Source organism: Parasphingorhabdus sp. SCSIO 66989 (assembly GCF_032852305.1).
GTDB classification, from domain to species: domain Bacteria; phylum Pseudomonadota; class Alphaproteobacteria; order Sphingomonadales; family Sphingomonadaceae; genus Alterisphingorhabdus; species Alterisphingorhabdus coralli.
Map to the genome: position 1 here is coordinate 1,234,217 of NZ_CP136594.1, position 114,505 is coordinate 1,348,721.

The following is a 114,505-nucleotide window of genomic DNA, read 5'->3' on the forward strand; positions in this document are numbered from 1 at the left end:
AATCGCCGACCATCTCGGTACTTCTTTTGGGCGATGATTCGGCATTGGTAGACACGATTAGCGCGGATATTGAATCGGTCTTTGAAACCACGGCCAAGCATGCCATTTTGACTGAAAGCTTAGAGAGTGAGCTGGCAGACGATTCTGACCTGATATTCCTGCAATGCGATAGACAGGTCGTCGCGGGTCAGGCGTTTCTCGCCGCCCTTGCGCAACGGCCAGTGACTGCGCGTCCAGCCGTCATCATCCAATGCAGCCTCGAAACACTGGATGATCTTTTTCTGCTCGCGGAAAAGCTTGAGGCCGATATTCTGATTGGCCCGGACTCGGCAGAGAGAATTGTCTCGCTGACGAGCTTTGCCCGCCGCACCGGACTGCGTGAGGGCAATGATGACACCGCACAGAATCTACGCGAGTTGAATGAGAAAATAGCTGACTTTGCGAAGAAAATTGAACGCTTTGGACAGGCGCTCGACAATAAGGTCTTAACCGATTCGGCACCGCCGAAACCCGCGCAGCGCGGCATGACTGGCCGCTCCGCGGTTCGCCCAGACAATGATGCCTTTGATCCGGTCGACCCGAAAAGCGTCAGCGCACGAAAGGTGCGCCAGCTGATTGCGCAAAGACGGATGCGCGACCGTTTCTTTGACGGCGCTCTATTTGCCGATCCGGCCTGGGATATCTTGCTCGATCTCTACGCTGCGCATCTTGAGGAGGTGTCGATATCCGTTTCGAGCCTGTGTATCGCTGCTGCGGTACCGCCGACAACGGCGCTGCGCTGGGTATCTCTGATGACACGCCACGGAATCCTGGAACGCAAACCTGATGATGAGGACAAGAGACGCGTCTACATTGTTCTGTCGCAGCAGGCATTAACTGCCATCAGTGGCTATTTTGCCCAGATGCGGGGTGATGAGGATTATCTCGATGCGGGATTTTTACCCGGCCTCTGACCGAATAGGCACTTGACCGCCGCGCCAAAAAGCCTAAATACGCGCTCCTACCCGGTATTACGGTCATACAAGATGGGCGATTAGCTCAGTTGGTAGAGCATCTCGTTTACACCGAGAGGGTCGGCAGTTCGAGCCTGTCATCGCCCACCATCTTGTCCCCCCAGAAACAGTTAAGTTTTGCTGTTTTCTATCAGCTTAAAAGACTGGCGTCTTTTGGGAGTGGGTAGCAAATGGACAGCATTCCTCCCCGCTTGCGGGGAGGGGAACCACCAGAGGTGGTGGAGGGGGCTATCCACTTGCTGCTTCACAAGTGGAAATCCCCCTCCGTCAGCGCTACGCGCTGCCACCTCCCCGTAAACGGGGAGGATTATTCGCGACCCTGCGCCAGCGTATCCTCCAACATTGATGCCGCTCTCACGCCGGTCCAATCCATACCACCGAGCATCCGCCACACTTCCTTGCCTTGCGAATCATAGAGAATGGTCGTCGGCATAATCCCGGTGTTGATCGCAAAACCCAGCGCATTCTCTGTATCCAGATAAGGCTCCAGCCGGGTGAATTTCTTCTCAGCGAAAAATGGATCGACCAGTTCTGCCCCTTGATTGTCTTGCGAGACCACCAGTACCTGCAGGCGTTCCGCCTCGCGCTCTGCCAGTCGGTCCAGCGTCGGCATCTCAAACACACAGGGTGCACACCATGTCGCCCAGAGATTGACCAATAATGGTTTTCCGCGAAATTTAGCCAGTGTCACTGCGCTGCCATCGGGCGCTGTAAAGCTGACATCGGGCGCGGGCGTGCCGCGCTTGGTGATGTCGAGCTTGCCGGCCGGGCCCAGTCCCGGCGGGGGCGGCGGCTCGGGGCTCTCGCTGGTCGCGGCATTGTCTTGCTGCTTCGTTGCAGATTGCGTATCGCAGGCGGCCAGAGAAAATAGCAGCGCGAGAATCATAATCGGCGCTGACAATCGTGCGATAAAAGAGGACGGGACAGTGACCATGGACAAAAGCTCCAACAGCATGTGGGGCGGGCGGTTCGCCGAGGGGCCTTCCGCCATCATGCAAGAGATAAATGCCTCCATCCCGTTCGACAAGGCATTGTGGCAACAGGACATTACCGGATCGCTGGCGCATGCGGCGATGCTGGCCCGCTGTGGCATCATTAGCAAGGCCGATGCCGAGCAGATCAAGATCGGTTTGCATCAGGTTGCCGAGGAATTTGCCGCCAATGGCGTTGATGAGGACTGGTCGCTCGAAGACATTCATATGCATGTCGAGGCGCAGCTTCGTGCGACTATCGGCGAAGCCGCGGGGCGGCTGCATACGGCGCGCTCGCGCAATGATCAGGTCGCCACTGACCTGAAGCTATGGGTCCGTGATGCGATAGACCAGACAGATGCGGCACTGGCTGCGTTTCAGACGGTTTTGGTCGACCGCGCCGAGGAACATGCCGAAACCATCATGCCCGGCTTCACCCATTTGCAATCAGCCCAACCCGTGACCTTGGGCCACCATCTTATGGCCTATTATGAGATGATCGAACGCGATCGTTCGCGCTTTGCCGATGCGCGGGGGCGGCTCAACCAGTCTCCTTTGGGCGCGGCGGCGTTGGCCGGAACCGGTTTCCCGATTGATCGTGAACAAACCGCAAAGGCGCTCGGTTTTGATGCGCCGACGCGCAACTCGCTGGACAGCGTATCCGACCGCGATTTCGCCATTGATTATCTGATGGCCGCGAGCCAGTGCGCGCTACATCTGTCGCGGCTGGCGGAAGAGATTATCATCTGGGCCAGCCAGCCCTATGGATTTGTTGCGCTTCCGGACAGCTTCTCGACCGGTTCGTCGATCATGCCGCAAAAGCGTAACCCCGATGCCGCTGAGCTTGTCCGTGCCCATTCTGCCCGGATTACCGGCTGTCTCCATGCGGTGATGATGACGATGAAGGGCCTGCCGCTCGCCTATTCCAAGGATATGCAGAATGACAAGCCGCCGGTGTTCGAGGCAGAGGGCCTGCTTGCGCTGTCGCTGGCGGCGATGACCGGGATGATGCGCGAAATGACCTTCCGCCCCGATGCAATGCGCGCCGCTGCCGAGCGTGGCTATGCCACCGCGACCGATCTGGCCGATTGGCTGGTGCGTGAGGCGGATATTCCCTTCCGCGAGGCGCACCATATCACCGGTGAAGCGGTCAAACTGGCAGAGCAGCAGGGCGTAGCGCTCGAGGCGCTGTCGCTCGACGCCCTTAAAGCCATTGACGACCGCATTGATGATCGCGTCTTTTCGGTGCTGTCATTGGATGCCTCTGTCGCCAGCAGAAACTGCTATGGCGCGACCGCACCGGATCGCGTAAGAGAACAGATCAATTCCGCGCGGCAAAGGCTCGCCGCATCAGCGCAATAACGGAACATCGCAATGACTCTTCATCGCAAACTGGTTGCCATAAAGACAATCTCGATCATCGCCTTGCCGATTCTGCTGGTCGGTTGCGGCAGCAAACGTGAATTGCAGCCGACCGCAGGTGCAGAGCTTCCGGCGAAACCCTATGGTGCGGAGGAACAGCCGACCGCCAATGATCTGCTTGAGCCTTCGACCCAGGCACGCCCCGGGCGCAGCGTCGAGTTACGCCGCCGCTCGGAAGTGCGTGAAGATGATCCCTTCGACCTGCCGCCGGACTAAACAGCCATGGACCATTTTCAGTTGAAGAACGGTGTGCTCCACGCCGAAGATATTCCCCTGACCGAATTGGCCGAGATTTACGGCACGCCGGTCTATATCTATTCCGCCGCAACGCTGCGTCGCCATGCCCAGGTTTTCCGAGAGGCGCTAAAGCCTGCGGGCCGGGTGCACCTTGCCTTTGCGGTAAAGGCCAATCCCAATTTGGCGGTGCTGAACATCCTTGCTGATGAAGGCTATGGCGCCGATGTTGTCTCCGCTGGCGAATTGAACCGCGCTCTACAGGCGGGGGTTGCACCCGAAGATATTGTCTTTTCCGGCGTCGGCAAAACCGCCGATGAGATGCGCCATGGGCTGCAAACCGGTATTGGTCAGTTCAATATTGAGTCGGCCGAAGAAGGGCATGAGCTTGCCGCCATTGCCGCCGAGATGGGGCAGACGCCTGCGATTGCGTTGCGGGTTAATCCCGATGTGGACGCTGCCACCCATGCCAAAATCTCGACGGGCAAAGCGGAGAACAAGTTTGGCGTGGCGATAGATCAGGCGCCGGCGCTTTATGCCGAACTGTCGGCCAAGCCATCGCTCAATATGCGCGGCATCGCGGTGCATATTGGCAGCCAATTGCTGTCGCTCGATCCGCTGGAACAGGCTTTTGGCAAGGTCGGCGATCTGGTGCAGACGCTGCGTGGGCAAGGTCTCACGGTAAGCCATGTCGATCTCGGCGGTGGTCTGGGCGTACCCTATGCCCCGGGCGAGGTGCCACCATCGCCTGCCGATTACGGCGCCATGGTCGCCCGCGTTACCCGTGACTGGGATGTGACGCTAATGTTCGAACCGGGCCGGGTGATTGCCGGTAATGCCGGGGTGATGCTGACACGGGTCATCCGGGTGAAGCAGGCGCTGGGCAATCCATTCGTGGTCGTGGATGGCGCGATGAATGATCTGGCTCGGCCTGCACTTTATGACGCTTGGCATGATTTTGTCGCGGTACAGCCCAATGGCGAAACAATGGCCGCGCATATTGTCGGCCCTGTCTGCGAGACTGGCGATACCTTCGCCCGCGATCGCGAGATTGATGCCGTGGCTGCTGGCGATCTCGCTATTTTCCGCACCGCCGGGGCCTATGGCGCAACATTGGCCAGCACTTATAACAGTCGCGCGCTTGTGCCGGAGGTTTTGGTCGATGGCAGCAATCACGCGCTGGTTGCGGATCGCATCGACCCGGCCACCATCATGGCCGCTGAGCGCGTACCCGAATGGCTCAAATAAGAGGCGATGCGCAGCTTTCCCATCTTTCTCGAGCTTGAAGGGCAGACGGTTATCCTGCTCGGCACCGGGGAAGCAGCAGATGCCAAGCGGAGACTCTATGCTCGTGCAGGCGCAGTGTTCACCGATGATGAAAACGCGGATGCCAGGATCGCGGTCGTTGCGCTCGAAGATGATGCCGAAGCGGAGGCCGCGGTAGCGCGGCTGAAAGCGCGCGGGCTATTGGTCAATGCCGTCGACCGCCCGCACTTGTGCGATTACACCACGCCCGCCATTGTTGATCGCAATCCGGTCACGATTGCGATCGGTACCGGCGGCGCATCAGCAGGATTGGCCAAAGCGCTGCGCCAGCGTCTGGAGTCGCTCTTGCCGCAGAGTCTGGGGCAGTTGGCGCAGGCGCTTGCCAATGCCCGCAACGCCATGAAAGCGCGCTGGCCGGACGGTCTGACCCGGCGGCGGGCGATTGATGCGGCGTTGGGTGAGGGCGGGGTACTGGACCCCTTCTCCGCCAATGCTTCCGATGCAGTGGAAGTGTGGTTGCAGCAGGGAGAAGAGGGCGGCTCTGGTGGTCACCATGAGATACGCCTTGCCAGCCAAGATCCTGATGACCTCTCCATCGGACAGGCGCGTTTGCTTGCAGGTGCTGATCTGGTGCTGTTGCACGGCGATATTGCGCCGGAGATCGTGGCCCGCGTGCGCGCCGATGCAATGGTTATCGAAGCCGATAGCGGTCAGCCTGCGCTTGGTGAAGATGCCCTGATTATTGCGCTCTACGCGCCCGACTAAACTTCGCGTTTGAGCAAAAAATTGAGCCGCGCCGCCGCGATGATTTTGTGCCTGTCCAACTGCCAGGCAACACTCTCCACATTGGCAACACGCTGGCCCAGCCGGGTAATCTTGCCGAGTGCAAAGGTGCGGTGCTGTCGTCCGCCGCGCATGAAATCGACGGTGACATTGACCGGTTTCAGCTGCGCCTTGGCCCCATCTTGCGCGATGCGTGCGCGAAGTGCTGAGTAAGCGGCGACCTCTAACAGTCCGGAAAGCGCGCCGCCATGCAGGAAACCCGGTCGTCCGGTGACGCCGGGGCCAAAATCATAGCTGATGACCGGCAGGCCATCCTCGAGCCCGGTCACGGTCATGCCCATATGATGCGCAAAGGGCGGCAACATCGCGACGATGCTTTCAATATCGGGGTCGTGTTCGGTCATGATGCAGAGACATCCAGATTGATAAAGGTGCCGGCGACATGGGCGACCGGATCATCCGGGTCACCATCATGGGCGATGCCGCGCACAAACGCGATAGAACGCTTGATCTGATAACACTCGCCGCGGCCATAGACTGTCGCTTTGGGTTTGGCGGCGCGCATATAATCGACGCGCAGGTCGAGCGTCACCTGTGGCCGAAAGGTGCCCAGCTTGGTCCAGACCGACAGGCTGGTGGCATTGTCCATCATGCTGATGATCGGGCCAGAAGCGAGAATGCCGGTTTCAGAATCACCAACAAGCTCCTCGCGCCAGGGCAGTTTCAGCTCGACCCAGCCGACACCATGGTCATGATATTCCAGCCCGATATGGCCGCCATGGCCATGGCTGGAGATAGTCTCGGTAAACAGCCTCGGATCAAACTCCCCGGTTCTTGCATCCGACATTAATGCATCCTTTTCATGCTGGCCTGGTGCCAATGTGTTCAGCATTATGACGCAAACTTCATTCGTCGTAACGCACCTGTCTTCATATGCTCATTCGCGTCAAATCCAAGCGGATTATGGCCTTAAACGCATAAAGGAGAACCGTTGTGACATTGGAAGAAATCCCCGAATTCCCGGAAATGATTGGCAATTTTGGCGCTGTGACTTCGCAGGGCCTGAATATGCAGGCCAATGATGATCTGTGGATTGTTATCGCCATCGTGATTTTTGAAAGCGGATTCTAGGCCAGGGAAGGCAGAGGTGCATCTTCAGCCGGAAATAAGAGACTATGGCGCTGATGCGAAACTGCGCCACAGCCATGCTGATCTTGTCAAAGGCCATGCGGCGGCATGGCGTCGGCATCATGCGCTGAGACGCTGGCAGCCACTTCTGCTCGAGATGACGAAGATTGCGAAAACAGGCGATGTTTTGCGCGCAGCCCGATATGGTTCATCCATCGTGGAGGATAAAGGGTTGGCGGGCGCGTTTATCAGCCATTGGTTGGCTGTGCTGCGAGCGCATCCCATGGCGGTGCCGAATTTGGCGGTTAATCGCAGCGGCAATGGGGTATCTGCCGTACTCTACCAGAACCTTCAAACAACATTGTCGCTGGTGAGTCTTTACCCTGATGCGGACGCTGACACGATTAGTTTTAGCAAGGGTGCCACGGTCTTTGCCCCGATCTATCCTGTGTCAGCACAGATACAATGCTGGCATGAGGAAAAGGCTCAGTGCACCAGCAGATACGCCGTTCATAATGGCGCGCCAATTCAGCTGTCGGCTGCGGCGGTTTGTATTGATACCGATAGCGAAGCGATGCAGTTTCTCGGCGCTGATCAGCCGGGATTGCTGTTGCGATTGACCGTTGCTCCTCCGGATCGCCGCGGCCAATTGCAGCGGCATTATGCGACGCAAGATGGCCGGTTGGTGCGGCTAACCACAGCGGATGCAAGGGAAACCCGACAAATGTTGTTACTGGCCGCCTTGCGCGCAATGGGTGCCGCGCATGCCTTGCCCCAGATGCTAAAGGCTTGCGATCAGCCATTGGCCGCCTTGCGCTGGCAGGCGATGCGTGAATGTCTGTCCACTGATATGCCTGGCGCGCTGGCGCAGTTGGAAACGATGGCGAGCAAAGATGAAGATGCGCAGATACGCACCATGGCTGCGGCATTGATGCGGCAAATCGCTGAAAAGAAGGTGGCCTGAATATGGCGCTCGATATCAGCCGAACCGCTGATGTATCGCTCTCACTGGCCGAAGCGCTGGAGGCTTTTGATGCTCTGGCGCCATCCGTCGAAAGTGAGGAACAAAGGGATCTGGCGGCGGATATTCTCGCGCGCCTGGCGCTGGATCGCGACTGTATCAGTGATGCAGCCATAGCCGAGCTCAAGCAATATCATAGCGCCAAGATAGCAACTGAATCTTATGGTCAGCGGCAATATGGACCGCAGGTCATTATGCTGGGTGAACCACGACCGGGTTGGTTCCTACGCGCCAATATCTGGCCTGCAAAACCCGATTATGCGGTCAAGGCGAGTGGCGAGGCAGCCTTTTTCTATGGCCTGCCGCATGACCATAATTTTGATTTCCTCACCATCGGCTATCATGGCCCCGGCTATGTCAGCGACTATTATGAGCAGGACTATGGAAGCCTGGCCGGCTTTCGCGGCGAACCGGCGGGGCTGCGTTTTGTTGAGCGCTCACGGCTCAGCGAGGGGCGGATGCTGCATTATCGCAAACATCGCGATGTCCATTGCCAATATCCGCCTGAAGCCCTGTCGATATCGCTCAATCTGATGCTGACCGCATGGGATCAGCCATGGACCGACCAATATAGCTATGATCTTGAGCGCAATCGCATCGGTCATATTCTGAGTTTTGGAGCCAGCGATATATTGCTGCGTCTCGCAGTTGATAGCGGCTTGGGTGACGGTCTCGAGCTGGCGGAAACGGTTATGCAAAAGCACCCAAGCCATCGATTACGCAGTGTCGCATTGGATGCCCTCTATCATCACTTCGCCGATAATCCTCGCCAGCAAAATGCTTTACTCGATAAGGCGCTCTCGTCGGATAGCGCGTTGCTCATTGGCGAAGCGGAACGATTAAGCGGCGTTTGACCGAACATTCAGATCATCTATAGGCTAGACCCTTGCAGAGCGAAAAAACACCTGTGCAGCATTGGAACGCCAGCAGATGATCAACGACGCAGATATCGCCGAGATTGCCAGTATCATTCAACTGGCCATGGCGCCGGCCTTTTTGCTGGTTGGTATCGGCGCTATGTTGCAGCTTTTCTCTGGACGGCTGGTGCGGGTGGTTGACCGCTCGCGGGTGCTAACGCAGCAGCATGGCGATTGCACGCCAGAACGCCGCGAATGCATCGTTCGGGAATTGCGCGGGCTGGACCGGCGGATGACGGTGGTCAATGCAGCGATATTGATGGGTGTATGCGGTGCCATCACGGTGTCCATCGTCATCGCGATGCTTTTTATTACTGGTCTGGCGCGGATTGACCTGACCATTGCCATTTCGGTCGGTTTTATCCTGGCCATGGTGTTTTTGATCGTTGGTCTGTGTTTGTTTCTCTACGAGGCCCGTCTGGCCGAGCGGAATATTCATATCGACCGCGAGCTACTCAGGCTGGAAGAATAGAACCTGCGTTATTGTCGATAGGTATCTATAATCGCGGCATCCACCCACATGATATCATTGCCGCGGGTGAAGAAGAGATATTTGCCGTCGGGCGTTACCATCGGGCAGTAATCGATCCCGGCTGTGTTGATTGTCGGCCCCATATTCACACCCTGGCCCCATGACCCGTCAGCCTGTTTGAAGCTGATATAGAGATCACCATCGCCCAGGCCATCGGGGCGGCTGGAGGACACATGGATGATATAGCTTTCGTCCGGGCTGACATAGATATCGCCCTCATCCATATCGCTGTTGATTGCCGGGCCAAGGTTAACCGGCGTTTCAAATGTGCCGTTGCTATATTGCGCACGATAGCTGTCGCGGGCGCCAATAGTCTCCTCGCCATTGGCCGAGTAATAAAGGCTGCCATCGCCGACCAGCATGGGATAGAGATCATGGCCAGCGGTGTTGATTTCAGGCCCAAGGGGTTCCGGTGTGAGCAGGCCGTTGGGCGTGACCTTGCTGCGCCAGATATTGTGCCGTTCAAGCGAATAGCCCTTAAGCGGTCGGTCCGAGATGAAGTAGAGCCAGTCACCATCGGGGGAGAACACCATATCGACCTCGCTATGGCCGGGATAGGTCTTGGACAGCGCCGCCATGCGCGGTTCCTGCCAGCTGTCATCATCGCGCAGGCGGCTATAGAACATCTTGAAGACGCCGTTCACCACCCGTGAGAACATGAAAATCTTGCCATCGGGCGAAAAGACGGAGTTTAGCTCGCGCTCATCATCGAGCGATATCAGACCCGGCGCAAAGACTTGCGGCTCCATTCCCGGCGGTTCCTGACCGAGATAGGGGCCGGACAGCTCTGGCCATTCCTCCTGCGCAGTTGCGGGCGCGGTGCAGAGGAGCAGTGATGTGAGCAGGATGGAAAAGCGCATAAGTGATGACCTCCCGAATGATGGCGGGAGTGTATCAACCCATGAACGCTAATCAAGCAGGCAAACCGCAAGGAGCGGCGAGCGGTTTAGCTCTCAGCCGCAGCTTCTGCTTCCGCCTCGGGAGCGGCTTCTGCGGCTGCTTCGCCTTCGCCCTCTGCTGCCGGTTCTTCACCTTCCGCAGCAGCCTCGCCCTCTTCGCCTTCCGCAGCCGGAGCGGCTGGCGCAGGCAGTGGCAGCGGGCTGTCGGAATTCTGGTTGAGATAGGCGATGACATTGGCGCGGTCTTCATCATTGCCAAGACCGGCAAAGGTCATCTTGGTACCATCGGCATAGCGGCGCGGTGACTTCAGCCATGCGCTCATATTCTCAAAGCCCCAAGGCTCTGAAATGCCGGAGATCGCTTCGGAATAGGCAAAACCAGCGACTGCACCATGGCCTTTGCCCATAACGCCATAGAGATTGGGGCCAATGCCATTGGCGCCGCCCTTCTCGATGCTGTGGCAAGAGGTGCATTTGGCAAACACTTTGGCACCCGCATCGGCGTCGGCTGCGGCCATCAGCGTGCCGATATCAACCGCTGCTACCTCGGCACCGCCATCGCTGCCGCCGCCTTCGACGAAAAAGCCCGGTTCTTCCGGGGCTTCGGGGCTACCGGCATGGTAATATTTGCCGCTGACTATGCTCAGGCCCAAGGCTGTTGCCGCACCTGCCAATACCCAGCCAGCGATTGTGTTATTCGTTCCGTCCATGCCCAAAATGCCTCTATTGTGACGCTGTTTGCAATTTTTGCGACGCACAATCGCCGCCATTTGGGGAGCCACTTAAAGCGCCTTACCATTGCGTGCAAGCATTTTGGCTTGGCAGAGACCGCCTTGCTCGCCTATCGCGACATTTATGCAGAGTTATCCGACAATTGCGCTGGAAAAAGTGCACGAAATGGCGGCAAAGGCCAAGGCGGAGCCGTCGCTCGCCGTGGCGTTCCAGGGCGCGCCGGGGGCCAATTCGCATATCGCCTGTAGCCGCTACGACACAGCGGCCTTGCCGATGCCGTGCTTCTCTTTTGCCGATGCGATTGATGCGGTGAGACATGGGAGTGCGGACCGCGCGATCATCCCGATTGAGAACTCCCAGCATGGCCGCGTTGCCGATATCCACTTTCTCTTGCCCGAATCCGGCCTGTCGATCATCGCCGAGACGTTCCTGCCGATTCATCATTGTTTAATGGCGCGCGGTGAAGGGCCGCATAAGGAAGTGCTGAGTCACCCACAGGCACTGGGCCAATGCCGCCATTATCTCAAACAGCATGGTATGACGCCGATAGCCTATGCCGATACCGCAGGCGCGGCGGCGCGGGTTGCGGAATCGGATGAGCTCAGCCTCGCCGCCATCGCGCCGGAAATGGCGGCAGAGCTTTATGGCTTGCAGATCATTGCGAAGAATATCGAGGATGCCGACCATAATATGACGCGCTTTGTCGTGCTCTCGCGTATTGGTGCGGCACCTGATGAGGATCAGCCGGTGATGACGACGCTGACCTTTGAGGTCAAAAGCATCCCGGCGGCGCTCTACAAGGCATTGGGCGGCTTTGCGACCAACAATGTCAATATCACCAAGCTGGAAAGCTATCAGCGTGGCGGGAGTTTCTCAGCCGCCGAGTTTTATGCTGATATTGAGGGCATGCCAGGCGATCCATCGGTCGACCGCGCGTTGGAGGAACTGGCGTTTCACAGCAAATGGGTGCGGTTGCTGGGGAGCTATCCGAGAGCTCGGGAGCGGGGGCGTTAAACCCAGTAATTCCGTCATCCCCGCGAAGGCGGGGATCCAGAGCCGCTAGCGCTGCGTTTTGTTGCCCTGGCCCGCGCCTTCGCGGGGGTGACGGTTATTTTTTGTGGTTAGTGCGCCTCGCCCCAGCTTGATCCGGTTCCGATATCTACGCCCAGCGGGACCGACAGTTTCACCGCCGGTTCCGCAGCATTGGCCATGACATCGCGGATAATCGCGGATGCTGCCTCGACATCGCCTTCGGGCAATTCAAACACAAGCTCGTCATGCACCTGCAATAGCATGCGCACCTCGTCCAGCCCCGCCTCTCGCAACGCGGGCGTCATCCGTGCCATGGCGCGTTTGATGATATCGGCGCTGGTGCCCTGGATCGGTGCGTTGATCGCGGCGCGCTCGGCGCCCTGGCGCTCGGCCTGATTCTTGGCGTTGATACGTGGGAAATGGGTTTTGCGCCCGAATAGCGTCTCGGTATAGCCCTTGTCTTTGGCCTGCATCAGCGTTTCAGAGATATAGCGGTTGATGCCGGGAAAGCGCTCGAAATAGGTGTCGATCATCGCCTGCGCCTCATCGGGATCGACCTCGAGCCGCCCGGCCAGACCCCAGCGCGAAATGCCGTAGAGAATGGCGAAATTGATCGTCTTGGCGCGGCCTCGGGTTTCGCGGGTAACCTCGCCGAACAGCTCCTGCGCGGTGCGGTTGTGAATATCCTCGCCATTGGCAAAGGCAGTCTTCAGCGTATCGACATCGGCCATATGCGCCGCCAGCCGCAGCTCGATCTGGCTATAGTCGGCGGCAAGCAGCACATTGCCCGGCTCGGCAGTAAAGGCGAAGCGGATTTGACGCCCCATATCGGTGCGGATCGGGATATTCTGCAGGTTCGGATCGGTCGATGAGAGCCGTCCGGTCTGCGCTCCGGTGAGGCTATAGCTGGTATGCACCCGCCCGGTGCCGGGGTTGATATCCGCCTGCAGCGCATCGGTATAGGTGGATTTCAATTTCGACATTTGGCGCCAATCGAGCACCTTGCTGGCAATGGGCTGGCCCTCGCGCGCCAGCTTTTCCAGCACCGTCACATCGGTGGAATATTGGCCAGACTTGCCTTTCTTGCCGCCCTTCAGACCCATTTTGCCGAACAGGATTTCGCCGAGTTGCTTGGGGCTGCCCAGCGCAAACTCTTCACCGGCGATTTCGTGCACCTCGCTCTCAAGCCGCTGCATTTCGGCGGCAAACTCGCCCGAGAGGCGCGCCAGCACTTCGCGATCGACATGGATTCCATGCTGCTCCATCTGGCCCAACACGGCGATAGTCGGGCGGTCGACAGTCTCATAAATCCGAGTGCCGCCTTCGGCGCTAAGCCGGGGTTTGAGCAGCTTCCACAGCCGCAGCGTAACGTCTGCATCCTCAGCGGCATATTCGGTGGCCTTGTCGAGCGGCACCTCACCAAAACCGATCTGCGATTTGCCGGTGCCGGTGAGCGATTTATAGCTAATGCACTCATGCCCAAGATGCTGGCGCGCCAGTTCATCCATGCCGTGGCCGCCGGAAATCTGCGTCCGCCCGGCATCAAGCGCGAAGCTCATCACCATCGTGTCATCGACCGGTGCAATGGCGATGCCATGGCGGGCGAGGACATTGATATCATATTTGATATTTTGCCCGATTTTCAGGATGCTATCGTCCTCCAGCAGCGGCTTGAGCTTGGTCAGCGCGACATCCATTGGCACCTGTTCCGGCTTTTCCGCCAGTAGATCAGTGCCGCCATGCGCCAGTGGCACGTAACAGGCTTCATTGGGCGCAACCGCCATGCTGAAGCCAACCAGCTCGGCCAGCATCGCGTTAAGCGACGTTGTCTCTGTGTCGAAAGCGACATAGCCGGTTTCATGTGCCCGTGTGATCCATTGGTCGAGTGTCTCGGCATCGGTGACGCAGGCATATTGGCTGCGGTCAATATCCGGCATTTTCGGCGGCAGTGGCGCAGTAGTGCCTTGTCCCGCTTCTGCTGTGTCACCGCTATCGCCTTCCTTGGGCGCTGTTGGTTCCGCGCCCAGTTTGCGCAACAGGCTGGAAAAGCCGTGTTCGTTAAGAAACGCCGCGAGCGGATCGGGTGGAATATCGCCGAGCTTGAAGTCATCCAGTTCCATTGGCAGCGGGCAATCTTCTTTCAGCGTTACCAGCACCCTAGACAGCCGCGCATCCTCGGCAAACTCGATGAGATTTTCGCGCATCTTGGATTTTTTCATCTCCGGCGCTGCTGTGAGGACGCGCTCCAGATCACCATATTCGAGCAACAGCTTGCTCGCCGTCTTGGGACCAATCCCTTTGACGCCAGGGATATTGTCGACGCTGTCACCCATCAGCGACAGCATATCGCCGACAAGCTCTGGCCCGACGCCGAATTTCTCGACAACGCCCTCGCGCCCGATCCGCGCATTCTTCATGGTGTCGAGCATATCGACAGCGCTGTCGTCCTTCGGCTCGATCAGCTGCATCAAGTCCTTGTCCGAGGAGACAATCGTCACCTTCCACCCGGCGCGCTGCGCCGCTTTGGTATAGCTGGCGATCATATCGTCGGCCTCGACATTGTCCTCTTCGATCAGCGGCAGCGAGAAGGCACGGGTGGCATCGCGGATCAGCGGAAATTGCGGACGAAGGTCTTCCGGAGGGGGTGGCCGGTTGGCCTTATACTGATCGTAAATCTCGTTGCGGAAACTGTGAGAGGATTTATCGAGGACAACCGCGAGATGCGTCGGGCCATCGGCCTTGTTCAGCTCATCGGCGAGCTTCCACAACATGGTGGTATAGCCATAAACTGCGCCGACCGGGGTACCTTCCGGGTTGGTCAGTGGCGGCAGGCGGTGATAGGCGCGGAAGATATAGGCCGATCCATCGACCAGATAGAGATGATTCTGTTCAGACATGACAAGGGGATAGCAGCGCTGATCCATGGCGTCATGCGGCAATGCTCAGCAAGTTTGAGAATGGCGTATTTGTTCAAATGTTGATGCGCAAAGTTACTGGTTGCGGGCAACGGCTCTGGCGCTTCCCACTTTGTTGGGATTGACTGCACCTATGCTGCCCATCGCCATGCAAGGCTTTGAACGCATGCCTGGATCAAACACCAGCACCTTATTGCGACCGCTATGCTTCGCGGCGAATAGGGCATTATCGGCGTTGCGCATAACCACCGATTGTTCATGCCGCGCTGCGGCGTCAGTGATACCGATACTCACGGTGATGACATGGCGAAAACCGGGATGCGGCTCGAATGGCGTATTCTCAACCTCGCTACGGATCATCTCGCCGACAATCTTGCCTTCCGCTTCGGCGGTGTCCGGGAGGAAGATGCCAAATTCTTCCCCGCCAATACGCCCGATCAGATCGCCTTTGCGCAATATGCGGCGGAAGATTGAAGCCAGCAGCATCAGCGCCTGATCGCCTGCCGGGTGACCAAAGCTGTCATTGATGGTTTTGAAATGATCCACATCGACGATCATCAGGATGTGATCGTTGTTGCCGGTGCGTTTTTCGGACAGGCGATCAAAAAATGTATCGCGGTTGAGCATGCCGGTCATCGCATCATAGCTCGCCTTATGCTCCAGCTCGCGATTGGCCATGCGCAGATCTTCTTCTGTCTGGCGCAGTTGCGCGGTCATCATCATGAATTTCTGTCGCTGCTGGGTGAAATACCACCCCATTGGGATGCTGATCCCCCAGGGCACGATCAACGACATGATCATCGCCTCCCAAAAGCGATCATCCTGACCATAATAGCTGTAATAGATTGTTGCCGTCAGCGTGAAAGAGGCCGCAACCGCGATCAACGCGATAGCGGCTATCTGCCGCATCGGCGACATTCCCGACATGATTGGTCGACTACCCATGGCGGAGGTTTTAGGCAGCAGGCCTTTCGATGCTGTGGAAGATAATGGTTAACAATCACGCCATGTGTTTGTTTACAAAATTATAAGAGGCGTATTTAGTCAGTAACCGTATTTAAAAAAGCGGAGATATTCTTTATTGCTCTGGCGCTTTAAGCGCCTATCGCGCGGCGGATATCCTGCACAAAGCTGGTTCTTCGGACAGTTTCATACAGCACTTTGGCAATTAGACGCCCGGGCCAACGCATTGGGCGGCGTACTTGCAGCATCAGCACAACACGCGGTTCGCCTGTGTCATTCCAGACCTCGTGCGGATAGGTCTCATCGAATACCAACCACTCACCTTCGGTCCAGCGCACGGTGATGCTGTCATCGACGCGCATTTCGCAACGCCCTGCAGCATGCGGCAACACCAGCGGCAAATGGCAGTTGAGCCATGCCTTGGTGAGGCCCTTGTGCCGGGGCACATGGGTATCGCCTTCCATGATTGAGTAGAACGCCACGACCAATCCGGGGATTTGACGCAGCAATGCAGCGGTCTTGGGGCATTGCGTGCAATTGCCGGGCGAGCGAAAGCCATAGCCTTCAAAGAAGAAGCTCTTCCATTGCGGGCCATTGGCGATCCGGCGGTGATCGGGGGATATCTTGCCGAAGGCGGGGATGTTGTCGCGTTGCTGCAATAGCGCGAGTGCCTCGGCCTGAACGGCGCGCCAGTTGTGCTGCAATATGTCCAGCCCCTTCAGAGTATCGGAAGGAACTATAGGCTCTGTCGTAGTCAGCGATTGCCGCTCCAGAAAACGATTAAGCGGCGCCCGTAGCCTTTTGCCAAGTCTGACAATGGCGGATTGTTTCGGACGCACATAGCGTTCGTCTGAACCTGAATTTTGCGATGTGTCCGGTGCCGTTGCCGCCATATCTGCATTCCTGCCAATAGTGTGCGACCATAGATATTTTAATCGGTTTTACGCGCCATGCCAATACCTTTTCTATGAGACGAATGTCCGATTCCTATGCTGCATTGATAACGAGGACATGAAAAAGGCCGGAGCATTGCTGCCCCGGCCTTTTTGCTTTTCCGAAGAATGGAAACGGTTGGGTTTAGAAGCCCATGCCGCCGCCCATGCCGCCCATGTCAGGCATAGCCGGAGCAGCTGGCTTGTCTTCCGGCAGTTCAGCAACAGCCGCTTCGGTGGTGATCAGCAGGCCGGCAACCGAGGCTGCGTCCTGCAGCGCTGCACGGACAACCTTGGTCGGGTCGATCACGCCAGCAGCCACCAGATCTTCGTAAACGTCGGTCTGAGCGTTGAAGCCCTGGCTTTCATTGCCGCCGTCGATCAGCTTGCCAGCAACGACTGCACCGTCATGGCCTGCATTTTCGGCGATCTGACGCACAGGAGACTGCAGCGCACGACGGACAATGTCGATGCCGCGGGTCTGGTCGTCATTGTCACCGTCAACGCCGTCCAGCGCAGCAGTGGCATAAAGAAGCGCGGTACCGCCGCCAGGGACGATGCCTTCTTCAACCGCAGCGCGGGTTGCGTGCAGCGCGTCGTCGACACGGTCCTTCTTCTCTTTCACTTCAACCTCGGTGGCACCGCCAACCTTGATCACGGCAACACCGCCGGCCAGCTTGGCGAGACGCTCTTGCAGCTTCTCACGATCATAATCGCTGGTGGTGTTCTCGATCTGGGTGCGGATGGCTTCGACGCGGGCCTTGATATCGTCCGCATTGCCTGCACCGTCGACGATGGTGGTGTTGTCCTTGTCGATGGTGACGGTCTTGGCTTCACCCAGCATGCCGAGGGTGACGTTTTCCAGCTTGATGCCGAGGTCTTCGGAGATCATCTCACCCTGGGTCAGGATCGCGATGTCTTCGAGCATCGCCTTGCGACGATCACCAAAGCCAGGCGCCTTGACCGCAGCGATCTTCAGGCCGCCGCGCAGCTTGTTGACCACCAGCGTAGCGAGTGCTTCGCCCTCGATATCTTCAGCGATGATCAGCAGCGGACGACCCGACTGCACAACCGCTTCAAGAATCGGCAGCATCGCCTGCAGGTTGCTGAGCTTCTTCTCGTGGATCAGGATGTAGGGGTTATCCAGCTCGGATACCATCTTGTCCGGATTGGTGATGAAGTAAGGCGACAGGTAACCGCGGTCGAACTGCATGCCTTCAACAACGTCGAGTTCGAATTCGAGGCCCTTGGCTTCCTCAACGGTGATGACGCCTTCTTTGCCAACCTTTTCCATGGCTTCAGCGATCTTCTCGCCAACTTCCTTGTCGCCATTGGCCGAGATAACGCCAACCTGTGCGATTTCAGAAGAACCGGCTACGTCCTTGGAACGGCCTTTGAGGTTCTCGACAACCTTGGTGACAGCCAGATCAATGCCGCGCTTCAGGTCCATCGGGTTCATGCCAGCGGCAACCGACTTCATGCCTTCGCGGACAATGGCCTGAGCCAATACGGTGGCAGTGGTGGTGCCGTCGCCGGCAACATCATTGGTCTTGGAAGCGACTTCCTTGACCATCTGTGCGCCCATATTCTCGAACTTGTCTTTCAGTTCGATTTCCTTGGCAACCGAAACACCGTCCTTGGTGATGCGCGGCGCGCCAAAGCTCTTGTCGAGCACTACATTGCGGCCTTTGGGGCCGAGGGTGACTTTTACAGCATCGGCAAGGGTGTCGACACCCTGCATAATGCGCTCGCGGGCTTCGCGGCTAAATTTAACGTCTTTTGCAGCCATGAGATAGTTCCTTCTCTAGCGTGATGGTTATGGGGAGGGGAAAGCCGGTCCTCAGGACATAATGCCGAGGATGTCGCTTTCCTTCATGATGATCAGGTCTTCGCCGTCGATCTTGATCTCGGTGCCGGACCATTTGCCGAACAGGATCTTGTCGCCAGCCTTGACGTCGAGCGCGATGCGATCGCCATCGTCATCCTTCAGGCCTTCGCCTACAGCGACGACTTCACCTTCAGATGGTTTTTCCTTGGCGCTGTCAGGGATGATGATCCCGCCAGCGGTTTTTTCTTCGGCTTCGATGCGGCGCACCAGAACCCGGTCATGCAAAGGACGAAAGTTCATACGTCACCCTTTCCTTCTGTGATGTTTCTATAGAATACGAAATGCTTGGGGTCAGGACCCTATTAGCACTCGTCTTTGAGGAGTGCTAACGCGAGCCTATATGGTGCGGACTCATGATGCGTCAACAGCGGAATCGGGAAATTTTTCATGCGCATTTGTAACGCCGGGCAATAGCCATCCGAACAGGGAGGAGAGTGAAGGGCAGCCATCCATCGCTGCGGCTTCCTCGCCTTATTACAATAACCCCGAAAGGATGCTTCCCCATGTCCAAGACAATCACCAAGATCGGCACCATTGCCACTGCCGCTGCTGCACTGGCAGCCGCTGCTTCGATGACGGCTGCGCCCGCTGCTGCTGCCGGTGCCAAGGAAAAATGCTATGGCGTTTCGCTGGCTGGCAAGAACGACTGCGCCGCAGGCCCGGGCACCAGCTGTGCCGGAACCTCGACTGTCGATTACCAGGGCAACGCCTGGAAATATGTCAACAAAGGCAGCTGCGTCAAAATGGGCGGCTCGCTGACGGCGCGCAAAGGCAATAAGAAGCCAGTTCCGCGTCGCGGCTAATCTATCAGTGTCGTCATTGCGAGGAGCGATAGCGACGCGGCAATCCAGAGCAGCACCAAGCCGCACTGGATTGCTTCGCTTCGCTCGCAATGACGAAGTGGTGGTTATGAAAAGATATAAAGACTGATATGGTAGCTATATGAATGTGATAAACACACATAGGGACATACAGTCTGCATTGCCTTCTTCGGCAGGCATCGGCCTTAAGTCCCACCATTATCGCGACGTGCTGGCTGCTGTAGACAATGGAACGGCACCGGGTTGGGTTGAGGTTCATCCGCAAAATTATTTTGGTGCCGGTGGTCCACCGCATCGCTGGCTGACAGCGATTAATGACCATCTCCCGCTCAGCCTGCACAGCGTCGGGCTGTCGCTTGGCTCTGCTGATGGCCTCAATGAACATGATCTGGAAGGCATGGCACGGCTGTGTGAGCGCTATGAGGTTGCCAGCGTTTCCGATCATATTAGCTGGAGCGGCCAGGCGGATGACCGCTATCCCGATCTGCTCCCCATTCCCTATACCCAATTCGCGCTCGATCATCTGGCCAGCCAGATTGACCGGGTGCAGAACCGGCTCGGTCGGCAGATGCTGGTCGAGAATCCGTCGCGCTATCTCGCTTATGATCATGATGAGATGGACGAGATTGATTTCATTAACCGCCTCTGCGCGATGACCGGCTGCGGCCTGTTGTTTGACATCAATAATGTCGAGGTCAGCGCTACCAATATGAAAGCGCTGGATGGTGTGGAGACCATGCCGGACCCAGAGGACTATATTGATCGGATTGATCCCGCTCTGGTCGGTGAAATTCATCTCGCGGGCCATGCACGCGAGGATCATGATGATGGTCCGCTGCTGATTGATGATCATGGCAGCCCTGTCAATGATCTGTGCTGGTCGCTCTATGCGCGCTTCATACAACGGGCTGGCCCCAAGCCGACATTGATTGAATGGGATACGGATATCCCCGAATATGCTGTGCTGATAGCCGAAGTGCAGGCTGCGCAGGCCATTATGGCAGAAAAAACAGCGCCCGTGCTGGAAACCAGCGCTAGCTAATGTTTATTGAGTCCAAAAGAACCCAGCCGTTCGTGTCGAGCGAAGTCGAGACACAGCTCTCCAACGGCACCGGCCTCTCGACTACGCTCGAGGCGAACGGAATTGGCGAAAGAGAACCCAGAAGTTCTGTCGATGCCTGATAAATCAGCCCCCGATTACAGCGCAGCACAACGCGACTTTATGACCGTGCTGCAGCGCGGGCCGGGTGCCTTTCCTGATGGCGTATTTGCCGGGAGACCCGAGCGCGCCCTTCTCGGGCTAAAAGCACATGCCAACACTATCTCGCATGCGCGGCTGGTGGCGTTGGAAGACACCTATCCCAAAACTCGCGAGCGGCTGGGTGATGAAGCGTTTAACCAGCTCAGCCGCGCCTTTGTCGAACGCGATGAAGTGATGACCAGAGATATGAACAGCATTGGCGAGGCGTTTGGCGATTATCTCGCGGCGCATGGCGTCGATGAGGCCAGCACCGATCTCGCCCGTATCGAATGGGCCTGGTTGCAAAGCTATCATGCCGCTGAAGCGGAATGCCTCACGATGCAGGATGTTGCCGGGCTCGATGAGCAGGAGCTGCTTGACCTGCCGCTGCAGTGGCATCCTAGCCTGCACTATGTGCCTCTTTCGGCACCTCTGGCACCCGAGCTTGGCCCGGGATTTGAGAGTGAAGCGCCTGTCACAGCCATGCTGTTGGCGCGTCCTGAAGCAGAGGTTTTGCTGCATCCCCATCATGCAGAAGCCGCGGTAATTTTCGCCATCGCAAAAAAATCGATAAGGATGCGTAACTTTCTCGAAGCGGCCTGCGAACAGTTCAGCGAGAATAGCGCATTAGAGCAGATTTTTGCTCTTGTCGGAGCAGGTGCTCTGAGGCGCAGCATATCGGGCGAGGACGCATGACGTCTGCCTGATGTGTTTGACAGACACAGTTAGAGATAAGGCAGAACCGATATGACCAATATGATCAACAAATTCACTGAACTGATGAACTCAAGCCTGATTGAGTCCATCGCACTTCTGATCGCGCGTTTGGCGCTCGGTGGCGTTTTCTGGCGCTCGGCAACCAGCCGTCTGGAAGAGGGCAGTTGGACCAGCTTGAGCGAAGGAGCACTATACCAGTTTAGCGACGCACCGTTTAACAATGTGCCCGTCATCAACGGCGATTTTGGTGCCTATTTCACCACCTATACCGAGCTAACCGTTGCGGTCCTTCTGTTCCTCGGGCTGGCCACACGTTTTAGCGCGCTCGCAACTATCGGCATGGCCTTGGTGATTCAGATTTTCGTTTTTCCGACCTTTGCGCACCTTTGGGCCACGGTGGCTCTATGGGCCGCAGTTGCCCTGTTCCTCATCATTCGCGGTGGCGGCTTGTTCTCGGTGGACAAGCTGATCGGCAACAAGCTGGGCTGAGCTCCTCGCAATCATGCAGACAGGCGCTGTTACATGCGCCTGTCTGATTGCCAACACGCGCAGCATTTTCCTTGACCTGACCCGCGAAATGCAGTCACATTTTACATATAGAAGAGGGGCATAAGACGTGGCATCGCGCGAAGACGAATTGCGTCAGTTGATGACGCTCTCCCAACAGGGAGACAAGCGCGCCTATGCCCGGCTGCTCGATGAGTGTCAGATATGGCTGCGGCGTTATTATGCCCGCAAAATCGCGCCCTCTCTGCTGGAAGACATTGTCCAGGAAACGCTGATTTCAGTGCATCGCAAGCGTGCCAGCTATGATCCCTCGCGTGCATTCTTGCCATGGCTCGCCGCGATTGCGCGCTATCGCTGGATCGACCAGCTGCGCAAAGTCTATCGTGCCGACGAGACCGGGCTTCAGGAGGAGCTGCTCGCCGATCCGGAAGAGGAAAGCGTTTCGGCCAAGGTCAGCCTCGACCGTCTGCTTGAGATGATCCCGGAGAAACAGGCCGAAGTGATCCGCATGGTGAAGATAGAGGGGCTATCCATCGTTGAGGCGGCGGAAAAGACGGGCCAGTCGGAATCCCTAGTCAAGGTCAACATCCATCGTGGCATCAAGAAGATGAACGCGCTGGTGGAGCAATCGTCATGAGACAGGCCTTAAACCGCAATTACGCGCACCGCTGTAACCTTGGCGGCAATGGAAACGAACTGTGGGTACATGGTGCCTGTATCGGGCATGAAACCGCGCATATTGGCATTGGCCAGCTTGCGCTTGTATATAAAGGCTTATCGCCATGGGGCGATGTAGAGTGAAGAATGTCACAAGAGCATATAATGGAGAAAGTCGCCGTGGCCGCACCGCATGGGTTTGATATTGGCGCATTGGTGGATGATCTGGAACCGGTCAATCCACTGCGCATCCGCGATGGCATGGCGATGGCGATTACGCTGACACTGTTTGTCGGCGTCGGGATATCGCTGTTTCTGGGGCTGCGTAACGGTCTGGTGAGCGGTAATATCGAGACAATCTATGTCTTGCGTCTGCTGGCGCTGCTGTCTGTTGGGCTTACCGCCGGATATGCCGCGATGTCTATGGCTCGCCCGGCGGTTGGCGGTGAAAATCGCAGTTTTGAAAGCCTTGCCTGGCGCATCGCGCTTGGGCTGGCGGCGGCTTTTCCGCTGGCGGCTTTGGCGAATTTTGCACTCGATATTCCGCGTAGTGCAGAAGCGATGACCTCCCTGTTTGTGCCGACAGTTGGCCGGGAATGCCTGACCTTTAGTGGCATGTCGGCGCTGATGATCGGCGCTGCCATCGTCACCTGGCTACGCCGCGGCGCAGTGATGGCACCGGAGCGTGCTGGCTGGCTCGTAGGCCTTGCCGCGGGTGGTTTTGGCGCCGCCGCCTATAGCATTTACTGCCCGATCAACGGCGTGATTTATATCGGCACCTGGTACAGTCTAGCGGTGCTGATCAGCGCTGTTGCCGGCCGGCTGATCGTGCCGCGCTTGTTGCGCTGGTAACTGCAAATATTTCGGGCGTTCCGGTTGCAGTCGGTCGAAACAAGGGGCGGGTTCGCCCCTTTTTTCTTGTTTTTCTGGAGAAAGAAACCAGCTAGCGGGTGGAAATTCGACAAGAATCACCGGGATGCGGGCATCCTGCAGAGATAAACAGGGACGATAACGTGGCATTTGTAAAAGGCGCTTGGAAAGTATTGGTGGGCATTAAGGACGCATTGGTCCTTCTCTTCATGCTTCTCTTTTTCATGGCGCTGATAGGCATATTGAGCAGTCGTCCCAATGCCGCTGCGGTGCAGGATGGCGCGTTGTTGCTCAACCTTGATGGCATCATTGTAGAGGAAAAGTCTCAGGTTGATCCCTTAGAGCTGCTGACCAGGGGCTCTGCCCCGACCAAGGAATATCTGCGCCGCGATATTGTGCGTGCGCTGGAAGCGTCTGTCGAAGACGATCAGGTCAAGGCAGTGGTGCTCGATCTCGATAAATTTGCTGGTGCAGGGCAGGCCACGCTGACCAATATTGGCGATGCGCTCGACAAGGTGCGCGAGACCGATAAGCCGGTTTATGCATATGCCACCATTTACGGCGATGATGCCTTTCAGCTTGCGGCGCATGCTGATGAGGTCTGGGTCAATCCGCTGGGCGGTGTTGCCATAGCTGGCCCAGGAGGCAGCCGCCTCTATTATGCCGATCTCATCGACAAGCTGAATATTACCACCCATATCTATAAAGTCGGCACTTATAAGAGCGCGATTGAGCCCTATTCGCGTTCCGATCAGTCGCCCGAAGCCAAGGAAGCGCTCAGCGCTGTTCTAGAATCGCTTTGGGAGCAATATCTTGACGATGTGGGTGCGGCGCGTCCTGACGCCAAGGTTGGTGAGATTGCTGCCGACCCCGCCACTTATGCCACCGAAGCCAAGGGCGATCTCGCCCAAGCAGCACTTGGCAGCAAGCTGGTGGACAAAATTGGTGACCGCGTCGCCTTTGGCGCCCATGTTGCGGAGACGGTTGGCGTGGACGACGAGAATGCTCCGGGCAGTTACAAGCATACGAAGCTTCCCGTTTGGCTGGCAGCAAATGCGCCGGACACCAGCGGCGAGCAAATCGGCGTGATCACCATTGCCGGTGCCATCGTCGATGGAAAGGCTGGCCCTGGCGTTGCAGCGGGAGATCGCATCGAGGAGCAGCTTTACAAAGGTCTGGAAAATGAGGATCTGAAAGCCCTTGTTGTCCGCGTGGATTCTGGCGGCGGATCGATGTTTGCCTCCGAGCAGATGCGTAAGGCGATCATGCTTTATAAGGAGCGCGGCCTGCCGGTGATTGTCTCCATGGGCAATTTTGCCGCCAGTGGCGGCTATTGGGTCGCTACGCCGGGTGACCAGATTTTTGCTGAACCTTCGACTATCACCGGTTCGATTGGCATCTTTGCAGTGCTGCCCAGTTTTGAGCAGGCTCTCGCCGATATTGGCGTCAATGCCGATGGCGTGACGACAACGCCGCTTTCGGGTCAGCCGGACTTTGTTGGTGGCTTTAACGAGAGCATTGATGCGGTGCTCCAGAGCAGCATCGAAAATGGCTATGATCGGTTCCTGACAATCGTTGCGGACTCGCGCGGCAAGAGCAAGGAGCAGATCGACGCTATTGGCCAGGGCCGCATCTGGGATGGCGGTACGGCCCGGCAAAATGGTCTGGTTGATAAATTCGGTGGTCTGGACGATGCGCTGGCAGAAGCGGCCAAACAGGCAGGAATTGAAGGCGATTACCACGCCGTTTATCTTGAGCCGGAACCTGATCAGTTTGCTCAGTTCCTCTCTGGCCTGATGAACAATGATGAAGCGCAACAGGGCGCGGCCAATAGCATGGTTGGCTATGTCGCGGCGCGTCAGCAAATGCAGCTTGGCCGCCTGGCAACGGATTTTGAGCGCCTGTTGATGGCCAGCGATGTTCAGGCTGAATGTCTGGAATGTGCGGCGCTGTCGACACCATCCAGCGCATCATCCCGTCGCGGTGCAGATTGGCTCAAAATATTGGGCACATTTGCGGCATCGCGATAGAAGCGAAAGCGTTTAATCGATCAGGACACGATAGCGCAGGGTAATCTCGCCCGGACCGCTTCCGGTGTCACCGCTCAGCAGGCCGGTCGGGCTGATCTGGATCGCCTGCACTGCGCTGTCTTCATCACGCGCGCCGGGTGTTGGGGTATAGCCAAATGTGCTACCGTCATTGGAGAAGCCTAAGTCATCTCCAGCGGCACCGAGTCCGCCAAAGCTATAAGTCAGGCCACCTGCACCATTGACCGGGGTATAGCGCACAGGGCCAGAACCTGCGCCATTGATATCGGCCAATATCAGCGATGTATTGGGGTCAAGACTATCGGTGATGATAACTGTGTCGGGATTGGGCGGGGCATTGCCGACATTCTGGATGGTAACCAGATATTCCTTGGTCGCTCCGGGCGTTGAAAAACCGGTATCGCCGGGCAAGGCAACGGTGAAACTGGTCTTGGTGACCTGTATCTCTGGCCGCAAATTGGCATGAAAGGGCTGAGAAAAGGCCAGCACTGCGGCATTTTCCGCCTGTGCGTTTGAAAGACCACGACCATTGTCGATGTCGGTATCCTCATCGACGCGCAGCGAAATTGTCCCATTATTGAGATTGCAATAGCGGAACCAGCCACCGTCCGAGTTATTGCGGGTGCGCTTCTTGGCCACAGCGACGATATTGGGAGAGTTTATCGGCAGGGGTACAGAGAAACAGCCATCGTCCCAACCGCGAATAGCGGTTGCCGGGTTGGATGCGCCCCAAGTGATGGTGTTGCCATTGACATCGGGGAAGGTGCTGCTTCCTTGCGGAAAGGCGATCCAGCCGACCGTTTCTGTCTGCACCGTGCCGCTATTGGCTTCGCTGCGTTCCAATGCGAGCTGGAAGCCAGTGGCGCTGGGGTTGACCGTAAGCGCCGTAATCCATGGCCGTGAGGTCTGGGCGGGAACATTGCGGGTTTCACTATTGGCGGTCTGCAGTTGGGATATGACTGATGCAGTGGTACTCAAGGGGCCATCAAAGCTGACATTGGTAAAGCCTCTAGGGCCGGCAATGACCGGGTCTGCTTGCACCTGATTGGTATTGGTCCGTCCTGCCTCAATTATCGTACCATCAGACAGGACATGACGGCCTGGTTCTACGGCAACATATTGCACCTGTTGTGCCACGTGGCGTCCATCCCAGTTGTCCGGTTCTATGATCAGCGAGTCAAAACCGGTGGTGGTGACGTTGGTGATCCGTATGGCCGCCGACTGGTTGCCCTGTGAATTCGACAACACGACAACGACTGGCGGTTGATCAAAGGTCTGCTGAAAATTCACGCGGGTTGCCGCATTGCCACCATTGAGCGTCGATTGACTGACATAATTGCCCGCCTCCAAGCGTCCGGCATAGGCCGGGACAGCCAAAGCCAGAGTGCTGGCCGTCAAGCAAGGCAGAATAACGCAGTGTTTCAGCATCTTGGTTAGAGGTTCCCGCAATTCAGGCCCCTCATGGCACAATTCGCGCCAAGCTGACTGTAAAATTGCTCTAAATCGGTTCATTAATGCCAATGGCTTATGGTACATGGTTCCCGCGTCTGAGGCCCACTGTTGACAGCATGTTGAAGTCCGCTTATGCGCGCCCTATATGACAAAGCGAATCATCCAGCCCGTGCGTCTGCGCGCCGCTGGGTTTTTGCATTTTCATAGATTGAAGCGATGAGATGGATGTTGGCAATGGTGCCGCATCTGTGGAGCAGGAGACTAGTTAAGTGGCACGTATTGCCGGGGTCAACATCCCCACAAATAAACGCGTGATTATTGCGCTCACCTATATTCACGGCATTGGCCGCACCAAGGCGGTCGAAATTGCTGATAAGCTGGGCATCGACCATGCCCGCCGGGTTCAGGATCTTTCCGATGCGGAAGTTCTGCAGATCCGTGAAACCATTGATGCTGATCACACGGTTGAGGGCGATCTGCGCCGCGAAACCGCGATGAACATCAAGCGTCTGATGGACCTGGCCTGCTATCGCGGCCTGCGTCACCGTAAAGGTCTGCCCGTTCGCGGTCAGCGCACGCACACCAACGCCCGCACCCGCAAGGGTAAGGCGAAGCCGATTGCCGGCAAGAAGAAATAAGCGAGGGCTGGGATAACCAGCCTGTCCGCAGTTATTTGGTCAGGAATATATTATGGCACGTGAACCGCAACGCGTTCGGAAAAGCGATCGCAAAAACATTTCGTCTGGTGTGGCCCATGTCAACGCCAGCTTTAACAACACCATGGTGACCATCACCGACGCTCAGGGCAATGCGATCAGCTGGTCCTCGGCTGGCATGATGGGCTTTAAGGGCTCGCGCAAATCGACCCCTTATGCCGCACAGGTCGCTGCTGCCGATGCTGGCCGTAAGGCTGCCGAGCATGGCATGCGCACCCTCGAGGTTGAGGTAAAAGGCCCTGGTTCTGGTCGTGAGTCCGCTCTGCGCGCGTTGCAGGCAGAAGGCTTCACCATTACCTCGATCCGCGACGTTACGCCGATCCCGCATAATGGTGTTCGCCCGTCCAAGCGTCGCCGGGTCTAACCTTCAGCCTTTGTCCCAACGGGATGGCAGACGTGCCATCCCTGCCTGTCTCTGGCCGGAGCCTGCTGAACGTGCCGATATTCAGCAATCCGCTCCCGCCCAAAAATTTAGGGGAAGTCCATGACTGTCAACATCAAGAACTGGCAGGAATTGAAGAAGCCGAACAGCCTGGAAATGAAAGCTGGCGGCGATCCCAATCGCAAGGCAACCTTTGTTGCTGAACCGCTGGAACGTGGTTTCGGCCTGACGCTGGGCAACGCCCTGCGCCGGGTTTTGCTGTCTTCGCTGCAGGGTGCGGCGATTACCTCGATCAAGATCGAGAATGTGCTGCATGAATTCTCTTCGCTCGCCGGTGTGCGCGAAGACGTGACCGACATCGTCCTCAATGTGAAGCAGATTGCTCTGAAGATGGAAGGCGAAGGCCCCAAGCGCCTGCAGCTTTCCGCCACTGGTCCGGCGACTGTGACCGCCGGTGATATTGCTGTTTCCGGTGATATTGAGGTGCTCAACAAGGATCTGGTAATCTGTCATCTTGATGAAGGTGCGTCGCTCAATGCTGAGCTGACTGCCGACATTGGCAAGGGCTATGTCCCGGCAGTCGCCAACCGTCCGGCCGATGCACCAATCGGTTTGATCCCGGTTGACTCGCTTTACTCGCCGATCCGTCAGGTTAGCTATAAGGTTGAGAACACCCGTGTCGGTCAAGAGCTTGACTATGACAAGCTGGCACTGACTATTGAGACCGATGGTACAGTAAGCCCGGAAGATGCGATCGCCTATGCCGCGCGCATCCTTCAGGACCAGCTGCAGCTGTTCGTCCACTTTGAGGACTCGCTGGCGGCTTCCACCCCGTCCGCGCAGAGCGCTCAGAGCCAGGAAGAAAGCGACGCCAACCAGCTCAACCGTTACCTCCTCAAAAAGGTCGACGAGCTGGAGCTTTCGGTGCGTTCGGCGAACTGCCTCAAGAACGACAACATCATCTATATCGGCGATCTGGTCCAGAAGACCGAAGCCGAGATGTTGCGCACGCCGAATTTCGGCCGCAAGTCGCTCAACGAGATCAAGGAAGTGCTGTCCAGCATGGGCCTGCGCCTCGGCATGGATATCCCCGGCTGGCCGCCGGAGAATATCGAGGAAATGGCCAAGAAGCTTGAGCAGGAGCTGCTGGGGTAAGCAGATTACTCTCTCCCCTTGCGGGAGAGAAACGAGACTTGGCAGCTCGCTGCCTAGTCGCAGTTGAGAGGGGGCAGCGTCACGCGATCCCCTCTCGAGAGTTGCTAACCAGCAAGCTGGTAAGCCAACTCTTGTCTCTCCCGCAAGGGGAGAGAAGGAATAGGGCAAACGGCCGCCCTCAATGGCCAGCACTGGGGTACCTGATACGGCCCCCTTACGAACGAAGGAATGAGACATGAAACATAAAATCGGCAAACGCAAACTGCAGCGTACCTCTTCGCACCGCGCGGCTCTGCTGCGTAACATGGCGGCAGCACTGATTAAGCATGAGCAGATCACCACGACTTTGGCCAAGGCACGCGAACTGCGTCCTTACACCGAAAAGCTGATCACGCTGGCCAAAAAGGGTGGCCTTTCCAACCGTCGTCTGGCCGATGCGCGCCTGAAGGACGATACCCAGCTGAAGAAGCTGTTTGAAGAGTTGGCTGAGCGTTATGCGGATCGTCAGGGCGGTTATACCCGCGTTCTGAAAGCCGGTTTTCGGGCTTCTGACAGTGCTGCTATGGCGGTCATTGAGCTGGTTGATCGTGATGAAGACGCCAAGGGTCAGGACAGCGGTCCGGACCAGAATGAAATGGACGAATATGCCGAAGCATAATCGCTAATAGGCTTAACAATGAGATTCAGGGGCGGTGAGCAGAAGCTTGCCGCCCCTTTTTCATGTCTGCGCGGAAGGCTCCAACGGCGCTTGCCGTCCGCCGGATAAGGTGGCCATGATGACAAGCGCGCCAGCAACGCACAATATCGCCGCCATCCACATGCCAACAGCATAGCCGGTGGCCATTGTCGCAAAGGCCGCGGCCAATGCGACCCCGATCATCTGCGCGATACGGCTGGAGGTGTTGTTGATCCCCGATGCCAGGCCTTCATCCTGGTCGTCGACGCTGTTCATGATGCCCGAGGTCAGCGGCGCGACGATTATGGCAAAACCCAAGCCTGCCACAGCCATGGGCAGGATCACGCCGATGACTAATCCAAAGCCGCTATTAATGGCGAATAGGGCGAAACCGATCGCAGCGAGCAGCGGGCCGATAATCAGCATCGGCTTGATCCCCATTCTGTCTGCCAGACCGCCAAAATAGCCGGAGAGCAGACCGACCAACAGGGTAAAGGGCAGGAACACCATGCCCGCTCTTGTCGCGGACAGGCCAAGCTCATCGATCAGCCGGAACGGCAACAGGAAGAAACTGATCGATAGACCTGCATAGATAAGCAGGGTTGACAGATTGAGGCCCGAAAAGGAGATGGACCGGAATATCTTTCCCGGAATCATCGGAGCGGGAATGCGCTGTTCCCACATCAGGAATATCCCCAGCAGCGCAGAGCCTGCACCCAGTCCGGCAAATACCGGCCATGACAGATCAAGGCCAGAGGCTTGGGTGCTGGCGCCTTCCTCCGGTGCCAATACAGAAAAGCCATAGGCAATACCGGTGAGCGCCAGCGCCAGCAAAACCGCACCGACAATATCAAAGGGCTTGGGATCGGTGATGCCTGGTCTTCTGACGATGGCCAGCAGCGCAACCGCCACTGCAGCAAGCGGCAGGTTTATCCAGAACACCGCGCGCCAGCTGAACGTCTCAGTCAACCACCCGCCCAGCACAGGGCCAGACGCCGTTGTCAGCGCCGATGCACCGGCCCAGATACCGATGGCGCGGGCGCGTTCGTCTTTGGCAAAAGTCTCGCCTATCAGCGCGAGGCTCGATGGGGTCATGATCGCTGCCGCCAGACCCTGCAGCACACGCGCCGCTATCAGCATCTCGGCACCCGGAGCAAGCGCGCAGCCCAGCGAGGCAAGGGCAAAGCCAATACAGCCCCATGTCAGCATCCGGGCGCGGCCATAGGCATCGGCCAGCGCGCCGCCGATCATGGTAAAGGCGGCCAGTGCCAGCACATAGCCATTCAGCACCCATTGCACCGCGCCGATATTGCCCCCGAGATCGCGTGTCAGTTGCGGCAGCGCGACGGTCAGCGCCGAGCCGTCAATAAAGGCCATGGAGGACGCCAATATACACGCCGCCAAGGTAAGCCGTTGGATGCGGACCGTGGGTTCTCGTCCTGCCGCACGCGGACAATCTTCCGCTTCGATGCGGCTTTCCTGACAGGGCGGGATATAGGGCTGGGCCATTGGATCAATCTACCAGCCATCAGGGCCGTGCGAAAGGGTCGTGATCCGGAGCAACCGAGGCTTGCGCGGGGCAAGGCGCGTGCCTAGTGTCGCGGCTAAAACCCCACTAGGAGAGACCATATCATGCGTTCCAAACGCCTCGTCGCACCCCTGTTATGTGCTGCCACAGCAATAGCGACCCTGCCTGTCATAGCCGTGGCTGGTGAGGTCAGCGATGCTGCAGAAGACGCTGCGGTATCTGCCCCATCGGGCCAACTCAGCTACCCCGAAACACGCACCGTTGATATCGTTGATACGCAATTCGGTGTCGATGTCGCCGATCCCTATCGCTGGCTCGAAAATGATGTGCGCGAGGACAAGGCAGTGGCCGAATGGGTTGAGCAGCAAAATGCTGTGACCAATACCTATCTGAATGATCTGCCGGGCCGTGAAGCGCTGGCGAAGAAGATGACCGCGTTTTACAATTATGAGCGCTTTGGCCTGCCCAAGGCGCGCGGTGATCGATATTTCTATAGCCGCAATGATGGCCTGCAGAACCAGTCTGTACTCTATGTACGAGATGGTTTGGAGGGTCAGGGCAGGGTGTTGATCGACCCCAATGGCTGGTCCGATGATGGCGCGACTGCGCTTGCCGGTTGGGAAGCCTCAGCTGACGGCTCCAAGCTCGTTTATGCGATACAGGATGGCGGTTCGGATTGGCGCACGCTTAAGGTTGTGGATGTCGCCTCCGGCAAGGTGCTGGACGATGAGATTAAATGGGTCAAATTCTCGAGCCTGTCATGGGTCGGGAATGATGCCTTTCTCTATTCGCGCTTCCCTGAACCGGAAGAAGGCGCCGAGTTTCAGTCGCTGAACACCAATCAGGCGGTCTATTATCACAAGATCGGCACGCCGCAGTTAGAAGATCGACTGGTCTATGCCACACCCGATGCGCCCAAGACGGGCCATAGTGCTACGGTTACCGATGACAATCACTGGGTGGTTATCACCTCTTCAGTCGGTACCGACGAGAGATACGAGATCACCGTGATCCCGATTGGCAAGGGCGACTGGACGCCAATGACGCTGGTCAGCGGCTTTGACAATGAATGGGATCTTATCGATTCTGTTGATGGCCAGCTCTACTTTGTCACCAATAAGGATGCGCCGCGCCTGCGTGTCGTGCGGTTCGATATGGCGGATATGGCAGAAGAGCCGACCGAAATTATCCCCGAGACCGAGGCGACGCTCTCCAATGCCTCGATTGTCGGCAACAAGATGATCGTCAGCTACCTTGAGGATGCTAAATCACTGGCCAAGATGTATAGGCTTGATGGTACCGAGGCGGGGGTTATCGACCTTGCCAATATCGGCACGGTACGCGGTTTTGGTGGTAAGCCCGGCAATCCGGAGACCTTTTATCGCTTCTCCAGCTTCTCTCAGCCGGGCGCGGTCTATCGTCTTGATACCAATACGGGTGAGAGCACCGTATTCGCGACGCCCGAACTGGCCTTTGATCCCACCAACTATACCACGCGGCAGGTCTTCTACTCGTCTGAAGATGGCACTGACGTCCCCATGTTTATAGTTCATCGCAAGGACCTGGACCTGAGCAAGGGAGCGCCGACATTGCTCTATGGCTATGGCGGGTTCAACATCTCATTGACGCCCGGCTTTTCGCCCACGCGCATGGCCTGGATGGAAGCGGGCGGCGTCTTCGCCATGGCCAATCTGCGTGGCGGCGGTGAATATGGCAAAGTCTGGCATGATGGTGGGCGGTTGCTGAACAAGCGGAATGTGTTTGATGATTTTATCGCGGCAGGCGAGTATCTGATCGCCGAAGGGATTACCGGCAAGGATCAGCTTGCCGTGGAAGGTCGCTCCAATGGTGGCTTGCTGGTCGGGGCAGTGGTCAATCAGCGGCCCGATCTGTTCGCCGCTGGCCATGCCGCTGTCGGCGTGATGGATATGTTGCGCTTCGACCGCTTCACCGCCGGGCGCTATTGGGTCGATGATTATGGCTATCCCAATAGGGAAGCGGATTTCAGAAATCTGCTGAGCTATTCACCCTATCACAACATTCGTAGCGGTGCCGAGTATCCGGCGGTGATTGTCTCTACTGCCGACACCGATGATCGCGTGGTGCCAGGACATAGCTTCAAATATACTGCGGCGCTACAGGCGGCAGACACTGGCCTTGCGCCCAAGATCATCCGTATCGAAACGCGTGCGGGTCATGGTTCGGGCAAGCCGACCGAGAAGATTATCGAGGAATACTCCGATATCTACGCCTTCCTGGCGCATCATACAGGGTTGGCGGTTGAGTAAAAGATGTTCCCCTCCCCTTCAGGGGAGGGGTTAGGGGAGGGGGCTATCGCCTAGACTTTGTGCCTGCGGAACTCCCCCTCTCCCAACCCTCTCCCCTGAAGGGGAGAGGGCTTCTTTATTCGCAAAACGAAGAATGTTCATAAAAACAATCCTTAACATGAACAAATGCCATTTTACATGTTCAGGAAAACCTCATTGAACATGAACTAATGTCCTTTCTGCAAGCTCGGAAATGGTTCTCGAGCAGCGAACGAAAGGACATTGACGATGAAGAAGATTCTCAAAGCCCTCACTGGAACCGCTGCTGCCTTCGCAATGGCCGTTACCCCGAGCTATGCTTTCGCAAATGTCGATGATGACCGCGGCGGCATTGGCGCTGGAGAGATAATCGCCGGCGCGGTGGTGATTGGTGGTATTGCCGCATTGGCCGGGGCCTTTGATCGCAATGACCGTGCCAACAATTTCCACCGTAACAATTGGCGTGGCGATTGGCGCCGCGGCAATCGTGGTTTCAATAACGGCTTTATCGGCCCGCGCCGCGCAGTTAACCGCTGTGTCCGTGCAGCAGAGCGCCGCGCTAGCCGTATCTATGGGCCAGCCAATGTGACCCAGATCCGCGATGTGGACCGCACTCGCTTCGGCTATCGCATCCGCGGCCGTATCGTGGTCGAGGATCGTTTCCGCGGCTTCCGCAACATTGATCGCGGCCGGTTCACCTGTCGCGTGGACAATGGCCGCATCAGCGGCATCCAGCTGCGTCGGCTTGGTAATGGCCGGTAAGTCCGGGTGCCCCGGGGGCGGGGCTGGTTCATCTCAGGGCCAGCCCCATATGCTATAGCCCCAATGGGGCGTGCTTGATGGACCGCAAGGTCCGCGCATGAATTGAACAGGGAATGGATATGATAAACACATTGCAAGCCGGGAAAACCCTTAGCGGCACGCTGATGCTCACCGCTGCTCTTGCCATGGCTGCGCCGGTTCAGGCTGCACCGCTGGGCAGTGGCCCGAAAACCTATAATGTGGAGCAGCTGCGACAAACCAGCCTCCTCGACATGGATGACATCCAATGGGATCAGGCCGATGAAACCGCCAATCGCTGGGGCCGTCGTCGCTGGCGTCGCTGCGGCTGGGGCCGCTGTCGCCGTGGTATCAGAGGCGGTGATATACTCGCGGGCGCACTGATCATTGGCGGGATAGCTGCGATTGCCAGTGCCGCAACCCGTGGTAGCCGCGACCGCAATGAACGCGAATATCCGCGCAATCCACCGGTGGTTGTGCAGCAGCCGGTTCCAGTGCCGCAACAGACCCTGCCTCCGGTTAACCGCGCGACGGGTGGTGTCAGCGAGCTCAGCAACGCCGCTGATCAGTGCAGCGCTGCAGCCCAGGCGCAGGCCGGTGATGGTCAAATTGACCGCATCACTTCAGTCAGCCGTGATGGCGATGGCTGGCGGGTCGAAGGTCGCATAGCCTATCCGCAGGGTCAGGAGGCATTCCTGTGTGGTGTCACCGCTGGCCAGATCGACTATATTCAGATCGGTGCTGGCCAGAACGAAGAGTTTTAAAGGGCCTAGGCCGCGTCACCAAACAGTGCACCGATCATCCCTGCAGCGGCTATGCAATCGCGATCGCGCAGTCTGTCACCCATGATCTGCACCCCGATAGGCAGGCCAGCATCATCTGCAGCAATGGGCGCTGCGGTGGAGGGCAGGCCAGGGAAGCTCGCCAGACCGGCCCAGGCCAGTTGATCGGCAAAAACTGTTTCTTCGCCATTGATGGCGATCATCCGCCCGGCCATACCCGGCTTGGGATCATGCGGAAAGGCAGTGATGCCAGCAGGCGGGGCGAGTACATGGTCATAGGTCGCAAACAGATCACGCCACTGCCGCTGATTACGCGCCTGCGCATCGCACAGATCAAACCAGTCGCGCACGCTGGCCTGTTTGCCATCAGGCCCCGGCGCGCCGCCGGACATGGTGATGCCCAGCATCCGCATATAGTCACGATGCTGCGCCTCCAAATCGGGCAGGGCCGGGCTTTCATGATCGACCTGCGCTCCTGCGGTCCGCAAACGGTCTGCTAGCTCTCCCATGGCATCGGTAATTGCACTTTCGACCTGCGCAATCGGTTGGGTATCTACCAGAAGGAAACGCATATCGGATAGCCTCTTGCCGGAAAGCGGCAATACCGGATCGCTTATCAGATCAAACAGCACCGCCAGATCATCGGTGTTGCGCGCCAGTGGTCCCACCACGCCCAGCGCCGGGTCAGCACCATCCAGTCCGGGGACATGCTGCCCTTCGCATGGCACAGAGGCATAGGTGGATTTGTGGCCATAAATGCCGCAAAAATGCGCGGGAACACGGACCGAGCCGCCAATATCCGAGCCAATTTCTATCGGCACCATGCCGCTCGCCACCGCAGCCGCCGCGCCGCCCGATGATCCTCCGGGAACGCGACTTGTGTCATGCGGGTTGTTGGTAATGCCATAAAGCGGGTTTGCGGACTGCCAGTCGGCGAGCAGCGGCGGCACGTTGGTTTTGCCGAGGATCACCGCTCCGGCTGCGCGTACTCTCTGCACCACGACCGCATCACGTTGTGCGATATTGCCCTTGGCCGCTTCCAGGCCCCAGGTTGAAGGGAGACCGGCGACATCAATCGAGTCCTTGATCGTCATTGGTACACCGAAAAGTGGTTGGTCTTCACCTAGTCCAGCTTCATCCAGCGCCCGCGCTGCTTCCCGTGCCCGCTCAAAATCGCGCACCACAACGGCATTAAGCGCACCATCTGTGCTTTCAATGCGCGCTATCGCTTGCTCAGTGGCTTCCAACGCGGTCAGCTCGCCCGCCTTTATGCGCTTGGCCAGCGCCAAAGCACCGGGTTCGTCGGTTAATCTGGGGGGTGTCATAAAGGCGGTTCCTTTCCGCGATAGCTGGGCAGACCGATGGCATAATGGATCGCCGCGCCGCGCAAGGCAAAGCCTGATATCGCAGCGAGCAATGCGGCAACCGGGGTTAATATGCCCAAGCTCTCAAACACGACAAATAGCCCGGCCGCCAGTGCGGCGGCGGTGACATAGATTTCGGGCTTGAGCAGGATTGACGGCTCGCCCGCCAGCACATCGCGGATCACACCACCGACGCATGCGGTCACTACGCCCATCACCAAAGCAGGCAGCGGATCGACGCCATATTCCAGCGCCTTGGCCGCGCCGAATACCGCATAGGCGGCTAGGCCAGCGGCATCGAACCAGTCGAGCATACGGCCCTTCCACCAGCGTTCCGGCGTAACCCATATCGCCGCAACAACGGCAAAGATGACGATGAGTATGCGGCTGTCGACAATCCAGAAAACCGGCGCACCGATGAGCAGATCGCGAATTGTGCCACCGCCGACACCAGTCACAAGCGCGAAAAAACTGAACGTCACCAGTGTCTGCCCCTTGCGCGCCGCCGCCAATGCGCCGGATGCTGCAAAAACCGCGATCCCGAACAGATCGAGTGCTGTCAGGATCGGGCCTATTACTTCGGCGGTGGGGAGAGGGGAGGCCATCCGCCTCTCCTAATGCTGTCGGGATATAATTCCAGCCCCGATTTGCCGTGTCAGTTATTGGCCTTGCGATTTCTGCATTAAGGAAATCAAGGCATCATAATAGCGATACATCGGATTTTGCGGTTCAATCGCTTCTATCACCTCAAGGCCATGGCGAAACGCATTGCCGCCTGTCATGAAGAGCACGAGGCCGTCGCCGCTATCGGGATCGAAATAGACCTGCGCATGTTCGGCAAAATCGTTCCCGCCATGGTTGAGAACGCGTTTGCCGCCATCCTCAAACACAGCCCAGCCAAGCCCGTACCCCAGGTTTTCCGGACAATAGCTGATCGTAGGAGGGCAATCATAGCCGGGATCCCGCTCCGAACCGCGCGCAAATATTGTTTGCCGCTCGGCAATCAATTCGTTCGAAAGCCCTTTTTTGGAAATTAACGCAGAAAGCAAGGAAGCGTATCCGGGCACTGTAGCGAACATATTGTCCGCTGCGCTATAATCGCTTTCCTGTATTATCGTGCCATCCTGAGACCGCCGAAAGGCATCCTGCCACTCGCCATCACGATTCACTCCGCGCGCGACATTTGGTTCGACAATAGGAGATCGCCCCACGCTGACGCCTTCAATGCCCAGGGGCTTTAGCAGTTCTTTCTCTACCAGTTCGGGATATGTCGCTTCAAAGCGGGCTTCCAGATAGCGCATGAGAATCTCGATTGCCGCGCCTGAATAGCTCACCTTGCCATCGCCCGGCTCTCCGAGAAAGGCGAGACGATTATCGTCATAGTTATAGGGCCAGTTTCGCAAAGTGGTTTGATGAGAGAGAATAATACGCGGGGTAAGCAGGTCGTAGCGTGGATCGTCAGTCAGATGGGGATGGCGGAAATATGTGCCTATCGGATCATCCAATGACATTGCGCCGCGATTGACCAAGCGCAAAACCGTCTCGGCAATCAGGGTCTTCGATACGGATGCGGGGTTAAACCAGTTATCCTTCGTTACCGGTACACCCGGTGAAGCCTCTCCGGCATATTCGCTATGCACCAGCTTTCCGTCACGGATAACCCCAACGGCAATGCCTCCGACATTGGGAAGTGCTGCCACCCTAGCCATCGTTTCCCGAAGGTTCTTGGCATCAAATCTTGCTTCATCCGTGACCGCTTCCGCCTGTTCGGAAGATTGTGCAATGGCCATGGCTGGGGCGTATATGGTGCCAGCCAGCAAGCAGGACGCGAAGGCAAGTCTCAATGGAACTATCATGATAACCCCCCCTTAGTGATTTACTGTCATAAAACACCAAGGAGGATTGGAGTCAATGGTGGCGTTGCGGTTTTATCGTCCGGTCAGCGCATGCCCCTGTCAGATATGGATCGGTTTGCCGGTCACCGCCATCGCCGCTTCTTTCACCGCTTCGCTGTGCGTCGGGTGGGCGTGGCAGGTATAGGCGATGTCCTCGGATGTTGCGCCGAATTCCATTGCTTGAACGACCTGTGCGATCATCGTGCCCGCGAGCGAGGAGATGATATGCACGCCGAGAACCCGGTCGGTTTCGGCATCGGCCAGAACCTTGACGAAGCCGTCAGTGTCGCGATTGGTCTTGGCGCGGCTATTGCCCATGAAGGGGAATTTACCCTTTTTGTATTTAACGCCCGCCTCTTTCAGCTCTTCTTCGGTCTTGCCGATATTGGCGATTTCCGGATGGGTATAGACGACGCCAGGGATGAGGTCGTGATTGACGATACCCGTCTGGCCCGCAATGTTTTCCGCAACCGCAATGCCTTCATCCTCGGCACGGTGCGCCAGCATCGGCCCCGGGATTACATCGCCAATGGCGTAGATATTGGAAACGCTGGTCGCAAAGTCGTGACCGACCTCAATCTGACCGCGATTATTGGTGGCCAGACCGGCTTTTTCCAGTGCCAGCCCCTCGGTGTTCGGGCTGCGGCCAATGCACACCAGAACCGCATCAGCGGACAGTGTTTCAGTGTCGCCACCTGCAGCCGGCTCGATGCTGACCGTCGCCTTTTTGCCCTTTACGGTAACGCCTGTCACCTTGGTGCCGGTTTTGATGTCAAAGCCCTGTTTCTTGAACAGCTTGGCCGACTCTTTGCGCACTTCGCCGTCCATGCCGGGCAGGATTTGATCGAGATACTCGACTACAGTGACCTTGGCACCGAGACGCCGCCAGACGCTGCCGAGTTCCAGGCCGATAACGCCACCGCCGATCAGCACCAGATGGTCAGGCACTTTTGGCAATGACAGCGCTCCGGTGGAATCAACGACAATGCCTTTGCCATTATCGACCTCGACGCCGGGCAGGGGCGTGACCGATGAGCCGGTAGCGATAATGATATTCTTGGCGCGCACTGTCTCGTCGCCGACCTTGACCGTGTTGGCATCTTCAAAGCTGGCATGGCCTTTGAGCCAGGTCACCTTGTTCTTCTTGAACAGAAATTCGATGCCGCCGGTGAGGCCAGACACGGCTTCGTCTTTCTCGGCCATCATCTGGTTGAGATCGAGCTTGGCACCGGTGAGCTTGATGCCAAATTTCTCAAGCGCGCCGCTATGGGCTTCTTCATACAGTTCAGAAGCGTGGAGCAGCGCTTTGGAAGGGATGCAGCCGACATTGAGGCAAGTACCGCCCAGCGTCTCGCGGCTTTCGGCACAGGCGGTCTTCAGCCCGAGCTGTGCAGCACGAATGGCGGCGACATAGCCACCGGGGCCGGAGCCGATTACCAGTACATCATAGTCGAATTCGTTGCTCATCTCTAACTCCGTTCGCCCTGAGCCTGTCGAAGGGCCGTTTTTTCTTTAGCTCCCCAAAAGGACAAGGCTCCAACAAGCTCAGCCCGAACGGGGACATTAAACGAATAAGTCAATTCGCGGCTTTCAGCGTGCCGTCTTCATTGAGCAGTTCTGATACGCACTGATCAACAAAAGGCATGAACTTTTCCTCATCACCGCCGATGAAATCTGATACTTCCAGGTTCTCTGCGGCGCGTTCTGCGGTGCACTGGCATAGCGGCTCAGCCACTTCATTGGGCGTGCCGGTCTTGATTGCCTCTGCGGTGCAGGATTCTACAAAAGCGGGCACCGCACCCTCTTTGAAGCTCTTAGAAAACTCTTCACCGCAGGCGGAAAGGACTAGTGTTGCAATGGCACACATAGTCGATGCTTTGATCAATTTATGCATTATCGTGGTCCTTATAAATCTATCAACAGCCGCGCTGGGTCCTCAATCGCTTCCTTGATTCGGACGAGGAAGGTCACCGCTTCCTTGCCATCAATGAGGCGATGGTCATAGCTCAGCGCGAGATACATCATCGGACGTGCCGCGATTGAGCCATCGGGCATCACCACTGGACGCTTGTCGATACGGTGCAGGCCGAGCACAGCGGATTGCGGCGGGTTGATGATCGGCGTCGACATCAGCGATCCGAACACGCCGCCATTGGAGATGGTGAAGGTGCCTCCCTGCATCTCTTCCATTTTCAACGTGCCTGCCTTGGCACGCTTGCCGAAATCGCCGATGGTGTTTTCAATATCGGCAAAGCTCATGCTCTCGGCGTTGCGGATCACCGGCACCACCAGACCATTGGGCGCGCTGACCGCGACCGAGATATCGGCATAATTGTGATAAATGATCTCATCGCCCTCGATCTGGGCGTTGACGGCGGGGACATCTTTGAGTGCCATACACGCCGCCTTGGCGAAAAAGCCCATAAAGCCGAGGCGGACGCCGTGCTTCTTCTCGAACAGGTCCTTATACTTGGCTCGCGTTTCCATCACTGCGGTCATGTCGACATCGTTGAAGGTGGTGAGCAGCGCGGCATTATCCTGCGCTGATTTAAGACGCTTGGCGATGGTCTGACGGATGCGGGTCATGCGCACACGCTCCACCTCGCGGCCCGGGGCAGCAGTGCCGGATACAGCGACCGCCGGAGCAGGCGCGGTGTCAGCACCCTTGTTATTGGCGGCGGCCAGAACGTCTTCCTTGGTCAACCGGCCATCGCGACCCGTGCCTTTGATCTTGGTCGGGTCGACGCCATGCTCCAGCACCAGACGGCGCACCGCCGGTGACAGGGTAGGGACTTCGCCGCTGGGTGCTTCTGTCGGTGCCGGGGCAGGCGCAGGCGCAGCGGTCTTTTCTGCCGCGGGCGCTGCCTTCGGTGCAGCCTTGCCATCGGTGTCGATAGTAGCGATCAGCGCGCCGACTTCGACGGTATCGCCCTCGGCAACCGCATGTTCGCCCATCACGCCTGCCGCCGGGGCGGGGACTTCGATCGAGACCTTGTCGGTTTCCAGACTCGCCACAGGCTCGTCAGCGGCGACGGCATCGCCCGGCTGTTTCAGCCATTCGCCGACAGTGGCTTCGGTAATCGATTCGCCCAATGCGGGGACGGTGACATCAATGCTCATTTCTTAGCCTTTCCGGGACTATGATTTTCTCTGGCGGCGTATTTCTTCGCGGACACTATGGCCCAAAGCTTCAGCGATCAGTGCGCCCTGTTCGGCGGCATGGCGCTTGGCGAGGCCGGTGGCCGGGGAAGCCGAGGCCGCGCGTCCGGCATAGCGGGCGCGGTCAGGACCAACGCCAGCCTCTTTAAGACATTCCTCGATCAGTGGATCGACAAAGCTCCACGCGCCATTGTTTTTCGGCTCTTCCTGCGCCCAGATCACTTCTTCCAAGTTCTTCATGCGCTTGAGGCGTACAACCAGCGGTTCGCCGGGGAAGGGGTAGAGCTGCTCAATGCGGACGATGCTGGTGTTTGTGTCACCCGCCGCATCGCGCGCCTCGATCAGGTCATAGGCGACCTTGCCCGAGCACAGTACCAGCCGCTTGATATCCGCATCCTTGGGCGGATTGGTATCCGATTTGATGCGCATGAAATGGCTCTCGCCGGTAAATTCATCGGCGCTCGACACGGCCATTTTGTGCCGCAACAGCGATTTCGGCGTCATAATTACCAAAGGCTTGCGGAAATTGCGGTGCATCTGGCGACGCAGCACATGGAAGTAGTTAGCAGGTGTGGTGATATTGCACACTTGGATATTGTCATCGGCGCAAAGCTGTAGGAAGCGCTCCAGACGCGCCGAGCTATGTTCCGGACCCTGACCCTCATAACCATGGGGCAGCAGCATCACCAGACCATTGGCGCGAAGCCATTTGGCCTCACCGCTGGCAACAAACTGGTCGATCATGATCTGCGCACCATTGGCAAAATCGCCAAATTGCGCTTCCCAGAGCACCAACGTCTTGGGGTCGGCCATGGCATAGCCATATTCAAAGCCAAGCACGCCATATTCAGACAGAGTGCTATCCAAGACTTCAAAATCACCATGCGGCACATTGCTCAAAGGAATATAGCGGTCGGCATTCTCCTGATCGACCCAGACGGCGTGACGCTGTGAGAAGGTGCCGCGACCGCTATCCTGACCCGAAAGGCGGACATTATAGCCCTCTGACTGCAGTGAACCAAAGGCCAGCGCCTCGCCGGTGGCCCAGTCAAAGCCCGCGCCATCGGTAAACATCTTTTCCTTGGCCTTGATGATACGCGCCAGCGTCTTGTGGACATTCACATCTTCAGGAATGCGGGTCAGTGTCTCGCCGAGACTGTCGAGCAGCTTCTTCTCGATACCGGTTTCGACATTGCGCCGCGAGGTTTCGGGATCGGCGGGTTTATGCAGGCCTGACCAGCGACCAGCGAACCAGTCTGCCTTATTGGGCTTGTAGCTTTTGGCCGACTGGAACTGCTCTTCCATTTCATCGACCTTGGCCTGAGCGGTGCCATCCATCCATTTCTGGTCGATCACGCCTTGAGAAATCAGCCGGTCGCCATAGAGCTTGCTGACCTTGGGGTGCTGGCGAATTTCCTTGTACATCAGCGGCTGGGTAAAGCTTGGTTCATCGCCTTCATTATGGCCGAAGCGACGATAGCACCACATATCGATGACGATATCGCGATGGAATTTCTGACGGAAATCAATCGCCAGCTTGCAGGCGAAAGTCACGGCCTCAGGGTCATCACCATTGACGTGCAGGATCGGCGCCTGAACGCCTTTGGCCACATCCGATGGATAGGGCGAGGAGCGGGCAAATTGCGGGCTGGTGGTAAAGCCGATCTGGTTGTTGACGATAAAATGGATGCAGCCGCCGGTATTATAGCCGCGTACCCCGGAAAAGCTGAGGCACTCCCATACAATGCCTTGCCCGGCAAAGGCGGCATCGCCGTGAAGCAGAACCGGCAGCACTTCATCATTATTGTCGATATTGTCGCGCTCCACCTGCTGCGCGCGGACCTTGCCGAGAACCACCGGGTTCACCGCCTCAAGGTGCGACGGGTTGGGGACCAGCGACATATGTACTGAAATACCGTCAAATTCCCGGTCGGTGGAGGTGCCGAGGTGATATTTCACATCGCCTGAACCGCCAACATCATCGGGGTTGGCACTGCCGCCGGAGAATTCGTGGAAGATGACACGATAAGGCTTGGCCATCACATTGGCGAGGACGTTGAGGCGGCCACGATGCGGCATGCCATAGACAATCTCACGCACGCCATATTGGCTACCATATTTGATCACCGCTTCAAGCGCCGGGACCATGGACTCGCCGCCATCAAGCCCGAAGCGCTTGGTGCCGACATATTTCTTGCCGAGGAAATTCTCGAACTGCTCGGCCTCGATTACCTTGGAGAGGATCGCTTTTTTGCCCTCAGGCGTAAACTCGATGCCCTTGTCTTCGCCTTCCATCCGCTCCTGAAAGAAGCGGCGCTCCTCAATGTCGGAGATGTGCATATATTCCAGGCCGACATTGCCGCAATAATTGGCGCGCAAGGTCGCGATCAGCTGATTGACCGTGGCTTTTTCAAAGCCCATCACTCCGCCGAGATAGACAGGGCGGTCAAGTTCATCGGGCTTGAAGCCATGATACTCCGGTGTCAGATCGGCTGGCAGTTCGATCTTGGAAAGGCCCAGCGGGTCGAGATTGGCGCCCAGATGCCCCCGCACGCGATAGGTGCGGATCAGCATCATCGCACGAATGGATTTTTCTGCCTCATAGGCGAGATCGGCTGATGCGATGGTATCACCAGCCTTTTTGGCAGATGCCTTGACCATCGCCTCCATCTGCGTCGGGTCGAGCGCGGATGTCAGATCATCGTCAATATCCAGTGGCCAATGGCTTCGTTCCCAGCTCGGGCCGGGTTCGGGTTCCTGGGTGCCATTCCATTCAAAATCGGTCATCTTCTCGTCCTGCTTTCCTCTCCCTTTAAGAGAGAGGGATACGAAGACTTAGGCGCGAAGCGTCTTAGTCGTAGTCGGATGAGGGTGTGCCGTGTTTGATAAATCGAACACCCTCATCCAAGTTCGCCTAAGCCACCTACGCTAAAGCTACGGCGGCCCAGGCTCCCTATCCTTCTCCCTCAAGGGGAGAAGGAATGATCGTTACACCGTCTCTTTCAGCAGCGCGTCGAGCGTTGTGCCGAGCTCGGACGGGCTGGGCGAAACGCGGATACCCGCAGCTTCCATCGCAGCGATCTTGTCTTCTGCGCCGCCTTTGCCGCCGGAGACGATGGCACCGGCGTGACCCATGCGACGGCCCGGAGGTGCGGTGCGGCCGGCGATAAAGCCGACGGTTGGCTTGGAACGGCCTGCCTTGGCTTCGTCGGCAAGGAATTGCGCGGCTTCTTCTTCGGCGCTGCCGCCGATCTCGCCGATCATGATGATCGACTTGGTGTCGTCATCAGCAAGGAACAGCTCGAGCACGTCGATAAAGTTGGTGCCATTGACCGGGTCACCGCCAATGCCGACAGCCGTCGTCTGGCCGAGGCCGACCGCCGTGGTCTGGTGCACCGCTTCATAGGTGAGCGTACCCGAGCGCGAGACAACGCCGACAGAGCCTTTTTTGAAGATCGAACCGGGCATAATGCCGATCTTGCACTCGTCAGGGGTGAGTACACCGGGGCAGTTGGGGCCGATCAGCCGCGACTTGCTGCCCTGCAGCGCGCGCTTGACGCGGACCATATCGAGCACCGGAATACCCTCGGTAATCGCCACGATCAGCGGGATTTCCGCATCAATGGCTTCCAGGATCGAGTCCGCAGCAAAGGGCGGCGGCACATAGATGACCGAAGCATCGGCACCAGTCGCATCACGGGCTTCGGCAACAGTGTCATAATTGGGCAGGCCCAAATGCTCGGTGCCGCCCTTGCCGGGGGTCACACCCGCAACCATCTGCGTGCCATAAGCCAGCGCCTGTTCGGTGTGGAAGGTGCCGGTATTGCCGGTCATCCCCTGGGTGATGACTTTGGTGTCTTTATTTACGAGAATGGACATCTGCGAGTTCCTTAATTCAGTTCTCTAAAGTGCAAAAACAAGACTGTAGCGAGCCAGCCGAGTACAAGAAAAACGATTGAAATGATTGCCATTACAGGAATGAATGGATGCGGTTCTTGCGGGCCAAAAATTGCAAGGGATGACAGCACCAATAGCGTAACGCCTCCCGTAATATTAACCCGCCTTACCGTGCCGTGAATACTGGCGATGATCACTGGTCCGGCTCCTATGCAAAAAAGTGCAATCAAGAACAGCCAACCGTCCATAGCTATTTGGTCAAACACAGGTCCGACCTAAGCAATCAAATCAATACGCCACGTAAACGTGCATATTCTCTTCGGTAGAGATCGCCTGTGAGCGGGCATAGAGTTCTCCGTGGATGCGCTGTTCTACAGCCACCGAGTCTTTCCATGCACCAATATCGCCGCCAAACTCGAAATAGTGGGTCAGGTCCACGCTTTGCGGATCGACGCCGAATTTCTCGAATGCGTCTTCAATCTCGTCGCGATAGTGCAGCGCGCTGCCGAAATATTCGCCGACAATGGCGCAAGCATGGTTGAAGCGGTCTTCCTCGGCAAAGGTCACAAGAACCAGCTTGGCCGGGCGTCCGTCAATCTGACCGGACCATTGCCGAGCCTCACTAATCTCGCGGAAATTGGGCGCAATACCGACAGAGCGGGCTTCACCGAGATGGGCGATGCTGATCGTGACATCATCGTCCTCTTCCCACTGACCAGAACCTTTAATCGCTTCGATCCGGTCTTCATGGTTTATGCCCTGCATCATGCAGTTTTGTTCAAAAGTAGGGACAAGCGCCGGAATTTCCGGCAGCGCTATTTCCTGCTTCTGTTCTTGTTTTTCTTCCTGCGCCACTCCAGGCACGGCTAAAGCTGCACAAAGAGCGATTGCACTGAGACTACGAACGATCATTTTAGACTCCCATCCAGACCCTTACAGGCCTCCAGCAATTCCTCGACAGCATCGGTGCTGACTTTGAGGTTAGCTTTTTCTTCGTCGCTGAGTTCAATCTCGACGACATCTTCGGTGCCGCCAGCGCCGATTACCGTCGGCACGCCGACATAAAGGCCATCTAGGCCATATTTGCCTTTAACATAAGATGCACAGGGCAGGATACGCTTTTGGTCGCCCAGATAGGCCTCGGCCATGGCGATAGCGCTGGTGGCCGGGGCATAATAGGCCGAGCCATTGCCCAGAAGGCCAACAATCTCGCCGCCGCCCTTGCGGGTGCGGTCGACGATTTCGTCGATGCGGCCTTCGCTGACACCCTTGATCTTGGCATAGTCGCTCACTGGTATGCCGTTGATTGTGGTGTAGCTGGTGACTGGAACCATGGTGTCGCCATGCCCACCCAGAACAAAGGCGTTCACATCCTTGACCGAGCAACCAAATTCCCATGCCAGGAAGGTCGCAAAGCGCGCTGAGTCCAGCACGCCCGCCATGCCGACGACCTTCTGATGCGGCAGACCGGAAAATTCGCGCAGCGCCCAGACCATCGCGTCGAGCGGGTTGGTGATGCAGATAACAAAAGCGTCGGGGCAGTTATTCTTAATGCCTTCGCCAACCGCTTTCATCACCGAGAGGTTGATGCCGAGCAGGTCATCGCGGCTCATACCCGGCTTGCGCGGCACGCCCGCGGTGACGATTACGACGTCGGAACCGGCAATATCGGCATAATCATTGGTGCCAGTAATCTTGGCGTCAAAGCCTTCAATCGGGCCGCATTGCGAAAGATCGAGTGCCTTGCCCTGTGGCATGCCCTCGGCAATATCGAAAAGGACAATATCGCCCATTTCCTTCTTCGCCGCGAGGTGGGCGAGGGTGCCGCCGATCATGCCAGCGCCAATCAGCGCGATTTTCTTACGGGCCATGGATTATGCCTTTCCGATTGATGAGAAAATTGAGGAGTTTCAGGAGTCTCTTTTGCCTGGTCCGGGTGAAGACATGCGTTCAACTATGGCTCCGCCAACCGCAGCAATCCCTTTTGCCAGACCGGGAGTGTATAAAACGCAGCGCATGAGACTCACCCGAATGTGATCATTGCGCCTGCCGTACTTGTGATTACAGTGTTTTTCAACCCGTGAAATAGTCCAATTTACACCCTCTAATAGTAATGAGAACTATTAGCAATAATATTGCCATTTCTGCTTGATAAGGAAGCTGTTATGGTGCGGCATCTGAGGCGGATGGCAGTATGCCGAGAATCGCGCTACTTGCGCTCTAACTGTTATGGCCAGTTTTTAGTCTTGGGAAGCGGATCTCCAAGCGATCAACCGCGCGCAATATGCGATTGAAACAGGTGCGGTAATAATCCTCCGACAGTCCCAGTGGATCGTGCAAATGCGGCACATGGATGACGCTGCCCAATAATGCGCGCGGCGGGATGGAGAGGTTGGGCAGATTGGCAATGCGGTTGAGCTGTCGCACCTCCATCGCCAGTAGCAGATCACCCGGCAGGGCGTGAAAGCGGGTATCCTGCGCGCGATGCCAAGTCAGATCGACACCATAATCATCAAGCGCAACTTTTTGCGCCGTCTCATCCGCGGGTGCGCCTGCCTCGGCGGCGACCCCGAAAGAAGCGGCGTTCATCCCGCGTTTGCTGCACAAGACTTCAGCAAAGGCGCTGCGGCTGACATTGGCATGGCAGACAAAGACCAGGCGGCGCACATCTTCGGCTTTGGTCGAGAGGCCATGGCCGAGTATGGCCGCCTGCGGATAGGATAGCGCGAGTCGGGCCAGCCCATGCAAGTTGCCGAAATTGCGCGCTATTTTCTCGCCAATTGGCATTTATGCCGCTTCGCTTTCCGCAGCCTCTCGCGAGCCATGGCCGAGAGCCAGATACTCATCCGAGCGCATTTCCATCAGGCGTGAGACCGTGCGCTCAAATTCAAACTTGCCATCGCCCTCAAGATAAAGCTGGTCGGGCTCAGTCGCGGCGCTGGCGAACAGCTTGACCCGCTGCTCGTACAGCGCATCGATCAGAGTGACGAAACGCGCCGCCTCATTACGGTTCTGCGGCCCCAGTTGCGGGATACCTACAATCAAGACCGTATGGTAATGCCGTGCGATACACAGATAATCCGCCGCGCCGCGCGGTTCTCCACACAGCCGTTTGAACGAGAAAACCGCGACGCCTTTCAGTGACTTCGGTACATGCAAGGTTCGCCCGCCGGGTATCTCCAGCGTGGCCGACTTTACCTTGTCGGCATCTTCAGGCGAATAGTCGGTGAGGCGAAAAAACGTCTCGCGCATGGCATCTGTGGCCACATCATCGGCCGGGCTGTGCCAGCTTTTGCTGCCGGCCATGCGGTCCATGCGATAATCGGTCGGGCCATTTAAGGACAGCACCTCAAGCCGGTCATGCAGCAAAGCGATAAAGGGCAGGAAATGCTCACGGTTGAGGCCATCCTTATAGAGATCATCGGGAGGTCGGTTGGATGTAGTGACTACGGTCACCCCCGCCTCGATCAGCGCGGTGAAAAGCCGCGACATGATCATCGCATCAGCGCTGTTATTGACCACCATTTCGTCGAATGCGATCAGCCGCCATTCATCTGCCAGCTGCTGGGCCACCGGCACAATCGGGTCGCCTTCCGCCTTTTTGCGCTGCTCCTTTATGCGGCCATGAATTTCCTGCATAAACTCATGAAAATGCACCCGGCGTTTGCGCTCTATATGGAGCGCATCATAAAACAGGTCCATCAGCATGGATTTGCCACGCCCGACACCGCCCCACATATAAATGCCGCGCGGTGTATCGGGCTTTTTGCCGAAAAAGCGCCACAGTACAGAACCACGCGGCGGCACCGCTTCCAGCTCGCTTTGCAGGCGATTGAGCGCGCTTACGGTGCGCTGCTGGTCAGGGTCAGGTCGTAACTCGCCATCAGCAAGCATTTTGGCATAATGCTGCTCAACGCTATGGATCACGGTCATGCCTTTTGTGGGGCCTTGGCGTAGCGGCCCTTTTTGATGATCGCTGAGAAGCTGGCGGCCTTACTGTCCTCCTCGCCCTGAACCACGACCCCGTTCATAAACAACATGCTGCCGGTCTCGCGGACAACTTCGACGCGCGCTTCCAAAGGCGCATCCATACGCGCCGGACCAACAAAATAGGTTTGCATCTCGACCGTGACCGATGGCCCAGCCTGTCCGATCTTGAGAGCCCGCATCGCGCCGAACAGAGCGCAATCGATAAAGCCCATCATCGTGCCGCCATGCACCACATCCTGCAGATTGCGGTGCCGCTTTTGCGGAAACATGCGCACCCGCGCCAGCGTATCCGGGAAACCATCGCCGCCAACACGCTTGTGCATCACGCCCAGAAAGGCGTTGTAATTGTCCTTGTCTCTTGGCGTCCAGGTGCTCCATCCGGGCTGATCCGGCACAGGCTCACTGATGAACCAGACATCATCAACAGCGATGGACTCGCCCATTGCGCATCCCCCGCCGCAATCAGATATGCCGCTCGGCTACCATCTTCTTGGTTTCGGCAATCGCCTTGGCCGGCGAGAGGCCCTTGGGGCAGACATTGGCGCAGTTCATGATGGTGTGGCAGCGATAGAGACGGAAAGGGTCTTCCAACTCATCAAGCCGCTCACCGGTCATTTCATCGCGGCTGTCGGCAAGCCAGCGATAGGCTTGCAGCAGGATCGCCGGGCCGAGGAACTTGTCTGAATTCCACCAATAGCTGGGGCAACTGGTTGAACAGCAGGCGCAGAGGATACACTCATACAGGCCGTCCAGCTTCTCGCGGTCTTCGGGGCTTTGCAGCCGTTCCTTGCCCGAAGGCTCAGGAGTCATCGTCTGCAGCCATGGCTTGATCGAGGCATACTGCGCATAGAAATGGGTGAAGTCCGGCACCAGATCCTTGATCACATCCATATGCGGCAGCGGGGTGATGCGCACCTCGCCTTTGCAGTCCTCAATCGCAGTGGTGCAGGCCAGGCCATTGCGACCATTGATGTTCATCGCACAGGAGCCACAAATGCCCTCGCGGCAGGAGCGGCGGAAAGTCAGCGTCGAATCCTGATCGCTCTTCATCTTGATCAGCGCGTCGAGTACCATCGGGCCGCATTCATCAAGGTCGATATCAAATTTGTCATAGCGCGGATTCTCCCCGCTATCGGGATCATAGCGATAGACTTTGAAGGTCTTCACATTCTTGCCATCGCCACCAGCGGCATGAGCCTTGCCCTTACCGGAAATCTTGCTGTTTTTGGGCAATGTGAAGGTCGCCATAGTGATCCCTTTATTCGGCTGGGCGGCATGGGGTTATGCCGCTTTTCGTCCATCGCTTGATAAAAGCTGGAGGCTATCTAAGCCGGATTTTGTCGCTTTTCCAGCCTAAACTGGCCTTTGCGATGATGGTTTCTCTCTATCCCGTCACATCGCCGTTACGGCCTAAGCGCTCTATACTAAGCCCTGTCGGCGCAGGCTTTCGGCAATGATGGTTTCGATAAGCTGTTCCTGGCTCCATCCGGCGCGCTCGACCGATTTGCCGAACACCTTTTTAGACCAGAGATTGCAGTTGAGGTTGAGCTCAAGGAAATTCAATGTTCCGCTGGCTTCATCAAAGCGGAATTCATAGCGGCCATAATCGAAAGGCAGGAATTCCTGTGCCAGATTCATGGTGTGCCGGGCAATCGGCTCGATAAAATCCGGGTTCTCGAAATTCACCAGCTGGTACTTATGCGCCCGCTCGACCAGATCGCGCTTCTCCCAATAGGTGCGCAGATGCTCCGGGTCGGCCTGTTCAAACAGCATCATCGGCATGATGACGGGCTGGTCATCAATGGTGATCACCGGCACCTCGACATCGCTGCCATTGAGGAACGGTTCGACAATCGCATCATGCCCTTCTGCATGGATATTGGCGACCGCTTGTTTGACGCCGGCCCAATCGCCAGCATCCTGCACGCCCCAACTCGCCGAGGACGCATTGGGCTTGATCACCATCCGCTCCGCCATCGGGCAAAGCGCTTCTTCCACCGGACCGCCATGGCGATAGATCGCCCAGTCTGCGGTCGGAATACCGCGATTGCGTGCGACCAGTTTGCTGAGATGCTTGTCATCAGAAAGACCGCGCAGGATCGGGCTGGCCCCCAGATAGGGCAGGCCGATACGCTGGCACAGCAGGGGCAAAAACATCTCGCTGTTCACAAAACCGCCGCGATTGAGCAGCGGGAAGAGGAAATCCGCCTCGGGCTTTTCAAACAGGGCATCATAGCTGTTGGCGAGGGACAGCTTGGGGAACAGCCCTTCGAGAATCGTGCGGACTTCATGATGATAGACCGCATGATTGCCGTCTTCTTCATGCAGGCTGCCATCGCCCAAGGCATGTTTGGCGATAAACAGCAATCGCAGGCGCTCGCGCACCTCAGACGGAATCTGCAAAGGCTCGGGATACTGGTTCATGCGAGTCTTTCTCTGCCACAAGGATGGAGACCAGGGAGAAATCGCGTTCTAATTTTACTGCGACCTATTTTTGTCTGCTTTAGCCCGTTTTCAACAAAGTGCAATTTGTCATCACCGGTTCATCACAAAAGACTATCGCGATAAGCGTAGAAGATTGTTTCGCATGCGTGCCTTCTTCGATAAGGCATAGAAAAGCGCGCAAAAGGGTAGGTCGCTATGGAGCCACTGGCATATCTGCTGACACAGGGCGGAGATGAGCGGATTACGCTTGACCCCGAAACCGGCACCAATCGCTATTATGCAACCCCTTATCCACGCGATACCGTCGCTTATGCGTCCTCGACTGCTAATGATATCAGCAATGATGCCTGGGCCCATCTGCAAGCAAACTGGCCAGACTTGACCGTGGACAGTGCGCTGGATGGAGCGGGCTATGCCGAGGCGCTGGATGCAATCCGGTCCCGGCTTTTACAGGCCTATGATCTTGATGCGGATAGTCAGGTCATCTTCGCCGCTTCGGGCACTGATCTGGAATATATCGCCCTTCTGGCTGCGGCCGGTGATGCAGGGCAGCCGGTGCACAATATATTGCTCGGCGCCGATGAGGTCGGCAGTGGTTGTATCTACAGCGCCCAGGGGCAGTATTTCGCGGCGCAGACTTCGCTAGGAATAGCCAGCGTCAAAGGCGAGCCGGTGGAAGGTTTGCCGCCCGTAACGCTGAGTGAGATTCCGGTGCGCGATAGCTTCGGTATGGCGCATGACAGTATCACCATCACCAGCACCATGCGCGACATGATCACATTGGCGTTGCAGCGCGGCCAGAAGCCATTGCTGCATGTGGTGCATGGCTCAAAGACCGGGCTTATCCTGCCTGATCTGAATGAGGTTGACGCTTTACGTGCCGAATATGGCGACCGGATCGCCTTTGTGGTTGATGCCTGTCAGGCGCGTATCACCAGTTCGGCGCTCAGGGCCTATCTTGAGCGCGATATGCTGGTGCTGCTGACCGGCTCGAAATTTATGGGCGGCCCACCGTTTAACGGTTTTGCGATTGTCCCGGGGGGATTGATGCGCAAAGCGGCGGCATTGCCGCTAGGCTATCAGTGCATTTTCCGCCGTGCGGAATGGCCTGCGCAATGGCCGGGACGCGATGCCCTGCCTGACAGCGGCAATCTGGGGCTTATTCTGAGATTATCTGCTTCGATCTTCGAGCTGGAGCGGTTCCAGCAAATCGCCATGGAGGACATCACCCGCATTGTCCGTGTATTCCAGAAAGCCACAGCGGCCTTGGTTGAGCAGATTGGCGGTTGTTCTGTTCTTCCATATGCGCCCGATCATCAGCTTGATGCCATCACCCATCCAATTGAGATGCAGACTTTGGTGACGTTCGACCTGAACCGGGATCATAAGGGCGAGCGGATGTGCTTTGCCACTGCTGCGGCGATCCACAAACAGCTTATGGATCATGGTGTGCGTCTCGGCCAGCCGGTCCGCTGTCGCAGCATCGCCAGCGGCGACTATGCTGGGACGCTGCGTATCGGGTTGTCCATGCCGCAAATGGTGCATCTGGCGAAACTCGATGATGCTGCACTCGCAGAAACGCTGGCGGGCGATATGGAAAGCATCGCCAAGGCCTATCATCAGGTGACCCGGGAACCGATGGCGGCGGTTTAGCATAGAGCTAACCCGATTTAGCCAACAGCATTCCGTTCGTGTCGAGCGTAGTCGAGACACAGCTTAGCGCGAGCTAAGGCCTCTCGACTACGCTCGAGGCGAACGGCGTAAAAATCACCCTTGATCAGTTACCGAATGTCCGCTGCCACCAGCCCTTTTTGGGCTTTTCGTCACCGGCACTTTCTGCGCTGTCACCATTGCGGTCATTGGCCGCTTCCTGCGGTGCCGCTTCATCAGCACTTTCCTTGGCAGCAGCCTTGCGCGGTTTCTTTGCTGTGCTTGGCTTTTCTTCAGCATCGGCAGACTTGGCTGCGCTGGTGCGAGCTTTGCGCGGTTTGCTAGCCTTGGGTTTATCGTCTGCTTCGATAGCGTCCGGCTCAGCATTTTCAGCGCCAGCTTCTTCAGCCCTTTTCTCCGCAGCGGTTTTGCGCTTACGACGTTTGGGCTTCTCTTCGGTATCGGCCTCAGGGGCTTCTACTGATGTACTGTCATCAGTATCATCTGCTTTTGCAGCCTCGGATTTGCGACGTCGTGTGCGTTTCTTTGGCTTTTCCTCAGCGTCGCTATCTTCAGCAGTGTCCGCTTCGGACTGTTCTGTCGCTTCGCCCTCGTTAACTGCTTCATCATCACTCTTACGACGACGGCTGCGACGTTTGCGCTTCGGCTTCTCGTCTTTGACTTCGCCTTCATCATCCGCATTTTCTGCAGGAGCGTCTGAGTCAGCCGGTGAAGCTTCGTCTTGCTGATCATCGCGTTTATCGCGATTTTCACCGCCACGCTTGCCGCGACGACGGCGGCGACGTTTGCGCTTGGGTCGATCCTCGTCTTCCTCGCGGTTTTCGACGGTCTGCTCTTCTTCCTCTTCCTCGACCGGATCGATAATCGGGGCATAGTCTACGGTAACAGTTGGCTTGGGACCGCTGACCTCAACGGTCATTTTCGCGCCTTCAATATCATCCGTGGGCAAGACCTCGATTGTTACGCCATAGCGTTCTTCGATCTCGCCAATGCCTGCACGCTTATGGTTGAGGACATAGATGCTGGCTTCCTGGCTGGTGCGTAGGACCAGTTGCGAGCCTTTGCCTTTGGCCGCTTCTTCCTCGAGCAGGCGCAGTGCCGCAAGACCAGAGGATGATGCGGTACGGACAAAACCGGTGCCGTCACAATGCGGGCAAACACGGGTTGAGGCTTCCAGCACGCCGGTGCGCAGGCGCTGTCGGCTCATCTCCAGCAGGCCGAAGCCCGATATGCGGCCCACCTGAATGCGCGCGCGGTCGGATTTCAGCGCATCGCGCATTGCCTTTTCGACTTTGCGGATATTGCCGCTGCGCTCCATGTCGATAAAGTCGATGACCACCAGCCCGGCCATATCGCGCAGGCGCAACTGGCGGGCAATCTCGCGCGCGGCTTCCAAATTGGTGTTGACCGCAGTCGCCTCAATACCGTGTTCACGCGTCGAGCGGCCCGAGTTGATGTCGATCGAGACCAGTGCCTCGGTCGGGTTGATCACCAGATAGCCGCCGGATTTGAGCTGTACCATCGGCTCATACATGGCGTTGAGCTGATCCTCGGCACCATAGCGCTGGAATAGCGGGATCGGATCGGCATAATGCTTCACCCGCCGCGCATGGCTGGGCATCAGCAGCTTCATAAAGTCCTTGGCGGCGCGATAGCCGTCATCGCCCTCGACCATCACCTCTTCAATCTCACGATTATAGATATCGCGGATCGCGCGTTTGATCAGGTCGCTATCGCTGTGAATTTGTGCCGGGGCAGACGCCTTGAGGGTGTTCTCACGAATCCCGTCCCAGAGGCGGGCGAGATAATCAAAGTCACGCTTGATCTCGGTCTTGGTGCGCGACAGGCCTGCGGTCCGAACGATACAGCCCATGCTGCTCGGCAGGTTGAGTTCGGCGATAATGCCTTTAAGGCGCTTGCGGTCACCGGCGCTGGAGATTTTGCGGCTGATACCGCCGCCATGGGCGCTGTTCGGCATCAATACGCAATAGCGTCCGGCGAGCGAGAGATAGGTGCTGAGCGCCGCGCCTTTATTGCCGCGCTCTTCCTTCATCACCTGCACCAGAACAACCTGGCGGCGATGGATTACATCCTGAATCTTGTAGCGGCGACGCAGCGCCATGCGCTTGCTGCGCACTTCATCGCTGGCGCGGGCTGCGCCTTTGCCGCGACGATTGCCACGACGCGAGCGACCACCGCGACGGCGTTTCTTGCCGCCCTCGGCTTTGTCGCCTTCGCTATCGTCTTCGCCCTTGGCTTCGGCTTCTTCGTCCGATGATTCGCCATCTGCGTCATCATCATCGTCGTCGGGCAGTTCAGGCGCTTCCGGCTCGCTCAGCTTTTCTTCGGCCTTTTCATCGAGCATGCCATGATCTTCGGCTAGCTCATCAGCAAAGGCACGGCTGTAATCGCCGTCATCATCCTCGCCGGTTTCGCCGCGTTCTTCCTCGGCGGCGCGCAGAGCGGCTTCTTCAGCAGCATGCTCTGCCTCTTCCGCCAGCAGCTTGTCCTTGTCTTCCTTGGGGATCTGATAATAGTCCGGGTGGATCTCGGAAAAGGCAAGGAAGCCATGGCGATTGCCGCCATAATCTACAAAAGCTGCCTGTAGTGAAGGCTCTACCCGGGTAACTTTGGCAAGATAGATATTGCCTTTGATTTGCTTGTGTTCTGCCGACTCAAAGTCGAATTCTTCAATGCGGTTTCCCTTGGTTACCGCCACCCGGGTTTCTTCCTGGTGGCGCGCATCGATCAGCATACGCGTGGTCATGATAATGTCTCCACATCGCGTGCAAGGGCGTGATCGCCCGGTTTGCATGCAATGCTCTGTCTGGATGATCCGGCAGACGCAGGTCTGCGATCGGCCGGGATATGGTTTGAAAATCTACGGCTCGTAAGAGTCGCCATTGTGTGTCTGATTGAACATCGGTTCCCGGCATTGTGCCATTGTGCCCAAGCGCAATTGCTGTCGCGGCCTTGTTAAAGCGCGATTGCAAGCGTGGAACGGGAAGGGACATTCAACATCAACCTGTTTGGCCCGGTTGAACCAACCGGGATATTGCCGTGAGAGCGCCTATTGCTTTGATAGTAAAGCTCATCTCTCACTGGGGAGGGGCTAGCACTCCCAAGCCGCCGTCGCAACAAAAATACAAGGTTTCGGTCTTTTGCTGTCTGAACGTGCATCAATGCGTCCGATCCGGTCGGACAAACCCTAAAATATGGTTAACAGCCCGATAACCTTAATCATTTAGTTTCTGTTATTAAAACTTCGTTAACGCCGTTTTCACCGTGTTTCGGGTGAAGGACTCAAAGTGAAAATGGACTGGACCAGCGCCGTAAAGTTGCGCCATAATGGATATATTATGGTGATTGTGACGGCATTGCTGGCATTGCTGACACCGGGGCTGGCGCATGGTGGTGAAGTAGAGCATGTCTCGCTTCAAGGCGACAGGCTAACCATTCGTTTTGACGATGTTGTCCAGGATGCGCGCAGCTTCAGCCTGAGCGGTCCTGATCGCATTGCCATTGATGTGCGCGGCGCGACCACAGACCAGAAGCGCTATTCCGGCCGTGATACCGTCCGCACCATTCGCGCCGCACAATATCAGCCGGACACCGCCAGAATCGTGCTTGATCTCGATGCGCCTATGGCGGTTCAATCAGGCTATTTTTCCTCCAATGGTCGGCAACTGCATCTTTCATTGGCACGCAGTGGCAGTCTTGGCGGCAATGCTGGCAAGTTTGCAGGACCGAAATCATTTACGCCGCCAGCCGGATTCGCCACGCGACCGGTTCGCAAACCCTATAGCGTGAAGGTCGATCTGCCAGCGACAAAGTCGCAAATAGGTCTGCCTGAGGTGCGCGGACCGCGCTCAGGCGATCGCCCCCTGGTGGTGATCGATGCGGGGCACGGTGGCCACGATCCCGGTGCGATCAGCCCGCATGATGGCAAACGCGAAAAGGACATTACGCTGGCAATTGCGCGCTCCATTCGCGATCGACTGCTGGAAACCGGGCGCTTTCGCGTTGCCCTGACCCGCGATACCGACAAGTTCCTCGTGCTGGGAGAGCGCTACAGCATCGCCCGCCGATTGGATGCCGATCTGTTCATCTCGATCCACGCGGACGCCGCCGGTAATGAGGAGGCGCGGGGGGCAACAGTCTATACCCTGTCCGAGGTTGCGTCTGACCGCGAGGCCGAGAAACTGGCGGCGCGTGAGAACAAAGCCGACATTATCAGAGGTCTTGATTTGCGTCGGACACCCGAGAGCATCAGCCCGATCCTGATCGACCTGCGCCAGCGCGAGACGATGAATCTATCGGCTGACTTCGCCAAATTGCTGTTGCGCGAGGGGCAGGGCAAAATTCGCTTCCGCTCGCACTCGCATCGCTTCGCATCGTTCGTGGTGCTTAAGGCGCCTGACGTTCCCTCGATTCTGCTGGAAACCGGCTACCTCACCAATGCAGATGATGTGAAGCTGCTGGCATCCAAGGCTGGCCGCACCCAGATCGCGGACTCAGTGGCGGGCGCGGTGCGGGTGTATTTTGCGCGGCAATTGGCGATGCGTTGATACGCCATCCGCTCGCGCACCGAATATCTATCCCCATATTTGTTTCGCTTTGGCGGCATTCGTGCTGGAACTGTTCAGATTGGCTGTGCTAACCGGCGCGCATGAGTGAGACTGAAACATCTGCGCCCGAGCAAGGTGCCGAAAGCAGCAGCGATTATGGCTATCGCATGGAGCGCCAGGCAGGCGGCTTTGGCGCACGCTTGCGCAGCCTCTGGAGCCGTCGCCTGATCCGCTGGGCGGTCTATCTGCTCATCCTGCTACTGGTGGCCTGGGCCGCATTCTGGGCGATCTTTGCGCGTGACCTGCCTTCGGTGGAAAAGCTGCTCGATTACGAGCCCGCAGTGCCGACCATGGTGCGCGGCGTGGATGGTGAAATCGTCAACAGCTTCGCCCGGCAGCGTCGGGTGCAATTGCAGTATACCGATTTTCCCGAGCCACTAATCAACGCCTTCCTCTCGGCCGAGGACAAGACGTTCTTTGAGCATGGCGGACTCGATTATCCAGGCGTTGCCGGTGCGGTCATCGATTATATCAGTAAGCTGGGCAGTGACGAGCGCGCAAAAGGCGGTTCCACGATCACGCAACAGGTCGCCAAGAACCTGCTGCTTGATGATGAATATGCCGTCACCCGGAAAATCCGTGAGGCTATTCTGGCTTACCGCATTGAAGAGAGCCTGAGCAAAGAAGAGATTCTGGAGCTCTATCTCAACGAGATTTTTCTTGGCCGCAATGCCTATGGCGTGCAGGCGGCGGCGCAGGCCTATTTCCAGAAGGATGTCGATCAGCTGACACTTTCGGAATCGGCATATCTGTCGATCCTGCCCAAGGCGCCGGCCAATTATCGCCCGGAAACCAATGCGGAGCGTGCCGTGGCGCGGCGCAACTGGGTGTTGGGGCAGATGAATGAGAATGGCTGGATAACCGAGGCGGAAATGCGCGCGGCACAGGCTGAACCCCTGGGCACCAAGAGACGTCGCGGCACCAACTATGCGCGCATGGGCGGCTATTTTATGGAAGAGGTTCGTCGCCAGCTTATTGATCGCTATGGCGAGAATTCGGACGATGGCGAGAACCCCTATTCGGTCTATGGTGGCGGGCTATGGGTCCGTACTTCGCTCGATCCAAAGATCCAGGAAGCGACCACCAAGGCGCTGCGCGATGGCATGATGCGTTATGATCGCGGACGCGGCTGGACCGGGCCGATCAACACCATTGAGATGGAAGAGAATTGGGCCAGCGTATTGGCCTCTACCAATATCTCGATCAACTATAAGGATTGGCGCATTGCTGTGGTGGTTGAAAAGCAAGGCCGCACCGCGACCATCGGCTTTACGGATGGCGAAACCGGGTCGCTACCCTCAGGCTATGCCAGCATGGCAAAGCGCGGCGGTGGTTCTGCCTTTAACGCGATGAAGCCGGGTGACATTATCACTGTCTCACCCGCCGGGGCCAACAATGTCTATCGCCTACGCAGCGTGCCAGAGGTCTCAGGCGGCATGGTGGTGGAAAGCCCGCATGGCGGCGGTCGCATTCTGGCAATGCAGGGCGGGTTTGACAGCGGCATAAGTTCATTCAATCGTGCCACTCAGGCCGAGCGGCAACCGGGATCGACGATCAAGCCCTTTGTTTATGCCACGGCGCTCGACAATGGTATGACCCCGGCGACGACTATTGTCGACGACACCTTTTGCGCAGGCAGCAAATGCTTCCGCAACTTTGGTGGTGCGCGGGGTGCGGGTTCGCAGACCATGCGCTGGGGGCTGGAGCAATCGCGTAACCTGATGACCGTGCGCGCGGCTAATGACTCCGGCATTCGCAATGTGGTCAAGACGATCAGCGATATGGGCATTGGCGAGCATGAGCCGCATCTCGCTACCGCGCTGGGTTCAGGCGAAACCACGGTGGAGAAGATAACCAACGCCTATGCGATGCTGGTCAATCATGGCCGCGAGCTGACGCCAACGGTGATTGACTATGTGCAGGATCGCAATGGCAAGGTGATTTTCCGCGCTGACAATCGCAATTGCGATGGTTGTCAGATGGAAGAATATGACGGCAAACCGATGCCGCGCCTCAGACCAACCGGCAAGCAGGCGATGAACCCACTGACCGCATTCCAAATGGTGCACATTCTGCAAGGTGTGGTGCAACGCGGCACTGCGCAAAATTTGCGTAGTCTCGGTCGTCCGGTCTTTGGCAAAACCGGCACTACCAGCGGCCCGAAAGACGTTTGGTTTGTCGGCGGCACGCCGGACCTTATCGCCGGGGTTTATCTCGGCTTTGATCAGCCGCGCAATATGGGCGGCTATGCGCAGGGCGGCACCGTCGCAGCGCCGATTTTCAAGCAGATGGCAGAAGCGGTATTCCCTGACATGCCGGTGCGGCAGTTTATCGCGCCGCGTGGTATCCGGATGGTGCGGATTGAACGGCGCACAGGAAAGCGCGTTTTTGGCGGCTGGCCGAGCGGTGCCCCCAAATCAGCGATCATCTGGGAGGCGTTCAAGCCCGAGACGGAACCGCGCCGTTCGGTGCGGGCCGAAGAGGTCGCCCAGGTCACTCGTCCCGCTGCGACCAGGACCCGGCAACGGGCAACCCGCGCTGCGCGACCGCGCAATGACAATGATTTCCTCGAGCAGCAGGGCGGCATATACTAGCCGCTGCTGCCGCGAGCTGGTCCTCGCTGCACACAGCCGCTTTACAAAAGTGGTAAAATCCCTAAGCGCATAGCGATAAACAGGAGATTATCATATGCGTGCCGAGGGGCAGGCCCATGTTGAAAAGATAAATGCCGCTTTGGCGCTGGTCCGCAAATTTCTCGATTGGGACAAGGCGCTGCGCCGTCTGGATGAATTGAACGCCAGGGTGGAAGACCCGACGCTCTGGGATGATCCCAAAGCGGCCGAAGAGGTTATGCGCGAGCGGCGGCGGCTCGATGGCGCGATTTCGACGGTGAATGAAATCAGCCAGGAAGTGGCCGATGCGGTGGAATTTGTCGAAATGGGCGAGGCCGAGGATGATGAAGAGGTCATCGCCGAGGGTCTGGCGACGTTGGCCAAGCTGGAAGAGCGTGCCGAGAAAGACAAGATTGAGGCGTTGCTGGCGGGCGAGGCCGATGGCAATGACACCTATCTCGAAATCCATGCCGGCGCTGGCGGCACCGAGAGTCAGGACTGGGCCGAGATGCTGCTGCGTATGTATCAGCGCTGGGCCGAGCAGCGCGGCTATAAGGTTTCCATGGTGGAGTATCAGGCTGGGGATCAGGCGGGCATCAAATCGGCAACGCTGCTGCTGAAGGGCGAAAATGCCTATGGCTATGCCAAGACCGAGAGTGGTGTGCACCGGCTGGTGCGCATCTCACCCTATGACAGCGCAGCCAAGCGGCATACCAGCTTTTCCAGCGTCTGGGTCTATCCGGTGATCGACGATAATATCGATATTGCGATCAATGAAAGTGACCTGAAAATCGACACCTATCGCGCATCGGGCGCGGGCGGCCAGCACGTTAACACCACCGATAGCGCGGTGCGCATCACGCACATTCCGTCCGGCATCGTGGTCGCCAGCCAGAATGACCGTTCGCAACACAAAAACCGTGCCGAGGCGATGTCGATGCTCAAGGCGCGGCTTTATGAAGAGGAACTGCGCAAACGCGAAGAAGCAGCGATGGATGAACATGCCAGCAAGTCTGAAATTGGCTGGGGCAGCCAGATCCGTTCCTATGTGCTGCAACCCTATCAGATGGTAAAAGACCTGCGCACTGGCGTGACTTCCTCGGCGCCATCTGACGTGCTTGATGGCGCGCTCGATCCATTTATGGCCGCTGCACTATCTCAACGGGTAACCGGTGAGAAGGTGGATGTGGAGGATGTCGACTAGATGCGGGCAATCGGCCTTCTTTCCGCACTATCGTTGCTGGCGCTAGCCGCCTGCAAGCCTGTAGCGCTGGATGAGGACCGGCCGGAAGATGCGCGCGCTTTTCCGCGGGCTGAGCGAGAGGTGCCGGAAGTTGTCGGCAACCAGTTCTCGACCGAAGCCGCGCGCGATAATCGGCATGAAGCCGAAACAGTGATGGACCTGGCCGGGATCGTCGAAGGCATGACTGTTGCCGATATCGGTGCGGGTGAGGGCTATTATACCGTGCGTCTGGCTGAAAAAGTCGGCACAACTGGCAGGGTGCTGGCGCAGGATATTGATGGTGACGCACTGGCACGGCTGGGCCAGCGTGTGTCGCGCGACAGGCTAGACAATGTCTCGATAAAGCCCGGCGCGATTGCTGACCCGCGCCTGCCCGCCAACAGCTTTGACCGCATCTTTCTGGTGCATATGTACCATGAGGTGACCGAGCCCTATGCCTTTATCTGGCGCATGCACGATGCTCTGCGCGAGAATGGCCAGATTATTGTCGTCGATGTCGACCGCCCTAATGGCCGCCATGGCATTTCGCCGAAGCAGCTTTTTTGCGAATTTGAGGCGGTGGGCTTTGAGCTGACCGAGTTTGCTCTGCGCCCGGATATTCAAGGCTATTTTGCCCGCTTCGTGCCCGCCGGTCCCAAGCCGGAGCCTGAAGCTGTCAAAGGTTGCAATGTCTCGGGAAAGCGGCGCGAAACCGAATAGTAGCACTTGCCGCTGCGACCCGCCTTGGCTTAACCGTTGATTAAAAGGCGATTTTTTGACGCGATTTTTTGCGTAACATCTCCTATAGACGCTCGGATAAGCATGGGGAGCAGCATTGGTGTTTAAGGGTCTCAAGCCGATACAATATAATGGTCGCGAAGTCTGGCCGCTAATCGAGGGTGGCAAGGGTGTTTCCGCCACCAATCATGCCAGTTCCGGTGCATGGGCTGCAGCAGGCGGCATAGGCACCGTATCCGCCGTGAATGCCGATAGCTATGATGAAGACGGTAATGTCATCCCGCAGGTCTATAATGGCCGCAAGCGTGAGGAACGGCATGACGAGTTGATCCGCTATGCGATTGACGGCGCGGTTGAACAGGTGCGCCGCGCCTATGATATGGCCAGCGGCAAGGGCGCGATTAACATCAATGTGCTATGGGAAATGGGCGGCGCGCAGGATGTGCTGCACGGCGTATTGGAACGCACCAAGGGCATGGTGGCCGGAGTGACTTGTGGTGCGGGTATGCCTTACAAGCTGTCAGAAATCGCAGCGCAATATCAGGTAAACTATCTGCCGATTATCTCCTCGGCACGTGCCTTCCGCGCTCTATGGAAGCGCGCCTACCACAAGGTCTCCGAACTGATGGCGGCGGTGGTCTATGAGGATCCATGGCTCGCCGGTGGGCATAACGGCCTTTCCAATGCGGAAGACCCGAAACAGCCACAAGACCCCTATCCGCGTGTCAAGCTGCTGCGAGAAACCATGCGCGATCAGGGTATCAGCGATGATGTGCCGATCATCATGGCGGGCGGTGTCTGGTATCTGCGCGACTGGGAAGACTGGATCGATAATCCCGAGCTGGGCCAGATCGCTTTCCAGTTCGGCACACGGCCCCTGCTGACCAAGGAAAGCCCGATCCCTGATGTCTGGAAAGACGAGTTGACCAAGATCGAGGAAGGTGATGTGCTGCTGCACAAGTTCAGCCCGACCGGTTTTTATTCCAGCGCAGTGCGCAATGAATTTCTGCGCTCGCTGGAAGCGCGCTCCGAGCGGCAGATACCTTTTTCGACCGAGATGGCAGGCGAGCATACCGCACAGTTGGATGTTGGCGTAAAGGGCAAGAATTTCTGGGTCGCGCCACGCGATCTGGAGCGCGCAAGACAATGGGATGCGCAGGGCTTTACCACCGCGCTTAAGACGCCTGACAATACGGTTGTTTTCGTCACCCCTGAAGAGCGCACCACCATCCGCAAGGATCAGGCCGATTGCATGGGTTGTCTGTCGCATTGCGGTTTTTCCTCGTGGAAAGACCATGACAATTTCAGCACCGGCCGCCTCGCCGACCCGCGTAGCTTCTGTATCCAGAAATCGCTGCAGGACATCGCCCATGGCGGCGATGTGCATCAGAATCTGATGTTCGCCGGACACTCGGCCTATGAATTTGGCCGCGATCCTTTCTACTCCAACGGTTTCGTGCCGACGGTGAAGCAACTGGTAGACCGGATACTGACCGGGGACTGATGCGTCAGATTCGCGAAGATGATGTAACCAGCCCTGCCGTGACAGAATTGCTGGAGCTGCATCTGGCCGAGATGGAAGGGTTCTCGCCGCCAAATTCGGTCCATGCGCTCAATGCGGCTGCGCTCAAAGTGCCAGGCATTACCGTCTATGCCGCCTGGGATAATGGTGGTCTTAGCGGCGTTGGCGCGTTAAGGCAGGTGGACGATAAGCATGGCGAGATCAAGTCAATGCGCACCCATCCCGATTATCTGCGGCGCGGCGTTGCTGCGGATATTCTCGAGCATATTATCGGCATTGCCAGAGAACGCGGCTATATGGAGCTGAGCCTCGAAACCGGATCAGGCGCGGTGTTTGAACCGGCACTGGCGCTCTATCGCAAGCGCGGTTTTGAGAATGGGCCAGTTTTCGGAGATTATGCGCAGACCGACTTCAACCAGTTTCTGCATCTGATGCTTTAGAATATCCTGTCTGCTATTAGGTCGTCATTGCGAGGAGCGAAGCGACGCGGCAATCCAGAGCAGGTGCGTATTGCCCTGGATTGCTTCGCTACGCTCGCAATGACGAGACGATAGTGATTTAATCCAGTTCCCAAGCCCGCTCGCCATGCTGGGTCAGGTCCAGCCCCTCGCGTTCATCGTCTTTGGAGACACGCATCGGCAGGACCATGCTGAGGGCAAAACCGATAATCAGCGTGCCGATAATCGACCATAGCGCTACCGCGCCTATGGCAATGGCCTGAATAACAAGCTGGCCGATCATGCCAACGCCTTCCACATAACCAACACCGTTGAACATGGCGCTGGTGAATATCGCGACCAATAAGCTGCCCAGTATCCCGCCAACACCGTGAACAGCGAACACGTCCAGCGAGTCATCAATAGCGAAGACATTCTTCACCAGCCCAATGGCGTGATAGCAGACGAGCGCAGCAAGCAGGCCGATGATGATCGCCGCTCCCGGGGAAACATAACCCGCTGCCGGCGTAATGGTGGCAAGGCCTGCAATCGCGCCGGTGGCAAAACCGATGGCGGTGGGCTTTCCAACCTTGATCCGTTCAATCAGCAGCCACACCAAGGCTGCAACGCTGGCGGCGATATGGGTGTTGATGATTGCAGCGGCGGCATCATCGCCTGCGCCGAATGACGAACCGCCATTAAAGCCAAACCAGCCGACCCAGAGTAATCCGGCTCCGGCGACGGTCAGAGCCGGGCTATGCGGTACGTGCAGCTTGTGCGGCCATTCCAACCGCTTGCCCAGCATCATCGCGGCCACCAGCGCGGATACACCGGCGGTGGTATGCACGACGATCCCACCTGCAAAATCCAGCACGCCCATAGCGGCGAGCCAGCCACCGCCCCAGATCCAGTGTGCGACCGGCGCATAGACGATCAGGCTCCACAGGGCACAAAAAGCGATGACCCAGCCAAAGCGCGCGCGTTCGACCCAGGCCCCGACCATCAGCGCCGGGGTGATGATCGCAAACGTCATTTGAAACAGCACAAAGCTGCTTTCCGGTATCGTCAGCCCCTCGCGGATATTGCCCAGACTGATCAGCATCCAGGCATTGCCCGCGCCGATAATGCCGTTGCTCACACTGCCAAAGGCGAGGGTATAGCCGACGACCACCCAGAGCAGAGAGACAATCGCGGCAATCGCACCGCATTGTAGCAGCACCGAGAGAAAGTGCCTCGCCCGAACCAGTCCGCCATAGAACAGTGCCAGACCGGGCAAAGTCATCAGCAGGACAAGTGCGCTGGCCGCCAATATCCAGGCGGTGTCGCCGCCGTTGCTGGGGTCGATCAGCTGGGGGTCAATTGCCTGCTGGGCGAGGGCATTGCCCGTCCATAACAGCCCGAATATGGCAGTCAGTGACTCAGCGATTCGCCGCGCACACTGTCTCCATGGCCGCGCGCCTTTTCCCGCTTTCATGACCGATCCTGCCCCCATAGACCCTGTGTTCCTGCAATAGGTTTTTCTCATGGATACAGCCATGACAGGATTTTGCCAAAACATGGTTAACGCGATGTGATGGGCAGGCGCATTTCCAACGCGCTTGGTTAGTTTCGCGGCGCTTGCGGTTGATCGTAAATGATCGAGAAATGCGTCTCATCGCTGATATCGAGCCGATAGCCTTGCGGGTTTTTCTGCAACGCATGGAGAAAGGCGATAATGCTGGCATCATCATCCGGCTCACAGATCCCGCCAGGGGCAATCGCGATATGGGTGAGCTGTTCCGCGTCATTGTAATGCCGGGTGCGCGCCGCGCAGTCGGGTGGCGTTTTGTCGTCAAATAGGGGCAAATCCCAATATAGCCCGGCACCATCATTCAGAACCGACATCAGGCGCAACGCGTCCCCAACCCATTGATAGCGCGTATTGGCCCATTGGCAGCAGCTTACCCGCCCGGTGACGGCAATGGTCTTGCTTTCAGGATCGGGAAAAACCTCAAAGCCGGACAGTTGATCCTCAATGTCCGCTGCCGCAAATCGTTTCGTTTCCGGCCTATAGAGAAAATAGCGATAGCCCATATTGGGACCGGCTGAAGTGGCATTCCATAATTGCAGATCGGGATAGCCATCAAAGTCAATATCCATCAGCCGTAACGCGTGCTCAAGGCTACCGCTCCAGATATTGCCTGCGACAGCGACCTCCTGAACGGCCTTGCCATTTTCGATAAACGCCAGCCGCTCCAGCCCCGCCATAAGGTCGCGTTCGCCCAATCGTCCGGACAAAGTGAAGGTGCGGCGTGGACCATAATTTGGTGCATGGCAGGTGATGCTGAAACGGGTTTCGCCCCTGTCGGGTTGGCTGCACACCAGCAGCTCTTTTGACTGTAATTCCTGTGTGCGCAGGGCATAGCTGGATTCAATACATCCAATTTGTTGCGTTTGCTCCTCCAGACTGAGGCAGGGGATATCATCGCGTTCCTGCAACCATTGCCGCTGGCTGGCGACAATCTCGCGGCGCAGATGGCGATTATTGGAAAGCAGGGCGCGATAGGCCTGTGACAGGGTGCGGTCGACAGCGGCAAGCTTCTCATCAGAACAGATCAGTTTTTCCTGCGGACTGGTCGCCCTGTTGCAGTCAAAACTCGGGTTGCTCTGTGCGCTGGCCATGCCGGGAAGGCTGCACAGCGTCAGCACAGCAACAACAGCAAGAAACGCTATGCGCATGACTTTATACTCTTTTGGAAAAGGCAGAATAATCCTCAGGCCCAACCGTCGAGCACCTGATCGGGCGGGCGATGGCCGTCTGACCATATCTGGATATTGGCGACCACGCGCATGCCCGAGGCCTCGCGCCCCTCAAAGGTCGCGCTGCCGAGGTGGGGCATCAAGACCGTATTATTGACTTCCAAAAGCCGCGGATTGACCGCCGGTTCATGGGTATAGACGTCGAGTCCGGCACCGCCAATTTTGCCCTGTTCCAGTGCCGTGATCAGCGCCTCTTCATCGATAAGCTCGCCGCGCGACGTATTGATCAGATAAGCATCAGGCCGCATTGAAGTGATCCGGTCTGCATTGATCATCTCATGCGTTTCATCATTATGTGGGCAGTGGAGCGAGAGAATATCGCTGGCGGCGATCAACGTATCGAGATCAGGTTCATAGCTGGCACCCAGCATTTGCTCCAGGCTCTCGGGCAGACGTCTGCGATTATGATAGCGGATATTGAGGCCAAAGGCGCGCGCCCGATGCGCTACTGCCTGGCCAATCCGCCCCATGCCGATAATGCCCAAGGTCTTGCCGCCAATACGATGGCCGAGCATGCCTGAGGGCGACCAGCCCTGCCATTCGCCCGCGCGCAGCAGCTTGGAGCCCTCGCTCAGCCGCCTCGGCACACCGAGAATCAGGGCCATGGTCATATCGGCGGTGTCATCGGTGAATACGCCCGGCGTATTGGTGATCAGCACATTGGCCGCGCGCGCCGCTTTCAGGTCGATATGATCAACGCCCGCACCGAAATTGGCGATCAATTTGGTCCGCATATCATCGCCGGCGAAGAGCGCCGCGTTGATATCATCGGTGACGGTGGGCACCAGCACATCGCAGTTGCGCATCGCATCGGCCAGCGCCGCTGCATCCATCGGGGTGTCGTCGCTATTGGTCTCGACATCGAACAATTCCGCCATGCGCGCCTCGACAGCGGGGGCGAGGCGGCGGGTGATGATGACCTTGGGCGTGTTCGACATGATTAGATGCTTCGCCCGAACCCCGGCAAAGGTCAAGCCTGATGCTTGATTTGCGATGGGGATGGCTGATAGGCAAAAGGCGAGCTATGATTAAAAACTATGGCAGCTGGCACGCTATGATATCCCAAAAAACCGTCAGGGCTGAGCCTGTCGAAGCCCGTCTCTCAGTATGGCACCAAGCCGATAAGCGCCCTTCGACAAGCTCAGGGCTAACGGTTTTGTTGGCGCTTTTGTGCCTTACTCTGGGCCTAACCATCCCGTCCACCGCCGCAGCACAATCCAGCGAAACACCCTATTGGGCCTCGATCGACCAGGATGTCGCCCGCACCCGCACCGGCCCCAGCACTGAATACAAGATTATGTGGGTCTATCAGCGCAAGAATCTGCCGGTAAAGGTGATCAAGCGTTATCAGGCATGGCGCCAGATTGAGGACCCGGATGGTACACAGGGCTGGATGCACTCGCGCCTGCTAACTCGCACCCGAACTGCCATGGTCATCGGAGAAATCCGCCCTATGCGTAATGCCCCCAGCAGCGAGGCAGAGATAGCGTGGCGACTGGAACCGGGCGTGGTTGGCAAGCTGGGCGAATGCACCGAAAGCGGCTGGTGCGGCTTTGATGTGAACGGGCGTACGGGTTTTGTGCGGGCGGAGCATGTGTTCGGGGCCGGGGAGCCGTAATCCTCATTCGCGCGGAGACACGGAGCCGCGGAGGATCAAGAAACTTCTCCCCTCCCCTTGAGGGAGGGGCAGCGAGACTTAGCGCCGTAAGGCGGTTAGTCGCAGCGGAGAGGGGTATGCCACTTGCGCTGTGCCTGTGGAATGCTCTTCCTTTAGTCTCGGTTTCTCGCCCTTCGTCTGCCTGCAAGGCAGGCGCTCAGGATAAACTACGGACGCGAAGGAGCGAAGAGCGCGAAGGGATTACACCAAGATCATCGCAATGCGCCAACCCCTGCAAAGAGTACGATGGGATGACACCCCGTCACCCTTTGGTCATATCTTATAAATACCCACTAAAACATTGAATAAATGGACTTAGATAAGCGCCGTCAGTGTATCAGGGCAGCATGATATGTATACGCCAAAATCGGAGCACAGCATCAACAGATAAGACAGAGGGAGGCAATGATGGCAGCACCTCTGGATAGGTGACAGTGAGGGAACCTATTTGGGGACATTTGCAACCGTCACGATAACTCCGATCATTCATAGATGACTATTTTTACAATATTAAATATAGTTATCTTGGAAAAGTACTATAAATACTACGCATTAGAACTCTCATGATCTGATTTTATGAAAAAGGCTAATCGTATGGATATCTCAAGCCGCATTAAAAAAGAAATGTCTGAAGGCATAGTTCGTGCTATATTTGAAGATGCGGGTTACAGAGTTATCGATTCAGGTATTGAAAAGTTCATCCGTGAAATATCGGTATTGACTATCAATGAATATAAATCCCTAAACTATCCTGATCCTATGAACTCCTTGCCAGATTTTATCATAATGGATAGAGATCAAAAAAGAGAAACATCTCGTTGAAGTAAAGTTTAGGAAAAAATTTGATAAAGGTGTGTTTGATTGTGTGAGCCGGCAGGTTGAAATATTTGGCGATTTAGTCCTTGTAGTTATATACGGTGATGCGCCAGATCCAAAGGGGAAAGGTAGCAAATTCCCGTCTCGATATATCAGATGTTGTAGGTTACGAAAAATCAATGGTGAGAATGGCGATGGGGATAAATCATGTGTTGAGGCTGAGTTACGGTCCGCCAAGAATGATTATAAATGGAAAAGTCTAGAAGACGCCATGTCAGGAGAAAGAGATAGCTTGTGGTGGTCGCTGCTTCCTTTGCAAGAAAAATTCTCGCAACTAAGCGAGCAAAAGGAAAAGAATGGCATCTCACAAGCTATTGAGGCAATAAGTGGTTTGTTAAATAATTGATCGTCGATTTTCCAAAAGCCCTAAGCTCGATAATTACAATATTTACGGTGATAATTTTCTAAGAGCCTGATCCGAAAGTTATTGAACAATACCAGCCATTTGTGATTCACACCTGCTTTGCGAAGAGTAGGAGTGAAGCATGGCATGGACTGGTATTGCCCGGGCTGAGCATAGCCGGGAAGGTTTGCGATATCCATCGGATATGACGGATAGGGAGTGGATGTTGCTGGAGCCGTTCATTCCCCCGGCGAGGCGTGGTGGTCGGCCGCGGACGGCGGATATGCGCGAGGTGGTCAATGCGCTGCTCTATATTGCCTCTGCCGGATGTGCATGGAGGTTGCTGCCCAAGTGTTTTCCGCCAGTGTCGACGGTACGGCGCTATTTCTACGCATGGCGGGACACTGGCCTGTTCGATACGCTCAACATGGTGCTGGTGATGAACCTGCGCGAGATCGAGGGGCGCGAAGCCTCGCCCAGTGCTGGCGTGATCGACAGCCAGAGCGTGAAAACCACCGAGAGCGGTGGAATATCGGGTTATGACGCGGGCAAGAAGGTGAAAGGCAGGAAGCGGCACATCATAACCGACACATGCGGGTTCCTGATCTTCGTCCTCGTCCACAGTGCCGATATTCAAGACCGTGACGGGGCTGTCGATGTGCTGGCGGCAACTCGCCACCGCTTCCCCTGGTTGCGACACGTCTTTGCTGACGGAGGATATGCAGGGCAAAAACTGGGGGTTACGTTGGCTGGCATGGGGGCGTGGACCATGGAAATCATCAAGCGCTCCGATCACACCAAGGGCTTTCAAGCCCTGCCACGCCGATGGGTCGTCGAACGCACCTTCGCATGGCTAGGGCGATGCCGACGCCTCGCCAAAGACTGGGAAACATCCATCGAAAGCTCAACCGCATGGGCGCTCATCGCTTCCATCCGTATGATTATACGAAGAACCGCAAAATACTGTTATGCTTGAGATACTTTCGAATCAGGCTCTAAGTCCCCGAATTACCCGAAAGACCTGCGGCTTTCCCCTTCGCGCACTTCATAATCTTCGCGACCTTCGCGTGAAATATTTGGCTCGGTGCGAACCCAACACCTGACCAAACGGCCCCGACCATCGCCAAGCACAGCCATCCGATCCGGGTCAAAAACATCAGCTCCAAGCCGATGTCCTACATCCCATCCGCCTGCTATCATCGCTGAGGCTCTTTCTTATCTGTTGATCCTGTGTTTTGATTTTGGCGTATATGTGTCGCCTTGTCCTGATGCGTAGTGGCTGTCGCATATGTCCATCTATTCAATGGCTTAATGGGCAGATAGCGGGTGGTCCAACAGGGTGACACGGTGTCACCTTGTGTCACTTTTGGTTGGATTTGGTGCGCTGAGGTACAATTACGGTGGAGAGGAAGGCTCAGGGGTAATTCGGGGACAGTTTCTTGGGCAATGCGCTCAATCGCGACCGGAGCTAGCAAAACCTGTCCCCGAATTACCCATTAATCTCCACGCCCGGCGATAATCAGCATCGCCTTATTGGCGACTTCGGCTCCCGCATTCTGGTTCTGCCCGGTGACGAAGCGCTTTTCCGCATCGATCACCACATGATTGGCGAAGATATCGATAAAGGCGGTGCGCGATTCAAATTCGACGCCCGCTTTGCGCAACTCGGTTTCCGGGTGATAGGGGGTAAGGCCAATGCCGAGCTGCTCGACCTGTTTGTCGGTGACGCCGGTCATGGCGCGGCCGCTGATCAGCAGATTGCCCTGACTGTCCTCAGCTTTCACAAAACCGAGCGGGCCATGGCATACGCCGGACAGCACCGGCTGGTGCGCGGCATAATAGGCATCACTGATAAGCCGGGCGAGCGCAGAAGACTCGGCGAAATCATAGGCCGCGCCCCATCCGCCAGCGAGGAAGATGATGTCATATTGCGACACATCGACCTGTTCCAACGGGATCGATTGCGCCACTTTTTGCTGGAATTCTTCGTCCTTCAGATAGCGCTCATCGGCTTTGCTTTTGATGAAATAGTAGAAACTTGAAGGGTCAATCGGGATTTCGCCGCCAGCGATGCTGGCAATATCGACCTGCATTCCGCCTTCCAGGAATTCATAATAGGGCTCGGTCATCTCCGAGCCGAACACGCCGGTCGGGTCGCCATCGGTCTCGCCCGGTTTGTTCAATATGGCATGGCTGGTGGTAATGATCAGCGCGCGTTTGCCGACCAGCGAGACCTCTTCACCCTGATAATCGGGGTGGAGACCGGCGGCATTGAGTAAAGATGGCAGGGTGATAAGCAAGATGCCGGTTAACGCCGCGACGACACCAGCGCCGATGACAATTTTCCGCATATATCTATCCCGTTTTTGGTCAGTTACAGCGTTGCAACCGGCTTCAAGCAGGCAGGTCTATATCATGCACTTACAGGGATGATATGCGGGGAATTGTCGCATACTGTGTCAGGAATTGCACTGACAGTTCACCAAACTCCTGAATTATCGAGAGGAAGACGCAGGGGTAATTCGGGGACAGTTTCATGGGCAATGCGCACAAACGCGACCGGAGCTAGCAAAAACTGTCCCCGAATTACCATCTCTTCGCGGTCCTTCGCTGCTTCGCGACCTTCGCGAGAAACAGAGGTCGAGGGAAGAGCTATCCGCAAGCTCCTGCGCAAGTGGCATACCCCACCCCGCTGCGACTAACCACCTTGCGGCGCTAAGTCTCGTTGCCCCTCCCTCAAGGGGAGGGGAGGAGTTTTCTCCGCATCTCCGCATCTCCGCGTGATGCTATTGCCCTCCCGTTTGCGGGAGGGGTTGGAGTGAGCCTATTTAGCTGGCGCAGCGGGCGCTCAGACGAGCTCGACCGCCACCGCCGTAGCCTCGCCGCCGCCGATGCACAGGCTGGCGACGCCGCGTTTCAGGCCGCGCGTTTCAAGCGCTCCGAGCAATGTGGTGATGATCCGCGTGCCGCTGGCGCCGATGGGGTGACCGAGGGCCGTGCCGCCGCCATTGACGTTGATCTTCTCATGCGGGATGCCGATGTCCTGCATCGCGAACATGGTGACGCAGGCAAAGGCCTCGTTCACTTCCCAGAGGTCAACATCATCTGTGCTCCAACCGGTCTGCTCGAGCAACTTGTTGATCGCGCCGACCGGGGCGATGGTGAATTCTGCTGGCTCCTGTGCATGAGCGGCATAGCCGATAATCTTCGCCACCGGGGTCTGGCCATTGGCCTCGGCCTTGCTTTGGCGCGTCAGCACTAGCGCCGCGGCACCGTCCGAGATTGAGCTGGAGGTGGCGGCGGTAATCGTGCCGTCCTTGGCAAAGGCCGGGCGTAGGCTGGGGATTTTGTCCGGGCGACCGCGGCCGGGACCTTCATCGGTGTCCACCGTCTGCTCGCCTTTGCGGGTAGCATAGGTGACCGGGGTGAGTTCCTTGGCGAAGGCACCGCTTTCAATTGCGGCATTGGCGCGGCGCAGCGACTCGATGGAATAATCATCCTGCGCCTCGCGGGTCAGTTGATATTTGTCGGCCATATCCTGCGCAAAAGTGCCCATGGCGCGGCCTTCTTCATAGGCGTCTTCCAGACCATCGAGGAACATATGGTCATAGGCGGTGTCATGGCCGATGCGCGCGCCGGAACGGTGCTTTTTCATGAGGTACGGCGCGTTGGTCATGCTCTCCATGCCGCCGGTGACGACGGTGTCGACACTGCCAACGGCAATCGCCTCGGTGCCCATAATCACCGTCTGCATGCCCGAGCCGCAGACCTTGTTGACCGTGGTTGCTTGTACCGATTTCGGCAGACCCGCCTTGATCCCCGCCTGACGCGCCGGGGCCTGACCCAGACCGGCCGGGAGAACACAGCCCATATAGATGCGGTCGACATCCTCGCCCTTCACATCGGCGCGCTCGACAGCGGCCTTGACGGCGGTAGCACCGAGATCGGTGGCGCTGACATCGGCCAACGCGCCCTGCATCGCGCCCATCGGCGTGCGGGCATAGGAGAGGATAACAACGGGGTCTTGTTCGGAAAATGCTGCCATGGGGAATGTCCTTTTTGTCTCGAACTGTTGGTCTTGTATAAACGTCATTGCGAGCGAAGCGAGCCACAGGCGACCGAAGGTCAACCAATCCAGTGCGTCTTGGGCTACTCTGGATTGCCGCGTCGCTACGCTCCTCGCAATGACGACCTAGCCACTGGTAATAATGACTAAGTCGCTCACGGGAAATATATGCCTTAGTAGTAGGCCTGCGCAATCCAGATTCCAAAGAAAATACCCTTGGCGAGCGCGAAATAATCTTTCACAAGCGCAAAAAATGAATGCAACGCTTCCCCAGGAGAGAATGACATGAGTGCCTATCCCGATTTTGATTTTCAGCTGGGCGAAATGGCTGATCAGATTCGCGATACCACGCGGCGTTTTGCGACCGACAAGATCGAGCCGATTGCGGCCAAGGTAGACGCCGAAGACTGGTTCCCGCGCGACGAGCTATGGACCCAAATGGGTGAGTTGGGGCTGCATGGCATTACGGTGCCGGAAGAAGATGGCGGGCTGGGACTTGGTTATCTCGAGCATGTCGTGGCGGTCGAAGAAGTCAGCCGCGCCAGTGCGTCCATTGGCCTCAGCTATGGCGCGCACTCCAACCTCTGCATCAATCAGATTGCCCGTTGGGGCAATGCCGAACAGAAAGAGAAATACCTCCCCGGTTTGGTCAGCGGCGAGCATGTCGGTTCGCTAGCCATGTCGGAGGCCAATGCCGGGTCCGATGTCGTCTCGATGAAATTGAAGGCCGAGGCGGTGCCAAGGGGAAATCGCACCGGCTATATCCTCAACGGCACCAAATTCTGGATCACCAACGCGCCCTATGCCGACACGCTGGTGGTCTATGCCAAGACCGATCCGGGCGAAGGTTCGCGCGGCATCACCGCATTCCTGATCGAAAAGGATATGCCCGGCTTTTCCATCGGCCAGAAGATCGAAAAGGTCGGCATGCGCGGCTCGCCCACGGCAGAGCTGGTGTTCAATGACTGCGAAGTGCCCGAAGAAAACGTCATGGGTCCGGTCGGCGGCGGCGTCGGGGTGCTGATGAGTGGCCTCGACTATGAGCGCGTGGTGCTCGCCGGGCTGCAACTCGGCGTTATGCAGGCCTGCCTCGATTGCGTCGTCCCCTATGTCCGCGAGCGTCAGCAATTCGGCAAGCCTATCGGCTCGTTCCAGCTGATCCAGGCCAAGGTCGCCGATATGTATGTCGCGCTGAATTCTGCGCGTGCCTATGTCTATGCCGTTGCCAAGGCGTGCGATGCGGGCAACACCACGCGCTTCGATGCGGCAGGCGCGATCCTGCTCGCCAGCGAAAGCGCATTCAAGGTTGCAGGCGAAGCGGTGCAGGCGCTGGGCGGCGCGGGCTATACCACCGATTGGCCGGTCGAGCGGTATATGAGGGACGCCAAGCTGCTCGATATCGGCGCGGGGACAAATGAAATCCGCCGGATGCTGATCGGGCGGGAATTGATCGGGGCGGCGGGTTGAGTAACTTTGGAACAACTTTCAAAAGCTGGCTAAGTGAGCAACTCTCTGTTCCAATCCCTGAGGATATCGAGGCTTTCTCGATAAACCTATACGAGCTTGGCGAACCTAACGCCAAATTCGGCGTCGAAATCATCGGTGCTGGGTCGTTTAATGCTTCTAACGAAGACTGGGCGTGCGATGAGGTTTGGCAGCCAGAAACACGCGGAATAGAGATACCCGTGGGCTTTTCCGGATCAGATTGGCAAACCTGTCTACATCGTGTGAAGGCTCTGTTGCTCGATCTGATCGTTTCTGATGAGCCGTTAGTCGCTGTTATCAAGGGCTCGCGAGGCCTAGGCTTGGGCTTTGTCGATGGAGACCTCGAAATCATATGGCAATTATAGTTTAGAGAATGAAAATGATCGCACCCGTTTTGACATCGAAACTCGATTTCGAAAGCCCCGAAGCCAAAGCCAATGCGGCGCATAATCGGGAACTAGTAGAGGAATTACGCGGCAAGGTTGCGGTGGCGGCTTTGGGGGGCTCCGAGGGCAGTCGGGAACGGCATGTGTCGCGCGGCAAGCTGCTGCCACGTGAGCGGGTGGAACGGTTACTTGATCCCGGCTCGCCTTTTCTCGAGGTTGGCCAGCTCGCCGCCAATGGGCTGTATGACGATGCGGTGCCGGGCGCTGGGCTGATCTGCGGCATTGGCCGCGTTTCCGGGCGGCAGGTGATGATCGTCTGCAATGACGCCACGGTGAAAGGCGGCACTTACTATCCGCTGACAGTGAAGAAGCATCTGCGGGCGCAGGAGATTGCCGAGCAGAACCATCTGCCGTGCATCTATCTGGTCGATAGCGGCGGCGCCAATCTGCCGCATCAGGATGAGGTCTTCCCCGATCGCGAGCATTTCGGTCGTATCTTCTTCAACCAGGCGAATATGTCGGCGAAACAGATCCCGCAAATCGCCTGCGTCATGGGCAGCTGCACCGCTGGTGGCGCCTATGTGCCCGCCATGTCCGACGAGACGGTGATTGTCCGCAATCAGGGCACTATTTTCCTCGGCGGTCCGCCGCTGGTGAAGGCAGCGACCGGCGAGGAGATCAGCGCCGAGGATCTGGGCGGCGGAGATCTGCATGGCCGCAAATCGGGTGTCGTCGATCATGTCGCCGAGAATGACGAGCATGCGCTGACCATTGTCCGCGATATCGTCTCGCACCTGCCGCAGAGCCGCGAGCCGGACATTGATCTCTATGAACCGCGCCCGCCCAAATATGACGCCGAGGAGCTCTACGGTATTCTGCCCGAAGATGTTCGCGCGCCCTATGATGTGAAGGAAATCATCGCGCGGCTGGTCGATGGCAGCGAATTTCACGAATTCAAGGCGCTTTATGGCAGCTCGCTGGTCTGCGGTTTCGCCCATATCTGGGGCATGCCGGTGGCGATCCTCGCCAATAACGGCATTTTGTTCAGCGAGAGCGCACAAAAGGGCGCGCATTTTATCGAACTCGCCTGCCAGCGGCGTATCCCGCTATTGTTCCTGCAGAATATCTCGGGCTTTATGGTCGGCGGCAAATATGAGGCGGAGGGCATCGCCAAACATGGCGCCAAGCTGGTCACCGCTGTCGCCACCGCCAGCGTGCCGAAAATCACGGTGCTGATCGGCGGCAGCTTCGGTGCAGGCAATTACGGCATGTGCGGCCGCGCCTACAGCCCACGTTTCCTGTTCTCCTGGCCCAATAGCCGCATCTCGGTGATGGGCGGCGAACAGGCGGCCAGCGTCCTCGCCACCGTCCACCGTGATGCCGATAGCTGGACCGAGGAAGAGGCTGAGGCGTTCAAGGCGCCGATCCGCCAGAAATATGAGGATGAAGGCAACCCCTATTACGCCACTGCGCGGCTGTGGGATGACGGTATTATCGATCCGGCCCAGACGCGAGATGTGTTGGGCTTGGCCTTCGCCGCGACGTTGAATGCGCCAGTAGAGGAGGCGCCTCGATTTGGGGTGTTCCGGATGTGAGAAATCCTCCCCGGAACGGGGAGGGGACCCATGCGCAGCATGGGGGAGGGGCACCCTCGACATGATAATATGGTGAGAAAATGCGCTATACGGTGAGGCAATTTAGCAAAATGGGATGTGTTGGAAGCGACGCAATATCCGGCCTGTGCCCCTCCACCATGCTACGCATGGTCCCCCTCCCCCTAGGGGGAGGATCATGATTAACGGTCCTCGCGATACGGTAAAACGCGCTCGCAAATTGCGTAGCGAAATGAGCCTGCCGGAGACTATCTTATGGCGCGAGTTGCGCAAGCGGCCCGGTGGCTTCAAATATCGGCGGCAGCATCCGGCCGGGCAGTATGTGCTGGACTTTTATTGCGCGGCTGCAAAACTCGCAATCGAGATAGATGGTCAGGCTCATAATAGCGAACGGGCAGCGCAAACCGATGCGCGGCGGAGCGAATTTCTGCGTTCACAGCATGTGGCGGTTTTGCGGGTTCCGGCAAAAGCAGTGCTCGAGAATTTGGAAGGTGCGGTTATGCGGATCGTGGAAGTGTGTAAAGATAGGGTCGAGAGGTTGAGCAAGCTAAATCCTCCCCGGAACGGGGAGGGGACCCATCCGCAGGATGGGGGAGGGGCGCCTTCGACATGAACAAGATGATGCAAAGGAGTGCGATATCTTACGATAAAGGTTGCGAGATGGGATGTAATCGAAACACAGCAATATGTGGCCTGTGCCCCTCCACCGTCTTCGACGGTCCCCCTCCCCGTGTCGGGGAGGAACTATGATCCAGTCCCTCCTCATCGCCAATCGCGGCGAGATTGCCTGCCGTATCATCCGTACCGCGCGCGATATGGGTATCCGCACTGTTGCGGTCTATTCCGATGCTGATGCCAAGGCGCTGCATGTGCGTCAGGCGGATGAAGCGGTACATATCGGGCCGTCTCCGGCGGCGGAATCCTATTTGGTGGGTGAGAAGATCATCGCCGCCGCCAAGGAGACCGGGGCCGACGCGATCCATCCGGGCTATGGTTTCCTTTCGGAAAATGCCGATTTTGCGCAAGACGTGATCGATGCCGGGCTGATCTGGGTCGGGCCGAAGCCGGAATCGATCCGCGCCATGGGTCTGAAGGATGCTGCGAAGAAGCTGATGGATGAGGCCGGTGTGCCGACCACGCCGGGCTATCTGGGCGATAATCAGGACCCTGATCATCTCGCCAGCGAGGCCGAGCGCATCGGTTATCCGGTGCTGATCAAAGCGGTTGCGGGTGGCGGCGGCAAGGGTATGCGCAAGGTGGATGCGGCGACGGATTTTGCCGATGCGCTGACCAGCTGCAAGCGCGAGGCGATGGCGAGTTTTGGCAATGATGTCTGCCTGATCGAGAAATGGATCGAGAGCCCGCGCCATATCGAGGTGCAGATTTTCGGTGATAGCCATGGCAATGTCGTTCACCTGTTTGAGCGCGATTGCTCGCTGCAACGCCGCCATCAAAAGGTCATTGAAGAAGCGCCAGCCCCCGGCATGGACGAGGCCACCCGCGAGACCGTCTGCGGCGCAGCTGTGCGTGCGGCGCAAGCGGTGAACTATGAAGGCGCGGGCACGATCGAGTTTATCGCCGACGGCTCGGCAGGGCTGAGCGCCGACAAAATCTGGTTTATGGAGATGAACACCCGGTTGCAGGTTGAGCATCCGGTGACCGAGGAGATTACCGGGGTTGATCTGGTAGAATGGCAGCTGCGTGTGGCGTCCAGCGAGGCAATCCCGCTGGTGCAGGACGAGCTGAGTATTAACGGCCATGCGATAGAGGCGCGGCTCTATGCGGAAGACCCGGCGAGTGGGTTTCTGCCGAGTATTGGGCGGTTGGAGCATCTGGACTTTGGGCCTGCCTATCGCATTGATACCGGCGTGCAGCAAGATGCTGACATATCGCCATTTTATGATCCCATGATCGCTAAGGTTATCGCCTTTGGTTCGGATCGCGAAGAAGCCATTGAAGGGCTGTCAGAAGCATTGCAGGCAATTGAGATATGGCCGGTAAAAACAAATGCGGCCTTTCTCCTGAAGGCCGCCACACATCCCGATTTTGTCGATGCCGAGCTGGATACTGGGTTTATTGAGCGTAACCTAGAGGCGCTTGTGCCAGTATCAGAAATCAAAGATTCCACCTGGAATGCAGCGGCCAAGTTTGCGCTGGCAGATGGCGATAAAGACCTTGGCTATTTACCGTTAGATTTCAGGCTGAATGCGGAACCGGTAAAGCGCGTTACGCTTGGCCATGATGGTGAGACCCGGACGCTGGATATGCTTGATAAGCAGGAAATTCTGATCAGATCAGATTTCAGTGGTAAGGACATGGTTCTCTCAGAAGAGTATGGAGAGAATGTCAGCTATACCGCACACATGGATGCTGAACAGATAGTGGTTTTCTCTGAGGGGCAGGCAGTCGCTTTTGATCGTGCGGTCAGGGGTTCTGGTCAAGGCACTATTTCTGACGGCACCATACTCTCCCCCATGCCCGGCAAAATTATCGCCGTTGCGGTGGCCGAGGGCGACAGCGTTGCCAAAGGCGACAAGCTGGTGACGCTGGAGGCGATGAAGATGGAGCATACACTGACCGCGCCGTTTGATGGCAATGTCGCAAGCCTCTCCGCCAGCGAAGGCGCGCAGGTCAGCGAAGGCGTGGCGCTGGTTGAGATTGTTGGGGGTGAGTGAATCTCCTCCCCATTTATGGGGAGGGGGACCGCCGAAGGTGGTGGAGGGGGCGAAGCCGCAGGCGAGCTTAGCTGCGGTTGTTACCATCGCTCCGCGCCTGGCGGCGCGACCCCTCCGTCATCCACCTACGCCCCTTCGACAAGCTCAGGGGCTTCGGCGGATGCCACCTCCCCATTGCTGCGCAACGGTGAGGAGATAGAGTGATGATCGTCCAACTCCTCACCCACCCGATCTACGCGCCGCTGTTTGCTGCCATTCTCGGCGCGATCTTGGGTAGCTTTATGGGTGCGCTGGTCAGCCGCTGGCCTGCGGGGCGGAGCGTATTGGCGCCGCGTTCAGCCTGTGACAGCTGCGGCACGCCGCTGCGCTGGTATGAGCTGGTGCCGATTGTCTCGTTTCTCATTCAGCGCGGGAAATGCCGTTATTGCGGCGCGGCGATTGGCTCGGATGCGCTGGCGATAGAGGTAATTGCGGCAGTGATCGGCGCAGTATCGCTGATTATCATGCCGGGATGGGGCGGGGTGATGCTTGCGTTTTTCGGCTGGCTGTTGCTGCCGCTGGCCTGGCTCGATATGCGGCATTATTGGTTGCCTGATCCGTTGGTGATTGTGCTCGCGCTGGGTGGGCTTGGGCTGGGCATGACCGGCCTCTTCCCACCACCGCTTCTCGACAGGATTATCGGCGGCATTGGCGGCTTTGTCGCGCTGGCTGCTGTCAGCATAGCCTATCGCGCGCTGCGTGGCCGCGATGGGCTGGGCGGCGGTGATCCCAAGTTGTTTGGTGCCATTGGCCTGTGGCTTGGCTGGCAGATGCTGCCCTTCCTATTGCTGGCAGCGGCTGGCTTTGGGCTGATCCTGGCGCTGGTGGCGATAATCGGTGGGCGGCAGATCGGCGCGGCGACGCAATTTCCCTTTGGTACCTTGCTGGCCATTCCGGCCTGGCTGCTGCTCGCTTTGGGCGGTCCGGCACTCATTGGCTGAAACCCATTTCAAATTGCCACTTTCTTGGTTATGTTGCCTGAAAATCTATAGGAGCAATGCCAATGGCCACCGCGATTAAACAGGATGACCCCGCCGCACAGATGCATGACGTGCTGGCAAAACAGCGCGCGGATTTCACCGCTTCGATGCCCGAGCCGGTATCAGCGCGTATTGATCGGATGGATCGGGCGATTGCCTTGCTGGTCGATCATGCCGATGATTTCGCCAAGGCTGTCAGCGAGGATTTCGGCCATCGCAGCGAAGAGCAGACGCTGATGACCGATATCGTCCCCAGCATTTCGGCGCTGAAACATGCGAAGAAGCATATCAACAGCTGGTCGCGCGGCGAGCGGCGCAAGCCGACTTTCCCGCTGGGCCTGCTCGGTGCGAAGGCCGAGGTGAAATATCAGCCCAAGGGCGTGGTTGGCGTGGTGGCGCCATGGAACTTCCCGGTCGGCATGGTGATGGTGCCGATGGCGGGCATCTTGGCTGCGGGCAACCGCGCCATGGTCAAGCCGTCGGAATTTACCGAGCGCGTCTCCGAACTGTTTGTCGAGATTGTCCCGAAATATTTTGCTGAGACCGAAATGGCGGTGTTCACCGGCGGGCCAGAGGTCGGCATGGCGTTCTCCGGGCTGCCGTTCGATCATATGATTTTCACCGGTGCGACCAGCATCGGCAAGCATATCATGCGCGCGGCATCGGAGAATCTGGTGCCGGTGACACTGGAGCTGGGCGGCAAATCGCCAACGATTATCGGCCGCAGTGCCGACAAGAAAAAGGCCGCCGAACGTGTCGCTCTGGGCAAGATGATGAACGCCGGCCAAATCTGCCTCGCGCCCGATTATCTCTATGTCGCCGAGGAACAGGAAGACGAGATGATCGGCGCGGTGAGCCAGTCGGTCAGCGCCATGTATCCGACCTTACTCACCAATGACGATTACACCTCGGTGGTCAATGGCCGCAATCATGATCGGCTGCAGGGCTATCTTGATGACGCGAAGGAGAAGGGCGCGGAGCTGATTGAGGTCAATCCGGGCGATGAGGATTTCTCTAGCTCGAACGGCCATAAAATGCCGCTGACGATCCTGCGCAATGTCAATGACGACATGAAGGTGATGCAGGAGGAGATTTTCGGGCCCATCCTGCCGGTCAAAACCTATAACACCATCGATGAAGCCATTGATTATGTGAATGAAAATGACCGTCCGCTGGGCCTCTACTATTTTGGCAGCGATAGCGGTGAGGAAGAGCGGGTTCTAGGCAAGACCATTTCCGGTGGCGTCACGGTCAATGATGTGATCTTCCACAACGCTATGGAAGACCTGCCCTTTGGTGGCATCGGTCCCTCGGGCATGGGGCATTATCACGGCTATGATGGCTTTAAGGAGTTCAGCCATATGCGCGCTGTCTATAAGCAAGCGAGCATGGATGTCGCGGGTATGGCCGGGTTCAAGCCGCCTTATGGCAAGAAAACCTGGGCCACAATCAAGCGCGAGCTGAAGAAATAGGCCGAACGCAAAAGCTGCATTGCAAGTCGCTTCCGGCTTCGCTATCTGGTTCGGCCTGCCGGATGGTCACACTTATGCGGGTATGGCGGAATTGGTAGACGCGCCGGATTCAAAATCCGGTGTCCCTAGGACATGTCGGTTCGAGTCCGACTACCCGTACCATCTCTAGGCTTTTGCTTAAGCGGCCTTCGCTTCCCCATTTATCCGCTGTGTGATCTCGGCGAGCCGGGTCAGGCTTTGCAATGCCGCGGGCAAGGCGATGGCCGATTCCAGAAACTCGAATGAATAGACGACTATGGAGAAAATCTGTCCGGGCGATGCAGCTGTTTGCGTTGCGGCGAACCACAGGTTGAAGCCGAGCATCGCAAGCAGCACCGCGAAGATCAGGCCATAAACAATCGCTTCTGTGTCCGAGAGGCGGACATAATGCCCGCGCAACAGGGATAAATGGTGCCGAATGGCGCTGCGCTCCCTGCCAGAGAGGATCGCAACCTGCTGCTCGGCCTGGGCATTCATATCATGGTTCAGGGCGTAGAAGCGTTTGGCGGACAGGGTGTAGATCAATAGCCCAGCCAGCGTTGCGCCGCCCGCTGAGGCTGCCAGAGCGCCGTGAAAGGCGAACAGCACGCCGAGAGAGACAATGATCTGGACTATAGCGGTGAGCAATATCGGCGCTTCGTCTTCGAGAAACTGGATCAGCTCGTGGCTCATCTCGACCCGTGCATTCACCGCGGAGACCGGCTGGTCGCGACCATTCTCTGCCACCGCATCGCCCAACTCGACCGCCATGTTGCCGTAGGCGCGGGTGTCATAGGCCCGCCGCGCCACCGCCAGTAGCAGCACCAGCGCCATGGCACTCAGAAGCCAGAAGAAGGACGTCCAGCTATCGCTCAGCAGGCCATCAATCGACATGCCGATGAGCAGCGGCAGCGTCGCCAGCAGCCCGGTTTCCAGCAGGGTCAGAAACCAGGTGACGCTGATCTGCCGCCAGAAATGCCGCATCAGCGAGCCGATGGACAGCGGCTTGCCATTCAGCAGACCTTGGCTAGCCATTGACGGGGACCTTAGCCGTTTCAACCGCTTTCGGCTGCCATCCCGGCGGGCCGAAAAGATACATCCAGACCTCTTTGAAGGACTGCGCTTTGGCGATATCGCGGAACAGCTGCGGCCATTCGGAGAACCACACTACCAGCGGATTGACGCGGTCAAAATCGCGTTTCAGGCCATAGCGCGGGGTTTCTTCCTCGGCCTGATAGGTGCCGAATATCCGGTCCCAGATGATCAATATGCCGCCATAATTCTTGTCGATATATTTATCGTCGCAACCATGGTGCACGCGGTGATTGGCGGGCGTATTGAGGAATGTGTCGAGAAAACCGAGCTTGCCGATCATCTCGGTATGAATCCATGTCTGATAACCAAGAATGATGATGATCGCGGCAAACACCATCTCTGCCGGAAAGCCGAGCAAGATCATCGGGAAGTGGATGATGGCCGATATAACCCCTTCGAGCGGACCGAAACGCACCGCGATGGAAAGGTTCATCTGTCGCGAGGAATGGTGCACCGCATGTTGCGTCCAGAGCAACCGGATTTCATGCGCCAGACGATGCTCCCAATAATAGAGGAAATCCGCCACAAACAGCGCGAGCGCGAATGTCGAGACAGTATAGGGCAGTGTCCAGCTGATATAGGCCTCGCTGAACAGCACATAGCCTGCATAGAGGAACGACATCAGGAATGTTTCGACCAGGATTGTCGGTATCTGGGTCGAAATACTGGCCACGATATCGAGCAGCGTGCGGCCTTTGAATGTGCCGGAAAGCAGAGACTTTGCGATCTCGATCAGCAACATGACGCCGCCGATCAGAAAGAAAATGCCTTCAAAGGAATCAGCAAATTGTGAGATGGTTTCACCGTTCATGGCTTCGCTCCCAAGCCTTTTGTCAGAGTCTGCCAGGCTAGAGTGCTAGCCTGTGTGGGCGTGAGGTCTTGCGCCTTCACCGCCTCCCATGCGGCGTAGAGCAGATTGTCATAAGCCTGCGCGATCCATGCTGTTGGTACTGCAGTATCAAACAGCCCTTCGGCTTTTGCTTCATTGATCATGTCGCGCATTTCGCGCTGCTGGCGTTCCAGTTCCGCGAGGATTTCGGGATGTTCCTCAATCTGTTCACGCATCAGGAAACGATAGCGATCGCCCAGCGGGATCAGCGCTTCCAATGTGCGACGCAGCGCTTCGGAATGGGACAGGACATCGGTGCAGGCGGTCTCTGCTGCATCCTCCATTTCCCGCAATGCTGTTTTCCCAAGCGTCAGGATCAGATCGTCACGGCCGGAGAAATGGCGGTGCAATGTCGCGCGGCCGACACCTGCGCGCTCGGCAATATCTGCGAGCGAGGCGGCCGGGTTTTCCGACAATAGGGTGAACGCAGCCTCGATAAGCGCGGCGGAAGCGGATGGTCGCAGAGAATCAATCATGAGACATATATGTCTCATTTGAGATTAATATGTCAATATGCTTCTTCTGCGATCCTCGATACGCACCGATATTGACGCATCCAATATGTTTGGGCATCGCCCGCCCATGATCAATATTGCTCTATCGCTGATGATGCTGGCGGGTTTTGCGCTCATCATCGGCGCCATCATCATGGTCCGCCGCGATGGCTGGACGCGCAAGCCTTTGCTGATGCTGGTGCTGGCGGGCATCATGTTCGCCAATGTCGCTATCTGGGCGGTACCGAATGAACGCGGTGTGGCTCCGGCAGAGGCGGTTGGCGAATGAGGAAACCATCTCCCCTCCTCTTCAGAGGAGGGGCAGTGAGACTTAGCGAGCGCAGCGAGCTTTAGTCGCAGCGGGGTGGTGTTGCGGCACGCCTTGAATTTGCCGGCGCGAGCTCACCTGCGGTTCGCCACCACCCCAACCCCTCCTCTGAAGAGGAGGGGCTTATGATACCGCGAAGATCACTTAATCGGCGAATCCGGTGCCAAGCGCATATCGAGATAGGTATCGACCGCCGCCATCAGATCTTCCATTTCATTTTCAAAGAAATGGTTGGCGCGCGGGATTTGGTCGTGATGGATGGTGATATGCTTTTGCGTGCGCAGCTTGTCGACCAGCTTCTGCACTGCTGCGGGTGCGACAATCTGGTCATTGGCGCCGTTGATGATGATGCCCGATGACGGGCAGGGGGCCAGAAAGCTGAAATCATACATATTGGCCGGTGGCGCGATTGAGATGAAACCGCGAATCTCCGGGCGGCGCATCAGCAATTGCATGCCGATCAGTGCGCCGAAGCTGAAACCGGCAACCCATGTCGTCTCAGCCTCGGGATGGACGCTCTGCACCCAGTCGAGCGCAGCGGCGGCGTCGGAAAGCTCGCCAATGCCATTGTCAAAACTGCCCTGGCTGCGGCCGACACCACGAAAATTGAAGCGCAATGTCGCAAAGCCGCGCTTGGAGAAATTGTTATAGAGGTCAAAGGTGATGCGGTCATTCATCGTGCCGCCGCCCTGCGGGTGCGGGTGCAGGATGATCGCGACCGGCGCGCGGGGGCGTGGGGCGAGGCTGAAACGGCCTTCGAGACGACCCTCGGGGCCGGAAATAATGACTTCAGGCATATCTGCTTATCCATCCAATACTGGTCACCGCACGGGGCTCGACTGGAGTCGGCAGCGCGCCCGTTTGGCGGGAAGGCACGCCTATACGCAATTGTGCCTGAAAAATGCAACAAAATGCGTGGCACTCGCTCCAATGTGAAGCTAGATAGCCGATTATGCCCGTTTCGGAACGCCTTTATCTCGACCATGCGGCGACTACGCCGGTGCTGCCCGCAGCGCGTGAGGCAATGGCGCAGGCTTTAGCGGAGTGGGCGAACCCGTCCTCACCGCATCTGGATGGCCGTGGCGCGCGGCAGGCGCTGGAGGGGCATCGCCGCCGCCTGAAAGAGCTGCTGCAATGGGATGGCGAGGTGATCTTCACCGGGGGTGCGTCCGAGGCAATAAAGCTGGCGCTGCAGGGCAAGGCTGAACGGCATATTGTTAGCCCGGTCGAGCATGATGCGGTGCTGCGCCCGGTTCCCGATGCGGTGAAGCTGGCAGTGGATTTGCAGGGTCGGGTGGTGCTGTCGAGCATCGCCCGGGCGCTGGAAGAGAGCGCGGGGCAGGCGCTGGTGGCGATCCAGAGCGTGAATAATGAAACCGGGGTGATCCAGCCATTGGCGGAGATTGGCGAAACGGTGCGCGCGCATGGCGGGATATGGCTGTGCGATTGTTCGCAAAGCGTTGGCAAGCTGCCGCTGCCCGATGCCGATATGATCAGCCTGTCGGCACACAAATTTGGTGGTCCGCCCGGCGTTGGTGCGCTGCTGGTCAAGGATCTGGCGCTGCTGGAGCCGAGCGGTGGGCAGGAAAAGGGCTATCGCGCGGGTACAGAGAATCTGCCCGCAGTGGCGTCGATGATTGCCGCGCTGGAGCAACCGACCAACTGGCACCAGCGGATCGAGGATTTGCGCCATCAGTTGGATCGGCAGATCGAGGCCGCAGGCGGTTTGGTGGTTGCCAAAGACGCGGATCGCCTGCCGACGATTGGCAGCTATCAGATGCCCGGTGTCAGCGCCAATGCCCAGCTGATCCAGTTTGATCTGGCCGGGGTCGCGGTCTCGGCGGGCAGTGCCTGCTCCTCGGGAACGCTCAAAACCAGCCATGTGCTCCACGCCATGGGCTGGGATGACAAAGCCGCCGGCGAGGTGATCCGTGTCAGCTTCGGTCCGGATACCAATCGCTCGGATATCTACCGCTTTGTCGAGATATGGCAGGGCATCGCCGAGAAAGCCAAAGCATAGCAATGTCCTACCTGAGACGGGCAGGCTATAGTGATCCGGCCGCATATTTCCTGTTGGACTTTTGTGTTGGATATACTCCAACAGCATTCGCAAGAAATGGCACTTTCAAGGGCTTCATAGGTGTGAACTTTGTGAACTTAAGGCTCCTCTCACAAGACCATGGGCATGGCTGATCGCATCTATCTCGATTATCAGGCAACAACGCCGCTGGCACCTGAAGCGCTGGAGGCGATGCTGCCTTGGCTGAGTGAGAAACACGCCAATCCGCACAGCTCGCACAGCGCCGGGCGCGAGGCGGCGGCGATGATATCGCTGGCGCGCGACCGGGTGGCGGCACTGATGCCGCCGGGCGGACAGGTGCTGTTCACCGGCGGCGCGACTGAAGCGATCAATATGGCGGTGCACTCTGTCTGCGGCAGGGATGGGCGTGCGGCCTATAGTGCGATTGAACATGCGGCGGTGATCGATGCGGTGCATGGCCATGCGGCGCAGGCAGAACATGTGGCGTTGCCGGTGAGGGACGACGGTATTGTCGATCTCCGTCAAGCCGAAGCGTTGATTAGTTCGGGAACCCGCCTCGTAGCAACGATGCTGATCAACAACGAGATTGGCACCATACAGCCGGTCGCCGAACTGGCCGATATGGCGCATCAGGCAGGTGCGCTGATGCTGTGCGATGCGGTACAGGGCTATGGCAGGGTGGATATTCCTCACAACGTCGATTTGGTGGCGATTTCGGCGCATAAAATCCATGGGCCTAAAGGGATAGGCGCATTATGGGTACGTGATGGTGTCGAGCTTTCGCCGTTGATATTTGGTGGCGGGCAGGAGCAGGGCGTGCGTTCGGGCACTTTGTCACCGGCGCTCTGTGTCGGTTTCGGCGTGGCAGCGAAGCTGGCGGCAGAGCGGCGCGAGGAAGATGCAGCGCATGTGAGGCGGCTCGCCGAACTAGCTCGCGAACAGTTTTCCGACTGGATCATAAACGGTTCATCCGAGCAGCGTTATCCGGGCAATCTCAATATCCGCAGAGAGGGGCTGGATGTGGCGCGACTGATATCCGAGGTGCGCAGCGTGGCTTTTTCCGCAGGGTCCGCCTGTGCCAGCGGGTCGGGACGGCCCAGCCATGTGCTGAGCGCATTGGGATTACCGCGTGAGGCGATCACATTATCAATTCGGCTTGGCTTTGGCCGCTATACCAGCGATGATGAGATCATCCGCGGGGCCGAACTGATCAATGCCGCAGCGGACGCGCAATAAAGGGCAGAACCCTAAGGTGGGAGCAGACAAGTGAGCGACACTGTTACGATCCATTTTGTCAGCGCCGATGGCAAGCAGGAGCAGACCGTGACCGGCAAAGTCGGCGACAAGCTGCTCAACCTGGCCCAGGCGCATGGCGAGCCGCTGGAAGGCACGTGCGAGGGGCAGATGGCATGCTCCACCTGTCATGTCATTCTGCCTAAAGAGGACTTTGCCAAAGTCCCCGAGGCAAGCGAGCTGGAAGAAGATATGCTTGATCTTGCCAGCGCGGTTACCGCGACCAGCCGCCTGTCCTGCCAGATTGTGCTGACGCCCGAACTGGATGGCATGACAGTGCGGATCCCCAATGAAGTGCGCGATATGACCGGTGCCTGAGCGCGGGCCTCTCTGCGGGCGGCGGGAGGTTTTGGGCGGTCTGGGAGCCGGGCTGGTACTCGCGGGCTGCACGCCTGTTGCCGAGGCTGAAGCGGAACCGGCGTCGCGTCTGGCGATGCAGGCACCCGACCCGGTGCTGACCAAAATCAATGAGAGCATTGGTGGCCGCATGGGCGTGGCGCTGGTCGATGACCAACTGCGCCTGCTCGCTGGACATCGGATGAATGAGCGCTTTGCCATGTGCTCCACTTTCAAGGCGCCGCTGGCGGCGGCAGTGCTGGAGATGCCCTCATTCTTCACCGAAGAAAGGGAAGGCATAGAGTCCATATCAGACTGGCTGGCGACCAGCATACCGATCTCCGAGGATGACCTTGTCTCCTATGCGCCCGCAGTCGAGCGTGTATTGGCCGAAGAACGCCGGACTATGACGATTCAGCACCTCCTCGAAGCTGTGGTGCAGATCAGCGACAATGCTGCCGCGAATATCCTGCTACGACATATTGGTGGGCCGGAAGCGATGACCAGATTCTTCCGTTCGCATCGCGATCCGATCTCTCGTCTCGACCGCTATGAGCCGGAATTGAACCAGAATATCATCGGCGATCCCCGCGATACCACCTCGCCATCAGCCATGGCGATCCTGATGGCGAGTCTGTGCTTCAGCGAAATTCCCGATGAAGAAGGCCCAATGATATTGCGCCGCCTGATGGCGGGAACCAAGACAGGCAAAAGCCGCATCCGCGCCGGGCTTCCGGAAGAATGGGATATCGGCAACAAGACCGGCACCGGCTATCCCGAGGCGCTGGCAGTCAATGACATGGCCTATATCATCACCGATAAGGGCCGCTATTTCCTCACCATCTATTGCGACCGGCCAACAGCAGATATGGACATGGTGCAAGCGGCTATGGCGAATGTTGCCTGGCATGAGATGGGAAAACTCTACTGAACACTGCCGCAAAGCGATATTGCATTTTCACAAAAGGGACGCCATATGGCCCTTGGGAGTCGGGCGGACGTGGTCGTCGCCAACCTGGTCAGGTCCGGAAGGAAGCAGCCACAACGATTTTTTCTACGGGTCGCTCGGCTCCTTTACAGCTTTCAGACAGAAATTTGCTTCGCTAGTGTGAGGTAATGGAAAGCAAAAAAGAAATATTCTTCAAGCCTTGGCAAACTGCCTTCTCGGATGATGAACTTGCAATCTTGCAAGTGAGTTCGGGGCAGGACTTCATTCAGACGACTAACCGCATGCCTGATGATAGCTTCGTGCGTTATACACACGGGTTGCTCGACCACAGTATCCCAGAATTACGTATTAAGGCCTTTAGCTATTGCAAAGGGCAAGTCTTCGACATCGATTTCGACCAAGTCTCAGCGTACCGCGTATTGGATGAGCATGGTTTGGTGGATATCTGGGAGGCGGGAGAGCGGCCTAACTCTGCATTGTTTAGAGTGGGCGGGCATCCATGGACAAAAGAATCCGTGCTGAGCTTTGTGATGGAGGGAGTGGATACATCATGGATGATTGCAACCGCATTTCTCTGTGTAGAAGTGGTTGCCGATTGCTCCCCAATCATAAGCAATGTGGTTGATGTCACCCCTGAGAAAGTCATGATCCCTTCGGTTTCCGGGGCTAATAACAAGCTGTCTAGTATCATCCCTCCGGGCGCAAAACTTAAGCGGACTCGAGATTGATTTCTTGAGGCATTGCTTCAAAGGATCCCCAACTCCTCCGCCGCGGCCTCGATATGGTCGAGTATCTCCTTGAGCGGCAGGATCGTCACGCCGATCAGATCGGGATCATCCAGCATCTGCCGCGCCTGCGTCACTGTGGTGAAGCGCAGGCTCTGCACGGACTGGAAATGCGGCGACAGCGTCTTGCCCTGATCCATCGGCGCGAGGATATGCAGTCTGGCGATAACCAGTGCAGGGTCTGGCGCGTGATAGACCAGTTTCAGCGGCATATGGTGCATCAGATTATGCCCCGCGACATCCAGCCCCAAAGTGGTCAGCCGGTCGAGCACCATGATTTCGGCCAGCTCATTCATCGTCAATTGTCGTGAATGGCCGGCTTTGGGCGGTTTGCGCAGCGCCACCAGCCCTTTGGAGATCATCTGGTCAATCCGCGCCCGGCTGACCTGCGTAATCTGCACTGCGGTGCGCGTATCAAAATAGCGTCTCGAAATGCCGATACCTCTCCTGCTCGCGCTACTCGTCCGCCAACAAACGTAACACCAAGCGTCACAAATGCACCACCATCGGCAGCACGGGATAATATACCTCTGACTGTCATTCAGAGGTATATTATCCCGTGCTAATTTGCAACGGCTATCGACGCGGGCGGTGGGGCAGGCCTATATTGGGATTATGAGTGAGCAAGTGCCACAGAATAGCGAGTCAGACAGTGCGGGCGAGGGGGCGATGAGCCTGGGGCTTGATCTACCCGGTGGGCAGGATTCTTCAGCAGCGACGGATGCGGCGCAGCCTTATCGTGTTTTAGCGCGCAAATATCGGCCGCAGACCTTTTCTGATCTGATCGGCCAATCGGCGATGGTGCAGACGCTCAGCAATGCTATCAAACGCGAACGGCTGGCGCATGCGTTCCTGATGACCGGGGTGCGCGGGGTGGGCAAGACCTCGACCGCGCGACTGATCGCCAAGGCGCTGAACTGTATTGGTCCGGACGGGCAGGGCGGGCCAACGATTGATCCTTGTGGCGTGTGCGAACATTGCGTTGCGATTGCCGAGGGGCGGCATATTGACGTCATTGAGATGGACGCCGCCAGCCATACTGGCGTCGACGATGTGCGCGAGATTATTGAAGCGGTGCGTTATGCCAGTGTCTCGGCGCGCTATAAAATCTACATCATCGACGAAGTGCATATGCTGTCGAAAAATGCGTTCAACGCATTACTTAAGACCTTGGAAGAGCCGCCAGCGCATGTGAAATTCCTGTTCGCCACCACCGAGGTGGACAAGGTGCCGATTACGGTGCTGTCCCGCTGTCAACGCTTCGATCTGAAACGTATTTCTACTGAGCTGTTGACTGAGCATTTCGCCACTATCTGCACCAAAGAGGCGGTGGATGCAGATCATGATGCGCTGATGATGATCGCGCGCGCCGCTGATGGTTCGGTGCGTGATGGGCTGTCGGTGCTGGATCAGGCGATTGCGCACGCCGATATGGCACTAGCCGATGATGCTGGCAGCGATGCCCGGCCGCATATCTCGGCCGAGGCGGTGCGCAATATGCTCGGCCTGTCCGACCGCACCGTGGTGCGGCAATTGCTCGGCCATGTGCTGCAGGGGGAAGATGGCACGATGCTGTCGCTGCTCGACCAGCAGCATGAGCTGGGTGTCGAGCCGCTGGCTCAAGTGCGGGCGCTGATGGATATGGTGCACGCGATCACGCTGGCGAAGATTGATGAGAAGGCGGCCAAGAGCAATGGCTTGAGCGCCGAGGATCAGGCGATGCTCAGCGAGCATGCGGCGCAGATGACGCATGGCACACTGCACCGGCTGTGGCAGATGCTGCTGAAGGCGCATAGCGAAGTCGCGCATGCTCCCGATCCGCGCGAGGCGATGGATATGGCGATGTTGCGGCTGGTGTATGCGGCTTCGTTGCCCGATCCCGGCGCTGTTGCGAAGGTGCTGGATCAGGGCGGTGGGGCTGCGGCAATCGCGGCTCCGGCTTCTGCACCGTCGACAGGTCCGGCCGCTACCAATCAGGCCGAGGCCACGGTTGCTGTGTCGCAACCGCCGGCGCAATTTGCGCCCGAAACAGCCAATACCGCCGCACAGCATCAGGCCACCCCGGCTATGCCCTTTACCGATCTGATTCAGGCGCTGGACAGGGAAGGGCATTTAGAGCTTGCGCAGATCATGCACGACCATATGCGGCTGGTTGATTATGGCGATGGCAGGATAGTGTATCAGTTGGCCAGCAAGGTCCGCTCCGATTTTGAGGCTAAGTTGCGCGATGCGTTGCTACGGCTGACCGGCAAGCGCTGGCAGGTTGAAAAGGGCGACGGCAATGCCCAACCCAGTATCAGGGAGCGTGCTTTGTCGCAGGCGGAGGCCCGAAAGGAATCAATCCTGCAAACCCCGTTGGTACGGGCTGCGCTTGACGCATTTCCGGATGCGGAATTGATAGAAAATGGTGAGGCAGAGGCCCACCCGGACAGGAGTTTACGCGCGTGAAGGACATGGAAGAAATGATGAAAGCCGCTCAGGAAGCGGCGCAGAATGTGCAGAACCAGATGCAGGAAGCGCAGCAGCGGCTCGAAGCGGTCGAGGTTGAGGGCGTTTCCGGCGGCGGCATGGTCAAGGTGAAAGCGACCGCCAAGGGCCGTATTTTGAGCGTATCGATCGATGACAGCCTGATCACCCCCGATGACAAGGCGATGCTGGAAGATCTGGTCGCTGCTGCATTTAACGATGCGCGGGCGAAGGCAGATAAGGCGAGCGAGGAAGAAATGGCGAAAATGTCATCATCGCTGCCATTGCCGCCGGGTTTCAAGATGCCGTTCAGCTGATCCTGTGGGCCTGACCGGTTGAAGCCAGCCGCGCCAATGCCAATATCTTATGCAAGTAATATCGTAACATAGATTGCATCATATCTTATGAACCAGACTTTCCCTCTTCTTCCGCTGCGTGATATTGTTGTTTTCCCGCAGATGATTGTTCCGCTGTTCGTCGGTCGCGACAAATCAGTCGCCGCGCTGGAACAGGCCATGGCGGCCAATAAGGAGATTTTCCTTGTGTCGCAGCTTGACCCGGCCTGTGACGATCCGGACCAGAATGATCTTTATGATATGGGCGTGGTGGCGACTGTCTTGCAGATGCTGAAACTGCCCGATGGCACCGTCCGCGTGCTGGTCGAAGGCCAACGCCGCGCCAGCCTTGAAGCGCTGCGCACTGAGGAAAGTGTCTGTTTGGCTGAGGTCAGCCCGCAAGAGCAGAACAGCGCCAGCGGTACCGAGGTTGCTGCGCTGATGCGCTCGGTTGTCGAGCAGTTTGAGAATTATACCAAGCTCAACAAGAAGATGCCGAGCGAAACCGCCGTACAACTGTCTGAAATTGACGATGCCGGTGCGCTCGGCGATGCGGTTGCGGCGCATCTCAATATCAAGGTCGCCGACAAGCAATCGCTGCTGATGGAGCTGGACCCGGTCAAGCGGCTGGAACTGCTGTTCGGATTTATGGAAGGCGAGCTCGGCGTGCTTCAGGTCGAGAAGAAAATCCGCGGTCGCGTCAAGCGCCAGATGGAAAAGACACAGCGCGAATATTATCTCAATGAGCAATTGAAAGCGATCCAGAGCGAGCTTGGCGATGGTGACGGCGAAGGCGGCGATGAGCTGTCTGAACTGGCGCAGAAAATCCGTGAGATGAAGCTTTCCAAGGACGCCAAGACCAAGGCTGAGGCGGAGCTGAAGAAGCTGCGTTCCATGGCGCCGATGTCAGCCGAAGCCACAGTTGTGCGAAACTATCTTGATGTGCTGCTCGGCCTGCCTTGGGGCAAAAAGTCGCGGCTGAAGAAAGATATCAGCAAGGCGCAGGAAATCCTTGATGCCGACCATTTCGCGCTGGAAAAGGTCAAGGAACGCATCATCGAATATCTCGCGGTGCAAAGCCGGACCAACAAGTTGAAAGGCCCGATCCTCTGCCTTGTCGGCCCTCCGGGAGTCGGCAAGACCTCGCTGGGTAAGTCGATTGCCAAGGCGACTGGACGCGAATTTGTCCGTCAGTCACTCGGCGGTGTGCGCGATGAGGCGGAAATCCGTGGCCATAGGCGGACCTATATCGGCTCGATGCCGGGCAAGATCGTCAATAATCTCAAAAAAGCGGGCACATCCAATCCGTTGTTCCTGCTCGACGAGATTGACAAGCTGGGTCAGGATTTCCGGGGTGATCCGGCATCAGCGCTGCTTGAGGTTCTTGATCCCGAACAGAATGGCAAGTTTCAGGACCATTATCTTGAGATTGATATTGACCTGTCGGACATCATGTTCGTCACTACGGCCAATTCGCTTAACCTGCCGCAGCCGCTGCTTGATCGCATGGAGATCATCAGGCTCGAAGGCTATACCGAGGATGAGAAGGTCGAGATTGCCAAGCGCCATCTGGTGGCCAAGCAGATTGAAGCGCATGGCCTGAAAGAAGGCGAATTCACGCTCGAAGACGACGCCCTGCGCGATCTGATCCGCTATTATACCCGCGAGGCCGGGGTGCGGACGCTGGAGCGTGAGATCGCCAAGCTGGCGCGCAAATCGCTGCGTAAGATAATCGAAGGCGAGGATGAGAAGGTGGTCATCACCACCGAAAATCTTGCCGACTTCTCCGGTGTGCGCAAATTCCGCCATGGTGTCGGCGAGGAAGAGCATCAGATTGGCGGCGTCACCGGGCTGGCCTGGACCGAGGTTGGCGGTGAGTTGCTGACGATTGAGTCGGTCACGGTCCCGGGCAAAGGGCAGATCAAAACCACCGGCAAGCTCGGCGAGGTAATGCGGGAGTCGGTTCAAGCGGCGTGGTCCTATGTCAAGGCACGCTCGCCTTCCTACGGTATCAAACCGGATATCTTTAATCGCAAGGATGTCCATATCCACCTGCCCGAAGGCGCAGTGCCCAAAGATGGGCCGTCTGCCGGCATTGGTATGGTCACATCGATGGTCTCTACGCTCACCGGAATCCCGGTCCGTAAAGACGTCGCGATGACCGGTGAAGTAACGCTGCGAGGCAGGGTCTTGCCTATTGGTGGGCTTAAGGAGAAGCTACTTGCGGCATTACGCGGTGGTATTACGACAGTATTAATTCCTGAAGAAAATCAAAAGGATCTGGCGGATATTCCCGACAATATCACGCAAGGCTTAAAGATTATTCCCGTGGCCCATGTCGATGCAGTGCTCAGCGAAGCACTTACCGAGACGCTGGAAGCGATTGACTGGACCGAGGCGGATGAACTGGCAGCACGGCCCGCCGGATTTGCCGCTGACCAGAATGATCCGCAATTGCCGCACTAAATGTAAACTGTGATATACACATGCAACAATAGCGCAGAAAGTGGCGGAAAAGTGCGGAATTCCCTTTGACAGACATGGGGTAAAGGTGGTTATCAGTCCCATCTGATCCCGCGAATCAGGTAGAAATATCAGCAAGGGGGGATACCCAGAATATGAACAAGAATGATCTAATTGGTGCAGTCGCTGATCACAGCGGTCTTAGCAAAAATGACGCTGGCAAAGCTGTTGAAGCTGTTTTTGATTCCATCACCAGCACGCTCAGCAAAGGCGGCGAAGTCCGTCTGGTTGGTTTCGGTACCTTTTCAGTGACCGAGCGCAAGGCATCAACCGGCCGTAACCCGCGTACCGGCGAGCCAATGCAAATTGCAGCCTCGACCCAGCCAAAGTTCAAGGCTGGCAAGGGCCTGAAAGACGCCGTCAACTAATAGAGAATATGGCTGCCTGCGGGCGGCCATATTTTTGCTTCGCGGAAAAAATCATGGGGCAGGAGAAATCCTGCCCCATTTTTATTTGTTCTTTGCCGGCTGGGTGCAAACTCGGCCCATGTTATTATGCTGTTATTGCGCAGGTCCAATCAGAGCCCGCGGGCTCTCCAGCCCTTCGGTCACATTCCATCGGATGACATTGCTGCCATTTTCGCGCACCCTGCCTTGGTCGTTATTGTTCGCAAGCACTTCGCCATTGGTGCGGATGGTGAAGGTGCCCGACGGAACCAGCATTGCCTGTTCATCCAGCCCGCGTCTATATGAGCGATCAAGCTTTGATAGCGTTGCCACCGTCCCGCTACCGCCAAAGGCAGGGGCAATGATTTCATATTTGCCATCCTTAACCGGGATGATTTGGACAAAAGGCATATTGAGCGCGGTATCGGGGAATTGCGGGAAAAGAAAGCCGCTCGAAACCTGGCCTTCCACCGAGTAATCGACCAGAAAAACGTCATCTCCCTGATAGCGGACCGAGTTCCAGCCTTCATAGGCCTCCAGCTTCTGCGCCAGTTTCTCCATGCTTTCGTCATTGCCCGGCACAGCTCCGCCGAACACCGACGACAACACCTTCAGTCGCTGCTCATGTTCGGCCAGCCTTTCGGCATTGCGACGATCATGTTCGGCGCGTTTCTCGGCCAATTCGGCATCGGTGCATTCACGGCCTTTGTAACTGTAGCGCGGCGTCGGTGTTTCTACCGTTGCACCTTCGGCAGCCGCGATTGCAGCCTCTGTAGCGGCGTCTGCCGCAGTCTGTGCTTCTAGAACCCTGTCGTTCTCGCTTATCGGCTCTTCCTCGCCTGTCTCCAGATTGACCCGGCTTTCGCAATAGACGGAATTCGGGTCAAAGGGACGTGTTCTAGGTTTACGAAATTCCCTTTCTGGCAGCACCAACTGAATCTGCCCGACATAGGCAAAACGATAGCTGCCATCATCATTGAGCGTGAGATCCGCCTCAAACTCGCCGGGCGTCAGGAAGCAACTGGTGAGCAGCAGGCAGGCTGTAAAGGTCGCGATGATACGGGTCAGCATAAGCGTTTCCTCTTCATTATCTGGCGCGGGATCAATCCAGCGCAATCAGCGTTTCCGGTGGCTGTGTTGTCGCGGGCGTAATCTCCCAGCGCAGCACCTGCTCACCGTTCTCACGCGTTGGGCCTTCCTCGGTATTGTTGGTGAGGATGGTACCGCTTGTGCGGACGGTGAATGTGCCGTTGGGCAGAACAGCCGGGGCGGGGGTGCCACCTTTTCCGCTTTCTCCTGCACCCATGGCAGCCAATGCGCCAAATGTACCCATTCCAGGGCCCTGCTCGCTACCGGCAAAGCCTGGCGCTTCGACGCGTACTTTATTGTCCTTGCGGGCAATGATGGTCACAAACGGGCTCGCCGCCTGCAGCTTCTCGATCATCGGGAAGGTAAAGCCCTGATCGGCATTGCCGCTGATGCGAAAGTCCACATCAAATACGCCCTTGCCCTTATGGCTGATGCTGTTCCATCCCTTTTGCCGCGATACGCGCTCGATAAAATCGTCAATCGCTTCCGGCTTGCTTGGGTCAATGCCGCCAAGCAGCGTTTTGAACATCTCGGCATCGCGCGCATTTTCGGCAGCCTTGGCGGCTCTCTGTTCCTCTTTTTCTTCTTCGGTGCAGGGGCGTTCTTCAAATTCGTCATTATAGCATTCGCCCGCAAAGCCTTCGGCATTTTCATGCGCCGCCATGTCGATCAACTGGTTGAAGCCCAGCACCGAAATCTCGCCCTGATAGCTGAAGGTAAACTGCCCGGATTTGTCGATGCTGAGTTCGGACGTGAATTGGCCCGGTGTCAGTACGCAGCTAGTCAGCATCAATACTGCGCTCAGTGCAGCGATTACGCGTAGTCCCATCAGCCTTCTCCCCTCACTTCTCTCTGGTGCTCAACACATATAGCGCAATCGCCGCCGCATTGGAGACATTCAGGCTCTCCATAGCCTCCTCAATCGGTAGATAGGCCTCTATATCGCAATGCGCGGCGACATTAGGGCGCAGGCCTTCGCCCTCTGCGCCCAGTACCAGCGCCACGGGCCCGGTGCCGACCGCATCGGCATAGGCCTTTTCGCCATGGCCGGTCAGCGCCACCCGCCAATATCCGGCATCGGCCATTTCCTCGAGCGCCCGAGACAGATTGACCACCCGCACCCAGGGCAGCCGGTCAAGCGCGCCTGAGGCTGCTTTGGCGATGACACCGGATTCCGGCGGCGCATGGCGATCCTGGGTAATGATCGCGCCCGCGCCAAAGGCGAGGGCAGACCGAAAGATCGCACCGATATTGCGCGGATCGGTAACCTGGTCGAGGATTACCAGCGGCTTGCCGTCTGCGCGATCAAGGCATTCGGGCAGGCCGATATCTTCTAGTGGCGCAACCTCGGCCACAACACCCTGATGCGGCGCATCGGGTGGCACCAAAAGCGCCAGATCGGTGAGCTCGCAATATTGCACCGGCAGTTGCTCGGGAATCTCCAGTTCAGACAGCGCATTGCGCGTGCCCAACAGCTTGCGTACCTCACGTTCCGGATTGGCCAGCGCCGCCTCTACCGCATGATGTCCCCAAAAACGCGGCGCAACCGCTGATCCGCCGCGGCCACGCTGACGCGATGCCTTTTTCTGCTTTGCCTGCCGTCCTCTTTTCATGTCATCTGCCCTCGCATATTCATCGGCCAATGCCAATCATTGCGGCGGGTAAATATTTCATCGTCTGAGAGCATTGACATGAGGCGGGCTTTTCGCCATTGAGCCGCCTCTTGCCGACGCGATCCGTTGCATCAGGAATCGCGCGCCTATGGACAGGTGGCCGAGTGGTTAAAGGCAGCAGACTGTAAATCTGCCCGCGTGAGCGTACGCTGGTTCGAATCCAGCCCTGTCCACCAATTCCACTTCTCATACAGTCTCATACATTCTCAGCTACCATCTAAAATGCTAGAGAAACCTTGATTTTTTGTCCCAAGCGGTCTCATATAGTCTCATTGAAGCGCGACTCATTTGTTGGCTCTTTGTTGGCTCTTTTTGGTGACGGATATGGCACTGACGGACTTGAAGATCAAAAACGCCAAAGCAGGTGGAAAACCATATCGACGATTATCTGATGGGGGCGGGCTTTATATCGAAGTGAGACCGAGCGGTCGGAAGACCTGGTTTCTCGCCTATCGCCGCGACGGCAAGCAAATGAAAGTCCGTGGCGGACCATATTCCGAAATGTCTTTGGCCGATGCTCGCTTTTGGCGTGAGAAGGTCAAAGCTGAAATTCGCGCCGGCAACTATCCCACTTCCGACAAGCCCGATAAAGACAAGCCCTCGTTTGAAACCATCGCCCGCGAGTGGTTCGAGTTGCAGCAGTCTAAGTGGACCAAACGCTATGCTGATATTGTGATAGGCAGGCTGGAGAATGACCCTTTTCCCCTCTTCGGCGACCGCCCCATTGATGAGGTCTCGCATGAAGAGATTTTGTCACTGATAGAGCGAATGGAACAGCGCGAGGTTTATGACCTTTTGCGCAGAACTCTTCGTTATGTCAGCCGTGTAATGCGCTATGCGATTGCGACCAAAAGGGCGTCCTATAATCCGGTCCCTGATGTCAATGACGCGCTCAAGCCTAAGCCTAAGACCCAACATTACAGGCAGTTGAGTCTAAGCGATCTGCCGGACTTCTATGCGAAACTGCGCAAGTCCAATCACAGTGAAACCGTGAAGCTGGCGTTGCAATGGACGATCCTCACTTGGGCCAGGACATCTGAGACGAGGTTCTTCCGCCCGGAGGAAATTGAAGGCCGCGATACTGACGAACTATTGTGGCGGGTGCCTGCGGATCGCATGAAGATGGGCAGGGAGCATCTAGTTCCGCTGCCGCGCCAAGCAGGCCCATTGCTGGATCGGATCGAAACCTTGGCGCAAAAGATGGGTAGCCAATGGCAGTTCGCCCAAGTTCGCAATGCTCTAAAGCCGATTGACGAAAACGTGATGCTCTACTGCTTATACGATCTGGGTTATCTCGGAAAAGCGACCGTCCATGGCTTTAGGGGTATGGCGTCCACTTTGGCGAACGAGCAGGTCGATGCGAACGACATGCGCGTTTTCCACGAGGACTGGATTGAGCGCCAATTGGCCCATGTGGAAGAGAACAAGATTCGCGGAGCGTATAACGCCGCCGAATACCTTGGGCCTCGTCGTAAGATGATGCAGTGGTGGGCTGATTTCCTTGAGGAGCAGCAGGGTTTCTCTGAGCTGCTTTAACCCTTATTCAAGTTTGTGTGGCCCGCGAAAGCGAGAAAAGGTGAATTTTTCTGACACCCCTTGCCACATATTCAAGTTTTGCGTATTGTTATTCAAGTTTCACCCGGATAACAATGTGCCATGCCGTATCAGAACGTCTCACATAGCGATCCCAAATGGATGCGCTTGCCCGAAGTGATTGAGGCGACGACTCTGTCGAAGGCCACAATCTATCGCAAGATGGACGCCGGTATCTTTCCGCAAAGCCATCGGTTGAGGGACATTCGGGCTGTCGTATGGTTTCGGGATGAAGTCATGAAGTGGAAGCGTGACCAGGTGGTTTCCGAGGGGATCGGAGACCTGCTGTGACGCGGGCGTATTACAATGAGATCGACCCCCATGCTGCTCAATGGCTCCGTAACCTCATTGATGCCGGTCTGATCGCTTACGGAGATGTTGATGAGCGTGACATTCGAGACATCAAACCAGTCGAACTTGCAGGCTACACCCAATGCCATTTCTTTGCGGGCATCGGAGTCTGGTCCTACGCCTTGCGGCTCGCAGGGTGGCCAGATGAACGACCAGTGTGGACCGGCAGTTGTCCGTGCCAACCTTTCAGCGGCGCAGGCAAAAGAAAAGGGACTGCTGACGAGCGGCACCTATGGCCATTCTGGCACTATCTCATCGAACAGTGCGAACCTGGTGTCGTCTTTGCAGAGCAGGTTGCGTCGAAGGACGGACTCGCTTGGCTCGACCTTGTACAAGCTGACCTGGAAGGAACGGGTTACACCTGCGGGCCGTTCGATCTGTGCGCTGCGGGCTTCGGTGCGCCGCACATCCGCCAAAGAACCTTCCTCGTCGCCCAAGCCCAAAACGCAGATGAGCGGGTGGGTTACAACAACACGCGATTGGAAAGACAGCGAGGGGATGGCGCTCGAACGACCGGACGGGCGATCACGGATAGACCAGTTGCCGAGGCAGGCGGCGGTGGCAGGTTGGCCGACCTCCTCGGCGACGGATGGGAAGCGGGGCGGAACGCTGACCCCCAAAATGACGGGGAAGTCCCTGACCCAATCGGTGCAATTCAATCTCGCCGGTTGGCCGACAGTGACGGCGATGGACGCCAATCGGGGCAAGGGAACGATCAGAGCGCACGACACGGGGATACCGTTACCACAAAGAGCGTCGATGGCGGGTTGGGCCACTCCTCACGAGAACTCGACCACGGGGCCGGGGACTCAAGGGCGTTCGGGCGGAATGAACATTCAGACGATGACGCAGTTGTCGGGATGGAACACGGCAGCGGCATCGGACGGGAATGGGGGCAAGAGACCTCACCCGGATACGTCAATGACAGGCAAACACCCGTCCGGCAGGAAAGTGAACATGGGCTTGGCTTCTCAGGTTCATTTGGGCTTTCTGAACAAAGAGGAGATGGAGAAGCACGGCCCAGCCCGACTAACGGCTTCTGGCGAGATGCTGACTGGCTCTTCTGCCGGGATGGAAAGTGGAGGCCAGTTGAGTCCGGCACATTCCCTCTGGTTGATGGGTCTGCCTATCAGTTGGATTCTGGTGGCCCCCTTGAGAGCAAAAACCGGGCGAACCTCCTCAAAGGCTTCGGTAACGCAATCGTCAGCGAGGTCGCGGCATACTTCATCGCCACATTCCTCGAACACGAGCAGGATGCCGCTTTGGTTAATGGCCGAAGCCATGACGATCTGATCGGGGACTTGTTATGATGAGCGGGATTGACGACCTTCTCGGGACCAAGCCGCAAGAAGAGTCGGTGCGGGAGCGCCGGTTGAACAAACTTGCCAAGGATCGGGCGATCAAAGCCGCAGGCAGTGGGACTACCTTTGTTGAAATGGGCGCGTTGAAGCGCCCGGTATCAATGAATTTTCTCTCTGAGGTCTTCAACATGGACCCCAAGACGGTGCGGACCAGGTTGGTGCGGTGTCCCATTTTGGGAATGGCAGGCGGTAATCGCCCGGTTTATGATTTCAAGACTGCTTGCCAATATCTGCTGCCGCCCAAAATGACGACCGATGAGTTCATTCGGACACTCAACGCCGCCAAACTACCCCCGGAAGTCAACAAGGTGTTCTGGCAGGCTCAGCGCGAACGGTTGCGGTATTTGAGGGACGCCGGGGAAGTCTGGCACACCACCGATCTGCTCGACCTTCTCGGCCAGGTGAATATGACCTTCAAGGACCGCATTGATATGTGGGTTGAGGACATACGCGAGATGAAGGGTATCTCCGATGAGAATATCCTGAAAATCGAGCAGATGACCCATGCGCTGAAAAGCGATCTCTATGAGGCATTGGTCTCCATGCCATCGCAAGGGGAAACCCTTAGCCTGCGTGACAAGGAAGACCCGCTCGCCCCTGAGCAAAGCAAGAATACCGAAATTGACGAAGGGCAGATCAGCGATGCGCTTTAGACCGGAACAATATGACGCCGTAGCGAAGCGGATTGTCACCAACAACCCGAACATGCTTGTGCCGTGGTTTCTGATGGCGTCTTACGCCTATTACGAGAAGGACGATCCGTTCCTGACCGACTCCTTCTATGACAAGATGTGCTTAATGCTCATCAAACAGTGGGATCAGATCGAACATCGCCACAAAACCTTCATCGATCGAGATGCGCTAGGGGCCGGATCAGCATATCATATCGACTGGTCCCAATTGCCGACGATCATAAAGGACGCGGCAGACCATCTTACAGCTAAGTACCACTCTTTAGCCACTATCGGTACACCCGCCCCAACCACATTAGACGATCTGCTCGGCGATGTTGCTGAGCCGGAAACGATTGATGACCTGCTCGGCGGCAGTGTGAAGATTGACGACTTGCTATGAAACTGCCCGAAGCCAGATTCAGTTCAATGGAGCATATCGTTGCCGCGTCGGCGGAGAGCGTTCGGCCCCCTGAAAGGCTAAGCGTGGCCGAGGCGTCGCAATATCATATCGTCAATAATCCCGGCTCCCATGTTGGCCCTTTCGATCTCAACAAAGCCCCATATCTCGTCGAGCCGATGAACGAACTGACGAGCCTTGATCTCAAGGGATTGGTGTTTGTCGGTCCAGCACGTACCGGCAAGTCAGCAATGTTCATCAACTGGCTCTGTCATACCGCAATTTGCGATCCTGCCGACATGCTGGTGGTGCATATGACCCAATCGACAGCGAGGGACTGGTCGCAGGCCGATCTTGATAAGGCAGTAAGAAACTCACCTGAGTTGCGCAGCCGCATGGTCCCTGGTCGGCAAAATGACAATGTGCATGACAAAGCATTTCTCTCAGGTATGCGACTGCTCATCAAATGGCCCTCAATCACCGAATTGTCAGGCAAAACAATCCCCCGTCAATTCATCATGGACTATGACCGCATCCCCGACTCTATTGGTGGTGAGGGTAATGCGTTTGACCTCACCAGGAAGCGCGGGCAGACGTTCAAGAGGCGGGCGATGTGTGCGGTTGAGTCCAGCCCAGGCCGAGAGGTCACTAACCCCAAATGGATAGCCTCATCACCGCACGAAGCGCCACCGACGACCGGAATCCTCGACCTCTATAATCGCGGCGACCGACGCCGATGGTATTGGCAATGCCCGCAATGTCATGAGGCATTTGAACCATCCTTCGACAAATTGGTGTACCCGGATTCACGCGATCACATGGAAGCGGCTGAGCAGGTCGTCATGTGTTGCCCCCATTGCGGCTACACCATGGAACCAGACCAACAATACGAACTGAACCTCGGCGGTAAATGGATCAAGGACGGTGCCATTTGGTTGCCTGACGGCAGCGTCGTACCAAAGAGCGGTCACACCATTCGACGTAGCGGGATCGCTTCATTTTGGATGAAGGGGCCAGCCGCAGCCTTCACCACATGGAAAGAACTGGTGGTGAAGCACCTTGACGCTGTGGAAGCGTGGGAAAAGAACGCGGATGAGGAAGCCTTGCGCACCACAATCAACGTGGACCAAGGTGAGCCTTACATTCCTAAAGCCCTTGAAGCCGGAAGACTACCAGAAGAACTCGCAGCTCGTGCGCAGCATTGGGGCGGCACACGGACAGAACCAGTTGTTCCCGAAGGTGTGCGCTTCCTGATTGCTACGGTTGACGTGCAGGCTCGATCATTCGTTGTACAGGTCCATGGTATCGGCGTCGGCGGCGATGTTTGGCTCGTCGATATGTTCAAGATCAGGAAAAGCAACACTCGTCTCGATGACAATGGCGAGCATATGATCCTTGATCCAGCCGGTTACATTGAGGACTGGTCCACAATAACCGAAATGGTGATCGAGAAGACTTACCCTCTGGCCGATGACAGCGGGCGCCGGATGCAGGTGAAACTTGTCGGGTGTGACTCTGGCGGTAAGGCCGGTGTGACCGCACGAGCCTATGAGTTTTGGCGATCATTACGGGACGACGAGATCGGCCGGCAGCATCATAATCGCTTTCAGCTTATCAAGGGTGAGCCTTCACCCAAAGCACCACGTTACCGGCGTGACTATCCTGACTCCAAGCGCAAAGATCGTAATAGCGGTGCGCGGGGCGATGTACCTGTTGTCTTTCTGAACTCCAACACTCTCAAAGATCAGATCAGCGGTATGCTCAATCGCTCCGATGCAGCCGGTGGACGGGTGAACTTCCCGATCTGGTATGATGAAAGCGGCAAGCAGGTGGACATATCCTGGCTGTATTCTCAGCTTACCGCCGAGGTCCGGTCTGACAAGGGGTGGGTATCCAGCAGTGGGAAACGCAATGAAGCGTGGGACTTGCTCTATTACTGTGTCGGCCTTCTGCTTGATAGCCGGATCGCATTTGAGACGATTGACTGGAACAACCCGCCTGCATGGGCCGCTGAGTGGGACGTGAATACGCTTGTGTTTGAAGCCGAAGACGGGCCGCGATTCACAGAAACAACGAAGAAACGCGATTTAAGTAAGTTGGGCGAAATACTCGCTTAACGGGTTATTATGATTCACCAAATATAACCTGGTTGTATTTTGGCAATAAGGAATCGAACCATGGTCAACAAAATCGCAGCTTTTCTCTTTTGGGGCTTTTTCGGTACTATCGGCGTAGTAATCGGTTTGATGTACATTTCGGGCGGACACACCGAGCGTAACCCTCGCTCATGCGAGGAAGGTTGGGATTCTGTTTACGCGGCTGAGCGCGAACATCTCAAGCGGTTGGCCGTTTATGGACGCGACGACGATTACGAGCGCACTTCGGAACGAGTTATGAAAAGAGCAAGCGGTGGATGGAACGTCTCACTATTCACAAAAAAGGGGAATAATGTTTATGCAGTAAAACCCGACTGTTCCGTGTCATTTATCATGTCAAATGAAATATAGATTCACATTTTATGTGAATAATACTGATATAAAACAATAGGTTATTTCAATATTTAATTGATTCGGTCTGGTCATATTGTATTTTTATGCAATATGCTTGACGAACAACAACTGCTTGATGAGGCCAAAGCGGCGTACCACCGTCTCATGATCGGTGAGTCGGTTGTTGAAGTGCGCGATCATTCGGGTGAGAGTATCCGTTACCAGCCCGCGACTGCCCACAAACTTCTTTCCTACATTCGCAGCATGGAGCCGAATTTCGCGGTTCCAGTTGGTCTCGGTAATGCCCCTTTGAGGTTTCTCTAATGGGCGCGCCGGTCCAAATTGATGACCTTCTCGGCCTAGCCGGGGGAGTCGGCTCCGATCCTGCTATCGTCCCGGCAGAAGGAGTCGGCTCTGTAAAATCGGTCGCCGGTGGTGCCTATGATGGCGCTAACCGATTTGACCGGGAACTGGCGCTTTGGGCACCGCCGATCACGTCTGCGGACAATGAGATACTGCCCGCAAAGGCTATGGCCGATGCACGGACGCGGGACACGATGCGCAATGACGCATACATCTCGAACATTGGCAGCATCCACCAGAACTACATCGTTGGTTCGGTATTTCTTCTCAACGCTAAACCATCAACCCGCGTCCTTTGGGGGCAGGCTGATGACGTTTGGGAAGAAGAGTTCCAAGAGGAAGTCGAAGAGAAGTTCACGCTATGGGCGGAAAGCAGTGAGTGTTGGGTGGACGCGACGCGCCGCAACACTTTCTCTGAGATGGTCCGCCTCGTTACCGGCATTAACTTCATGGGAGGGGAGTCCTTCTCAGCCGTCGAATGGTTGCGCGAAGAGAGCGACCGCCCATTCAACACAGCCATTTTGCTGCTCGACAACGAGCGGATCACCACGCCACCGACTGCACAGTTTGATGTTCGGGTGCGTGGCGGTGTTCGGCGCAACAAGCGCGGTCGGCCCCTCGGTTATTATGTCCGGCAAGCGCATCCGTCAGATTTCCGTGATCCTGACGTGCATGATTTCAAATATGTGCGCGCCAACCGCCCTTGGGGCCGCAAGCAGATCATTCACATTTTCGAGCAGGTACGACCCGATCAGACACGCGGCATTTCAGAACTGACTGCGATGCTACGTGAGACCTATCAGGCGCGCAAAATTCGTGATGTTGCCTTGCAGAACATGATCGTCAACTCATCATATGCGGCAGCTATTGAGAGCGATCTTCCGACCGATGTGATTTTCAATCTGATTGGTGGCGGCAATGTCACCAATGATGGGCGGGTTGAAGAGGCGATTTCGACGTACATGGACTCTTATCTGTCCACGGTTGCCCAATATGTCGGTAAGTCGAAATACGCCCAACTTGACGGCGTTAAGATTCCACACTTGCCTCCAGGTTCTAAGCTGAATCTGATGCCGGTAGGCAAAGGGGGATTGCTCGGTACTGAGTTCGAGCAATCGCTATTGCGCTATCTGGCCGCAGGTAGCGGTGTATCTGGTGAACAGGTTTCGCGGGACTATTCGCGCACCAACTATTCTTCGATCAAGGCTGCCCTGGCTGACACTCAGCTTTACATGGCTTCAAAGAAGAAGATCATTGCCGACCGATGGGCGACGGCGGTGTTCAAGCTGTGGTTTGAGGAAGCTTATAATCGCGGCGCGATTGAGACGCTGAATCGTCCCAACGCCCCCAACTATTACGACCCCCTGATGGCCGAAGCCTACACGGCTTGCGATTGGATCGGCGCATCACGCGGTCAGATCGAAGAACTCAAGGAAACGCAGGCAGCCATTGCGCGACTTAACGCGGGGATCAGCACCCGTGAAATCGAGATTGCGCGCTTTGGTCGCGACTACCGCAAAGTGTTCCGTCAGATTGCCCGCGAACAGCGGATGGCCGACGAACTCGGCCTCGATTTCTCCGGCAACGAGGCGATGATGGGCGCGGTTTCTGACGCCTCAAGCGATGACCAGGAAGCAAGGGAGCCACGAGATGACCAATAACACCATTCTGTCTCGCTTCGACAAGGTTCCGGCCCTTCTCAACCCAAATTCTGAGAGTTGGTTCGAGGCCCGCGCACAAGCCCTGAGCGAGTTTCTGAACGCCAACATTAAGCTGCTCAGTGCGGACAATGACAACACCTATAGTCCTTCGGGCCGCGCCGTGGACAATGATGACGGTTATTGGCCTTCCGAGGATAGCTGGCTGTCAGCTTATCGCCCGTACAACGTCATGAACGGTACGCTGCACATCCCGGTAAAAGGGATTTTGCTCACCAACTTCGGCTACACGATAAGCGATTGGGCGACCGGCTATGAATATGTCTGTCGCGCTCTTTCCCGTGGTCTGGCCGATAGCGCGGTCGAACGCATTGCTTTGCGCGTGGACAGCGGCGGCGGTGCTGTTGCTGAGTGCTTTGATTGTGCTGATCGCATCTACGCGGCGCGGCAGGTTAAACCCGTCGAAACCTTCGTTAGCGAAAACGCATATTCTGCCGCTTACGCGCTCGCCAGCGCCAGCAGTGCAATCAATCTCGAACGCACTGCGGGCGCAGGCTCTATCGGCGTTGTGATCTCTCACATGGATATGTCGAAACGGATGGAGGCAATGGGGGTCAATATCACCTTCGTTCATGCCGGAAAGCACAAAGTTGACGGCAACGCTTACGCCCCTCTGAGCGATGAAATGAAGAGCCGGCTGCAAGTGCGGGTTGATGAAATTTACGATGTTTTCGTGTCGCAAGTGGCACGGAATCGCGGACTGAATGAGCAGGTTGTTCGGGACACCGAAGCCCGCATTTATTCCGCAGCCGAAGCCTTGTCCCTTGGGTTGGTCTCTCAGGTCGGCCCCATGGACGAGTTATTGTCCTCATTCGAGGCCGACAATCCACAAGAACAGGAGCAACCTACCATGTCCAAAGAGAACACGGACACTTCTGCGGCTGAAAATGAGGCCGCAGTTACCGAAGCCCGCGCCGAAGGCCGCAAAGCAGGTATTGCCGAAGGCATTGCTGCCGAGCGTGAGCGTCAGAAAACCATCCGTGGTTGTGACGCCGCAAAGACGCGCCCCATCGCCGCCGAAAACGTCGCCATGAACACCGACATGAGTGCTGAGGATGCTGAAAAGTTCCTCGCTAACATGCCGGAAGAAACCACCATGCTCGAAGAAGCGACGACTACTCAGTCGGGCAGTTTTGAGCAGGCAATGGCGACCGGCAACCTCGATCTCGACGCCAATGTTTGGAAGTCCGAGCAGGAAGACGAGAACGCCAATGAGGGTCAGGCCGGTGCGAATACACTGCTCGCAGCTCGCAAGGCGATGACCGGCTTTGGTCCGTCGAACAAGGCTGCGTGAACGTCGCCTGATTTACCCACTCATTCAAAAGGATGAATACAATGTCCAATATTCCTCATGACGGTGGAGGTCTGCCTTCATACGAAACCGATAATTTCAGCTATGTTGAACTTATCGCAGGCGAACAGCCCAAAATCCTGACTGTGAGCGGTTACAGCGCCGATGGCTCGGTTGCAATGCCCGCTTACACCGTGGTCGGTTTCGACGGGCGCGGTGATCTGGTTCCGGCGACGATTGACACTCTGGCACCGGAAAACAGCATTGCGCCTATCGGTATCACTGCGTCTCCGATCCTCGGCAACAACGTCACTCAGCCTGTTGGCCTTATCCGTGCCGGTAACTTCAACATTGGCGCGTTGACGGTGGACGGCACTTACAGCGACCCAGCAACTCTGCTTGCTGCGTTTGAGGATGCTCCGACGCCGACCAACATTGTTCTGCAACAGATTAATGGCGCGGCTCCGCAGGTTCTCGGTGCCGGTACGCCGCAAATCTGATCTGACTCCAATTTAAGAAGAGGATACTTCCAATGACTATCACGCCTCAGTTCTATGATACCGCCGCGCTGCTCGGTGTCATGCGTGAAGAAGACGCTCCAAGTTTCTTTTGGGCCAGTTACTTCACCAACCAAACCAATCAGGACGATGAGTACATCGACTTTGAGAAGATTCCGCACAGCGGTCGTAGGCTGGCGACCTTCGTGACTCCGATGTCGCAAGGCAAGCCTATTTACGAACGCCGCTCTGTGCTGACTCGGATCAAACCGTCCTACATCAAAATGAAGGATGCGGTGACACCGGATCGGGTCATGAAACGCCGTCCGGGTGAACTGCTTGACCCCAACCCTTCTTCGCCTGAGATGCGTCGTCAGGCGATCATTGCTGATATTGCTGTTCAGCATAATGAAGCGATTGATCGTCGGCTCGAATGGCTGGCCGCCCGTGCAATGATCGACGGTCGCGTAGTTATCGAAGATGACTTGTCGCCTTCTCGTGAAGTCGATTTTCGCCGCGACGCCGCGCACACAGTTGCGCTGACTACTGGTGCGCGTTGGGATCAGACGACCGCTACCATTACTGAGAACATTGAGACTTGGCGAACTCTCTGTCGTCGCGCCGAGTTCGGTGGTCGCACCAATCGGGTCATTTTTGGTACTGATGCTTGGGACGCCGTTCGTAAGAACGATGACATCAAAGCACTCATGGATCGCAATTTCCGTGGTCGTGATGGCAATGTCCGCACCGGCCTGTCTCGTGATTCTGAGATCGAGTTCGTCGGTGATCTTGGTCCTGATCTCGAAGCCTGGGTTTATTCGGATTACTATGAGGAAGGTAGCACTCGTGTCGATTTCCTCGACCCGAAAGCTGTGGTTCTCACTGGTCCGAACCTCAATGGGTATCGCTGCTTTGGCGCGATCCAAGACCCTCATGCACGTTATGGCGCATGGGATCGATTCCCTCGCAACTATTTGGAGCAGGGTGATCCAGCAGCCGAATACGTGCTGACTCAATCTGCGCCGATCATGGTGCCGATGAATCCGAACGTCACGTTCAAGGCAACTGTGTTGACTTGAGCCAAAGGTCGGGAGGGCTGTGCCGGTCCTCCCGATTTTTTCGTTTCAATAGAAGGGACAAGACAATGACCAATTATGTTGCAGTTAATCGCATTGAGAGCCGCAAGGACAACAAACCTGTAGTGACTGACCCAGGTAAGCCGTTCAAGCCGGCCGATGCGGATGAAGCAAAGAGCCTTTTGGCCTTGGGTGCTATCAAAGAGGTCGAAACCTCTGCGCCAGCGGACGATAAGCCGCTCACCGTAAACGAGATTAAAACAACCGTGGCCAAACTGGTCAAGGACAATGACGCAGCAACTCTCGAAGTCATGCTTTCGGTTGAAGAAGACGGCCCCAACCGTTCGACAGCGATCAAAGCCATTCAGGACGCCCTTGAGGAAATTAAGGCTGCGGGTGAAGGCAGTGAGGGTGACAGCGGCGAAGAAGCCGCCTCCGAAGGTGAGGGTGAGACCACCCCAAGCACCGAGGAAGGTGCCGGTGACGGCGAAGAGCAAGGTTTGCTGTAAATGCCTCGGCGCGGTTTCCGTGAAATCCTGCGTAAAGGGCGTTCCTATCTTCATGACCACATGAAGACGGAAGCGCTCTTTATCGCCTATAACGGAGCCGTGCCGATCCCTGTGACAATCAGGGATAGCTTGCGATCCACAACAACAGGCGATCAAGGGTCATCGACAAACGGTTATGCCGAAATGGCCGACGATGTGCCCATGATCGTCTTTTTGGTGGCGGAACTGGCTGACGCCAAACATGGTTCCATTTTCTCTGTGGCCCCCGGCGAAGCCTATCGGGTTGAGCGCACATTTCCTCCTAACGACATAACCCGCAAAGCTGAGGTTGTGCGATTGAGTGACAGTGAAGCTGCCGGACTTCCGGTGCCGGAGGCACAGCCATGAGACCTTATGTTGTCGCGGTTGAAGGGTTATCTGAGGCAATTTCGGCTTATGGCGAACTCCCCCCGAAGATAGTTCGTTTTGCCCGCATGGCGATCAATACGACAGCACGGCGTTCGCGGACATTGGCTTCGCGGGAAATGCGCCGACAGGTGGCGTTCACAGCGCGCTATCTGTCCGACAAGTCCGGTCGGCTGTCGATCAGTCAAACCGCAACCGATGCTCGCCTGGAAGCCCGCATACGCGGTCGTCATCGCCCAACATCTCTCGCTCGCTTTTCACGCGGCGGCGGTCGGCGCGGCGTTCGTGTACAGGTTAAGCCGGGTAGTTCGCAGGTGATGGACCGGGCCTTTTTCATGCCGCTTCGTGCCGGTCGAGCGCCGATTGAAACGCGCTCAAATCTCGGTCTGGCTATTCGGCTTCGACCAGGCGAGCGCTTGGCAAACAAGCACAAAATGATTCAAGTCTCAGGCAACCTGTACCTGCTTTATGGCCCTAGTGTCGATCAGGTGTTCAGAACGGTTGCTGAGGACATCAAACCGGAAGCGGCTGACATACTCCAAGCCGAGTTTAACCGGCTGCTGGACAGGTTGAACTGACATGCCAAACATACCCTTTCGCTTGCGTATCCTTATGGCCATCACAGATGCGTTGGAAGAGATAACGGCTGCTGGCAACTACACTTTTGATCTCAGCCCCTTCACAGATGAAGACGGACAAACCGTTCATCGCGTCAACCGTGGCCGAGTCTTTTTCGGTGATAGTGACCCGTTGCCGATGGTCGCCATTCTTGAACGCCCGGAAGAGTCAGAGGAACTGACAGACCCCAACCCGTTGCCTACAGCATCTTTATTCAACTATCACTTAGTCATTCAAGGTTTCTTGAATGACAACAAAGACAACCCTACCGACGATGCCCATATACTGCTTGCCGATGTGCGCAGGCGGCTTGCAATTGAGCGGGCGCGTAAAGACCAAAACCAGAGACTTCCCGACCCCTTTGGCCTTGGAAGTAAAAGAGAATATAATAGAATTGACGACTTTGACTTTGGCGCTGGATTGGTGCGGCCACCTGATGAAGTGTCGGCCAAAAGCTACTTCTGGCTCCCGGTCAAAATGAAGCTGATCGAAGACCCACTTTACCCTTTCAATTAACACGTATTCAAGTAAACTTGAATTTCGACAATGGAGGAAATTATGTCCCGGCAAATCCAAAATCAGACTCTCGGACGCGGTGAGGTCCACTTCTCAAAGTTCAAGCCAGGAACGCTTGAGCCAGAGGGTTTCCGTTATTTGGGTGACACCAATGATTTCAACCTGACGGCCAACACCGAAGAGTTGCCCTATTACAGCATGGATCGTGGAACGAAGGTGAAAACCAAGTCCGTGACTTTGCAGGTTGACCATAATGGCAACTTCACCTGCACCGACATCTCGCTTGATAACCTGGCGTTCTTCTTCATGGGTCTCAGCCTGACCAATACACAGGCGGGCGCAACTGGCGTCACTGAGACGATTGAGGGCGTTCAGCTTGGGCTTTCATACCAGATCGGCCAGACTGCGCAGTCCCTTCTCGGTGTGCGCAGTGTCACGCTTAATACCGCGACTGTGGGCGCTACGCCTCTGGTCGAAGGCACCGACTATCAGCTTGATGCGCCACGCGGTATCCTCACCATTCTTGAGGGCGCAACCAACGTCTCTGCTGGTGCCAGTGTCGAACTCAACTATGATGTTGCTGCCGTGAACGTGGATCGTACCATCTCCGGCAACACTCAGATTGAAGGCGCTATTCGCTTCGATGCCTATAATGCCGAAGGCGACGATAAGGACTATCGGATGCTCTATG

At 56.9% G+C, this 114,505-nt stretch carries 112 protein-coding genes, 3 tRNA genes and 1 other RNA gene (2 of these 116 cut by a window edge); 74 read left to right on the forward strand and 42 right to left on the reverse strand.

Annotated elements, in window-relative coordinates; translation table 11 throughout:
- Both RB602_RS05735 and RB602_RS05740 read left to right on the forward strand, forming a co-directional pair.
- On the forward strand, positions 1–953 hold the 3' portion of the coding sequence (locus RB602_RS05735) for a hypothetical protein (RefSeq protein WP_317083759.1). Its footprint begins 37 nt before the window's first position; only the last 953 of its 990 coding nucleotides appear in the window; its start codon lies off the left edge, out of view; its stop codon occupies positions 951–953.
- Positions 954–1,027: 74 nt separating this feature from the next.
- Positions 1,028–1,103: transfer RNA gene (locus RB602_RS05740), tRNA-Val, on the forward strand.
- Positions 1,104–1,320: 217 nt separating this feature from the next.
- Here RB602_RS05740 and RB602_RS05745 read toward each other — a convergent pair.
- The gene (locus RB602_RS05745; RefSeq protein ID WP_317083760.1) at positions 1,321–1,947 is read right to left on the reverse strand and encodes a TlpA family protein disulfide reductase; all 627 of its coding nucleotides are present in this window, start codon (positions 1,945–1,947) and stop codon (positions 1,321–1,323) included.
- Positions 1,948–1,966: 19 nt separating this feature from the next.
- Between RB602_RS05745 and argH the strand changes: the two genes are divergently transcribed.
- From argH to RB602_RS05765, 4 genes are read left to right on the forward strand one after another with little or no spacing between them, the layout of a single operon-like run.
- The gene (gene argH, locus RB602_RS05750) at positions 1,967–3,346 is read left to right on the forward strand and encodes an argininosuccinate lyase (RefSeq protein WP_317084440.1); all 1,380 of its coding nucleotides are present in this window, start codon (positions 1,967–1,969) and stop codon (positions 3,344–3,346) included.
- Positions 3,347–3,358: 12 nt separating this feature from the next.
- Positions 3,359–3,622: a hypothetical protein gene (locus RB602_RS05755; protein ID WP_317083761.1), complete on the forward strand. Its 264-nt coding sequence runs from the start codon at positions 3,359–3,361 to the stop codon at positions 3,620–3,622.
- A 6-nt stretch (positions 3,623–3,628) separates the two neighbouring features.
- Entirely contained in the window at positions 3,629–4,888 is a 1,260-nt protein-coding gene (lysA, locus tag RB602_RS05760; RefSeq protein ID WP_317083763.1) for a diaminopimelate decarboxylase, read from the forward strand.
- A gap of 6 nt (positions 4,889–4,894) precedes the next feature.
- Entirely contained in the window at positions 4,895–5,671 is a 777-nt protein-coding gene (locus RB602_RS05765) for a precorrin-2 dehydrogenase/sirohydrochlorin ferrochelatase family protein (RefSeq protein WP_317083765.1), read from the forward strand.
- On the opposite strand, the gene RB602_RS05770 is transcribed toward RB602_RS05765, so the two are convergent.
- Both RB602_RS05770 and RB602_RS05775 read right to left on the reverse strand, forming a co-directional pair.
- The gene (locus RB602_RS05770) at positions 5,668–6,093 is read right to left on the reverse strand and encodes a PaaI family thioesterase (RefSeq protein WP_317083767.1); all 426 of its coding nucleotides are present in this window, start codon (positions 6,091–6,093) and stop codon (positions 5,668–5,670) included. The genes RB602_RS05765 and RB602_RS05770 overlap by 4 nt on opposite strands.
- Entirely contained in the window at positions 6,090–6,536 is a 447-nt protein-coding gene (locus RB602_RS05775) for a PaaI family thioesterase (protein ID WP_317083768.1), read from the reverse strand. The genes RB602_RS05770 and RB602_RS05775 overlap by 4 nt, the downstream gene beginning before the upstream one ends.
- A 146-nt stretch (positions 6,537–6,682) precedes the next feature.
- On the opposite strand from RB602_RS05775, the gene RB602_RS05780 reads away from it, so the two are divergent.
- The 4 genes from RB602_RS05780 to RB602_RS05795 all read left to right on the forward strand — a co-directional run bounded on the left by RB602_RS05780 (position 6,683) and on the right by RB602_RS05795 (position 9,227).
- Positions 6,683–6,820, forward strand: coding sequence for a hypothetical protein (locus RB602_RS05780; RefSeq protein ID WP_317083770.1), 138 nt, complete (start codon positions 6,683–6,685; stop codon positions 6,818–6,820).
- A 16-nt stretch (positions 6,821–6,836) separates the two neighbouring features.
- Complete coding sequence (locus RB602_RS05785; protein WP_317083771.1) at positions 6,837–7,781, forward strand: hypothetical protein; 945 nt, start codon at positions 6,837–6,839, stop codon at positions 7,779–7,781.
- A 2-nt stretch (positions 7,782–7,783) separates the two neighbouring features.
- A complete protein-coding gene (locus tag RB602_RS05790) occupies positions 7,784–8,692 on the forward strand; it encodes a transposase (protein WP_317083772.1) in 909 nt (302 codons plus the stop codon).
- Positions 8,693–8,768: 76 nt separating this feature from the next.
- Positions 8,769–9,227, forward strand: coding sequence for a DUF2721 domain-containing protein (locus RB602_RS05795; RefSeq protein ID WP_317083774.1), 459 nt, complete (start codon positions 8,769–8,771; stop codon positions 9,225–9,227).
- A gap of 8 nt (positions 9,228–9,235) precedes the next feature.
- Here the strand turns inward: RB602_RS05795 and RB602_RS05800 are convergent, their stop codons facing one another.
- Entirely contained in the window at positions 9,236–10,147 is a 912-nt protein-coding gene (locus RB602_RS05800; protein ID WP_317083776.1) for a hypothetical protein, read from the reverse strand.
- Between the two features lie 86 nt (positions 10,148–10,233).
- Entirely contained in the window at positions 10,234–10,896 is a 663-nt protein-coding gene (locus RB602_RS05805; RefSeq protein ID WP_317083778.1) for a c-type cytochrome, read from the reverse strand.
- 145 nt (positions 10,897–11,041) lie between these two features.
- Here RB602_RS05805 and RB602_RS05810 point away from each other — a divergent pair, with 145 nt between their 5' ends.
- Positions 11,042–11,932 (forward strand): prephenate dehydratase, encoded by an 891-nt coding sequence (locus RB602_RS05810; protein WP_317083780.1) that lies wholly within the window; start codon positions 11,042–11,044, stop codon positions 11,930–11,932.
- Positions 11,933–12,039: 107 nt separating this feature from the next.
- Here RB602_RS05810 and polA read toward each other — a convergent pair whose 3' ends face one another.
- The 5 genes from polA to groES all read right to left on the reverse strand — a co-directional run bounded on the left by polA (position 12,040) and on the right by groES (position 18,888).
- Entirely contained in the window at positions 12,040–14,847 is a 2,808-nt protein-coding gene (gene polA / locus RB602_RS05815) for a DNA polymerase I (RefSeq protein ID WP_317083781.1), read from the reverse strand.
- Positions 14,848–14,940: 93 nt separating this feature from the next.
- Positions 14,941–15,810, reverse strand: coding sequence for a GGDEF domain-containing protein (locus RB602_RS05820; protein ID WP_317083783.1), 870 nt, complete (start codon positions 15,808–15,810; stop codon positions 14,941–14,943).
- 149 nt (positions 15,811–15,959) lie between these two features.
- Positions 15,960–16,721, reverse strand: a complete 762-nt coding sequence (locus tag RB602_RS05825) for an aspartyl/asparaginyl beta-hydroxylase domain-containing protein (protein WP_317083784.1) — start codon at positions 16,719–16,721, stop codon at positions 15,960–15,962.
- Between the two features lie 184 nt (positions 16,722–16,905).
- Positions 16,906–18,549, reverse strand: a complete 1,644-nt coding sequence (groL, locus tag RB602_RS05830; protein WP_317083786.1) for a chaperonin GroEL — start codon at positions 18,547–18,549, stop codon at positions 16,906–16,908.
- Positions 18,550–18,600: 51 nt separating this feature from the next.
- On the reverse strand, positions 18,601–18,888 hold the full coding sequence (gene groES, locus RB602_RS05835; protein ID WP_317083788.1) for a co-chaperone GroES: 288 nt from the start codon (positions 18,886–18,888) through the stop codon (positions 18,601–18,603).
- 263 nt (positions 18,889–19,151) lie between these two features.
- On the opposite strand from groES, the gene RB602_RS05840 reads away from it, so the two are divergent.
- From RB602_RS05840 to sppA, 8 genes are all read left to right on the forward strand, one after another.
- Positions 19,152–19,451: a BufA1 family periplasmic bufferin-type metallophore gene (locus RB602_RS05840; RefSeq protein ID WP_317083790.1), complete on the forward strand. Its 300-nt coding sequence runs from the start codon at positions 19,152–19,154 to the stop codon at positions 19,449–19,451.
- Between the two features lie 178 nt (positions 19,452–19,629).
- A complete protein-coding gene (gene bufB, locus RB602_RS05845) occupies positions 19,630–20,511 on the forward strand; it encodes an MNIO family bufferin maturase (RefSeq protein ID WP_317083792.1) in 882 nt (293 codons plus the stop codon).
- Positions 20,512–20,643: 132 nt separating this feature from the next.
- Complete coding sequence (locus tag RB602_RS05850) at positions 20,644–21,405, forward strand: HvfC/BufC family peptide modification chaperone (protein WP_317083794.1); 762 nt, start codon at positions 20,644–20,646, stop codon at positions 21,403–21,405.
- A gap of 51 nt (positions 21,406–21,456) precedes the next feature.
- Entirely contained in the window at positions 21,457–21,915 is a 459-nt protein-coding gene (locus RB602_RS05855; RefSeq protein WP_317083796.1) for a DoxX family protein, read from the forward strand.
- 127 nt (positions 21,916–22,042) lie between these two features.
- On the forward strand, positions 22,043–22,570 hold the full coding sequence (locus tag RB602_RS05860; protein ID WP_317083798.1) for a sigma-70 family RNA polymerase sigma factor: 528 nt from the start codon (positions 22,043–22,045) through the stop codon (positions 22,568–22,570).
- Positions 22,567–22,734, forward strand: coding sequence for a hypothetical protein (locus RB602_RS05865; RefSeq protein ID WP_317083800.1), 168 nt, complete (start codon positions 22,567–22,569; stop codon positions 22,732–22,734). Before RB602_RS05860 ends, RB602_RS05865 begins: the two co-directional genes overlap by 4 nt.
- Positions 22,735–22,755: 21 nt before the next feature.
- Positions 22,756–23,442, forward strand: coding sequence for a DUF1109 domain-containing protein (locus tag RB602_RS05870; protein ID WP_317083803.1), 687 nt, complete (start codon positions 22,756–22,758; stop codon positions 23,440–23,442).
- 227 nt (positions 23,443–23,669) lie between these two features.
- Positions 23,670–25,490, forward strand: a complete 1,821-nt coding sequence (sppA, locus tag RB602_RS05875; RefSeq protein ID WP_317083805.1) for a signal peptide peptidase SppA — start codon at positions 23,670–23,672, stop codon at positions 25,488–25,490.
- 12 nt (positions 25,491–25,502) lie between these two features.
- On the opposite strand, the gene RB602_RS05880 is transcribed toward sppA, so the two are convergent.
- Positions 25,503–26,906, reverse strand: coding sequence for an H-type lectin domain-containing protein (locus tag RB602_RS05880; protein ID WP_317083807.1), 1,404 nt, complete (start codon positions 26,904–26,906; stop codon positions 25,503–25,505).
- Between the two features lie 323 nt (positions 26,907–27,229).
- Between RB602_RS05880 and rpsM the strand changes: the two genes are divergently transcribed.
- The 4 genes from rpsM (at position 27,230) to rplQ (ending at position 29,871) form a co-directional block, all read left to right on the forward strand.
- Positions 27,230–27,598: a 30S ribosomal protein S13 gene (gene rpsM, locus RB602_RS05885; RefSeq protein ID WP_317083809.1), complete on the forward strand. Its 369-nt coding sequence runs from the start codon at positions 27,230–27,232 to the stop codon at positions 27,596–27,598.
- A gap of 52 nt (positions 27,599–27,650) precedes the next feature.
- Positions 27,651–28,040 carry a 30S ribosomal protein S11 gene (gene rpsK, locus RB602_RS05890; RefSeq protein ID WP_317083811.1) on the forward strand — a complete coding sequence of 130 codons (390 nt, stop codon included), beginning with the start codon at positions 27,651–27,653 and terminating at the stop codon, positions 28,038–28,040.
- A 120-nt stretch (positions 28,041–28,160) separates the two neighbouring features.
- Positions 28,161–29,213: a DNA-directed RNA polymerase subunit alpha gene (locus RB602_RS05895; RefSeq protein ID WP_317083813.1), complete on the forward strand. Its 1,053-nt coding sequence runs from the start codon at positions 28,161–28,163 to the stop codon at positions 29,211–29,213.
- A gap of 235 nt (positions 29,214–29,448) precedes the next feature.
- Positions 29,449–29,871, forward strand: coding sequence for a 50S ribosomal protein L17 (gene rplQ, locus RB602_RS05900; RefSeq protein WP_317083815.1), 423 nt, complete (start codon positions 29,449–29,451; stop codon positions 29,869–29,871).
- Between the two features lie 60 nt (positions 29,872–29,931).
- On the opposite strand, the gene RB602_RS05905 is transcribed toward rplQ, so the two are convergent.
- Positions 29,932–31,398: an MFS transporter gene (locus tag RB602_RS05905; protein WP_317083817.1), complete on the reverse strand. Its 1,467-nt coding sequence runs from the start codon at positions 31,396–31,398 to the stop codon at positions 29,932–29,934.
- Positions 31,399–31,521: 123 nt separating this feature from the next.
- Between RB602_RS05905 and RB602_RS05910 the strand changes: the two genes are divergently transcribed.
- The 3 genes from RB602_RS05910 to RB602_RS05920 all read left to right on the forward strand — a co-directional run bounded on the left by RB602_RS05910 (position 31,522) and on the right by RB602_RS05920 (position 35,267).
- Entirely contained in the window at positions 31,522–33,705 is a 2,184-nt protein-coding gene (locus tag RB602_RS05910) for a prolyl oligopeptidase family serine peptidase (RefSeq protein WP_317083819.1), read from the forward strand.
- A gap of 267 nt (positions 33,706–33,972) precedes the next feature.
- Complete coding sequence (locus RB602_RS05915; protein ID WP_317083821.1) at positions 33,973–34,485, forward strand: hypothetical protein; 513 nt, start codon at positions 33,973–33,975, stop codon at positions 34,483–34,485.
- A 119-nt stretch (positions 34,486–34,604) separates the two neighbouring features.
- Positions 34,605–35,267 carry a hypothetical protein gene (locus tag RB602_RS05920; protein ID WP_317083823.1) on the forward strand — a complete coding sequence of 221 codons (663 nt, stop codon included), beginning with the start codon at positions 34,605–34,607 and terminating at the stop codon, positions 35,265–35,267.
- A 5-nt stretch (positions 35,268–35,272) separates the two neighbouring features.
- On the opposite strand, the gene RB602_RS05925 is transcribed toward RB602_RS05920, so the two are convergent.
- From RB602_RS05925 to RB602_RS06000, 16 genes are all read right to left on the reverse strand, one after another.
- Positions 35,273–36,610, reverse strand: coding sequence for an amidase family protein (locus RB602_RS05925; RefSeq protein ID WP_317083824.1), 1,338 nt, complete (start codon positions 36,608–36,610; stop codon positions 35,273–35,275).
- On the reverse strand, positions 36,607–37,254 hold the full coding sequence (locus RB602_RS05930; protein ID WP_317083826.1) for a trimeric intracellular cation channel family protein: 648 nt from the start codon (positions 37,252–37,254) through the stop codon (positions 36,607–36,609). Before RB602_RS05930 ends, RB602_RS05925 begins: the two co-directional genes overlap by 4 nt.
- 54 nt (positions 37,255–37,308) lie before the next feature.
- Positions 37,309–38,439 (reverse strand): serine hydrolase domain-containing protein, encoded by a 1,131-nt coding sequence (locus tag RB602_RS05935; RefSeq protein WP_317083828.1) that lies wholly within the window; start codon positions 38,437–38,439, stop codon positions 37,309–37,311.
- Between the two features lie 165 nt (positions 38,440–38,604).
- The gene (gene lpdA / locus RB602_RS05940) at positions 38,605–40,011 is read right to left on the reverse strand and encodes a dihydrolipoyl dehydrogenase (protein ID WP_317083830.1); all 1,407 of its coding nucleotides are present in this window, start codon (positions 40,009–40,011) and stop codon (positions 38,605–38,607) included.
- Between the two features lie 109 nt (positions 40,012–40,120).
- Positions 40,121–40,438 carry a hypothetical protein gene (locus RB602_RS05945; protein ID WP_317083832.1) on the reverse strand — a complete coding sequence of 106 codons (318 nt, stop codon included), beginning with the start codon at positions 40,436–40,438 and terminating at the stop codon, positions 40,121–40,123.
- An 11-nt stretch (positions 40,439–40,449) separates the two neighbouring features.
- Complete coding sequence (gene odhB / locus RB602_RS05950; RefSeq protein ID WP_317083833.1) at positions 40,450–41,664, reverse strand: 2-oxoglutarate dehydrogenase complex dihydrolipoyllysine-residue succinyltransferase; 1,215 nt, start codon at positions 41,662–41,664, stop codon at positions 40,450–40,452.
- An 18-nt stretch (positions 41,665–41,682) separates the two neighbouring features.
- The gene (locus tag RB602_RS05955) at positions 41,683–44,490 is read right to left on the reverse strand and encodes a 2-oxoglutarate dehydrogenase E1 component (protein WP_317083834.1); all 2,808 of its coding nucleotides are present in this window, start codon (positions 44,488–44,490) and stop codon (positions 41,683–41,685) included.
- 201 nt (positions 44,491–44,691) lie between these two features.
- Positions 44,692–45,582, reverse strand: a complete 891-nt coding sequence (gene sucD / locus RB602_RS05960) for a succinate--CoA ligase subunit alpha (RefSeq protein WP_317083836.1) — start codon at positions 45,580–45,582, stop codon at positions 44,692–44,694.
- An 11-nt stretch (positions 45,583–45,593) separates the two neighbouring features.
- On the reverse strand, positions 45,594–45,797 hold the full coding sequence (locus RB602_RS05965; protein WP_317083837.1) for a hypothetical protein: 204 nt from the start codon (positions 45,795–45,797) through the stop codon (positions 45,594–45,596).
- Between the two features lie 91 nt (positions 45,798–45,888).
- Positions 45,889–46,512 (reverse strand): hypothetical protein, encoded by a 624-nt coding sequence (locus RB602_RS05970; protein WP_317083839.1) that lies wholly within the window; start codon positions 46,510–46,512, stop codon positions 45,889–45,891.
- Positions 46,509–47,471, reverse strand: a complete 963-nt coding sequence (gene mdh, locus RB602_RS05975; RefSeq protein ID WP_317083841.1) for a malate dehydrogenase — start codon at positions 47,469–47,471, stop codon at positions 46,509–46,511. Before mdh ends, RB602_RS05970 begins: the two co-directional genes overlap by 4 nt.
- A 349-nt stretch (positions 47,472–47,820) precedes the next feature.
- On the reverse strand, positions 47,821–48,387 hold the full coding sequence (locus tag RB602_RS05980; RefSeq protein WP_317083843.1) for an arsenate reductase/protein-tyrosine-phosphatase family protein: 567 nt from the start codon (positions 48,385–48,387) through the stop codon (positions 47,821–47,823).
- On the reverse strand, positions 48,388–49,524 hold the full coding sequence (gene zapE / locus RB602_RS05985; protein WP_406568409.1) for a cell division protein ZapE: 1,137 nt from the start codon (positions 49,522–49,524) through the stop codon (positions 48,388–48,390).
- A gap of 5 nt (positions 49,525–49,529) precedes the next feature.
- Entirely contained in the window at positions 49,530–50,033 is a 504-nt protein-coding gene (locus RB602_RS05990) for a PaaI family thioesterase (RefSeq protein ID WP_317083847.1), read from the reverse strand.
- A 19-nt stretch (positions 50,034–50,052) separates the two neighbouring features.
- Positions 50,053–50,838, reverse strand: coding sequence for a succinate dehydrogenase iron-sulfur subunit (locus RB602_RS05995; protein WP_317083849.1), 786 nt, complete (start codon positions 50,836–50,838; stop codon positions 50,053–50,055).
- Positions 50,839–51,009: 171 nt separating this feature from the next.
- Positions 51,010–52,014 carry a D-alanine--D-alanine ligase family protein gene (locus tag RB602_RS06000; RefSeq protein ID WP_317083851.1) on the reverse strand — a complete coding sequence of 335 codons (1,005 nt, stop codon included), beginning with the start codon at positions 52,012–52,014 and terminating at the stop codon, positions 51,010–51,012.
- A 216-nt stretch (positions 52,015–52,230) separates the two neighbouring features.
- On the opposite strand from RB602_RS06000, the gene RB602_RS06005 reads away from it, so the two are divergent.
- Complete coding sequence (locus tag RB602_RS06005; protein ID WP_317083852.1) at positions 52,231–53,688, forward strand: hypothetical protein; 1,458 nt, start codon at positions 52,231–52,233, stop codon at positions 53,686–53,688.
- A 124-nt stretch (positions 53,689–53,812) separates the two neighbouring features.
- Here the strand turns inward: RB602_RS06005 and RB602_RS06010 are convergent, their stop codons facing one another.
- Complete coding sequence (locus RB602_RS06010) at positions 53,813–56,473, reverse strand: Rne/Rng family ribonuclease (protein WP_317083855.1); 2,661 nt, start codon at positions 56,471–56,473, stop codon at positions 53,813–53,815.
- A gap of 547 nt (positions 56,474–57,020) precedes the next feature.
- Here RB602_RS06010 and RB602_RS06015 point away from each other — a divergent pair.
- From RB602_RS06015 to RB602_RS06040, 6 genes are all read left to right on the forward strand, one after another.
- The gene (locus RB602_RS06015; protein ID WP_317083857.1) at positions 57,021–58,274 is read left to right on the forward strand and encodes an N-acetylmuramoyl-L-alanine amidase; all 1,254 of its coding nucleotides are present in this window, start codon (positions 57,021–57,023) and stop codon (positions 58,272–58,274) included.
- A 101-nt stretch (positions 58,275–58,375) separates the two neighbouring features.
- Complete coding sequence (locus RB602_RS06020; protein ID WP_317083859.1) at positions 58,376–60,928, forward strand: penicillin-binding protein 1A; 2,553 nt, start codon at positions 58,376–58,378, stop codon at positions 60,926–60,928.
- 94 nt (positions 60,929–61,022) lie between these two features.
- Entirely contained in the window at positions 61,023–62,150 is a 1,128-nt protein-coding gene (gene prfB / locus RB602_RS06025) for a peptide chain release factor 2 (RefSeq protein ID WP_317083861.1), read from the forward strand.
- Entirely contained in the window at positions 62,151–62,888 is a 738-nt protein-coding gene (locus tag RB602_RS06030; protein ID WP_317083863.1) for a class I SAM-dependent methyltransferase, read from the forward strand.
- A 118-nt stretch (positions 62,889–63,006) separates the two neighbouring features.
- Complete coding sequence (locus RB602_RS06035; RefSeq protein ID WP_317083865.1) at positions 63,007–64,410, forward strand: NAD(P)H-dependent flavin oxidoreductase; 1,404 nt, start codon at positions 63,007–63,009, stop codon at positions 64,408–64,410.
- The gene (locus RB602_RS06040; RefSeq protein WP_317083867.1) at positions 64,410–64,868 is read left to right on the forward strand and encodes a GNAT family N-acetyltransferase; all 459 of its coding nucleotides are present in this window, start codon (positions 64,410–64,412) and stop codon (positions 64,866–64,868) included. Before RB602_RS06035 ends, RB602_RS06040 begins: the two co-directional genes overlap by 1 nt.
- 118 nt (positions 64,869–64,986) lie before the next feature.
- Here RB602_RS06040 and RB602_RS06045 read toward each other — a convergent pair whose 3' ends face one another.
- The 3 genes from RB602_RS06045 to RB602_RS06055 form a co-directional block, all read right to left on the reverse strand.
- The gene (locus RB602_RS06045; RefSeq protein ID WP_317083869.1) at positions 64,987–66,339 is read right to left on the reverse strand and encodes an ammonium transporter; all 1,353 of its coding nucleotides are present in this window, start codon (positions 66,337–66,339) and stop codon (positions 64,987–64,989) included.
- 128 nt (positions 66,340–66,467) lie between these two features.
- On the reverse strand, positions 66,468–67,583 hold the full coding sequence (locus RB602_RS06050; RefSeq protein WP_317083871.1) for a lysozyme inhibitor LprI family protein: 1,116 nt from the start codon (positions 67,581–67,583) through the stop codon (positions 66,468–66,470).
- A 35-nt stretch (positions 67,584–67,618) separates the two neighbouring features.
- Entirely contained in the window at positions 67,619–68,602 is a 984-nt protein-coding gene (locus RB602_RS06055) for a 2-hydroxyacid dehydrogenase (protein ID WP_317083872.1), read from the reverse strand.
- Positions 68,603–68,820: 218 nt separating this feature from the next.
- On the opposite strand from RB602_RS06055, the gene RB602_RS06060 reads away from it, so the two are divergent.
- The 4 genes from RB602_RS06060 (at position 68,821) to RB602_RS06075 (ending at position 71,516) form a co-directional block, all read left to right on the forward strand.
- The gene (locus RB602_RS06060; RefSeq protein ID WP_317083873.1) at positions 68,821–69,282 is read left to right on the forward strand and encodes an SH3 domain-containing protein; all 462 of its coding nucleotides are present in this window, start codon (positions 68,821–68,823) and stop codon (positions 69,280–69,282) included.
- 615 nt (positions 69,283–69,897) lie between these two features.
- Positions 69,898–70,143, forward strand: coding sequence for a hypothetical protein (locus RB602_RS06065; RefSeq protein ID WP_317083875.1), 246 nt, complete (start codon positions 69,898–69,900; stop codon positions 70,141–70,143).
- A gap of 43 nt (positions 70,144–70,186) precedes the next feature.
- The gene (locus RB602_RS06070; protein WP_317083876.1) at positions 70,187–70,543 is read left to right on the forward strand and encodes a hypothetical protein; all 357 of its coding nucleotides are present in this window, start codon (positions 70,187–70,189) and stop codon (positions 70,541–70,543) included.
- Between the two features lie 139 nt (positions 70,544–70,682).
- Positions 70,683–71,516 (forward strand): IS5 family transposase, encoded by an 834-nt coding sequence (locus RB602_RS06075; protein ID WP_317080037.1) that lies wholly within the window; start codon positions 70,683–70,685, stop codon positions 71,514–71,516.
- A 520-nt stretch (positions 71,517–72,036) separates the two neighbouring features.
- Here RB602_RS06075 and RB602_RS06080 read toward each other — a convergent pair.
- Together RB602_RS06080 and RB602_RS06085 are read right to left on the reverse strand one after the other, a co-directional pair.
- Positions 72,037–72,891: a type 1 glutamine amidotransferase domain-containing protein gene (locus tag RB602_RS06080; protein ID WP_317083878.1), complete on the reverse strand. Its 855-nt coding sequence runs from the start codon at positions 72,889–72,891 to the stop codon at positions 72,037–72,039.
- A gap of 497 nt (positions 72,892–73,388) precedes the next feature.
- On the reverse strand, positions 73,389–74,585 hold the full coding sequence (locus RB602_RS06085; protein WP_317083880.1) for an acetyl-CoA C-acyltransferase: 1,197 nt from the start codon (positions 74,583–74,585) through the stop codon (positions 73,389–73,391).
- 306 nt (positions 74,586–74,891) lie between these two features.
- On the opposite strand from RB602_RS06085, the gene RB602_RS06090 reads away from it, so the two are divergent.
- The 8 genes from RB602_RS06090 (at position 74,892) to RB602_RS06125 (ending at position 83,418) form a co-directional block, all read left to right on the forward strand.
- Positions 74,892–76,073, forward strand: coding sequence for an acyl-CoA dehydrogenase family protein (locus tag RB602_RS06090; RefSeq protein WP_317083882.1), 1,182 nt, complete (start codon positions 74,892–74,894; stop codon positions 76,071–76,073).
- Positions 76,070–76,456, forward strand: a complete 387-nt coding sequence (locus tag RB602_RS06095; RefSeq protein ID WP_317083884.1) for a hypothetical protein — start codon at positions 76,070–76,072, stop codon at positions 76,454–76,456. Before RB602_RS06090 ends, RB602_RS06095 begins: the two co-directional genes overlap by 4 nt.
- A 14-nt stretch (positions 76,457–76,470) precedes the next feature.
- On the forward strand, positions 76,471–78,072 hold the full coding sequence (locus RB602_RS06100) for a carboxyl transferase domain-containing protein (protein ID WP_317083887.1): 1,602 nt from the start codon (positions 76,471–76,473) through the stop codon (positions 78,070–78,072).
- Between the two features lie 250 nt (positions 78,073–78,322).
- Positions 78,323–78,703 carry an endonuclease domain-containing protein gene (locus RB602_RS06105; RefSeq protein ID WP_317083888.1) on the forward strand — a complete coding sequence of 127 codons (381 nt, stop codon included), beginning with the start codon at positions 78,323–78,325 and terminating at the stop codon, positions 78,701–78,703.
- 133 nt (positions 78,704–78,836) lie between these two features.
- On the forward strand, positions 78,837–80,765 hold the full coding sequence (locus RB602_RS06110; RefSeq protein ID WP_317083890.1) for an acetyl/propionyl/methylcrotonyl-CoA carboxylase subunit alpha: 1,929 nt from the start codon (positions 78,837–78,839) through the stop codon (positions 80,763–80,765).
- Between the two features lie 203 nt (positions 80,766–80,968).
- Positions 80,969–81,745 carry a prepilin peptidase gene (locus RB602_RS06115; protein ID WP_317083892.1) on the forward strand — a complete coding sequence of 259 codons (777 nt, stop codon included), beginning with the start codon at positions 80,969–80,971 and terminating at the stop codon, positions 81,743–81,745.
- Between the two features lie 62 nt (positions 81,746–81,807).
- On the forward strand, positions 81,808–83,256 hold the full coding sequence (locus RB602_RS06120; RefSeq protein ID WP_317083893.1) for a coniferyl aldehyde dehydrogenase: 1,449 nt from the start codon (positions 81,808–81,810) through the stop codon (positions 83,254–83,256).
- A 76-nt stretch (positions 83,257–83,332) separates the two neighbouring features.
- A tRNA-Leu gene (locus tag RB602_RS06125) sits at positions 83,333–83,418 on the forward strand.
- 15 nt (positions 83,419–83,433) lie between these two features.
- Here the strand turns inward: RB602_RS06125 and RB602_RS06130 are convergent.
- Genes RB602_RS06130 through RB602_RS06140 form a run of 3 tightly spaced genes read right to left on the reverse strand, consistent with a single transcriptional unit; the run spans position 83,434 to position 85,734 of the window.
- Positions 83,434–84,309: an ABC transporter six-transmembrane domain-containing protein gene (locus tag RB602_RS06130; RefSeq protein ID WP_317083895.1), complete on the reverse strand. Its 876-nt coding sequence runs from the start codon at positions 84,307–84,309 to the stop codon at positions 83,434–83,436.
- Positions 84,302–85,180 carry a sterol desaturase family protein gene (locus RB602_RS06135; RefSeq protein ID WP_317083897.1) on the reverse strand — a complete coding sequence of 293 codons (879 nt, stop codon included), beginning with the start codon at positions 85,178–85,180 and terminating at the stop codon, positions 84,302–84,304. Before RB602_RS06135 ends, RB602_RS06130 begins: the two co-directional genes overlap by 8 nt.
- Positions 85,177–85,734 (reverse strand): TetR/AcrR family transcriptional regulator, encoded by a 558-nt coding sequence (locus tag RB602_RS06140; RefSeq protein WP_317083899.1) that lies wholly within the window; start codon positions 85,732–85,734, stop codon positions 85,177–85,179. The genes RB602_RS06135 and RB602_RS06140 overlap by 4 nt, the downstream gene beginning before the upstream one ends.
- Before the next feature lie 37 nt (positions 85,735–85,771).
- Here RB602_RS06140 and RB602_RS06145 point away from each other — a divergent pair, with 37 nt between their 5' ends.
- On the forward strand, positions 85,772–86,041 hold the full coding sequence (locus tag RB602_RS06145; protein WP_317083901.1) for a hypothetical protein: 270 nt from the start codon (positions 85,772–85,774) through the stop codon (positions 86,039–86,041).
- 179 nt (positions 86,042–86,220) lie between these two features.
- Here the strand turns inward: RB602_RS06145 and RB602_RS06150 are convergent, their stop codons facing one another.
- Entirely contained in the window at positions 86,221–86,877 is a 657-nt protein-coding gene (locus tag RB602_RS06150) for an alpha/beta hydrolase (protein WP_317083903.1), read from the reverse strand.
- 155 nt (positions 86,878–87,032) lie between these two features.
- Between RB602_RS06150 and RB602_RS06155 the strand changes: the two genes are divergently transcribed.
- From RB602_RS06155 to RB602_RS06180, 6 genes are all read left to right on the forward strand, one after another.
- The gene (locus RB602_RS06155) at positions 87,033–88,100 is read left to right on the forward strand and encodes a cysteine desulfurase family protein (RefSeq protein WP_317083905.1); all 1,068 of its coding nucleotides are present in this window, start codon (positions 87,033–87,035) and stop codon (positions 88,098–88,100) included.
- Between the two features lie 165 nt (positions 88,101–88,265).
- Positions 88,266–89,357 carry a cysteine desulfurase family protein gene (locus RB602_RS06160; RefSeq protein WP_317083906.1) on the forward strand — a complete coding sequence of 364 codons (1,092 nt, stop codon included), beginning with the start codon at positions 88,266–88,268 and terminating at the stop codon, positions 89,355–89,357.
- A gap of 30 nt (positions 89,358–89,387) precedes the next feature.
- On the forward strand, positions 89,388–89,732 hold the full coding sequence (locus tag RB602_RS06165) for a 2Fe-2S iron-sulfur cluster-binding protein (RefSeq protein ID WP_406568395.1): 345 nt from the start codon (positions 89,388–89,390) through the stop codon (positions 89,730–89,732).
- A gap of 31 nt (positions 89,733–89,763) precedes the next feature.
- Complete coding sequence (gene bla, locus RB602_RS06170) at positions 89,764–90,681, forward strand: class A beta-lactamase (protein WP_317083908.1); 918 nt, start codon at positions 89,764–89,766, stop codon at positions 90,679–90,681.
- Positions 90,682–90,733: 52 nt separating this feature from the next.
- An RNA gene (gene ffs, locus RB602_RS06175) (signal recognition particle sRNA small type) lies at positions 90,734–90,829 on the forward strand.
- A gap of 37 nt (positions 90,830–90,866) precedes the next feature.
- Positions 90,867–91,427, forward strand: coding sequence for a hypothetical protein (locus tag RB602_RS06180; protein WP_317083909.1), 561 nt, complete (start codon positions 90,867–90,869; stop codon positions 91,425–91,427).
- Between the two features lie 17 nt (positions 91,428–91,444).
- On the opposite strand, the gene RB602_RS06185 is transcribed toward RB602_RS06180, so the two are convergent.
- On the reverse strand, positions 91,445–91,885 hold the full coding sequence (locus tag RB602_RS06185) for a hypothetical protein (RefSeq protein ID WP_317083911.1): 441 nt from the start codon (positions 91,883–91,885) through the stop codon (positions 91,445–91,447).
- 268 nt (positions 91,886–92,153) lie between these two features.
- On the opposite strand from RB602_RS06185, the gene RB602_RS06190 reads away from it, so the two are divergent.
- The 4 genes from RB602_RS06190 to RB602_RS06205 all read left to right on the forward strand — a co-directional run bounded on the left by RB602_RS06190 (position 92,154) and on the right by RB602_RS06205 (position 97,176).
- Positions 92,154–93,932 carry a DNA polymerase III subunit gamma/tau gene (locus tag RB602_RS06190; RefSeq protein WP_317084444.1) on the forward strand — a complete coding sequence of 593 codons (1,779 nt, stop codon included), beginning with the start codon at positions 92,154–92,156 and terminating at the stop codon, positions 93,930–93,932.
- Positions 93,929–94,267 carry a YbaB/EbfC family nucleoid-associated protein gene (locus tag RB602_RS06195; protein ID WP_317083913.1) on the forward strand — a complete coding sequence of 113 codons (339 nt, stop codon included), beginning with the start codon at positions 93,929–93,931 and terminating at the stop codon, positions 94,265–94,267. The genes RB602_RS06190 and RB602_RS06195 overlap by 4 nt, the downstream gene beginning before the upstream one ends.
- An 87-nt stretch (positions 94,268–94,354) precedes the next feature.
- Positions 94,355–96,751, forward strand: coding sequence for an endopeptidase La (gene lon / locus RB602_RS06200; protein ID WP_317083915.1), 2,397 nt, complete (start codon positions 94,355–94,357; stop codon positions 96,749–96,751).
- Positions 96,752–96,903: 152 nt separating this feature from the next.
- On the forward strand, positions 96,904–97,176 hold the full coding sequence (locus RB602_RS06205) for an HU family DNA-binding protein (RefSeq protein WP_317083917.1): 273 nt from the start codon (positions 96,904–96,906) through the stop codon (positions 97,174–97,176).
- Between the two features lie 132 nt (positions 97,177–97,308).
- Here RB602_RS06205 and RB602_RS06210 read toward each other — a convergent pair whose 3' ends face one another.
- Genes RB602_RS06210 through rlmB form a run of 3 tightly spaced genes read right to left on the reverse strand, consistent with a single transcriptional unit; the run spans position 97,309 to position 99,896 of the window.
- Complete coding sequence (locus RB602_RS06210) at positions 97,309–98,265, reverse strand: hypothetical protein (RefSeq protein WP_317083919.1); 957 nt, start codon at positions 98,263–98,265, stop codon at positions 97,309–97,311.
- A 31-nt stretch (positions 98,266–98,296) separates the two neighbouring features.
- A complete protein-coding gene (locus tag RB602_RS06215) occupies positions 98,297–99,112 on the reverse strand; it encodes a hypothetical protein (protein ID WP_317083921.1) in 816 nt (271 codons plus the stop codon).
- A 13-nt stretch (positions 99,113–99,125) separates the two neighbouring features.
- The gene (gene rlmB, locus RB602_RS06220; protein ID WP_317083922.1) at positions 99,126–99,896 is read right to left on the reverse strand and encodes a 23S rRNA (guanosine(2251)-2'-O)-methyltransferase RlmB; all 771 of its coding nucleotides are present in this window, start codon (positions 99,894–99,896) and stop codon (positions 99,126–99,128) included.
- A gap of 150 nt (positions 99,897–100,046) precedes the next feature.
- Here rlmB and RB602_RS06225 point away from each other — a divergent pair.
- The 18 genes from RB602_RS06225 to RB602_RS06310 form a co-directional block, all read left to right on the forward strand.
- Positions 100,047–100,132, forward strand: a tRNA-Tyr gene (locus RB602_RS06225).
- A gap of 148 nt (positions 100,133–100,280) precedes the next feature.
- Positions 100,281–101,492 carry a tyrosine-type recombinase/integrase gene (locus RB602_RS06230; protein ID WP_317083924.1) on the forward strand — a complete coding sequence of 404 codons (1,212 nt, stop codon included), beginning with the start codon at positions 100,281–100,283 and terminating at the stop codon, positions 101,490–101,492.
- Between the two features lie 120 nt (positions 101,493–101,612).
- Positions 101,613–101,840 carry a helix-turn-helix transcriptional regulator gene (locus RB602_RS06235; RefSeq protein WP_317083925.1) on the forward strand — a complete coding sequence of 76 codons (228 nt, stop codon included), beginning with the start codon at positions 101,613–101,615 and terminating at the stop codon, positions 101,838–101,840.
- Positions 101,837–103,210 carry a DNA cytosine methyltransferase gene (locus RB602_RS06240; protein ID WP_317083927.1) on the forward strand — a complete coding sequence of 458 codons (1,374 nt, stop codon included), beginning with the start codon at positions 101,837–101,839 and terminating at the stop codon, positions 103,208–103,210. The genes RB602_RS06235 and RB602_RS06240 overlap by 4 nt, the downstream gene beginning before the upstream one ends.
- A complete protein-coding gene (locus RB602_RS06245) occupies positions 103,207–103,914 on the forward strand; it encodes a DUF1441 family protein (protein ID WP_317083928.1) in 708 nt (235 codons plus the stop codon). Before RB602_RS06240 ends, RB602_RS06245 begins: the two co-directional genes overlap by 4 nt.
- Positions 103,904–104,335 (forward strand): DNA ligase LigA-related protein, encoded by a 432-nt coding sequence (locus RB602_RS06250; protein WP_317083930.1) that lies wholly within the window; start codon positions 103,904–103,906, stop codon positions 104,333–104,335. Before RB602_RS06245 ends, RB602_RS06250 begins: the two co-directional genes overlap by 11 nt.
- Positions 104,332–106,449 carry a phage terminase large subunit family protein gene (locus tag RB602_RS06255; RefSeq protein WP_317083932.1) on the forward strand — a complete coding sequence of 706 codons (2,118 nt, stop codon included), beginning with the start codon at positions 104,332–104,334 and terminating at the stop codon, positions 106,447–106,449. The genes RB602_RS06250 and RB602_RS06255 overlap by 4 nt, the downstream gene beginning before the upstream one ends.
- A gap of 60 nt (positions 106,450–106,509) precedes the next feature.
- Positions 106,510–106,839: a hypothetical protein gene (locus tag RB602_RS06260; protein ID WP_317083934.1), complete on the forward strand. Its 330-nt coding sequence runs from the start codon at positions 106,510–106,512 to the stop codon at positions 106,837–106,839.
- 147 nt (positions 106,840–106,986) lie between these two features.
- Positions 106,987–107,145 (forward strand): hypothetical protein, encoded by a 159-nt coding sequence (locus tag RB602_RS15390; RefSeq protein ID WP_406568410.1) that lies wholly within the window; start codon positions 106,987–106,989, stop codon positions 107,143–107,145.
- Positions 107,145–108,845: a phage portal protein gene (locus tag RB602_RS06270; protein WP_317083937.1), complete on the forward strand. Its 1,701-nt coding sequence runs from the start codon at positions 107,145–107,147 to the stop codon at positions 108,843–108,845. Before RB602_RS15390 ends, RB602_RS06270 begins: the two co-directional genes overlap by 1 nt.
- Positions 108,835–110,196 (forward strand): S49 family peptidase, encoded by a 1,362-nt coding sequence (locus RB602_RS06275; RefSeq protein ID WP_317083939.1) that lies wholly within the window; start codon positions 108,835–108,837, stop codon positions 110,194–110,196. Before RB602_RS06270 ends, RB602_RS06275 begins: the two co-directional genes overlap by 11 nt.
- 41 nt (positions 110,197–110,237) lie before the next feature.
- A complete protein-coding gene (locus RB602_RS06280) occupies positions 110,238–110,693 on the forward strand; it encodes a hypothetical protein (protein ID WP_317083941.1) in 456 nt (151 codons plus the stop codon).
- A gap of 32 nt (positions 110,694–110,725) precedes the next feature.
- Entirely contained in the window at positions 110,726–111,769 is a 1,044-nt protein-coding gene (locus RB602_RS06285; protein ID WP_317083943.1) for a major capsid protein, read from the forward strand.
- Between the two features lie 65 nt (positions 111,770–111,834).
- On the forward strand, positions 111,835–112,275 hold the full coding sequence (locus RB602_RS06290) for a hypothetical protein (protein WP_317083945.1): 441 nt from the start codon (positions 111,835–111,837) through the stop codon (positions 112,273–112,275).
- A 60-nt stretch (positions 112,276–112,335) separates the two neighbouring features.
- Positions 112,336–112,662, forward strand: a complete 327-nt coding sequence (locus RB602_RS06295) for a hypothetical protein (RefSeq protein WP_317083946.1) — start codon at positions 112,336–112,338, stop codon at positions 112,660–112,662.
- Positions 112,659–113,258 carry a hypothetical protein gene (locus RB602_RS06300; RefSeq protein ID WP_317083948.1) on the forward strand — a complete coding sequence of 200 codons (600 nt, stop codon included), beginning with the start codon at positions 112,659–112,661 and terminating at the stop codon, positions 113,256–113,258. Before RB602_RS06295 ends, RB602_RS06300 begins: the two co-directional genes overlap by 4 nt.
- Positions 113,259–113,292: 34 nt before the next feature.
- Positions 113,293–113,814, forward strand: coding sequence for a hypothetical protein (locus RB602_RS06305; protein ID WP_317083949.1), 522 nt, complete (start codon positions 113,293–113,295; stop codon positions 113,812–113,814).
- 42 nt (positions 113,815–113,856) lie between these two features.
- Positions 113,857–114,505 carry the 5' portion of a phage tail tube protein gene (locus RB602_RS06310; protein WP_317083951.1) on the forward strand. The gene runs 131 nt beyond the window's last position, so 649 of the gene's 780 nt are visible here — the first part of the coding sequence; its start codon is at positions 113,857–113,859; its stop codon lies off the right edge, out of view.

Coding starts and splice junctions, on each gene's coding strand:
- RB602_RS06115 (WP_317083892.1), top strand. CDS start 80,969: ATGATCGTCCAACTCCTCACCCACCCGATCTACGCGCCGCTGTTTGCT.
- lon (WP_317083915.1), top strand. CDS start 94,355: ATGAACCAGACTTTCCCTCTTCTTCCGCTGCGTGATATTGTTGTTTTC.
- sppA (WP_317083805.1), top strand. CDS start 23,670: ATGCTTCTCTTTTTCATGGCGCTGATAGGCATATTGAGCAGTCGTCCC.
- RB602_RS05850 (WP_317083794.1), top strand. CDS start 20,644: ATGCCTGATAAATCAGCCCCCGATTACAGCGCAGCACAACGCGACTTT.
- rlmB (WP_317083922.1), bottom strand. CDS start 99,896: ATGAAAAGAGGACGGCAGGCAAAGCAGAAAAAGGCATCGCGTCAGCGT.
- RB602_RS06180 (WP_317083909.1), top strand. CDS start 90,867: ATGGAAAGCAAAAAAGAAATATTCTTCAAGCCTTGGCAAACTGCCTTC.
- polA (WP_317083781.1), bottom strand. CDS start 14,847: ATGTCTGAACAGAATCATCTCTATCTGGTCGATGGATCGGCCTATATC.
- RB602_RS06080 (WP_317083878.1), bottom strand. CDS start 72,891: ATGCGGAAAATTGTCATCGGCGCTGGTGTCGTCGCGGCGTTAACCGGC.
- RB602_RS06215 (WP_317083921.1), bottom strand. CDS start 99,112: ATGGGACTACGCGTAATCGCTGCACTGAGCGCAGTATTGATGCTGACT.
- RB602_RS06065 (WP_317083875.1), top strand. CDS start 69,898: ATGAAAAAGGCTAATCGTATGGATATCTCAAGCCGCATTAAAAAAGAA.
- RB602_RS06135 (WP_317083897.1), bottom strand. CDS start 85,180: ATGAACGGTGAAACCATCTCACAATTTGCTGATTCCTTTGAAGGCATT.
- RB602_RS06110 (WP_317083890.1), top strand. CDS start 78,837: ATGATCCAGTCCCTCCTCATCGCCAATCGCGGCGAGATTGCCTGCCGT.
- lysA (WP_317083763.1), top strand. CDS start 3,629: ATGGACCATTTTCAGTTGAAGAACGGTGTGCTCCACGCCGAAGATATT.
- RB602_RS05840 (WP_317083790.1), top strand. CDS start 19,152: ATGTCCAAGACAATCACCAAGATCGGCACCATTGCCACTGCCGCTGCT.
- prfB (WP_317083861.1), top strand. CDS start 61,023: ATGCGTGCCGAGGGGCAGGCCCATGTTGAAAAGATAAATGCCGCTTTG.
- mdh (WP_317083841.1), bottom strand. CDS start 47,471: ATGGCCCGTAAGAAAATCGCGCTGATTGGCGCTGGCATGATCGGCGGC.
- RB602_RS15390 (WP_406568410.1), top strand. CDS start 106,987: ATGATCGGTGAGTCGGTTGTTGAAGTGCGCGATCATTCGGGTGAGAGT.
- RB602_RS05945 (WP_317083832.1), bottom strand. CDS start 40,438: ATGCATAAATTGATCAAAGCATCGACTATGTGTGCCATTGCAACACTA.
- RB602_RS05910 (WP_317083819.1), top strand. CDS start 31,522: ATGCGTTCCAAACGCCTCGTCGCACCCCTGTTATGTGCTGCCACAGCA.
- RB602_RS05855 (WP_317083796.1), top strand. CDS start 21,457: ATGACCAATATGATCAACAAATTCACTGAACTGATGAACTCAAGCCTG.
- RB602_RS06275 (WP_317083939.1), top strand. CDS start 108,835: ATGACCAATAACACCATTCTGTCTCGCTTCGACAAGGTTCCGGCCCTT.
- RB602_RS05980 (WP_317083843.1), bottom strand. CDS start 48,387: ATGCCAATTGGCGAGAAAATAGCGCGCAATTTCGGCAACTTGCATGGG.
- RB602_RS06005 (WP_317083852.1), top strand. CDS start 52,231: ATGGAGCCACTGGCATATCTGCTGACACAGGGCGGAGATGAGCGGATT.
- groL (WP_317083786.1), bottom strand. CDS start 18,549: ATGGCTGCAAAAGACGTTAAATTTAGCCGCGAAGCCCGCGAGCGCATT.
- RB602_RS06155 (WP_317083905.1), top strand. CDS start 87,033: ATGCCCGTTTCGGAACGCCTTTATCTCGACCATGCGGCGACTACGCCG.
- RB602_RS05790 (WP_317083772.1), top strand. CDS start 7,784: ATGGCGCTCGATATCAGCCGAACCGCTGATGTATCGCTCTCACTGGCC.
- RB602_RS06130 (WP_317083895.1), bottom strand. CDS start 84,309: ATGGCTAGCCAAGGTCTGCTGAATGGCAAGCCGCTGTCCATCGGCTCG.
- RB602_RS05775 (WP_317083768.1), bottom strand. CDS start 6,536: ATGTCGGATGCAAGAACCGGGGAGTTTGATCCGAGGCTGTTTACCGAG.
- RB602_RS06040 (WP_317083867.1), top strand. CDS start 64,410: ATGCGTCAGATTCGCGAAGATGATGTAACCAGCCCTGCCGTGACAGAA.
- RB602_RS06295 (WP_317083946.1), top strand. CDS start 112,336: ATGAAGACGGAAGCGCTCTTTATCGCCTATAACGGAGCCGTGCCGATC.
- RB602_RS06100 (WP_317083887.1), top strand. CDS start 76,471: ATGATCGCACCCGTTTTGACATCGAAACTCGATTTCGAAAGCCCCGAA.
- RB602_RS06145 (WP_317083901.1), top strand. CDS start 85,772: ATGCTTCTTCTGCGATCCTCGATACGCACCGATATTGACGCATCCAAT.
- rpsK (WP_317083811.1), top strand. CDS start 27,651: ATGGCACGTGAACCGCAACGCGTTCGGAAAAGCGATCGCAAAAACATT.
- RB602_RS05995 (WP_317083849.1), bottom strand. CDS start 50,838: ATGGCGACCTTCACATTGCCCAAAAACAGCAAGATTTCCGGTAAGGGC.
- lpdA (WP_317083830.1), bottom strand. CDS start 40,011: ATGAGCAACGAATTCGACTATGATGTACTGGTAATCGGCTCCGGCCCC.
- rplQ (WP_317083815.1), top strand. CDS start 29,449: ATGAAACATAAAATCGGCAAACGCAAACTGCAGCGTACCTCTTCGCAC.
- RB602_RS05810 (WP_317083780.1), top strand. CDS start 11,042: ATGCAGAGTTATCCGACAATTGCGCTGGAAAAAGTGCACGAAATGGCG.
- RB602_RS06205 (WP_317083917.1), top strand. CDS start 96,904: ATGAACAAGAATGATCTAATTGGTGCAGTCGCTGATCACAGCGGTCTT.
- RB602_RS06210 (WP_317083919.1), bottom strand. CDS start 98,265: ATGCTGACCCGTATCATCGCGACCTTTACAGCCTGCCTGCTGCTCACC.
- groES (WP_317083788.1), bottom strand. CDS start 18,888: ATGAACTTTCGTCCTTTGCATGACCGGGTTCTGGTGCGCCGCATCGAA.
- RB602_RS05825 (WP_317083784.1), bottom strand. CDS start 16,721: ATGGCGGCAACGGCACCGGACACATCGCAAAATTCAGGTTCAGACGAA.
- RB602_RS06010 (WP_317083855.1), bottom strand. CDS start 56,473: ATGACCACGCGTATGCTGATCGATGCGCGCCACCAGGAAGAAACCCGG.
- RB602_RS05920 (WP_317083823.1), top strand. CDS start 34,605: ATGATAAACACATTGCAAGCCGGGAAAACCCTTAGCGGCACGCTGATG.
- RB602_RS06260 (WP_317083934.1), top strand. CDS start 106,510: ATGGTCAACAAAATCGCAGCTTTTCTCTTTTGGGGCTTTTTCGGTACT.
- RB602_RS06250 (WP_317083930.1), top strand. CDS start 103,904: ATGCGCTTTAGACCGGAACAATATGACGCCGTAGCGAAGCGGATTGTC.
- RB602_RS06055 (WP_317083872.1), bottom strand. CDS start 68,602: ATGTCGAACACGCCCAAGGTCATCATCACCCGCCGCCTCGCCCCCGCT.
- RB602_RS05935 (WP_317083828.1), bottom strand. CDS start 38,439: ATGGCCATTGCACAATCTTCCGAACAGGCGGAAGCGGTCACGGATGAA.
- RB602_RS06150 (WP_317083903.1), bottom strand. CDS start 86,877: ATGCCTGAAGTCATTATTTCCGGCCCCGAGGGTCGTCTCGAAGGCCGT.
- RB602_RS06270 (WP_317083937.1), top strand. CDS start 107,145: ATGGGCGCGCCGGTCCAAATTGATGACCTTCTCGGCCTAGCCGGGGGA.
- RB602_RS06120 (WP_317083893.1), top strand. CDS start 81,808: ATGGCCACCGCGATTAAACAGGATGACCCCGCCGCACAGATGCATGAC.
- RB602_RS06050 (WP_317083871.1), bottom strand. CDS start 67,583: ATGCGCATAGCGTTTCTTGCTGTTGTTGCTGTGCTGACGCTGTGCAGC.
- RB602_RS05805 (WP_317083778.1), bottom strand. CDS start 10,896: ATGGACGGAACGAATAACACAATCGCTGGCTGGGTATTGGCAGGTGCG.
- RB602_RS05820 (WP_317083783.1), bottom strand. CDS start 15,810: ATGGGTAGTCGACCAATCATGTCGGGAATGTCGCCGATGCGGCAGATA.
- RB602_RS05930 (WP_317083826.1), bottom strand. CDS start 37,254: ATGGCCTCCCCTCTCCCCACCGCCGAAGTAATAGGCCCGATCCTGACA.
- RB602_RS06075 (WP_317080037.1), top strand. CDS start 70,683: ATGGCATGGACTGGTATTGCCCGGGCTGAGCATAGCCGGGAAGGTTTG.
- argH (WP_317084440.1), top strand. CDS start 1,967: ATGTGGGGCGGGCGGTTCGCCGAGGGGCCTTCCGCCATCATGCAAGAG.
- RB602_RS05970 (WP_317083839.1), bottom strand. CDS start 46,512: ATGATCGTTCGTAGTCTCAGTGCAATCGCTCTTTGTGCAGCTTTAGCC.
- RB602_RS06300 (WP_317083948.1), top strand. CDS start 112,659: ATGAGACCTTATGTTGTCGCGGTTGAAGGGTTATCTGAGGCAATTTCG.
- RB602_RS06020 (WP_317083859.1), top strand. CDS start 58,376: ATGAGTGAGACTGAAACATCTGCGCCCGAGCAAGGTGCCGAAAGCAGC.
- RB602_RS06230 (WP_317083924.1), top strand. CDS start 100,281: ATGGCACTGACGGACTTGAAGATCAAAAACGCCAAAGCAGGTGGAAAA.
- RB602_RS06305 (WP_317083949.1), top strand. CDS start 113,293: ATGGCCATCACAGATGCGTTGGAAGAGATAACGGCTGCTGGCAACTAC.
- RB602_RS05755 (WP_317083761.1), top strand. CDS start 3,359: ATGACTCTTCATCGCAAACTGGTTGCCATAAAGACAATCTCGATCATC.
- RB602_RS06140 (WP_317083899.1), bottom strand. CDS start 85,734: ATGATTGATTCTCTGCGACCATCCGCTTCCGCCGCGCTTATCGAGGCT.
- RB602_RS06105 (WP_317083888.1), top strand. CDS start 78,323: ATGAGCCTGCCGGAGACTATCTTATGGCGCGAGTTGCGCAAGCGGCCC.
- odhB (WP_317083833.1), bottom strand. CDS start 41,664: ATGAGCATTGATGTCACCGTCCCCGCATTGGGCGAATCGATTACCGAA.
- RB602_RS06085 (WP_317083880.1), bottom strand. CDS start 74,585: ATGGCAGCATTTTCCGAACAAGACCCCGTTGTTATCCTCTCCTATGCC.
- sucD (WP_317083836.1), bottom strand. CDS start 45,582: ATGTCCATTCTCGTAAATAAAGACACCAAAGTCATCACCCAGGGGATG.
- RB602_RS05870 (WP_317083803.1), top strand. CDS start 22,756: ATGGAGAAAGTCGCCGTGGCCGCACCGCATGGGTTTGATATTGGCGCA.
- RB602_RS05745 (WP_317083760.1), bottom strand. CDS start 1,947: ATGGTCACTGTCCCGTCCTCTTTTATCGCACGATTGTCAGCGCCGATT.
- RB602_RS06045 (WP_317083869.1), bottom strand. CDS start 66,339: ATGAAAGCGGGAAAAGGCGCGCGGCCATGGAGACAGTGTGCGCGGCGA.
- RB602_RS06090 (WP_317083882.1), top strand. CDS start 74,892: ATGAGTGCCTATCCCGATTTTGATTTTCAGCTGGGCGAAATGGCTGAT.
- RB602_RS06000 (WP_317083851.1), bottom strand. CDS start 52,014: ATGAACCAGTATCCCGAGCCTTTGCAGATTCCGTCTGAGGTGCGCGAG.
- RB602_RS06160 (WP_317083906.1), top strand. CDS start 88,266: ATGGCTGATCGCATCTATCTCGATTATCAGGCAACAACGCCGCTGGCA.
- RB602_RS05990 (WP_317083847.1), bottom strand. CDS start 50,033: ATGGGCGAGTCCATCGCTGTTGATGATGTCTGGTTCATCAGTGAGCCT.
- RB602_RS06290 (WP_317083945.1), top strand. CDS start 111,835: ATGACCAATTATGTTGCAGTTAATCGCATTGAGAGCCGCAAGGACAAC.
- RB602_RS06280 (WP_317083941.1), top strand. CDS start 110,238: ATGTCCAATATTCCTCATGACGGTGGAGGTCTGCCTTCATACGAAACC.
- RB602_RS05765 (WP_317083765.1), top strand. CDS start 4,895: ATGCGCAGCTTTCCCATCTTTCTCGAGCTTGAAGGGCAGACGGTTATC.
- RB602_RS05915 (WP_317083821.1), top strand. CDS start 33,973: ATGAAGAAGATTCTCAAAGCCCTCACTGGAACCGCTGCTGCCTTCGCA.
- RB602_RS06190 (WP_317084444.1), top strand. CDS start 92,154: ATGAGCCTGGGGCTTGATCTACCCGGTGGGCAGGATTCTTCAGCAGCG.
- RB602_RS05865 (WP_317083800.1), top strand. CDS start 22,567: ATGAGACAGGCCTTAAACCGCAATTACGCGCACCGCTGTAACCTTGGC.
- RB602_RS06285 (WP_317083943.1), top strand. CDS start 110,726: ATGACTATCACGCCTCAGTTCTATGATACCGCCGCGCTGCTCGGTGTC.
- RB602_RS06255 (WP_317083932.1), top strand. CDS start 104,332: ATGAAACTGCCCGAAGCCAGATTCAGTTCAATGGAGCATATCGTTGCC.
- RB602_RS06245 (WP_317083928.1), top strand. CDS start 103,207: ATGATGAGCGGGATTGACGACCTTCTCGGGACCAAGCCGCAAGAAGAG.
- RB602_RS05905 (WP_317083817.1), bottom strand. CDS start 31,398: ATGGCCCAGCCCTATATCCCGCCCTGTCAGGAAAGCCGCATCGAAGCG.
- RB602_RS05925 (WP_317083824.1), bottom strand. CDS start 36,610: ATGACACCCCCCAGATTAACCGACGAACCCGGTGCTTTGGCGCTGGCC.
- RB602_RS06235 (WP_317083925.1), top strand. CDS start 101,613: ATGCCGTATCAGAACGTCTCACATAGCGATCCCAAATGGATGCGCTTG.
- RB602_RS05795 (WP_317083774.1), top strand. CDS start 8,769: ATGATCAACGACGCAGATATCGCCGAGATTGCCAGTATCATTCAACTG.
- RB602_RS06015 (WP_317083857.1), top strand. CDS start 57,021: ATGGACTGGACCAGCGCCGTAAAGTTGCGCCATAATGGATATATTATG.
- RB602_RS05770 (WP_317083767.1), bottom strand. CDS start 6,093: ATGACCGAACACGACCCCGATATTGAAAGCATCGTCGCGATGTTGCCG.
- RB602_RS06030 (WP_317083863.1), top strand. CDS start 62,151: ATGCGGGCAATCGGCCTTCTTTCCGCACTATCGTTGCTGGCGCTAGCC.
- RB602_RS05800 (WP_317083776.1), bottom strand. CDS start 10,147: ATGCGCTTTTCCATCCTGCTCACATCACTGCTCCTCTGCACCGCGCCC.
- RB602_RS05955 (WP_317083834.1), bottom strand. CDS start 44,490: ATGACCGATTTTGAATGGAATGGCACCCAGGAACCCGAACCCGGCCCG.
- RB602_RS05895 (WP_317083813.1), top strand. CDS start 28,161: ATGACTGTCAACATCAAGAACTGGCAGGAATTGAAGAAGCCGAACAGC.